Here is a 115,343-nt window from a genome sequence, read left to right on the forward strand (position 1 = left end):
TATAGTATTGGCTCAGCCCATAGTACTTCGTCTCCGGCTCACCTTCATAATATATGTAGGACTGGCGGATGAGCGTGTCCATATCCACATCTAAGCCCGACTTGTCCTGTGCCATGGTAAAGAGCAGGCCATAGCGCGCCCTGTCTGATTTTGACAACAAGTATCTGTCAACAGTTGACAGCAAAGCCAAGGATGAATCCGGAGATTGCTCGACAATCCTCTCGGCTTCATCCATGATTTTCGCATTCCTGCCGCATGAGCAAAGCATTGTCAGCAGCAATGCAATAAGTAACGTAAAACATTCTTTAGTCCTATTCATTGCCATTAAAGATGCGGTAGAGAAATCAATTATTAATTGCAGTTGTTTCCATAACTATAATGCATTAATTTTATTTATTCGGGGACAAAGTTACAATTTAAGTTTGAATCCACCAAGGTTTTTTGGGAAAAACTTGGCAATAATCTTATCGGCTTCATCCATGACTTTCGGCGGCTCAGAGTGCCATATTCCAGAAGCTCGGGAGCATAGCCGATGTTGGCGGTATGACCCGTGCCGAGCGCCTTCAATACGATGAGGCGCTGAAAAAGTTCCGCGACACCATCAGTGTATTATTCTCAAAAAACCATATCATCCATGGATAGCCCCTTTAAGCTTATCTCCTTGTTCTGGAAATTGTGGCGTTGCATATAGGCCACCTTCTCCGCTAATCGGGCAGGATTATATTTCTTGGCATTGCGCTTCACTTCGTATGCCTCCAATTCGCCATCAATCGTTTCTGTCACTATATCTATCTCGAAATCGTCCTGATTGCCTTTTATATTCTGACCACCCGATTTCCACCAACCACCAATCTGCTGGTAGCGGCATGACTTACTGTCTGACTGCCCTCCTTGGCACCTATCGGGCGTTTCTTGCGAATGATTCCATAGTTTTCCTCGAGCACCTTCATCTGTCCGCCAAGACTCTTCATGCCCGTGGCCGCCTCTATCTCACTCTGGGTCACATCGCCACGGGCTATTTGTCCCAAGATGCAGAAGTAGGTGCCATACTGACAATCAGCAAGGAAAGCTGTTGGGACAGTTGTTCCATAACTAGTATCACGACCGTCCCATAACTATGGAACACTCGTCACTATAGTCATGGAACGGACGTCCCAAAAGCTATGGAACAACCGTGATACAAGGCTGTGGTACAGTCGTACCAAAAGTTAGGGAGTTTTCAGTTCTTCCGCAATGCTTACCATGCGACTTCCGCCATCTTTCGTCATTGTAAGCGTCTCCACGATGACGTTTTGCGGAAAGGAATGGTGACAGACAAAATCGTCTGTCACCATTCTGTCACCATGCTAAACGTCTATGTACTAATTGGTTATATTAGAATAGTGACAGATGACAGATAAAATAAAAATTATCACGCGTATACTAGTAATAGCTGACATCACTTCATCTATTATTTACTTAAGAGTTTCGCATGTGCTCAACTCTAATTACATCTTCACTGTGAGAGCCTTGCCGTTGTACTGCACCAGTTTGCCTTGCGGATTGTCGAGGTTGAGTGGTGTGCCGTCAGTGACAAGAACGACATTGAAGCGGCGTGTCTTCAGCATGCCGTTGAACGAGCCGCGGCGGGCACCGATGGTGAGGGTCTTAGAGGCATCGTCCCACTGGAAGAGAATCTTCGACGACTTGCCTTTCTCATAGTTGTAGTTTACGCCTTCGTCTTCATAGAGTTCAAACTCGCCGTTGGATCCTGTATAGACGTAAAGGTTGATGAGTTCGGGCTTCTTCTCGTCGCTCCACTGAATCTCCGGGCCGAAAGGAACGATGGACCCCTCGCGCACAAAGACAGGCATCTTCTCGTATGGAGCTGATACGCAGACGGTCTTGCCGCCTTCATAGCGCTTGCCGGTATAGAGATCGTACCATGCCGACTGTTTTGGGAAGTAGACGTCGCGAGAACGAGCCTTGTAGGTGCCCACCGGACATGCCATAAAGGCTGGACCAAACATCCACTGGTCGCCGATGTTGAGCACCTTCTCGTCGGAGGCAAAGTCCATAACAAGGCCGCGCAACATTGTGTAGTCCTTATAGTTCACCCAGCCTGCCATAGAATAGAGATATGGCATCATGCGGTAGCGGAGCTTGTCATAATATACGATGGAGTTGTAGCATGGATGACCTTCGGGTGCGAGGTTCCATACCTCGCGGTATGGCCACTGGCCGTGAGCACGATAGAGAGGTATGAAGCACCCAAACTGGTTCCAGCGTGCGTTGAGCTCTCGCCACTCCTTGAGGTCTTCATTTTCATATCCGTTTTTCTCGAAAAGTTTCTGAGCGGCCACATAGCGGTTCTCTACGCAGAAGCCTCCCTGGTCCATTCCCCAGAATGGAACACCTGCCATTGAGAAGTTGAGTCCGGCTGTCATCTGTGCTCTCATGTCTTCCCATCGTGTACCGATGTCGCCGCTCCATGTGGCGGTAGAGAAGCGTTGTTCGCCTGCAAATCCGCTACGTGTGAGTAGCAGTACTCGCTTGTTGTTGTCAACAGAACGCTGACCATTGTAGATGGCGTCGGCGTTAACCACTGAATAGGCATTGAAATACTCGTCGCTGGTGCCCATGGCTGTAGGTCCGCAGAGCAACTTACGATACTCTATTGGAGTACAGTCGCGTACGTTTGGTTCTGAGGCGTCCATCCACCAGCAGTCTATGCCAATGGTGTAGAGGTTGTCGTGCATTTGCTGCCAGAATAGTTTTCTCGCACCTGCAGAGTATGCGTCGTAGAAAGAGCCGAGATAGCCGGGGCCAACCCAGTCGCGTATATTGTCCTTTATGGCCTGCTGATACATCCATCCGTTTTTGTCAAACTCTTTGTAGTTGTCGGTAGAGGAATAGTACTTTGGCCAGTGGGAGATAAGTATGCGGGCATTGTTGTCGTGGATATAGTCAATCATGCCTTTAGGATCGGGGAAGCGCTTCGGGTCGAACTTGAAGCTGCCCCACTTGTCTTCTTCCCAGTAGAGCCAGTCCTGTACCATCACGTCGACCGGTATCTGACGCTTACGGAACTCTCCGAGCACACCTTCCACCTCTGCCTGTGTATTGTATTTCTCACGGCTCTGCCAGAATCCGAGCGACCACTTTGGCATCACTTGTGCACGTCCAGTTAGGAAGCGGTAGCCTTTGATCACGTCGTCGTAGCTGTTGCCAGCAATGAAGTAGTAGTCCATTTCCTTGTCCATCTCAGCCCAGATAGACATGCGGTTCTGCTCGGCTTCAGACTGTGGTGTGGCTGCACGCAGTCCGCAGTATGCCACTCCACCATCGGGTTGCCATTCCACACGCAGCGGAGTACGTTCGCCTTTCTTCAGGTCGACTTCAAACTTATAGGCATTGGGGTTCCATGCCGTGCGCCATCGTTCTGGCACAACAAGGCGTCCGCCCATATATACCTTCACATATCCCGAGTAATAGAGTATGAAACGGTATTTTGCCGTGGTTGGAGCTTCTATTTCTCCCTGATATACGACGTTTGACTTTCCGAGGTTGATGTCCTGCGGCAGAAGTCCCACGACACCAGAGTGCTCATAGTAGAGAGAGTCTTCGCGACGCTCAATTATCTTGCCTGTCTCTTCAGTATAAGTACCAGTGAGCGAGCCTGGGTTACCGTTTTTGTCATACAGTCTGAAGGCGCGGTGTAGCTGCTGGTAGTTGTTGGGATTGCCCCATCGTCCGTAGGAGTAGGAGTCCCAGAGAATACCATAATTCTTATTGCTCACCACAAATGGTATCGACACTTTTGTGTTATACTGGAAGAGTTCTTCGTTGCGTCCTTTGTAGTTCATCTCTTCCGACTGATGCTGTCCGAGTCCGTAGAAAGCCTCGTCGGCTGGAGAGTCAAACACTACGTTCCATGAGTAGCCAGAACGGTCGTCCAATGATAGTTTGTTAAGGTCAGTTGTCTTTCCCCAGTTCACCTCGTCTGGCGATGTTGGTCGATAGTTTTCCGGCAGTTCTGTCTGGTTGGATATATATTTTGTGAATGTCTTGCTTCCGTTAGCTTCCTTCAGCAACACCTTTCCAGTGGTTTTGTCGAAGAAGGTGACGCGTCCGTTATTTTTGTCGACGGTGACTTTCAGTTTTGCTGTCTCGACGATAAGGTTCTGTGAGTCTTCCTTCACATCGGCTTTGTATTTTCCTTCACGGTTGACCACAACGAGGCTTTTACGCTTTGTAGGGATGGCATCGTCGGGAGTGGCCTCAACACGAATGATGTCGTCGCTTACGACAGTGAGTCGCATGGCTTTCACTTGGTTCTTACTTGTCTGAGGAATCTCAAGACTGATTTTTCTTCCGTCACGCACGTAGCCGGCAGCGTCGGCGCTTACGGCAGTGCCGATTGTTGCGGCAAACAAGGCCGTAGAAAAGATTATTCTAAATTTCTTTTTCATATTATAATTTTTTTAGTTATGTTACGTAAGTGTTCCACTTTTGGTGGTAAGGAGTTTTGGGTTGAATTGCGTTGCAAAGATAGCGATAATATTTGGAAAAATGTGATAAAAATGTTATTCTTTGATGTAGGTTTCGTTAATTATTAGCATTTAATACATAAAATATGACATAATAATATATATAATAAGGGCAGGTTGATATTTGTCAGCCTGCCCTAAATGTATTTATGTGATTAAATAATATACTTGTATCAGAGAGTTATAAGTCGTCTGCCTGCTCGTTAATAGCCCTTATTTTGTCTTTCACAAGTTCTATCTCGTCTTTGAGTTTCTGTACCTTTCGCTTCATCTCGTCGATGAGGCTGTTGCCTTTTTTGCTGCTTGCATTGAGGAAGCCAAGATTGTTTTCATATGTCTGTGCCTCGCTCTTTAGTTTTTCGTACTGGTTTATCAGACGCTGGCGTTCGTTACCAAGAGCGTTTCCGCCCTTCTCAGCCGCCACGTTCTTAATTTTCGCCTTGAAGTTGTTAAGACGCTTTCTAGAGGCTGAGATATTCAGTTTTTTATAGATTTCCCTAACCACTGTATGGTATTCGTCGTATACTTTGTCTTTCTCCTTGAAAGGCACGTGTCCGACAGCGTTATATTCCTCCACGAGTTCCTGCACTTTCTGCTGCGCTCCTTCTTCGGGGTTGTCTGCCAGTTCTTTGAGTTGTGCTATGATGTTACGTTTTTTCTCAAGGTTGGCATGTTCTTCGTTGCGTTGTCCAGCACCTTCTTTATTGCGTGCCTCGAAGAACTCGTTGCACAGTCCCAGGAACTCCTCCCAAAGCTGGTCGCCCTGCTTTTTGGGGACGACACCGATGGTTTTCCATTCTTTCTGTAGCTGTACGAACTTGTCTGAAGTTTTTCTCCACTCCTTACTGTCCTTCATTGCCCTTGCACGCTCGATAAGTTCGCGTTTCTTTTCTATGTTTGCCTTGTAGGTTTCCTTTAGAGTTTTGTAGTACTCTGTTTTCATGTTGAAGAACTTGTCGCATGAAGAGCGGAAGCGTTCGAAGATCTTCACGTTCATTTTCTGTGGTGCAAATCCGATGGTTTTCCATTCCTTTTGTATTTCCATCAGTTCTGCTGTATGTTTTTCCCAGTCGGCGAAATTATTATTCGGTTCTTCCACGAGAGCCTCAATTTTTTCACAGAGTGCAGTTTTCTTCACAAGATTATCTTCTTCCTTTGCCCTGAGGTCTTCAAAATACTGCTGGTGTCTTTTGTTTACGATGGTTGAAGCAGCCTTGAAGCGGTTCCATATTTCCTCTCTCTGTTCCTTAGCCACAGGTCCAGTCTCCCTGTATTCCTGATGGAGTTTCTGCAGTTGTCTTGAAGCACTGATGACATCCGGTTCGTCTGCAAGTTTTTCCGCCGCTTCGCAGAGAGCAGTTTTCTTTTCAAGGTTTTTCTTGAAGTCGTATTCCCTTGCCTCGATGTTGAGCTTAAGCATATCGTAGAACTGCTCGACATAGAGTTGGTAATTTCTCCAAATTTCGTTCACCATGGAAGCCGGAACATTTTTGATTTCCTTCCATTCCTGCTGTAGTGCCTTGAATTCGTTGTATGACTTATTGGCCTCATCAGGCGAAGTGACCATGGTTTTTATTTTTTCGATAATCTCAAGCTTTCGTTTGAGATTATTTTCTTTTTCTTCTTCCTGCTGTCGAAGAAGTTTAGCCCTTCTTTCCTTCACGATAATCATTTCGGCCTTGAATGCTTCCTCCTCGTCGTCGGGGAGTATTTGGAAAGACGCCTCGTCGCCACCATTATCGATGTGTGCCTTAAATGCAGCCTCACGCTCGGCGATGTGCATTTTGTAGAAAATCGTCTTCAGGAAGTCCACCTCGTCCTTGTCGGGTTCGTCTTCTCCTTGTGCGATTTCCCTTAATCGTTCGACTACCTCTTTTTTTGAGGAATAGACACGCCGTTCCTCTGCAGGAACATCGTTGCATACGGGTGTTTCTACTTCAGAAGTCTCCTGTGGCATCTGTGCCACTTCTGGGTTTTCTTCCTGATTTTTCACTTCTTCGGTGCTCACATTTTCTGTGTTCACTTCTTCAATTTTTCCTGTTGCCAGGTCTTTCTCTTGAGAGTCCATCATTTCACTTTTTATTAGTTAATGAATCGGTACGATACAAAATTTGGCACAAACTTACGCAAAATTTCTTTAACAGCCTAATTTTTGGACGTTTTTTTGCAAAAAAAACGACTAAATGAGGCGTTTATGGCGGAAAATCCACCAAAACAGGCCTGAAATGGCCACTGAAATGACAATTGCGATGACAAAACCATAGTGACTTTCTTCCATGCCGTTTACCAGATTCATACCAAAGAGACTGGCTATGAGCGTAGGAAACATCATGAGAATAGACACCGATGTAAGCGTTCGCATCACCGTGTTCATATTATTGTTGATAATGGACGAATATGTGTCCATGGTCGACTCGAGAATGTTGGAATAAATGTTTGTGGTCTCGCGGGCCTGTGTCATCTCAATATTCACATCTTCTATAAGGTCGGCATCGAGTTCGTCAATCTGGAGTTTGAACTTCAGTTTTGAGAGTAGCGTCTCATTTCCTCGTATAGATGTGATGAAATAGGTGAGCGAGTCCTGCAGTCTGCTCAGTCCTATGAGCGACTCGTTATTTACCTCCCTGTCGAGGTTTCGTTTTGCCTTTTCAATGAGGCTATTGATTTGTTTCAACCGTTTTAGATACCAAACGGCAGAGGAGAGGAACAGGCGGAATATCATGTCGACATAATCGGTGAATCCCTCACCTCTTTTCTGTTGATAGCTTACGAAGTCTATCATCATGTTTGTCTCGTAATAACAGACTGTGATGGTGACGTCGCGCTTATGGATGATGCCTAATGGCACTGTGGTGTAAGGAGTTCGAGAACGTATCTCTTTCACGTATGGTATACGAAGGATTATGAGCATCCAGCCGTCGTCGTACTCATAACGGGCACGCTCGTCGGTATCGCTAATGTCCGACATAAAATAGTCGGGTATATTGAATTGCTTTTCAAGCAGCAGTTGGTCTTCTTCTGTAGGACATGTTACTTGAATCCAGCAGTTTGGTTCCCATTCGTTAATGGCGGTGAGTCCGCCGTTTGTGTTCCAGTATGTACGCATTGTTCCAATCCAAAATAGTTATACAAAAACAGTTAAGACCCTTTGGTCTCACACAAATGTCGATATGGCAAGAGGATTGGCGTCTTGCCATCCTCACGCCTAAATACTGAAGTTTTCCGCGTGATAATCGTCCATAATTGTTGCAGTTTTATTTTTTTCGGTGCAAAGGTATAAAAAAAATGAAGAATGAAGAATGAAGAATGAAGAATTTTTCGTCCCGTAACGATTTTTTAACAAAAAAGGAGAGTTAAGGAGTTAAGGAGTTAAGACAAATGTCTAAGCCACCAAAAATCGTGAGTGACTCACTATTGTCTTAACTACTAAACTCCTTTATTCTTATAAATCGACACTTAAATTTCTTCCAGTGCCTGCTTCAAGAGATTCCAGAAGGGTTCTACTGTCGGGATGAGTGCACGCTCACCTGTGGTGTGTGGCGACTTCATCGTAGGCCCTAAGGAAACGACGTCGAGGTGTGGATACTTGCCGAGAATGATAGAGCACTCCAGTCCGGCATGGTCTATCTGTATGATTCCGTCCTTACCGTTCTGCTCTTTATAGATGCGGAGCAGATGGTGGAGTATCGGGCTTTCGGGATTCGGGTCCCAGCCGCCGTAGCTTCCGGCTGTCTCTACCTTCATGCCAGCCATATTAAGACAAGAAGCAATCATGTTGACTACATAGTCTTTCATGTCCTCGCGTGCTGAACGAGGCAGGAGCTTAATGAGTGCGTTGCCGCCTTCGATGTCGATGATAGCAAGGTTGCTTGATGTCTCCACTACATGAGGATATGCAGGTATCATGCGCACCACTCCATCGTGAACGGCATATATGGCATCCACAAGATTGTCTTGTATCTCTTCGGGGAGTTCGGTCTTTGGTGTCTCCACATCTTCCACGAAGAATTCTATTCCGCTTTCTATTCCCTTATACTCGTCTTCGAAGTCAGCTTTCCAGTCTGCCACGAGTTCCTTCAGTGCCTCAACGTTTTCTTTTGGTAACGTGAGCACCACCACGGCCTGGAATGGTATGGCGTTGCGCATGTTTCCGCCGTGCCATGTGGCAAGACGAGCCTCACAGTCGGCAATGGCTTCGCGCACGAAGCGAACCATGAGTTTATTGGCATTGGCGCGGCCTTCGTTTATTTCCAGTCCAGAGTGTCCTCCACGCAATCCCTTGAGTGTGACACGCACTGCAGCGTCGTCAGGGTCGGTGTCCACCTCCTTATATCCGAGGGTGGCTGTGACATTGATTCCGCCTGCGCTACCAATCACGAACTTGCCCCAGCACTCAGAGTCGAGGTTGAGAAGCACGTCGCCATGCAGTTCGTCGGCAGGCAGGGCATTGGCACCAAACATGCCAGTTTCCTCGTCGGCAGTAATGAGAGCCTCCACAGGTCCGTGTTTCAGTGTCTTGTCTTCCATTACGGCCATTATTGTGGCCACACCAATACCGTTGTCGGCACCAAGCGTTGTTCCTTTAGCCTTTACCCATTCTCCGTCGATATAAGTCTCGATGGGGTCAGTCTCGAAATTGTGTGTGCTTTCAGGCGACTTTTGCGGCACCATATCCATGTGAGCCTGAAGAATCACCCCCTTCTTTCCCTCCATACCTGGTGTTGCAGGCTTGCGCATTACAATATTGTCGGCAGGATCCTTAAAGGCCTCCACACCTACTCTTGCGGCGAAGTCAAGAAGAAATTGTTGAACTTTCTCCAGATGTCCTGACGGACGTGGCACTTGTGTCAGTGCGTCGAAGTTTTTCCAGATGCACTCTGGATTAAGGTTTTTAATTTCACTCATAGCATTTTTTGGTTTTTATAAAATTCAAAGCCACCCATGCCCATATACCGAGCACGATGACAAGCATTGTCTGGACTGTATGTACGATTAATACGAAGTATAATGCCTTCTCATCGGCCACTCCATATAATATCAGCATTGTTTTCACGGCAAAATGCCACGGTCCGGCACCATTGGGAGTTGGCACCAAAACGGCAATGCTACCCACCACAAAGGTGACCATGGCACAGCCTATTCCCAGATCTGACGTGAAGTCGAAGCAAAAGAAAGTGAGGTAATAATGAAGAAAATAGCTCACCCATATTCCAAGTGTAAAAAGCACGTAAAGCGGAATGTTGCGTACATCTTTCAGCGAAATTATACCTTGCCATATACCACCAAGTGTAGCTTTCACCTTATTATATATTGAAAGCTTCTTGAGAAGGAAATGGAGAAGCACGAGGCAGGCTATACCACATACTATTGTGACAAGATATCCGGCTGCCGTGAAACGGTGCAGCACCGAATCGACACTCGTGCCGGTACGGTCGAAAAAGACGTTGAAGACGCTCAATTGGGCGAGAAGAGTCACTCCAGTAACACCAGCCACTACCAGAGAGTCGATGGCTCTCTCGGTGACCACTGTACCTAACGCCTTGGTGAACGAAACCCCGTCGACTTTCTTCAACACACCGCAACGAGTGAACTCACCGATACGTGGCACCAGGAGGCTTGCAGCATATGAGAGGAAAACAGCGTTGACACTTGTTGAACGACGAGCATGTTCGCCTATCGGGTCGAGCATCTGTTTCCATCTCCATCCGCGGAAAGCCTGGGCTAGTATGCCGAACGGAAACGACAAAAGCATCCACGTCCAGTCCATCTCATGCAACAAGACATGGCTCATACTGTCGAAGTCAAATCCACGGTACATCCAGTAGAGTATGGCCCCACCCAACACTATCGGCAGAAGTATCTTAATTATGGCGTTAGATATTTTCATCAAATGTCACGACTCTTCATTCTTCATTCTTCACTCTTCATTCTTCACTCTTCATTCTTCACTCTTCACTCTTCATTCTTCATTTACTCAAAATAATAGAGAAACGTGGCCACACCTTCAAGAGCCTTCTTCTTCTGGTCCTTTATCTCGATGGCAAACTTTATCTCTGCCTTCACCGTGCCACGAAGATTGGCAATCGACAAAAGGTCGGCAACAAGACGGATAGACTCGCCAGACTTCACAGCCTGACCGAACTTCATCTTGTCCATACCATAATTCACCATCATTTTCAGGTTATTCACCTCAATAATCTGATTCCACAGATAAGGAAGCATAGAGAGAGTGAGATAGCCATGGGCAATAGTAGTTTTGAAAGGACTTTCCACGGCAGCTTTCTCTGGATTCACATGTATCCACTGATGGTCGAGAGTGGCATCGGCAAAGAGGTTGATACGTTCCTGTGTCAACTCTACATAGTCTGACACACCGATATTCTTGCCGAGCATTGCGGCAAACTCTTCATAATTGTTTATTACTACTTTACTCATTGTTGTTTTTTGTTTATTATACGTAGTTTATCCTAAAACGAGTGCAAAGATAGCGTTTTTTTTTAATTGTACAAAAGAAAAATTGTGAGTAATTCTTTTTTATACATAGTTTAACTGATTACAGATACAGCAAGCTAACGATAAACACGTTTGCGGCAAGTATGATGAAATTCATAGGCAAGCCAATTTTCACAAAGTCGACAAAACGGTAGCCGCCTGGTGAGTAGACAAGCATGTGGGTGGGAGAACCGATAGGAGTGGCGAAACTCGAAGCGGCAGCTATCATCAGGCCCATGCAGAAAGCCATCGGGTCGCAACCTAAGGTGATGGCAGCGTCGTAGGCTATTGGGAAGAACATGGCGGAGGTAGCCGTATTGCTAATAAACTCTGTGGCAAACGTAGTGACAAAACAGATGGCAGTCAGAACGACAATAGGATTAGAACCGCAAACATCGAGCAAGCCCTGGGCAAGAAGTTCCGACAAGCCAGTATGCTCTATAGCCTTTCCTAAGCAGACGCTTCCGGCGAACACCATCAGAGCCTTCCAGTTGATGTTGTCCTCAGCCTGTTTTATGCTGCAACACTTTGTAAGCAACATGGCGAAAGCCGCCAAGAAACAGGCGCGAAGCAACGGCATGACATTGAAGGCGGCAAGGAGAATCATAGAAAGCATGATAACTGTTGAGACAATGGTCTTGACGCTATAGTTGGCCACTGTCTCTGAATCGAAGAAACAGAGGTCGTGCTTCATGCCTTCCTTGTCTATGCCGCGACCCTCAAACATCAATGTGTCGCCTGCCCTGAGCACCACCTCGTGTGGACTTGTCTCAATGCGCTCGCCGCTACGTGCCACAGCCACGAGCACCATGTTGTGCGACTTCTCATAATCGGCTTCCACTATTGTCTTGCCTATCAGGGTGCTTGTGAAGGTAACGTATGCAGTGCTTATCTTCCTGCGGCGGTCTACGTCGTTGAGCCTGTATACATGTTCCGTAGCACTCACAAGCTCGTGGCTCTTCTTCAACTCCAGTATCGCGCTTACGTCGCCGCTGAATATCAGGCGGTCGCCGCCAAACACATAATCATTGTCATCCACGGGCGAAATGATTTCCTTGTCGAAACGCACTATCTCAACCAGACGTCCACCATTGATGTCGGCAAGTCCGCACTCCTTCACCGTGTCACCCACAATCTTAGACTCTGTAGGGACAAGAAGCTCAACAGTATAGTCGCTGATAGACTCAAACGACTCGTCGGGAGACTTGCGGTCGGGAAGCATACGACGCATGGCAATGACAGAGAGAATGAGTACACACACGCAGAACAAACCGGGAAGAAGAGGCTCAAAGAAAGATATCACATCACCGGTCTTTTCCTTGTAGAAACCAGCAATGACAAGGTTGGTAGGAGAACCGATGATGGTGCACACGCCACCCAAACCGGCTGCATAGCTCAACGGAATGAGCATCTTTGAAGGTGTGATGCTGAGTTTCTTCGACCAAATCTTCACCACATTGATAAACAGCATCACCACAGTGGTGTTGTTAAGCAACGAACTGAGAATAGCCACAGGCAACATCAGCTTGCTGACGGCACGTGCATACCCTTTCGGCTGTCCAAGCAGATTTTTCACCACCCACTGCAGCACACCTGTATGCACCAGTCCAGTGACCACGATAAACATTATTCCGACAACGACAACCGTCTCGGAACTAAATCCCGAGATAGCTTCTTTCACAGGCAGCGAACCGCTGATTATCAACGATCCAATTCCTCCGAGAAACACCATCTCCACAGGCAACTTGGTTTTTAACAGCAAACCAAACATCACCACTACGATTGCGATGGTGTACCATGCATGAATGTCTAATCCCAATAATTCCATTATTTTATTATTATAATTTATTTTCTACTTCTTATGAGTTCACTCCATTACTTACTAAAGTAGAGAATTTACTTACGATAACCGCTGCAAAGGTAACAAATATTCATTAAAAATATTATTTTTTTGAGCAATATTTTGTATTTTCCACATCTTTATTTATCTTTGCACCATCAAAATCAACACTTTTATCATTATGAAAACAATCATCTGCGCCATAATCATGGCATTCTCACTGGGACTGAGAGCCCAAGAAAGCAACAACTGCAAAGAAGTGTTGCTCGAGACAACAGCTGGCAACATCAAACTGAAACTCTACAACGAGACACCACTACACCGCGACAACTTCCTAAAGCTCGTCAACCTCCACGTCTATGACTCACTACTTTTCCACCGCGTCATTAAAGACTTCATGATACAGTGCGGCGACCCGAAGAGCAAAGAAGCCAAACCTGGAGATTTCCTCGGCGAGGGCGATCTTGACTGGACCGTGGAACAAGAACTGCGTCTGCCACAACTATATCACCGCCGCGGAGTGCTTGCCGCCGCACGTGAACCAGATAGCGACAACCCTTACCGCGAGTCAAGCGCATGCCACTTCTACTTGGCTTGGGGGAAGACTTTTACCGATGCTGAGCTCGACAAGATGCAGCAGCGCCTCGACACACTCTACGGATACCGAGTGAAAATTACTCCTGAGATGCGTGAGACATACAAGACCATTGGCGGCATTCCGCATCTCGACGGAGGATACACCGTATTTGGCGAGATAGCCGAAGGACTCGACGTGCTGGAAAAAATACAGCAGACGGCCACCGACGAGAATGACCGTCCGCTGGAAGACGTAAGAATCCTAAAAGCTACCGTAATAGAGAAGAAGCCTGCAACAGTAAAAAAGAAGCCTGTCGCAAGAAGACGTCCTGCTGCTAAAGCAGGAAGTCAGTCAGCTCAGCGCAAGCCTTCTGGCACTCGCGCTCGGTAGAAAGCACATTGTCGATTGCATCGTAATAGTACGACAAACCTACAAGATATTCTACAACAGATATCTCACCGGCTTTAAGGGCCTTGGCAAGCAGCTGGCTGTTGTCGGCTTCAGCCAAGGCCTTTTTCGATGTCTCTACAGCCTCAACGAGTCCCTTTGCGCGAAAGTATCGCTCTTGAAGTATGCCGTAAAGCTGTCCTTTTGCATCGTCGCGAACCGCATCGGCAGCCTCGCTCTCACGCTTGGCTTGTCTTATGCGGCGTCCGCTGCTCCACAACGGTACGCTCAGGCCAACTGTAAGACCCTGAAACTGCTCGCCCATGGTCTTCTCGCTCATGTAGCCAAGAGAGATGGAAGGAAGGGCAGACTGACGGACAGCAGATAGCTGACTGCGGGTCATAGCCGTCTGGCTCTCGGCATAACCAAATGTGGGATGTGAGGCCATCACCTGATTGTACCAAGAATCGAAGTCGGAAGGCAGGTCGGGCATGATGAAAACCGTGTCAGCCACCTTCACGGCCTGTCCTCCATTAAGTCGTGCAAGTTGTGTCATCACCGCCTGTTGCTCAGCCTCAGCCTTTTTCATCTCAGTAGTTATCTGCGACAAGCTCAGACTAACATTATTTAATTCGAGTTTGTTGCTAGCCCCAGTCTCAAGACTACGCTTCTGAGCCAGATAAATGGCATTGGCATGAGTCATTCTCCGCTCAAGCTCAGCTATATACCTATTATAATATATAGCGTCGATAAGAGCTTTCTTAGCTTCAAGCAGTATGACACAGCGTTCAGACTTATACTGCCAGTCTACCATGTCGTCTCGACGTTTTGCCACTTTTGTTTTTGCACCAGTTATAGTAGGGAAGTCAAATTCCTGACTTACGCTAATGTCGGTTCGGTTGCCTATCGACGAAGGGTTTCCCCATAGTCTGTTCACTCCCAATTCCGGGTCGGCAAGTGTATTGTCGGCATGATTAGCTTTTTTCTGTGCCTCCACAGATTTCTGCATTGCTTTCAACGTAGTGTTGTTGACCTCTATCTCCGCCAACGCTTTTTCTATGCCATTTTGTGCAAAGAGCGTTGAACCAGCCATCATGGCTAAAAATAATACTGTACCTCTGTTCATATCTTTAATATTTTTATATCCTCACTTTTCTCCCCTTGCACCTCTCTCCTCACTCAAAAGATACATTACCGGAATGATAAACCCGTTGAGTAATGTGGAAGTGAGAAGTCCGCCAAGAATAACCTTTGCCATCGGGCTCTGGATCTCGTTTCCAGGCAAGTCTCCGCCAAGCACCATAGGTATTAGGGCCAAGGCAGAAGTTAAGGCAGTCATGAATATTGGATTAAGACGGTCTGCCGACCCTTGAAGCACACACTGCTTCAACGGCATGCCATTTTCACGCAGGTCGTTGTATCGGGAAACGAGAAGCATTCCGTTACGTGTGGCAATTCCAAACAGCGAGATGAAACCAATGATAGAAGGAATGCTCACCACACCACTCGTCATCCATATCGCCACCACACCGCCTATCAATGCCAATGGCAGATTTATCATCACCACAGCCGATTGTCTCACGCTTCTGAACTGACTGAACAGCAACATGAAGATGACAAGCAGCGACAACAGCGAAGTGATGGTAAGAGTGCGGGAAGCCTGCTGCTGACTCTCAAACTGTCCGCCGTATTCCACATGATAACCCTCAGGCATATTTACGTTTTCGTCCACCTTGTGCTGTATGTCTCGCACCACTCCCAAGAGGTCCCTTCCAGCCACATTGCACGATACCACCACCTTGCGCTGTGCATTCTCACGGCTTATGGTGTTCGGGCCGGCAGTAGATGTTATCTCCGCTATGTTTTCTAGAGCCACCTTACGACCTCCGGCATCAACCATAAGATGTCTGATGCCCCAAATGCTTTGTCGGCTGGCATCATCCACTTTAAGTGTAAGTGCAAAGGTCTGGTTTCCCTCAAACACTTGCGACACCTCGCGACCTTCTAGCAGAACCTCAATCATGTCAACAAACTCAGGCATGGTCACGCCATATTTTGCAAGTATCGTACGTTTTGGCTTTATCGTGAGCTGCGGACGCTCCACCTGCTGCTCTACGTTAAGATCAGCCACTCCCTCTATATCCTTAATACTAGACTTTATCTCGTTGCCAATTTTAAAGATGTGGTTAAGGTCTGGACCAAACACCTTTATCGCAATGCTTGCCCTCGTTCCTGAGAGCATGGCGTCGATGCGATGGCTTATGGGCGAGCCCACTTCTATGTTCACTCCAGGAATCTCCGACAGCTTGTGGCGAATGTCGGCAAGAAGTTCGTCTTTCGAACGGTCCTTTAGTTCGTATGGAGCCTCTATCTCCGAAGTGTTCACACCAAGAGCATGCTCGTCGAGTTCGGCACGCCCTGTTTTCCTTCCCACCACCTTTATCTCGGGTACAGAAAGCAACAGTTCCTCCGCCCTTCGTCCAATCTTGTCAGACTCTTCAAGGGAAATGCCAGGCAAAGTGCTTACGTTTATGGTGAAAGAGCCTTCGTTGAATGGTGGCAGAAAGCTACTTCCAAGACTGGCAAATACAGCTATGGCTGCCACAAGAGCCACACATGTTGAAGCGACAACGGCAATCTTTTTATCTATGACCCTTTCCAAGGCCGTGGTATACCATGCCTTTAGCTTGCGTGCCACTATCGGTTCTTGTCCTTGCCCGTTAACCTTTCCCTTTCCCAGGAGATAGCTGCACATCACCGGTGTCATGGTAAGTGCCACAACGGTAGAGGAGCACAATGCCACGATGAATGCCACCCCAAGCGGCTGTAGCATTCTGCCTTCCATGCCCGAAAGAAAGAATATGGGCACAAAGCTTGCAATGATTATCAGAGTTGAGTTGAGAATGGGCAGACGCACTTCCTTCGACGCCTCGAATATCACCTCTATCACAGAACTTTGCTCTGCTTTGGGCAACATTCTGTTCAAACGCAGTCTACGGTAAACATTTTCCACGTCCACTATGGCATCGTCCACCAGTGATCCTATGGCAATACACATACCTCCAAGACTCATCGTATTGATAGTCAATCCCATAAAATGTAACGCCACGATGGCTGCAAGCAACGATAGTGGTATGGTAACAAGCGATATCAATGTTGTGCGCACGTTCATCAAGAAGAGGAACAACACTACCACTACAAGCACTCCACCTTCAATGAGAGCGTTTTTAACATTGTCAATACTGCTCTCGATAAAACGCGATTGTCGGTAAACATCCGTAGAGAGTTTCACATCAGCTGGCAGACTCTTCTTAAGCAAGACGATAGTGGAATCAAGAGCTTCTGTGAGTTCGAGAGTGGACACGGATGGTTGTTTCGTCACTGTCATTATCACGGCAGGCTTGCCATTATATGAAGCGGTACCCATGCGCGGCATACGGTTACCCACCATCACTTCAGCTATTGCGTCAAGACGAATGGGCATTCCCGACGGCGACTTTTTCACCACAGCCTTGCCTATCTCCACCGGATCGTTGGTGGTGAGCAATCCTCGTATGATGTATTCGTTGCCATACTCGTAAAGAGTGTTGCCCGCAACATTGCGGTTCATGTTGCCCACTGCGTTAATCACCTCGTTAAGACCAACATCGAAATGCTTCATACGCTCAGGGCTAAGCTGTATCTGGTATTCGCGAATGTCGCCACCAAGCACGGCCACCTGAGCCACACCACCCGAAGCCATAAGACGCGGACGAATGGTCCAGTCGGCAAGTGTGCGAAGCTGCTGAAGCGAGGTAGTGTCGGATGTGAGCGACACAAACATCAGTTCGCCGAGTATCGACGACTGTGGACCTAACGTAGGACTACCTATACCTTGCGGCAAGGCATCATTCACAGTAGAAAGCTTTTCGGTCACAATCTGTCGGGCACGATACACATCCGCCCCCCAGTTGAATTCTACCCAAACCACCGAGAAACCATTTGTTGATGACGACCTTACTCGTCGCACGTCGGTAGCACCATTCACGGCCGTTTCAATAGGAAATGTCACAAGTCGTTCCACTTCCTCGGCAGCCATGCCCTTCGCCTCCGTCATTACGACAACTGTGGGGGCGTTAAGGTCAGGAAAGACATCCACCTCCATGTTGTCGGCCGTATATAGGCCGCCTATGGTCAGCAACACTCCAAGTATGAGCACTACAAGGCGATTGTCGAGTGAAAATCTGATTATTTTGTTTAACATGGCCTGTGATGTTAATGGTTGTGATTATGTCCTTCAGGAATGACAGAAGACGAGGCAGCAAGCTTCACCTGATATGCTCCTTCAGTCACTATACACTCTCCGGCTTTCAGTCCTGACAATATCTCTGTGCGCACTCCGTCAGTTTGCCCTATCTTTACTTCACGTTTCTCAAAAATGCCTTCTTCACCTTTATGTTCATGGCCTTCATGAGCCTCGTGATCATGGTCTTCGTGTTCATGGTCTTCATGAGCCTCGTGATTATGGTTATGTTTCTTTACATACACATAGTAAAGTCCCTGTTCCTCGGTAAGGGATGTATTAGGCACAGTGATAACATTTTGTTTTTGCTTTAGCAACAAATAGACTTCGACAAACGAACCTGCAATGATATCGCCCACGTTGTCAAACTCAAAAGTGGCTGGCAAATAAGCAGAACCTTCGGGCAGTGTGCGGCTATAGGATATTAGTTTCCCGTTCAGTTCCGATAGTTTATAAACGTTGTCATTACCAGTGGCCTTGAAGTTTGCACTCCTGATATCGTTCATGTTACGATAAGCACATTCCGGTACATCCACCACCAGTTGCTGTCGTCTGTTTTGAGTCACAACGGCTATTGGATCACCAACGTTTACATAGTCACCCGACTTCACAATAAGCGACTTTATGAAGCCTCCCATTCCAGTAGTCACAACTGCGCTTCCACTTTTCGATGCTGCAATGCCTTCATAAGCCGCTTTTGCAGTCTGATAGTTTAGTCTTGCTTGTTCATACTCCCGTTGCGACACGATATTCTCGTCGGCCAGAGGTTTCACTCTTTCCATCTCGCTCTTTGCGGCTTCAAAGGTAGCCTTTGCCTTGGCAATAGGGTCGCCGTCTTGCAAGTGACGGGCGGTAATGTCGGCCAGTGGCTGTCCACTGCCAACTTGACTTCCTTCCGATAGCGAAGCATTTCTCCAATAAACGATCCCGCTTATTGTAGCAGATACAGTTTGTTCGTCGCCCTGTCTTCTTACTATCTGTCCGGCCGCCTTCATCACTGCGGTGAAATCTCCCGGTTCAACAGTCTCAATATCCACTCCGGCTTTTTCCATCTGTTCGTATGTCATGACTATTTCGCCGGAATGATCTTCTTTTTCTTCTCCCTCATGGTCGTGAGCGCCATGACGTTTTTCTCCCGGATGACAACTTGCCATAAGGCATGCTGCCATCAATATACTATAAATTCCAATGTGTTTCATATTAATTCTTGTTTTAGTTAACTAAATGTCTTAAGTTTCGCATGTGCTTAACTTCCCCTTAACTAAAACACGGCGGCGCCCTCAGGCCACTCACCCCTCCATAACCTTCCAGAACATTAATGGTTGAGCGGCAGAAATGATTTTTCAGTTCGGATATGTGAACATCCTTTATATGCCATTCATATCCGAACACAACAAACAGCGGCAAAAGGCAAAGATCGGCAACATTGCGGTTGTAGTTTGCCCTTACATCAAGCCACTGTGCATTTTTTATACACGACGAGCAATCATGGTCTTCTCCATGATGTCCGGTATGTGTGTCGTTTATACGATTGTCGATGCTACATCTTTCCATCACTACACATACTTCCTCACCATGATGATGATGAGGTATCATTGGTGCAATCAGCACAGCCAACGCTCCAAGAGTACATGCAATAAAAGAAAGAAAGTTTTTCATCTTCACCTTATTTATATATTATATAGTAGCCAACTCCGTTTCCACCATGTTTGTCAACTCAACAAATTCTTTTATTGTCAGCTGTTCGGGGCGTCGGGTCATAATATCATGAGAAAAGAAGCCTTCACTGACAGTGTGGTCTGCGAACAATGGCCGCATACTCACTCTCAACATTTTTCGACGTTGGTTGAACACTGTTTTCACAACTCTCTTAAACAGTTGTTCGTTGCATCCAAGACTGGTGGTCTCATTGCGGGTCATTCTTATCACCGCACTCTTAACCTTAGGCGGAGGGTTAAACACACCTTCATCCACAGTAAACAGATACTCCACATCGTACCATGCTTGTATCATCACGCTCAATATACCATAAGCCTTCGTGTTAGGCTGAGATGCCATACGTTGCGCCACCTCTCGTTGTATCATACCCGTACAGCAAGGTATGAGGTCTTTGTTGTCGAGCATTTTGAAGAATATCTGTGACGAGATGTCATACGGATAATTTCCGGTGAGCACAAATTGTCGTCCTTCAAAAATCTTCGATAAATCCATTCTCAGAAAGTCCTCTCCCAATATATTGTCGCGAAGTCGTGGGAAGCGTTCATAAAGATAAGCCACCGACTCTGTATCTATCTCCACCGCCTTCACTTCACGCGGTTTTTCCACAAGATACTGCGTAAGCACTCCCATGCCCGGTCCGACTTCCAAAATGGGAAGTTCCGGGCATGCGTCCACTGTGTCCGCTATGCGTTTTGCTATTGTGAGGTCTGTGAGAAAATGTTGACCGAGATTTTTCTTTGGGCGTACCTGTTTCATAAAATAACATTATTAATGGAGCTCACACTCCTTTTGGCATAAACAAAAGAGCGCAACCTCGAAAGATTGCGCTCTTCTTTGTTGGGATACCCGGACTCGAACCAGGAAAGGCAGGACCAGAATCTGCAGTGTTACCATTACACCATATCCCAATTTTGTATTGCAATCGTTTGTTCCCTGATTGCGACTGCAAAGGTACTGACTTTTTCTTAATCCTCCAAATCTTTTTGCTATTTTTTTTAATATCGTCCTTATTTTTTCTTGTTTTCTTACAAAAATCACCTCTTTTCCTTCAATTTTCCACCCTATTTCCTGTTTTTTTATATCTGCGGCATATCTATCATATTGTTGGCAATGGCGTATATGGTTAGACCTGCAAGAGAGTGTATCTGGAGTTTACGCACTATGTTGCGTCGATGAGTGATAACCGTATTTACGGATATAAACAGGCGGGAGGCTATCTCCTTGTTGCTCATGCCCTGCACCAAACACACTATTATCTCCCTCTCGCGCTCAGAAATTGACTCTGTGCTTTCAGGACACTTTATCATACTCGTGATACGGGCGGTGACATCGTCGGCCTTCACTTTCTGCTCAAGCAGACGGATGGCAGGCACAAACAACACTTCCTCCACATTGCTATGGTTGGTAAGCCATTCTTCGTTGTTGTAAATGTCGTAGAGAGTGCCCGTAAGTTGATGATTGGCAAGACTGTTGTGTGGCAGATATTTTATTATGATGTTTTTTAGCTCCTGAAACTTGCCTGTAGTGTCGCTGTGATGCTTTGAAAATATCTCCACATTATAATTAGGTATGCGCTCACCACGCAGCAAAGCTTCAACATAAGGGAAAAGGGTTTTCTCCTCATATTTCATGTGAAGATGGATGTCGTGGGCATACTCGTCGTAAAGACGCAGTATGAGTGGGGCAAGGCCGCTGCCATCCGCCAACGACTCCTCAAGCCTTCGTCTGATGGTTGGAAGCTGATAATCGAGGAAAAAGGTATGGGAGGCACGCAGATAGCCCAAGAGGGTCTTCACCGAGATTTTCTCGTCGGTTTCCTTCGGAGCATATCCATTTATTAGAAAATTCACCACTATAACAAAAGTGTAACAGTCAACTCCTTGTTCGTGACATACTTCTTCCACTGTCTTGTCGCCAAAACCAAGATGTATACCAAAGGCCCCCAGGCCTTGCAGCATACTGTAATTGTCGCTAATGAGGTCAATCATCTTGTCGTCGGCCTCGTAAAGTTTCATCCTCTTCATGTTATTTCGGTCGCTATTTTGGCTGCAAAGATAGTACTTTTTCATCATTCACACAATACTTATTTTTAGGTATTAGCATTCTTTTTTGCGAATTAACATCATTATTATTTATTACCCCAATAACATGTTATTATTAAACATAACGCCAATGCCGGAAACGAATACCACCTTTTGAGTATTTCACAACCCGATATATTGCCTTACCTTTGCACCCGAAAACAGAATAAAACAGGAAAAACAGAAATGAAAAAGAACTTTTTATCGATGGCCATAATGGTTACTATGGCGACGCTGACACACAAAGCAGAAGCAGCAAAACAATACATCATGGATAACAACGACAAAGAACTGTCTTACAAAGATAGTCACGACCACGACATACACCGTACCGTAAACCTCGACGACGTGGTTGTATCGGCCAACAAAAGCGCTATGAAAAGAAAGGATGCACCAGTAGTGGTGAACGTCATCAGCGCAAAACTACTTGAACAAGTAAACGCGCCCGACTTGGCAAAAACCCTTTCATACCAGTCGGGATTAAGAGTAGAAAACAACTGCCAGAACTGCGGATTCCCACAGGTGAGAATCAACGGACTGGAAGGGTCATACTCACAGATACTTATCAACAGCCGACCCGTAGTCAGTTCGCTTGCAGGTGTTTACGGATTGGAACAGATACCAGCAGCCATGGTCGACCGAATAGAGGTAGTAAGAGGCGGTGGCTCGGCTTTGTTTGGAGCAAATGCCGTAGGAGGAACGATAAACATCATAACCAAAGACCCGAAAAGCAACTCCTTCGAATTCAACAACACACTCTCGTCTATTGGAGGGAAAGCGTGGGAAGACAACATGGGGGCAAACGCCTCGATAGTGGCACACGACAACTCCTACGGACTCGCCCTTTATCAGACATACCGCAACAGACAACAGTACGACCACGACGGCGACGGTTTTTCGGAACTCGGAAAGCTCTCGGCCCACACCTTCGGCCTACACAGCTTTTACCGCCCGACACAGTTCACACGCATAGGTTTGGAATACCACACCACCAACGAATTCCGCCGCGGAGGCAACAAGTTTGACCTTGAGCCGCATCTTTCCGACATAACGGAACAAACACGCCATATAATAAACAGTGGAGGACTTACCTACGACATTGCATGGAAAGAATGGGCTCACAAGGTATCGCTCTTCTCTTCGTTGCAACACATAGACCGCAACAGCTACTACGGCGCCCAACAAGACCCCGACGCATACGGCAAGACCAAAGACCTCACCTATGTGGGAGGCGCAACTTACACAGGACGCTTCAGCCGTCTGCTTTTCGCTCCCGCCACATTAACCGGAGGTATAGAATACCAATACAACACCCTCCACGACATCATGACAGGCTACAACCGCGACCTCAAACAAGACGTGAAAATTGCCAGTGCCTACGGGCAGGGAGAATGGACAGTCAACCGCATCACACTGCTTGCCGGACTGCGCATCGACAGCCATAACCTCATAGACAATCCTATAATCAGTCCGCGACTGAACATGATGTGGAAAACATCTGATAATCTACAGGCACGCCTAACCTGGTCTACTGGATTCCGCGCACCACAAGCTTACGACGAAGACCTTCACGTAACGGCTGTTGGTGGCGAAGGAGTGCTGATAAAACTCGCCGACGGATTGAAACCGGAAAAGTCCAACAGCATTAGCGGATCTGTAGACTGGACATTCCGCCACGGCCATTTTCTCTTCAACATCTTGGGCGAGGCATTCTACACCTCACTGACCGACGTTTTTTACCTTCAGAACATTGGTGTTGATCCCGACGGAAACACTGTACAGGAACGATGCAACGGCAATGGTGCAAACGTCTATGGCGTAAACTTCGACGCAAGGGCAGCCCATGGCCAAAACTTTTCATTGCAGGCCGGACTCACACTCCAGCGCAGCCGCTACAAGGAGTTGACCACATGGAGCGAAAACCCAGAAGTGGCACCAGTGAAGAACATGCCACGCACTCCCGACATCTACGGTTATTTCACGATGAACCTGAAGCCAGCCAAGCGCCTTGACCTTTCCATGTCGGGCATCTATACAGGCCGCATGTACGTTCCTCACTTCGGCGAGACAGACGAAATGGTGCATACACCCGACTTCATAGAGCTTTCCGCCAAGGCTTCCTACACATTCTCGTTAGGCCATCATCTGAAACTCCAGCTCAACTGCGGCATCCAAAACCTCCTCAACGCGTTCCAAAAAGACCTCGACCGCGGCGAATTCCGCGACTCTGGTTATTTCTATGGTCCCACCCAGCCCCGCACGCTTTTTGTCGGAGTAAAGGTGTTTTAATGAAAATTCTTCATTCTTAATACTTAATTCTTCATTCTTCATTCTTCATTCTTCATTTTTTTTGTACCTTTGCACCCGTTTTTTAACACATAATAAATAAACAATGTACAACAACAATTCAAACAAGAAGCAGGGCACAGTGGTGTTCAAGCGTTTTGGACGCAAAGGATACTCACTGTTCTCGGTTCTTGGACGCGAGGTGCTCATCAGCGTTCTCAGCGTTGCCACACTTCAACATGCAAGCGCAGGAAGCGTGAGCATGAAACCTGTGTCGGCAGACACTATCGCAACCAAGACCGACCGCGAGATGACACTCAACGAAGTGAGCGTCACCGGCTCAAGGGCACCACTCACAAGAGCCCAAGCAGCGAGAATGGTAACTGTACTGGAACGCGCCGATATTCAAGCGGCTCCGGTACAAAGTGTTAACGATTTGCTGAAATACGCCGCAAGCGTAGATGTCAGACAGCGAGGGCCAATTGGCGCGCAAACCGACATTAGCATCCGAGGCGGTAACTACGAGCAAATCACCATCCTACTCAACGGCATCAACATTTGCGACCCGCAAACCGGACACAATGCCTTCGATTTCCCAGTCGACATTAGCGAAATCGAACGCATAGAAGTGCTGGAAGGGCCAGCCGGAAGAGTCTACGGAACCTCTTCCCTTCTCGGTGCCATCAACATCGTCACACGTCCACATTCTTCCACCAGCGCATCCGCACATATCGAAGGCGGAAGCTACGGCTATCTCTCTGCCGGGGCAAGGGCAAACGTGGCATGCGGCAAGTGGAACAACCAGCTCTCGGGAAGCTACACCCGCTCCGATGGCTACTCACGCAACAAAAACGGCGGGCTCAACGCCGACTACAGCGGCGGGAAGGCTTTTTACCAGGGGTCTTACGACGACACTGACATCTACGTCAACTGGCACGCGGGACTCTCGGCAAAGGGCTATGGCTCAAACACATTCTACGGAGCTAAATGGGACGACCAATATGAGCACACACTCAAAACCTACACAGCCCTTCAGGCAGAGACCAAGCGCGGACGATTCCATCTAAAGCCATCAATATACTGGAATCACTCGGAAGACCGCTTCGAACTCTTCCGCGACGCCCCAAACACCTATCCCTTCAATTATCACCGCACCGACATCTTCGGCGTCAACCTCAATGGTTATTTTGACTGGATTCTCGGACGAACAGCCGTTGGAGCCGAACTGCGCAACGAAGACCTCTTGAGCGGCAACCTCGGCGAGCCTCTCGACAATCCTCACCACATCAGCGGCACCGACCGCTACTACGACCACGGCATCAACCGCACCAACGTAAGCTTTGTGGTGGAACACAACATTTTGCTCCACCGCTTCACACTGTCGGCAGGATTGGTGGCTGTAAAAAATTCATGGAACGGAATGAACATGAAGGTCTATCCGGGTGTTGACGCGAGCTATCGCATAGGCAACGCATGGAAAATCTTCGCTTCCTACAACACCTCGCTCCGAATGCCCTCAGTCACAGAACTTTACTACTCTGTGGGAGGACACGTGGCAGACAAGAATCTCAAGCCCGAAGAAGTGAGTGCAATAGAAGGAGGATTGAAATACTCCATCAATGGTGTCACCGCCCAGGCCAGTGTCTACCATAACAATTGGAAAAACATGATAGACTGGATTCGCTATACTTCCGATGGGGCAGACGCTCCATGGCAGTCGGTAAACTTCACAGAGGTGAAGGCTACCGGATTCGGCGCCCAACTGAACCTCAACTTCCGGCAGTTGCTCCCCACACAATCGTTGCTAAAGTCATGGAACACGTCATACAACTATCTGTTCCAGGAGAAAGACATAGCCGCTGACGTTCAAAGCAAGTATTCATTGGAATATCTTCGCCACAAGCTCGTATCCAACCTGCAGCTCAACCTCTGGAGCCGTCTCGACCTTGGAGTTAACTTCCGTTGGCAAGACCGCCGCGGCACTTTCACCGATTTCGACGGCGAGGTGAAGTCCTTCACCCCCTACTCCATCGTCGATGCCCGTCTTTCATGGACAGCCCCGAAGTATAAACTCTATCTCGAGGCCAACAACATTTTCGACAAGACCTACGTGGACTACGGCTGCGTACCGCAGCCCGGAACATGGTTCATTGCCGGAATGACGGTAGAACTTTGATAAATGAAGAATGAGGAATGAAGAATGAAGAATCATTTTTCATTCTTCATTCTTCTTATACTGCGACGGTATCACCCCGTATTTATCCTTAAAGTACTTTGTGAAATAGCGGGGATTGTTGAATCCGACCTTATAGCTTATTTCGCTTATGGAGAGCTGACTCTTAAGAATGAGTTGCTCTGCATGACGAAGACGAATATCGCGAATAAACTCCGATGGAGTCTGACCAGTGATGGCAGTAAGACGTTTATATAAATGTACACGCGACATATTCAATGCCTCACTCATCGTCTCCACCGAGATGTCACTGTTCGACAGGTTTGACTCAACATATTCCGTGGCCGAATTCACCAGACGCTGGTCAAGACTCACTATCTGCATATCGGAGATAGTGGGTCTTATAAACCCTTGTTTCTCTTCAGCCGGCTGAGTATTTTTCTCGTTCACATCCGACATTAGCGACTCTACCATCGAGAAAACTTCTTGTTGCTGTTCATATCTCTCCTCATTATCCTCACTGCTCATTAAGGAGTCGAGCTTTGAGAAAATATCATCAAACGAGTGACGCAGATTGTCGCTCATGTTATCGTAAGCGCTTGCAGCCTCACGCCTCTTGCGCTTCTCCGTCTCCGCCACCATCTTTATTTTTTCAAGGCGCAGTTTCTTCACCTCGCGTCGATGCAACATCCATAGCAACACACCCGCCAATATAATATATATAAGGTATGCCCACCATGTTCTCCAGAACGGAGGGTTAATAACAATCTCCATGCAGCTTTCTTCAGCACCTATCTGGTTACAGTCGTCAAGCAGCTTCACAACCAGCTTGTATGTCCCGGGAGCCAATCCTGCAAAGGATATGTTCGGATTGCCTATTTCGGTCTTCATCCATTTGTCGCTAAATCCCTCTAACCGGTAAACATACTGCGAGCGGTTGTTGATAAGTCCCTGGTCGGAAGCCATCTGTATGGTAAACATGTTCTCTTTGTAGCTCAGTGTCATGTGGCGTATCTCGTTGAGCGCCTCTGGCAATATGACGCGACCGTTATATTTCTTGCCCACCTCAACCTGCTGGCCGTAAAGCATCAGTCCGCTAAACAACGGGCGGCCTACTACCTTTCGGCTACCCAATTGGTCAGGCTTTATGATATTAAGGCCATTGGTGACACCAACAAGTATCTTCCCGTCGTGTGTCAGGAACGACGATCGCTGGTTGTAAGGTCCAGGCAGCAGTCCGTCGCGGTTGTTGTAGTTTCGTATATCCATCTGCCACTGTCCGTCGTCGTATTTGAGCAATATCAGCGACACACCATATTCAGTAGCCACCCAAATATTTTTATTGTTGTCTTCTACCACTGAATACACCGCATTTCCAGCCAATCCGGTGGTTTGGTCCAACAGTGTCACTCTTCCAGTGGCATTGTCAAGTACGTGAACTCCAGCTGCCGAGCAATACCATATCAGTCCGCGGCTGTCTGAAAACACCTGGGTATTCGACGAAGTCACCACGGTCATTCTCGTTGAGTCCTGGTCAAGTTTCATGTTCACCACCTTCCTTGTCTTCGGGTCAATAAGCGAGTAGTTGTTCGATGTTCCCACAACGATCCATCCCTCCGACGTCATCTGCATCGACGACACATAATCGCTTGCAATTCTTGAATTTTTGCTGTTGTAAGTATCAACGGTTCCCGTTTCCGGGTTAATACACTGCACTCCCGCTCCCAGTGTGCCTATCCAGATATTTTTGTCGGGTGCTTCCACCACAGCCCACACGTTGTCGTCGCCAATGGTTCCTTTCCTCATTGCGGTAAATCGCCCGTTGGCATAGTGCAACAGGCCACCTCCGTAAGTTCCGAACCACAATGTTCCGTCGCTTGCGCAAAGACTTGCCACAAGAATGTTCGACGTAAGTCCGTCGGCAGCTGTGAAATGTCGGCTCTCACCCGTAATAGGATTATATCGGTATATGCCCGACTCGTTTGTTCCGAGCCAGTAGTTGCCTTCCTTGTCCTCAGTCACAGTGTTCACGCTTCCGGTCTTCAGTTTGCTCACGTAAGTATTGCCAAACACCACCTGGTTCACACCCCCCATGTATGTACCAATCCACATCTGTCCACTACGGTCAAGGTAAAGACAAACCACGTTTATGTCAGAAAAGCTTGTTTCGTTATTTATATCTTTCTCGTATTGGTATATTCTCTTTTTTGCAAAGTCCAGGACAAACAATCCTGAATGGTTGGTACCAAGAAACATGTGTCCGTTTCTGTCTTCCATAGCCGACGTCACCATCTCCACCTTAGGCACATCAGCAAACCCGAGCTTTCTGAGCAGATGGTTCACGCCATTATACCATTTTCTTGTTTTCTGCATATACACATAGCAGTCTCCATCCGTCATCACCCAGTAGTTTCTGTCATGGTCAATATATATACTGTTGTTCACGACATCAGCCGTCTGTCTTTGCTTTACGTAGTTGCTCACCCAGACCACTTTTCCCTTGTCGCCGTCTAGAGCGGCAATCACTCCGTTTTTCAGTATCATCACCGTGTGTTTCCCGTAAGAGTCAAACGACGACAATCCGGAATTGGGTCCATACTTTGCGTCGTCCACTACAAAGCTCGACTTGATATTCTTGCTTGGATTGTAGTAGTAAAGCTTTCCTCCCCAAACCTTTATCCAGTAGTTCTTTCTTTTGTCTATATATACCTTTTCCACGGCACCTTCCGCTCCAGCCTTTTTCAGCCATGGCGAGAGGTTCTGCTCAAACTGCTCGGTCTTTGGGTCATATACACAGTATTTCAGTTCCTGCTGTACCCAAATTCTTCCGTCTACATCCTCAAAAAGATTATCGACATAATCGCTGAGCAGCGCCGTACTGTCCTTTATGTTGGAATGGAACTCCCGGAAGCGGTATCCGTCATATCTGTTCAGTCCATACTGCGTACCAATCCACACAAAGCCTTTCGAGTCCTTAAGAATGCAGTTTACCTGTGAGTTTGACAGTCCGTTTCTGGTGTCAAGTCGTCTGAATTTCAGGTCAGGCTTATCCGCATTGGCATATATTGAAGCCATCATGAGCAGCAATGCCAATATCAGCCTGTATGAGTTATGTTTGCTGTAGTACATTTTAAGTTGAATGTTAGTTGTGTTATTATATAAATGTTCTATTGTCGCTTAGCCGAAGTCTCTCTGATAACGAGTTTCTGCGGTACTATCACCTTTCTCACCTTTGTGTCTCCGTCGATGGCCTTCAACAACAGTCGGCACGACTCTCGCCCCATGTCTCTCGACCTGTCGGCAATCACGCTCATTCTCGGTGTCACATATTCCGTGTGCACATCGTCAGAGAAGCCAATCAGCGCCACGTCGTCAGGTATTTTCAGTTTCAGCTGCCTAATGGCTGCGTAAGCCGCAAATGTGATTATGTCGTTGAAGGCAAGAATGGCATCGGGTCTGTCGTCGCGGCTCAAGAGCTTCAGGGTGTTTTCCAATGCCGTGTTGTAGTCTATCTTGTCACACACCACAACTTCCCTGTCTATTGGTATGCGGTGTTCCCTTAACGCCTCAAGATATCCATGCTTTCTGCGTTTCACCATGTCGATATGGTTTGGTCCGCCAATAAAAGCGATACGTCGGCTTCCGGTCTTTATCAGGTGGTCGGTGGCCCGTTGCGCCGCTTCGTCGCCGTTTGCGGTCACTGTCGAGAACTTGTCGGTCATGCAAGTACGTCCGAAAAACACGAGCGGAATGCCCATATCGGCAATTTCCTCAAAGTGAGAGTAGTCGGTGGTGTTTTGCGCAAGACAGGCAATGATGCCCTCCACATGCATGTCGATAAACGTGTCAACAGCCTTTGCCTCCAGGAGACAGTCTTCATGGCTGTTGGCACTGATGATGGAATATCCCGACTTTGACGCCTCCTCCTCTATGCCGTCAAGCACGGCAGAATAGAAGTGGGTCACCAGATTAGGCACCACCACGCCAATAATTCTCGGAGCCTCCCTTCTGAGGCTTCGGGCGAAAGGATTAGGCCTGTAGTTCAGCTCCTTGGCAAGTGCCTTCACCCTCTCCTGCATCTCCCGTCCTATCTCCGGGCTGTTGCGCAGGGCTCGGCTTACGGTTGCTATGCTCACACCAAGTCGTGCAGCCAAATCCTTCAACGATGTTCTATGTTTCGTGTTGTTCATTTCTCGTTAGGAGTCTTTTTTTTTAGGTTTTTGACCTTTTCGACTGCAAATATACGGCGATTTGTCGAAAAATGCAAACGTTTACGTTATTTTTTTCCAAAAAAGTAGTGGATTTTAATAAAAAAGGTGTAACTTTGCACCAAATTTTTGAAATTGAGTAATGAATAGTTGATAATAAGTTAGTTAGAAAACGTTACTGGTAAGGGCTGTCGTGAGACAGCCCTACTTTTTTAAAACAAGCAAGCAAATTATGAAATATGCAATAATTGGAACAGGGGCTATAGGAGGTTTCTATGGCGCCCGACTCGACAAGGCGGGATTCGAGGTCCACTTCCTGCTTCACACCGACTACCAATACGTAGTCGACCACGGGCTCACCATCGACTCGTGCGACGGAAACTTCACACTTCCCTCGCCTAAAGTGTATGACTCCACCTCAGAGATGCCACAATGCGACGTGGTCATCGTGGCCCTGAAGACCACCCAAAACCATCTTTTGCCCTCACTCCTTCCGCCGCTTCTCAAGCCCGACACCATCATCCTGCTCATACAAAACGGCATCGGTGTTGAAGCCGACGTCCAGCAGCTATTCCCCTCGCAGCCAATAGCAGCGGGCATGGCGTTCATCTGTTCCGCAAAAGCAGGACCTGGACATATCAACCACCAGTTCTACGGCAACATCAACATTGGCAACTACAGTTGCCACAACCCTCAACGCTACGGGCAGATGCTCGCCGACTTCCGTGCCGCAGGCATAGGAGCCGCCGACGTGGAGTATCTTGAGGCACGATGGAAGAAGGCCGTGTGGAACATGCCGTTCAACGGAATGACCGTGGCTCTCAACACCACCACCAACCGCCTGCTCTCCTGCGAGTCCACTCATCGCCTCATCTACGACCAGATGCTTGAGGTCATAGGAGCCGCACAGGCATTAGGCGTGAAAAACCTCGACACTCGATTTGCCGACAAGATGATAGCCAACACCATAAAGATGCCGCCCTACTCTCCAAGCATGAAGCTCGATTTCGATTTTCATCGGCCCATGGAGATAAACTATCTCTACACCCGACCTATAGCAGAAGCTCGCGCAGCAGGCTTCGCCATGCCCAAACTCGAAATGCTCGAAGCAGAGTTGAAATTCATCACTTTATCATCTTCAACGCCATCTTGATCACCTGCTCCACAGCAGCAGTGGGATTGTCCTTCAATATCTGCATCACCACCTTCTGCGACGGAGCAGGCGAGAAGCCAAGCATCGTAAGTGCGCTCACTGCCTCCTCCTTCACCTTGTTGTCCACTGGGTTTTCCATAGATCCTCCGGCAGGTATCTCCTCGGCAATACCCAACGACACAATCTTGTCGCGCAAGTCAACAATAATGCGCTGAGCCGTTTTCAGCCCGATACCTTTTATCGTCTTTATCATGCGTTCGTTGCCCGTGGAGATACTGTTACACAGCTCTGCGGGACTCATCGACGAGAGCACCATACGTGCAGTGTTTGGCCCCACCCCCGACACTGTGATTAGTAGCAGAAACATTTCACGCTCCTTCTTTGACGCAAAACCAAACAACACATGAGCGTCCTCCCTAATCGACTCATACACATAGAGTTTTACATCCTTTTTACCCTGAATGGCAGAATAGCAGTTGAGCGATATGTTCATCGCATAGCCTACTCCAGCAGCCTCCACCACCGCCATGGCCGGAGTAAGTTCAGACAGTTCACCTTTTATATAATCAATCATATTATTATATTTATTAGTTGACGAGTTGACTCGTCAACTAAGATTCTTCATATATAAAGACGTTTTTACTTACAGATTATTGTATTTTGGTTCAATAAAAATATCAATTCAACAAAACTCCAACATTTTATTATTTTTTTCTTCCAAAATGACACATATTTCACGGAAAAAGAGTAATTTTGCAACCGAATTAAAGCAATATAATCAAACAACGATAAAAGAAATGAAAAAAATCAGAGCAGCCGTAGTAGGATACGGCAACATCGGAAAATACACCGTACAGGCTCTCGAAGCAGCAGGCGACTTTGAAATCGCCGGCATCGTAAGACGTAATGGTGCCGAAAACAAACCCGCAGAACTGGCACAGTATGAAGTGGTGAAAAACATCCGCGAACTTAAGGATGTCGACGTGGCTATCTTGGCAGCGCCCACACGCTCATGCCCAGACTTTGCCAAAGACATTCTGCCACTGGGCATCAACACCGTCGACAGCTTCGACATCCACACAAGCATCCTCGACTACCGTCGCGAACTCATGCCTATAAACAAGGCTACTAACACCGTATCGGTCATTGCTGCCGGTTGGGACCCGGGATCCGACTCCATCGTGCGCACACTCATGCAGAGTCTTGCTCCTAAGGGACTGAGCTACACCAACTTCGGTCCGGGCATGTCGATGGGTCACTCCGTTTGCGTTCGCTCAAAGGAAGGTGTGAAAAACGCCCTCTCTATGACAATTCCTCTCGGCCAGGGAATCCATCGCCGCATGGTATACGTTGAGCTCGAAGAAGGCTACACTCTCGAAGAGGTAACAAAGGCCATAAAGGCAGACCCATACTTCGCCAACGACGAGACACACGTGTTCCAGGTAGCCTCGGTTGACGATGTCCGCGACATGGGCCATGGCGTAAACCTCGTGCGCAAGGGTGTCAGCGGCCAGACCCAGAACCAGCGTCTGGAGTTCAACATGAGCATCAACAATCCCGCCCTCACCGGTCAGGTGCTCGTCAACGTAGCCCGTGCCTCAATGCGCCAGCAACCCGGCTGCTACACCATGATCGAGATTCCTGTTGTAGACATGCTCGAAGGCGACCGCGAAGACCTCATATCACACCTTGTATAAAAGACACACCACACACAAAAACAATATCATAAAACCACGACAAAGGGGAGTTAAAAGGCACAATGCCGAATAACTTCCCCTTTTTTATGTTTGGCAGCGAAGAGGTTCTGCCAAAGTCGAGTCATTTAGAAGTACACATTGGCACCCATACAGCTCGTCACTCCGAGCGTGGTAGCTATTGCCGACAGTGCGGCCACAATCAGCTGAAGAATCAGCTTCCAAGTATTCGTTTTATTAGTTGTACTCATAATCGTAATTTTTAAAAGTTTACTTTATTTTACCAAAGAGTTTAAGAGTTTAAGAGTTTTTGTATAATGATAGAGGTTAAAACTCTTTCCCTCTTTATCTCTTTGGTTTAAATAATACCCTTCGTAGGGAATTACCACTTCTTTAAGGTTTACCTTTTAATCTTTAAGGTTTTACCTTTTAAAGTTTACTGTCCGAGGTCGTCGCCACCGCTGTCGCTTCCGCCGGCACCGGCATCCTCACCTCCACTCGGATTCTCAGGGTCCTCTATCACGCCAGAGTCACTGGAGTTCACACGCTTCACCACCTTTCCGTTGCGGTCGTAGCAGGTGATGCTCACTGCGGTGTTCATCAGTTCCTTCTTCACGTCGCTAGAAGGCACGAAGATGATCTTTCGGGTAGTGATGAGGCTCGACGCCACCATGTTCACGTCCTCCACGCTCTTTGCGTTCAGACCGAATCGCATTGTTCCCAGTCCCGGCACCGGCACCGAATGGCCCTCAGTAGCCCACGCCTTAATCACGTCTCCGCAAGCAGAGAACGCGGCTTGGAGAGCACCCTTTTGGATACCCGATCGAAGAGAAGCCTCCTCAATCATCTTGCTCTCAGAGAGAGATGAATACTTTTCTGCGGCCATCTGGTAGACGTACTTACCAGCCCTAGGGCCGACCATGAGCTTACGCTCTTGCGCTTTTACTTTAATTGTCATAACACTCTAATTTTTAAATTAAACAATAAATTTTTCTAACACGCTGCAAAGATACTACAAAATTTTTAATCATGCAATAAATTGCATGATTAATTTCCGTGCATTATGTTTATTTAACATACACTTTCCTTTACACAATTTTTTCTACTGACAATTTTTTGCGCGCCAATTATCGCGCAATTGCAAGCCAGTAGACATGAGGTGGAATACACATCTAGGGTATGAATGGAATATAAAACTGTGAATCTGTAAATCTGTGAATTATCACAATTAACAGATTCACAGTTTGATATTCTGGCATCCCTTTTTTGAAAAATATTTATTATATTATTATTATATATATATAATAATATAATAAGTAAAAATCGGAAAATATGACCCTTATAATATCAAACTGTGAATCTGTGTATTTGTGAATATACTGTCTTTTCCTATGTCTTTTCCTATATAAGGTTGACTCTCTCAGAGCTTGGTTTAACTTAAAATATGTTTACGTACTAAAATCGTTGACTATGACATCTAAAAAGATTGACTGTCTTTCCTGATTCGGTTGACTCTTTGCCTGAAAAAGTTGACCTCGTACGGAATCAGTTGACTTTTCATATTCTTTTGTTGACCTTGTACTGAATTCGTTGACTATGAAACAACCATGAAAACACTCGTGGAAGCCCTGCTCACGGGGCAGACAACCCCCTGTCCCTCAACCTGCGGAAGGCTCTTTATGTGATGTTATATATCGCTGACGATGCTATGCTATAGCAAGTACCTCCCCCTAAATCGTTAAGGATTAGGCGGTTATATCGTGTAATGTATATGATTGGCAATGCTGTCATACGTTGCGAATTGTATCTATGTTGGGTAGAAAAAAAACTATGCAGCGGGTTGATTAATACTCATTATGTCAAGGATGGAATACACTCTTGTCATGTGCTCAAAAGTGAAATATTGGTGGTCAAGAATCATCCACTCATTACGATGCTTCAGAGACATGTTCTTTATGTCGGGGAACATACTTACCGGTACGATAATCTGACGACCATCAGTGAGCATGACACTGAACTTGCCATGCATATTGAAATCAAGCCACTTGATTCCAACATTTACATTAGGAATCTTACACATAGTCTTGTTTTTATTTAATTCTTTTACTTTCTGTTTTAATACCTGAGAATGTCTTATCAATCTGTTCGTTGATAAAATCCCAGTTTTTATCTAACGCTTTCATTATGGCTTCATTCTCTTTTGCTGAGAGCTTGGAGTAGGCAATCTCAATGCATTTCTCGCCGTTAGTTTCAATCCAGAATTTTGCAGCACATTCCTGATCGCGTTTGCCTCTATAGAATACATGTACATGACGTCGATTGTCATTTATATCTATCGGGAAAACAACAAACATGAACACTGACATCCAAGCAATCTGCCCCACTACAATTCTGTTTTTATTGTTATTAAATATGCCATACTTATTGGCTTAACTTTCGTGCAGTATATAATATCTGCGCAGCAAAATTACACAAATTCTTTCATATAAGCATCAAAATGCTCGGGAAATTATTCATATTTATAATAGTTTAACGTTGAAATACGCGCTCTTCCGCTTTTTTGGATGCAAAATTAATAGAAATCAATGATACCTGCCAAATCTTGCCACTATACGACCAAATTCAACTCTGAACGACATAAGTTCCCCACAATCTTCTCTATTCATAGAACCTTAATCCTTTTCTTTCCTTACTCTCTTTACCATTAGGCTTTTCAGGATCCGCCTTTACCAACGTTGACGGTGCAGCTTACCTTATCAAAGTTACATCCAATCCTTCAGACCGCCCAATTTGGTTTGTAGTTGCCCCACTTTGATTTGTAGATGCCGCATTTTGTATCTCCAACACCCAACATCTGTTAAAAATCGCCTCCATTTCCACACTTTTTGCATAAAAATGGCTGCGGCTCGGCAAAAAAAAACAAGTAAACTTGCTTTTTTGCACTTACCTTGCACATTTTTTCCTCAAATTCCTTGCACAATCCAAATAAATGTTTTACCTTTGCAGCAACAGTTCCTGCCACGCCTCTTCCTTGAATGCGTACCACGGCAGGACTTCGTATTTTTAAGCAGGACAGGGGACAGGTCACTGTCCCGCGGGGATATTCAAAAATATAATCTCAAATGTTACAAAAAATGAGGAGGCAGGACACTGACCTGTCCCCTGTCCCTTGAGTAAATATGCTTGTTTCTCAGAACAATGTGGTCGTATGACACAAATAGGAGTGATATTTTTTTTGGGGAGTAGAGAAAGAAAAACAATAAAAACCTTGCGTTTCCCGATTTTTTTTCCTATTTTTGCACACACAAAATAGTGCAATTATGGCAAAACGTTATCTTGACCCAAAGGCAGACCTCACCTTCAAGAAGGTGTTCGGCGAGCATCCTGACCTCGTAATCAGCCTGCTCAATGCGCTTCTCCCATTAAAGAAAGGGGAGGAGATACAGAGTGTGGAGTATCTGACGCCCGAAATGGTGCCGGACAATCCTCTGCGCAAGTTCAGCATCGTGGATGTGAGGTGCAAGGACCAGCGTGGGAGGCAGTTCATCGTGGAGATGCAGATGGTGTGGTCGCCGGAGTTCATGCAGAGGGTGATGTTCAACTCTGCCAAGGCTTACGTGCGCCAGCTCGACAAGAAGGAGGACTACCGCCTTCTTGAGCCAGTGTATTCGCTGAATCTCGTCAACGATGTCTTTCTTAAGGACGTTCCCGAATACTATCACTACTACCGCATGGTGCACGAGAAGCATACCGAAAAGGTGATAGACGGTCTGCACCTTGTGTTCGTGGAGCTGCCCAAGTTCACTCCTCACACCATGAACGAGAAGAAGATGCAAGTCCTTTGGCTGCGCTATCTCACAGAGATTTATGGCTATATGGAGACCGTCCCGCAGGAGTTGCTTGACAATCCAGAGATAAACAAGGCGATGGAGGTAGTAGAGGAATCGGCATTTTCTCCCGAGCAGCTTCTCGGCTACGACAAGTTTTGGGACATCATCAGGACTGAGACCACGCTTTATAACAGTGGCGTAAGGCAAGGCCGTGAGGAAGGCGAGGCGATTGGATTAGAGAAAGGCCGTGAGGAAGGTCGCGCTGAAGGTCGTGAGGAAGGTCGTGAGGAAGGTCGTGCGGAAGGCAGAAAGGAAGGCCTAAGACAAACTGCCCATAACCTGAAATCCATGGGTCTGGGTATTGCCGACATACAGAAGGCTACGGGACTCAGCGAGGAGGAGATTCGTGATTTGTGATATGGCTTTTCTATGGTCCGAGCCAGGCTTTTACCAGCGGCTTTTAACTTCCTGAGCGACCAAAGGAAGCGATAACTCCTTTTAACTCCTAAAGTTGAGCAAATGCGAAACTTAAATAAACGATGGCCGACATAACAGGTTTAACAAACCAGGACAGGGGACAGGTCACTGTCCCGCAGGAATATTCAAAAATATAATCTCAAATGTTACAAAAAATGAGGAGGCAGGACACGGACCTGTCCCCTGTCCCTGAAAATCGACTCCTCAATCTCTCAATGCAACAAAATGATTTCACTCCTTCAGGAGCGCAAACAGATAATAATAAACGACGTAGTGACAGGTAAATTAAAGGTGTGCTAACGATATGGACAGTTTTGACTCATTCATAGAAAGATACGAAACGATGATTGGTGACCACATAGCATCAATCAAAGCCTTCTTGTCTGGCTCAAAGGCCATCGGATGGGAATACTCCAAAGTTAAGAAGTCTAAGTCTGGAAATCCGTTCAACGTGTTCACCATGACATCCGACCTCTACTATCGTGAGAATTTTCATAGCGATATCATCAGAGTGTTTTTGGATACTGCCGAGAACCATAATGAAGGAAACGCTTTCCTGTTCGCATTCATAGACTTCATAAACAAAAGTTTTGGTAACAAGGTCAGCATATCAAAACAGGATTACGAAACAGCGAAGGCTGAGCGAGAACCAGGAAGGATAGACATTCTCGTGAGCTCTGAGGCATCGAAGCACTGCATCATAATAGAAAACAAGATGAACAATGCCCCAGACACGCATAGGCAACTTCCAAAATATTACGACCGCATGACTGGCTTAGGCTACAAGGTGGACGCAATAGTATATCTGCCATTGAACGCAGATAAAATACCCGACCAGACAACATGGACAGACGAAGACCGGCAACACGTGCTTCCGTTGTTGTGCATCGTTCCAGCATATCGGCAGAAAGGCATGAACCTCGTTGAAGGATGGCTCGAGCCTTGCACTCTAAAGACAAAGAATATCGACTGCGTGTCAGTCATTAGACAATATAGCGAACTAATAAAAATACTAAGCAAAAATATTATGGACAATGTAATTCTTGAGAAATTTTATAATTCACTCTTAGTAGGTGAGAATCATAAAACAGCCATTTCTATCAAAAATATGCTTACCGACTTGCCGATATACATGAAGGACAGAATTGCTGATATATTGATGAGTAAAAACCATAATAATGTCTGGAAGTGGAAGCAAAATCCCAAGCATTGTGGTCTGATACATGACACACCTGATGGCCAATACAAAATAGATATATGGTCGCACGAATGTGGATATACTATAAAAGTGTTTGGTCAGAACATGTCGATTAAGGATGTTCCATGGAGCGATAATATTCTTGCAGGACTGAATCAATTGAACTTTGTCGTGAAAACAGACGGTTATGAAAGATATGAAAAGGAGTATTCGTTTACAGACGAGGCAAAGGTAATTGAGGAGGCTGAGATAATAGAGGATTTAATGTGTGACATGTTGAAGCAAAACAATGACAACAACAAAGACAAACGAGCAGGCATTTGAAAACAGGATATGGGACATCAGGCCAGGGGACAGGTCACAGTCCCGCAGGAATATTCAAAAATATAATCTCAAATGTTACAAAAAATGATGAGGCAGGACACGGACCTGTCCACAGTCCCCATTATCGTATGTAAAGACGTAGAGAAAGATGTAATCGTTTCTTTATTGTCACAAATAGGTTGGAGAAGTCATATTCAAAGTGTTGTTTCTGAGACCGATTTGGTGAATTGGTACGAAAAAGCTCTTAGAGGTCAATATTCTGAGTTATTAGCCGATAAACTGCTATATGTCTTGCTCAAGAAATTGCAGAAGAGTTCTCCTCCGTCGATAACACACCAGATATTATTAAAATGCGTCAATATGAAAATGTAAAATACCGAAAGTGGCAATAGGAAGATAATAATTTGAAATGCAAACACTAATTATTTTAGGCAATGGCTTTGATTTGGACTTAGGTTGGAAGACTTCTTATAAGGATTTCTTCCAAGCTAAGCAAGACTCCTTTTATCTATACAACAATCTCTCTTATATTAAGCGAATGATAGAGGGTGAGTGTTGGTATAACTTAGAGGGATATTTGAGAAAGTGTGTGTTGAGCGTGGAACAAGCAGATGCCAAACGGCTCAACGACTTTTGGCAAATATGCAGTAATTTTATGCTTGACTATTTCAATAAAAACATATCAAAATTTAAGACCAACTACAACAGTTGCGCCTATCGTCTTATGACAACACTAAGCAACTCTATTGTTTATACCTTTAACTATACTAATCCATTTGCAAAAGAAGGAATAACGGAGCCTGAGATTCATTTCATCCATGGCAAATTAAAAGATTCAATAAGCGGAACTCAGATGAAGTTGGGTGTGGATATGGGAGTGGTTCAGCAGAATGATTTATCAAAAGACTATTATTTGAAACCATTGCTAAAATCTGACGCAAATACAGAAAAAGATGAGCTTTTATGTCAACTAAAGAAATCTCAAAATATCATTATATATGGTCATTCTCTCTCAATAACTGATTCTGACTATTTCAAGCTGTTCTTTGAATATATTACGTCCAACCGTTTCATTTCCAAATCCCTCTACTTTGTTGTATATGATGCTAATGGACTGCAGATGATAAAGAACAATATGAAAGAGTATGGTATATCGTTTGATGAAATTCAATTCTCCCAAAATGAAATAAATATTGTATATACGTCAAAAGGGACAGAAGATAATGCTTTTAAGAATATGCTTGGAGTAGTATAAGCAAGTATTCTTTCTCCTTATTCTAAATCCTTGCCTCGGCAAATCTTCCACAATTCCCTCCAACTCCTTGTACACATTGGATAGTTCCTCTTTGGGCAGGACAGGGGACAGGTCACTGTCCCGCAGGAATATTCAAAAATATAATCTCAAATGTTACAAAAAATGAGGAGGCAGGACACGGACCTGGTCCGTGTCCCTTGTATTTCCTTTATCTTGGATTGTCACATACCTCATCCTCAAAAGGAATATCATCATAAAGAGAACCTCTTTCTGAACCAGCCAGAATCACAGTCGGTTCAATCTCATACACCTTCATCTCGGGTTTAATATATACTTTCTTCTTCATAGTCATTCATTATTTATTTGATATACTTCTTTCCATTCTTGATATACATTCCCTTGGTCGGCTCGCTGTTTATCTTGCGGCCTTGCAGGTCGTAGATGCCTGTGCTGCCTGATGCATCGGCACCCGACTCCGTATTGACGTGGATGTCCTCTATGCCTGTCGCCTCACCATCACCTATCACATTGATTGAGATGCTGCGCAACATTGTGGCAGGCTCAACTGGAGTGCTGGTGCGGTCGGTGGCAGAGAGATACCAGCGCTGAGGGAGAAGCACGGTACTCTCGGTGGTCTTGTATAACTTTCCGGCATCGAGTACAAAGTCCGTAGCTGCTGTCAGTCCTGTCTTGCCATTCAGTGTACCAAAGAACTGGTAATAGCGAGTGACACTTGAACAGTCGATGCTCTTGTCGGCAGCAGCTGAAAACTCTGCATTCTCGAAGGTCAATGTCTTTTCGACTTCTTTCTCGGGAGCTGTCTTCATGCGCATGAGACAAGGAGTGAGAGCTGGTATAGTGCTGCCTTTGGTCACTCGTTTCACTTCGAGCACTACATTGTACGTTCCGTTCTCTTGCTCGTATTCATGGAAATTGTTGATGGTAGCCATCTCATAATCAGACTCCAACTTGCTGCAGTCGATAGCGAACGGCACATACACCGCCATCCATTTGTCATCGTAGAACGTGCGTTTGTAAGCCAAGGAGGTGACAGTGAACTCTGCCTGGTTGTCGTATGCAGTGGCATCTGCCAACGTGAATGATTCTACCTTATAAATACCATCCTCCAACTTTGCCTCTATGCTTCCGTCGCTTGTGGCATAATATCCAATATGTCCGCAGCCATCTCTCTTGCATACCTTCTGATAGATATGCTTTGTTGTGTTGAGTGATACATCTCCTGGCATATCATGGTCTATCTTGACCTTAGTGGTATTCGCATAAGTATTTCCCGCATTCGATGTTCCACCGCAAAACAGAATGGCATAATATACGGTATTGTTTCCAGTATTATTACATATAGGCCAAGTATCACCCTCAGCCGCAAGATTCTGATACCATATCTGCGTGCCGTCAGTCTTGCCTTTATTGAGCAGATAGCACACCTCGCCACTCTTAAACTGTGCGGTGGTCTTGTATGTAGTGCCTTCAATGGCGGCGGTCTCGCTGTCGGCGAGGTAGTAGCAGTTGGTGATGGTTCCGGTGTTTGTCTGGCAGATGCCGCCGGCACCTTGAGAGCTTCCCGTGGTAGTTCCCATAAAGAAGCAGCTCTCTATCGTTCCGCTGTTTGTCTGGCAGAGACTTCCATTGGCACCTTCGTCTATTGTTGCCTCCGCTATGCCCAAGTTCTTTAACGTGCCGCTGTTCTGAGCGAATAGGGCTGAAGAGGCTGAGCTGAAGTTCAGTCCGCTGATGGTATGTCCGCATCCGTCGAAAGTGCCGCTGTAGCCGCTGCTGCCTATGGCCGGCAGATTGTATGCATCTGTCAGTGTGATGTTTGCCATCAGGCCTGCGCATATTGCGGTGTAGGGAGTGGCAGTCTCTCCTTCAGCTGGGGTATATGTGCCATTGACTTTATTGGCAAATGTCTTCAAGTCATCAACCGTGTTAATACCATAAGAGAAATAACCTGTGTGATAGTTGGCATAGTTTTTATTCCAATTACCCTCTATATAACTTGAAGCCCCCTTAAGTTTATCGCAATATCTGAACATATATGTATCAGATGTTACATTGTCTATAGTGAACTCGTCAGAGACATAGATAGTAGTAAGTGCATTGCAAGCATTAAACATATAATACATATCTGTCACCTGCGAAGTCTCGAAATCCGAAAGGTTGAGGGTGGTGATTTTTGTACAACTAAAGAACATTGAATTCATACTTTTCACCTCTGATGTATTGAGGTATTCCAAGCCCTCGATAGAGGCAAGGTTCGAACATTCATAAAACCAATGATAGCATGTGACAGGTCTGGCGGATGCGAATGACGGTTCAAACACTACTTTGTTTATAGATGTACGATAGTTATACCATCCTTGATCTTGATTATCCGATTTGATCGTACACAAGACCTCATTTTCTGCTAATTGAGAAATATTTGTATCATACTTGAATGTCAAGCTATTGTTGCTACTGTTGAATACAGCGTATGCCGAACAATCCCCGGAATTTTTAAAATATCCAGTTGTCGTATTAGCATACTCTGCATTCGTCTTGTCTGAGCTGTATGCAACTGCTCCTACAAGCGATGTGCAACCTGAAAACATATCAGATGATGATGTTCCGGCAGAGGTTGTGAAGTTGCTGGATGCATAAATGGTCGTGAGCTCAGAGCAACCAAAAAACATAGAGTTCATGTTATCGACATTCGCCGTATTAAAGCCACTCAAGTCAAGTGTGGTGAGGGATGAGCAGTTACGGAACATATTTTGCATATTCGTAACATCCACGGTGTTTAGGTTCTCAATGCCGTTGATGGTGGTAAGAGAGGTACAATTCTGAAACCAGCAGTAACACGTTGTGGGACGAATATCCTTAAACGACTCGTCGAACACTACCGTCGTGATATATGATGCTTGCGAATACCATTTTGGAGAGGTGGAAACATCAGGAATGTCATAAACCGTTATACCTTCTCCTCCCGTAGGTTTTTCACCATACTTGAATGTCAAGTTTTTGTCGGCATTTGTATATACGACGTATGCTCCCTTGGGGTTAGTTTCAGAACCCTTTATGGAGAAATATCCATCTGTAGTAGTAGCATAGTTTGCATCCGTCTTGCTCGAATTATATATTATGGCTCCTACAAGCAATGTGCAACCTGAAAACATATCATCAGATGATGTTACGGCAGTGGTTGTGAAGTTGCTGGATGCATATATGGTCTTGAGCTTAGAGCAACCATTAAACATATAACTCATGTCCTCGACTTCTTCTGTATTAAAGCCACTCAAGTCAAGGGTAGTGAGGGATGAGCAGTTATAGAACATATATTGCATATCCTCCACTTTCTCGGTTTTTAGGTTCTCAATGCCGTTGATGGTGGTCAGAGAGGTACAATTCTGAAACCAGCAGTAACACGTTGTGGGACGAATATCCTTAAACGACTCGTCGAACACTACCGTCGTGATAGATGATGCTTGCGAATTCCAGCCTGGAGAGGTGGAAACATCAGGAATGTCATAAACCGTTATACCTTCTCCTCCCGTAGGTTTTTCACCATACTTGAATGTCAAGTTTTTGTCGGCATCTGTATATACGACGTATGCTTCCTTGGGTTTAGTTTCAGAACCCTTTATGGAGAAATATCCATCTGTAGTATTAGCATAGCTTGCATCCGTCTTGCTCGGATCATATTCTATGGCTCCTACAAGCGATGTGCAATCTGAAAACATGTAACTAGATGATGTTCCAGCAGAGATTATGAAATTGCTGGATGCATATATGGTCGTGAGCTCAGAGCAATTACAAAACATCATATCCATGTACCCAACATTCGCCGTATTAAAGCCACTCAAGTCAAGGGTAGTGAGGGATTTGCAGTTATAGAACATCTTATCCATATCCGTAACACTCTCGGTGTTTAGGTTCTCAATGCCGTTGATGGTGGTCAGAGAGGTACAATCATTAAACCAGTTGAAACACCTAGTGGGACGAGCATCCTTAAACGACCCGTCGAACACTACCGTCTTGATAGACGACGATACTTGTGACTTCCATTCTGGAGAGGAGGAAACATCAGGAATGTCATACACCGTTATACCTTCTCCTCTCGTAGGTTTCACGCCATACTTGAATGTTAGAGTACTGGTGGATGAATCAAACACTGTGTACATCACCTGCGCCCATGCCATCTTTGGCATAGCCATTGCCGTTACGAGCAGAAGCATCGTGACGAGCCATCTGAATTGTGTTGATTCCTTTTTCATATTATACTTTATTTATTATTTTGTCATTGCAAAGTTAAGATGTTTTGAATGTCCCTAAATCATTATGAGTCAGGCGGTTGTATAGGGTAATGTATATGGTTGGCAATGCTGTCATACGTAGCTAATGTTAACTAATTTAATCATGCTTTTTCTTTGCAGAAGTGTATCATATACAACTTCTGCGTTGCAAAAGTACACATTTTATTTCATATAAGCATCAAAATCATCGGAAAATTATTCAATATTCTGACAATTTAACAATTATACACACCATTCCGCACTAAAATGTCTTATCTTTGCACCACAAGAACCCGCCAAGCCTCTCAACGATGCTCAAATGAGCGGGTCGTTTTATTTTATGAAATATAATAAGGAATACTCATCACCATCTGAACTTATATCCATAATTTATCGCTGAAGGCAGGAAGAAAAAATGAATCAAGGCACTTGCCATGTGATTCTTCTATCCGTTAATTTTTTGTAAGATTTTCACCCCTTTTATTGCAGTTTCAACAAAAAGGATTATCTTTGTGACCAAAAAGCGAGATATGGCAAAATACATTAATCCTTTCACCGATGTCGGTTTCAAGAGAATCTTCGGACAAGAGCTGTCGAAACCGCTGCTGCTCGACTTCCTCAATAGCCTTTTTGAGGGAGAGAAGCACATCGTCAACCTTACATTCCTCGACAAGGAGCAACCAGCACTGTTTGAGGAAGACAGGTCGCTGATTTACGACATATATTGCGAGACCGACGAGGGCGAGAAGATAATAGTAGAGATGCAAAACAAGTCGCAGCCATTCTTCAAGAACAGGAGCATATACTACGTGTCGGAGTCGATAGCCCGACAAGGTGAGCGCGGTTCGTCATGGAACTATGAGATAGACTCTGTTTATCTTGTGGCGTTCCTTAACTTCAGCCCCTTGGATTTCAAGAAGCAGTTCCGCACTGATGTCGTTCTTGCCGAGAAGGACACGAAGGAGCTATTCTCCGACAAGTTGCGTATGATATACCTCCAGCTCCCATTGTTCAAGAAGGATGCTGATGAATGTGAGAATCAAGTAGAGCGTTGGATTTATTTGTTAAAGAATATGGAAACACTAAACAGATTGCCCTGGGCTGCCCAGAGTGCCGTTTTCAAGAAACTCGAGAGCATAGCCGATGTTGGCGGTATGACCCGTGCCGAACGCCTGCAATACGACGAGGCACTGAAGAAATACCGCGACACCATCAGTGTGTTTCAGGGTGTGAGATTGGAAGGCATTATGGAAGGCCGAAAGGAAGGCATGGAATTGGGCGTTCTAAAAGGCCGAGAGGAAGGTCTAAAGGAAGGTATGATTGCAAATGCCCGGAAGATGAAGGCATATGGTTTGGCATTAGAAATGATAGCCGACATAACAGGTTTAACAATAGATGAAGTGAGGGACTTGTAGTTCCTCACTTTTTTTAGGGGCGAAGGAACATTAGTTTTGATGAGGACTCAGCGAAGCTGGTTATAGCCCATTATAGTGAAATGTAAATAAATGCCCAAATAGACATTTCTGGGGCTTTCCATGAAATCGGCTTCATGGGAAGCCCCAGAATCGTATTTGCCGATGACACGAGAACACAAACTACAATTTTCTCACTACTAAAACTTACTTATGAGGGACTCACTACGAGCCTCCTTACCAAACCTATATATTTATATTACTAACAAAAACAAGTATGGATTTTTTTGAAATCGAAAAGGAATTGGAGATGCGAAGCTGCATCTCCAAGGGCATCTACGACAGGATGCATGAGTTGCGTTACCACATTGAGATGGAACTGAAACATCTCGGAGAATATCTGAAAATGGAAAACATTCCGAAAGCGTCGGCATCGTGGCTTATTGTTTATGCGGCTGAAAACGTGAGGGAGATGGCTAACACTATGGCTGACGTGAAGAAAATGGCGGAGGAATGTGTGCTGATGCCGGTGGAGAAATTTTGGGACGACGACATCGACAGAATGCTGAAGGCTTTGGCGCAGTTGGTGGACGACATTGCGCAGAAGAGCGACAGAACTCAATACGACGTGTTCAGACATTCAGCATGCAGAGAGTTGGAGGTATATTACAAAATGGAGGAAAAGGTCTCGACAATAGCGGAAATTGTGGTCGGATGGATTGCAAAACTTAGAAAGGAAATGGAGGAAGCGATGAAGATTATGAATAATCCTACGGAGAAAGCACGACTGTTTGACAAGATGCTGGAGGCTTATACCGACGAGACAATGAATGACGAAGATCTGTGGATGGCTAACGACTGCCGAAAGGCTCTCGTGGATATGGCTTCGCTGAGTGACTATCTGAAAATGGCTTTGATTTTCGGCAATAATCATATTGCCCTGATTTCGAACCTGATGAAAAGCGGATGCACAGAGAGGCAGTTGATGACCGTGATGGAGTATGTGAAGTTGACAGAAAAAGTGAGGCAGAGAAACAAAGGCGCACAGGGTGATATAGGACTCGTGAAAGTGAACGGAACGGAACGAGACCGACGCTTCGCCTACGCCGTGAACAACGTGAAAAAGGAAGGGCTGATAAAATTCGGCTACGACTGGACTTGGATTGAGCTTTACTGCGAAGGTGAAATGACGGATGCCAACTTCTCTACTCCTGCCTCGTTTCTCGACTATCTTTCGGTGCTCGGCATCGACTCGTTGCCCGACAGGACAACATTGGCGAAGAAGGTTGATATGGTGAAAGGTAAATATCCGAACTGGACGTTCAGCGACTCTAAAAACGCATCGGAAACGATGAGAAGACAACGTGTTGTCGGGCGGTTTATTTTCCACTACAACAAATTTTTGAGACAATAATTTGGTGTTTTAACGGAAAAGTAGTATTTTTGCAATCGGGTTTTGAACGCACGGCAGGCGTGTCGGCGTGATGAGATACCTAATTCTTAAGATTGACATCATAAAGTGTTATCCCCTTTTTCGAAATGTGGCAATTTCAATGAAATGACAAGGATAATAACGGTTGATGTTCATGACTGGGATTATTGTACCCTTCGGCTTGAAGGGCATGATATATCTTCCAGGGCGTGAACTATCGTTGTTATTTGTCATAGGCGATGCCACTGCCTGAAAAGGATAATAACGATTAGTTTCACGCCTTTTTTGTGCTTTCAATCTATAATTCACTCAAAAATTCCCAATCATCCACAAAAGTTCCCAAAAAATTCACTCAAACGTTCACAAAAGTTCCCAAACGTTCCCAAAAGTTCCCAAACGTTCACTCTGACATGAATTCTCGACTATTTTTCGGTGCTCGAAATCGACTCTTTGACCTACAAAAAACATATAATTTAGCACGAAAACTGTCGTTTTTATGGTTTTAAGGCGATTCAACTGCCTTAGAAGGATAATAACGATTATTTTCATGCTTTTTTTGCGTTTTCAATAGAAAAATTCACTCAAACATTCACTCAAACATTCCCAAACGTTCCCAAACGTTCACGCTGACAATTTTCCTATTGCCAGCAATATTTTCTTGCCTTAACTTTGCATAAGGAAAGCGGCATCTCGGCATAATTGCTCAAGCGAGCTTGGCAAATTCTGCTCTCGATTTGCATTTCCTTTGCATCGAAAACAAGAAACAATAATTTTTTAAAGGTAAGAAAATATGAGAATCAATTTTTTGAAAATCGACGTTTGGGGCAGGGAACTGCTGAACGTGAAAATGGAGAAGCGTACTACTCACCAGTATTCGCTGCCCGACCATTGGGCTGACCTTACGGTGAAGTCGGTGTGGAATGAGGACAAGCAGGACGAACTGCTTTGTGCGGTGAGTCCTTGGTCGGCGAATGTGAACATCAAACTGAAACACCGGTCGATGATGGTGTTGTTTGAATTTGTGTTTGAACTGTGTCGTGGCGCAGCCGAAATCGGATTAAAGCTGAACGTGATGCAGGACAGTGACAAGGAACGACAACCATTGAACCCATAGTATTATTACGATGAAGATAATGATGTATATGGAGTACATCAAGAAGAATAAATGTTTAACAAATTAATTTACAATTATGCAAGTAATAGCAAAAATCGAGAAATGGGCCCAACAGCCCGACGTTCAGACTCAGAACGGAATGACAAGTAAGGCTCAGGTGGTGTTACGCTTCCCGGGCGGAAGAAACGCAGAAGGTTTCGTAGGCACTGTCTTTGGAGCGGTGGCAGGAAAGCCGTTGGCTGTAGGCACGATAGTTGTGGCCGACGTGCATTTTGCCACACACGAGTACGATGGCAAGGTGTATCAGGACGTGAATATCTTTGACCTGATGCCGCTGAAGTCACCACAGCAATAAAAGATTAAAAAATTAAAGAGGGTGGAAGGAGGAGGTGAAAAATAATTTATTAATTTAAGAAAAATGAAGACAATTAATGTTAGGGCAGACTTATTCTGCAAAGTGATTTTAGCCTCAATGGGCATCTCGAATGTTACTAATGAGAAGTTGGAAAAAGATGATGATGTCGTGGTATATACATGCGATGTGATTGAACAAAGCAACATGGTAATGGAATACGTGGCTTCCATCTTTTCAAATGCCAACATACACGGTAGTATGGGCAAGAATGGTTGGATGCGCGAACTTTGCATCACAATGAAATATGACCTTGAGGAAATTAACGGAGTGAAATATCTCGTGGTGGAAAAGCAGTTTTTCGAAAGTATTGTTGAAATGCTTGTGAAACGACTTTTCGGAATATGCAGCAACGCGGAACTGATAGTGGAAGCTGTGGAAAAAATCAACCATACATCTGTCTATGATGTTTTTGTGAATGTAGAATATGAATCCAAACCGATATTTGATTTAGACCATGAATCAATCAAATTTATCAACTTCATCGGTAGCGGAATTGAAATTGCAGTTGAGGATAAAGAACATCTGTATATAAACATTTATTAATAAGTATCTATTATGGCTAAGATTAATCTTAAAGGTGTGGGCACAGTCCACGAAGATAACAAATTTGAATTTAAGTCCAAGTGTAAAAAGGTCGTAAGCTGTAAGTCGTATAGACGAAGAGGCATTGGCATCATGACCGAGTCGGGCAACTTCGAGTTTACAACTCCTCCTCCCAAACAAAGAGGAAAAGGTATCTGTAAGAAAAAGACTGCCCATGGTGGTCTGTCGATAACACAGGATGGTGCATACTATTTCTATTGCAAGGTGTACAAGAACGAAGGTCTGGACTATGCGGAAGTGATGCGTAAAGAACTGGAGGAGGCTTTGTCATGAGTTGTTTCGAGGTATATTATGATGGTGGCGTGAAGAAAATGCGCCCCATCAACAGTTTCAAGGAGTACGCCGCCATTCGTAACTCGCAGAAAAACCGGCGAAACACTAAGGCAGCACGTGGTGGTGACAGCGAGGCGAAGAAACACATGGTGCAGTTTTGCTACTCGTGTCTGCCTAACGACGATGGTACGCTGAAGGGTACAAAACGTGTGTCGAACTCGGTGGGAATGGACATAGACTTCACTAAGGATATGCCGAAAAAGGAGTTTGAGACTGCATTCGAGATAATGAAGGACAACATTCTCGACAATGCTGAAAAACTCCACCTTCTGATGCTGGAACGCTCGGCTACGAAAGGACTTCACCTCGTGTTTGAACGTCATCCCGATCTCTCTCAGGAAAAGAACCTTGAGTGGGCTCAAAAACTACTTGGTGTTGAGTTCGACAAGGGTGCAAAGGACATCACGAGAGTGTTCTTCACGCCGACAGCCGACCCGAAAGACCTGTTCTTCTGCAAGGATGAACTGTTCGTTAATGAAGAAGGTGGAGGGAAGAAGGAAGAAGAATGTGGAGGGAAGAAGGTGGTAAGCCCGAATACAGCGCAACCTTCTGAATTGAAAGAGAGAGTGGGTGAGAGGCTTTATAATGGGTTGCCTTACTCTCATATTGTGAAGGAGTTTTTGAGGCAGTTTAATAACGGCGAAACTCCTGTGGAGGGGAACCGCAATGTGATGACGTTTGAGCTTGCTAAGGCTCTGAGAAGCATCTGCGACTACAACATCGACATAATGAAGCAGGTGATACCCCGATACGACAACTTCCCTGAAGAGGAATATACACGCACTTTGCAGAGTGCACTCGACGAACCTCGCCGTGGCGTTAGCTACAAGCTGCAGAAGGTGCTGGAGGCTCTTTACAAGAATGAGAAAAAAATGGAGGGGAATGTGGATTTCGAGGCAGAAAATGAACTACCGCCAGAGATGCCGAAAAAGCTGCCTTATCCGCTTGGACTGCTTTCGTCGAAAGTGCCTGAAATGTACAAGGCGGCCGTCTGCGAGGCTGTTTTTGCTCCACTCTCTACTTACGTACACGGAGTTAAATTCCGCTACTGGGATGGCGTGGAACATGAACCAACCTTCATGTCGGTTCTTACTGCCCCGATGTCTATTGGTAAGGGGTGCGTGAGAAAGCCTATCAGCATCATACTCGACGAACTGGTGAAACGTGACGAGTCGAACAGGGCACGTGAGGCTGAGTGGAAGCAGAAGAATCCAGCATCGAAGCAGAAACGAGACCCTCGTCCGTCAGACATCTGCATACAGGTGCTCATCGACAACCTTACAGACGCCGTGTTTAATCAGAGAGTTTACGATGCCGACAAAAACGGGCAGCGCTATCTCTATACGAGCGTTGACGAGATCGATACGCTTAAAAACATAACGTCACGTGGCTCGGCGAGCGAGGTAAGCGTGATAATCCGCAAGGCGTTTGACAACTCGAAGCACGGGCAAGAAAGAGTTGGTTCTGACTCAGTGACTGGTATTGCGCCTTTGCGTTTCAACTTCAATGCATCGACAACGAACCGCAACTTCCAGAAGTTCTTTGCACGTGAGATGACAACCGGAACCATCACTCGCCTTTCGATGTCGACCATCATAAAACCCAACGATGTAAAACGTCCTGTGTTTAAGGAGTATGACTCTGAGTATATAGATGAGGTAAGAAAGATAACACAGAAACTATCATCGCTGTCTGGAGAAATATCATGTCCGAATTGCAACAATTTTGCCGAACATCTCTGCAACGAAAACGAGAAACTTGCCTCTCTGTACGGATCAGACGCTTACCTTGTGCTAAGCTACCGAGCTACCGTGATTGCATGGCTTAAAGGCATGATGCTTTACATTATTAACGGCGAACAGTGGACTGAAGAGATACAAAACTACATGGAGTGGACTCTGAGGTATGATCTCTGGGTTAAGATGCACGTGATAGGTAAGATGCTTGAAGATGCCATCAACGAGGATTCAGAAATGACGTCGAAAAAAGGTCCGATGAATATGCTCGACCTTCTGAAAGACGAGTTCAAGATGGAAGATTTAATACTTGTTCGTAGGAAACTTGCGAAATCTGTAGATACTAAACTCGTTAAGCAGCAGCTTATTACATGGAGGCAGAGAAAACTTATAGAATATGACAGTTTCGACGGAATAATAAAGAAAATCAAGAAATGACAAACAGAAAACAGAAAACAGTTTGATTTTAAAGCCATACCATTATGAAACTATTATTAGTAAGAAAGAAATTCGCCAAAGATAGGACTCTTGGCGAGCTATACGTGGAAGGTATCGGTTGGTATTGCGACACGCTTGAACCTCATTGCATCGACTGGAGCAAGGAGAAGAAGGTGAAGGGTAAGACCGCCATACCTGAAGGCAAGTACAAGGTGAAAATCGCATGGTCGAATAAACATGGCCGCTTGGTGCCATGGCTTCAGGATGTGCCACACTTCGATGGCATACAGATACATACGGGCAATGTGCCGAAACATTCGGCTGGATGTATCTTGGTGGGCATTGAGTCTGCAAACTGCCTCATAGACTCTAACCTCGTGTTCCGAAAACTGATGGACCACATCAAGAAAGAAAAGGAGATAGAAATCGAGGTGACATCTGAAACTGAGGACACCAGTTCTGATGAATACTTCAACAATGTAATCTGACATGGGGTAGTTTCACGACGGACGATGAAATACCGTAAAACCTAAAAGTATCACAGGAACAGGTGCCGATGGTTCGTTAGTTTATAGCGGGTCATAAGAACCTGTCTCCCATGCCCAGAAATGGGTGTGGGAGTTTTTCACCCTTTTTTTGAATCCATGTTGTGTTAAAAATATGTTAAAATCAGATACACGTACATAAGTTTAGTATGAAAATTGCGTATATAAGATAAAAGTATGACACAGCAAGAGTTTGAAACAACAGCCAAGGAACTGCGTCCATTGATGTACGACGTGGGTTTGCGTTACTTCCATTCGCAAGACGATGCGGAGGATGTGGCACAGGAGTCATTACTTCTGCTGTGGAGAATCTGCGAAAAGATGGATGCGAGCAGAAACATCAAGGCATTAGCAATAAAGGTTGCCAAAAACTGTTGCGTAAGCATGAAACGTAAGAAAGCATTGAAGCTAACTGCCGGCAGTAATGAGAATGGTGCAGAATGTCACATTCCCTCATCTGATTTCGACAGGCTTGAGGCAGAAGAGTGCGATGCGTTATTGGAAGATATGATGCAAAGGAGGCTTACACCACGCGAACGGGAACTTTTTGAACTGCGCAGACTTGATGGCTTTTCGAATGAAGAGATAGAAGTCCGTACAGGTGTAAAGAGAACTACTGTGCAGAGTATGGTGTCCAAGGCACGAACGAAGCTGTATCTTGAACTAAAAAGACGAATGAATCTATGAATAATAATGAAATCCAAAGATTAATAGACCGCTACCTCAACGGTGTCACAACGCCTGAGGAAGAACAACAGCTTGCCAGGGCATTGCTCGGCGGTAACATTCCTGATGAATGGAAGGTGGTGCGCATTATGCTTGGAGAACTAGCTATGGGCGAAGCAGAATATGACGCTGACATGGCAAAGAAGGCATCTCGCAAGAAATCGTTTGTGTTGCCTGTCCCTGTTAGATGGCTCATAGCTGCCAGTGTCGCATTGCTCATTGGTTTCGTCTGCTTTAATTCTATTGAGAGCAATGAAGATAATGTTGTGGCTGAGATGAAGACAGATAAACCTCAGGAGCATAGAATGGTTAGCAACAATGCTGTTTCAAACGAATCCCCGACGAAGGAACAAACTGATGGAACAAACACCGGACTAACGATACATAATAGCAATGTAAATAATATCATTGCAAAAGTTACTGATGAGAACCTGCATTACGCATCAAATGTCATAAATGACACAGTGGACAACTATCAGTCACCAAGTCGTATGGAGGAGTTCATCGTTAAGATAGCAAATTATCATCACATCAAATGCGATTCGCTTTCATGTGCCATTGGCAAAGACGATTCTGACGTTGTAAGTACAGCATACGTCTTTCCTGATACTGAAGAGTTAGATCTCTTCCGCAGACTATTGCAAGCTGCTTGCTGGTATGACGATAAGATGCCAGGTTATCTGCTAAACTATTCGCACCAGCAGTTCTTCTTCTGTCTGAAAGATATGCGAAAGGGGTTAAAGTACCTGTGGATAGCAGAACGTGTGCGGAACAAGATACTGCTATACAGCACACATTCACCGCTCGACACAGAAGTGTCATCAGACGGTTTTAGAGAATATCGCGATAAACTTTCAAATACAAGCATCAATCAAAAATCAAAGAAAATATGAAAAAAGCATTAATCCTTAGCCTCGTGGCATTCGTATGTATTGCCTCCCAGGCACAGAAGAAAAAAGACATAACAGTAAGGGCAAATAGTCTCGTGCTCTATACTGGATTGCCAAATTCATCAACTGACGAGAAAACAGGTTTGAAAACTATAGAATGGCCAAGCACGGAGAATAACTCTTGGCACGAGAACATAGGTATCATTGACAAAGTGCCTGTGGTTGAAGATGTAGAGTCCATTTATGGTAAGGCAAATATGGCAATTCCTTACATGCCAATGAAATGGACATTGACAGACGAGGGCAAGAAAACCGTACTTCATTGTTATTTCATGATGAAGGCTGACGTTGTGACAAACCTGTGGCTTGGCAATGCCGAGACAACGATCCTTGACAAGGAAACCGGCATTATCTATCAGGCACAATCTACTATTCCTGAGCGTTGTTACAACAAGGTGTTCGCCGTGAAAGGAAAGGAAGGCACAGTCCTCGACCTTCAGATTGTATTCCCTCGACTTCCAGAAAATGCAAAGGATCTTGCCATATATGGTGTTCCAAACTGGTATATGCGCGGTACGGACGTACAGCAGCAAGCGTCAATGATAGCGGAAGAGAATTTGCCGGATTATGATTCCTCCCCAAACATACACCTTGCACATAAGGTTAAGGATGCAGAGAATTACAACAAAAACAAGCATGATTCATGGGCAGTGTATAATGATGCCCACACCATCAAGCCTGTCAAGGAGAAGACAATGGCACTTTGGCGCACGCCCGAGACTACCTTTCTCGCTATTGCCACTGAGCAGAACTGGCTTCGTGAGTATTACGGACGCGGTGGCAACACAGTGCTTTTGGACGAACGTGGACATCAGTATAAGTGCAAGGGTGTAATGGGGTATCCTAACAATGACTTGTTCTGGGTAGAAGGCTATTCCGGTGATTATTTCGCAATCGTATTAATGTTCGAACCTCTTCCACTCAATGTAAGGACATTAACCTATATCTCTCCCGAAGGAGAACCGTTTGAGATGTGGGGAGCAGACTGGGAAGGGGAAGTAATTCCAAACTTGGAGGTGAGCCAGCTCCGCAAGAATCAGAAACTGTTTGATTATCGTCCACGTGTGGTGGTGAAGTAAACTTGCAACAAGAATCCTCAGGACAGGGGACAGGTCACTGTCCCGCAGGAATATTCAAAAATATAATCTCAAATGTTACAAAAAATGAGGAGGCAGGACACGGACCTGTACCCTGTCCCTCAAACTAAAGAGCCTTCCGCCAGTGTTATAAAATGACACATGGCGGAGGGCTTTTATGGCAGTTCACAAGCTTTTTAGGCGAGTGGGTGAGACACTTACGACTATTGTTTTTTGCTGCCTTCACTTCTCATTTCACCCGGACTGATGCCGTATTCGTCCTTAACCCAAGTTTGACATTTGCTTATCCGTTTTCCCTGCTTTCCAGTACTTTGCGATTTTCATTTGCGTCGCTGTGTACTACAAACTTTTCTCGATTCTGATTTTTCTGAATGGCATCTTTTTGTACTTTAGTCGTTCATAAATATCATCTGCGGATTTGTTCGGCTCGCTGCAAAGCCTCATGTGGACCTTCTCCCCAAGTGCATTTGTGGCTTCCGTGGTGACCGCCTTCTGCGTGGATAGCCTCCGGACAATCTCCGTCCAAAAGCATGTCTCTCCAGTTTGCTTGAGTTTGTAGCGTATGGTGTTGACTATCCAGTATGAAAGCAGGCATACCCATTCGGCACCAATCTCACGGGCATCGGGAATGCTGGATGGTATTCATGTCAACGAGGCGTTCCGCCTTCTCGCGTGACTCTTCCATGGAGGCCTCCACTGCGTCTATGCTGCCGTTGTTGACCATCTCATGCCAGAACTCCCGTGTCTTTCGCTGCACGAACCCGTTGTAGCGTGACAGTGGATTGCCGAACAGTTCTTCCTGTCCCTGGTGTTCGTGCAGGTAGGTCAGACACTTGCCAATGTCGCGGATGTCCTCCGGGCGGTGCGGCTCATCGATGAAGCCTACGGTCAACATGACACGACTGCGCACGCGGCCTGTCAGGTCACGGAAAGACTCCTTGATGCGGTAGTACCAGTCATCGCGCTGCGTCCTCGGGTTGTATCTTGGCTGAGACATGAAGTGCATATCGGATGCAAAGGTACAACTTTTCTGCGAGACTTCTGTGTACTACAAATCGATTTTTCAGGATGCCATTGCTGAAAAACAGATAGTTAGCCCTATGAATACCACAAAAAATAGTTGAAAATAATTATAGGGTATCAAACTTGGGATAAAGAAATAATTTGGCGGAATAAGCAAGTGCTTACTCCACCAAATTGTAACATTATTGTTGCTCCAATTACTTACTTTACCATAACTTTTCGTGTATATGAACCTTTCTTTTGTATATAACAACCGGGGCGAAGAGTACGGGAAGAAAGACGGTTTCCGCCAAGGTCATACAATGCGGTTGTAACATTAGAAGCACTCTCAGCAGAAGAGATACCGGAGGAGTTTGTTTCTGTGATTGATATCGTCATATTGACTACATCCACTGTAACATCATAAGTTCCTGCCTTGGTAATATTCCACTTGTTGTCATCACCGCCAAACACCATCTTAGTTTCATCGGTAGTGTCACGAAGATAAAATGTCTGTCCGAAACCTGTTTGATTGTTCACCGCAATCTTCATCTCTCCCTCCGCAAGGTTAACAGTAGCCTTGAACACAGTTGGATTGTCAACCGTGGGAACAAGCATTGTGCCCTCACCGATACTCCATCCTCCAGGTGTGGCCGAACCTACCATCCACAGGGCAGTATGCTTCAGAAGATTTGTCTGATACTTAGCCTTTTTGACAACGATAGTCTTTGCTGTGAGGTCGCAAACGATGTCATAGTTGGCTGTTTCGCTCACCTTGAACTGCTTGTCGTTTGAGTTCTCTTCACTTGAAACAAGGTCAGAAGCAACATCTGCAGTGAGAGTTACATCATTGTCTCCTGCACGATATTCGAGGTTGCCCCAATCAGTGGTAGTAAGAAACTTGAAAGTTCCATTCGTGCTTAGATTGACAGTGGCCTTGAACACATCAGGATTCTCGGTGCTGTTAAACATCACAATACTGTTGTCGATAGACCAACCTCCCCATACAGCCTCACCGACGATTAGCAATCGTTCGGCGGCATTTGCGGTTAATACTGTGACTGCAAGAGCCAAACTGCAAAACATTTTTCTAATAAAATCTGTTTTCATAAGCTTTTAATTTATTGGTTTGATACTAATGGCATATCCACCACCGCGGGCGGCTTTGAGCTTGAGAATGCTCTTGTTTGTCACCTTACACTTGGAGATGGTGTATGCTTGTGGATTCTTTTGATAGTCGGCATCCTTAGCGTCGGCATATATGACAGCCTCATATTTGCGACCCTTGTCAAGGAAGTCGAGCTTAAGAGTGGACTGATGTCCGTTTTCACCTGCCGTGCAGCCCATAAACCAGTTATCTGTACCCTTTGCCTTGCGGGCAATGGTGATATACTGTCCTGGCTCTGCCTCGAGATAGCGACTCTCATCCCAGTCAATAGCCACATCCTTTATAAACTGGAAGGCATCTGAATATTTCTCATAGTTGTCGGGGATATCGGCCGCCATCTGCAGCGGACTGTACATTGTGACATACAGTGCCAACTGGCGGGCAAGGGTGGAATTGATATGATGATGCTTGCCTGGGTCAATCTTGTTCATGTCGCCCTCAAGGATTCCCGGGGTATAGTCCATAGGTCCTCCTTGCAGACGGGTGAACGGAAGGACTGTCGTATGGAAAGCCTTGTTTCCTGCAAACGACTCATATTCAGTGCCACGTGCCGACTCGTTGCCTATGAGATTGGGATAGGTGCGGCACAAGCCGGTAGGACGTACTGCCTCGTGGGCATTGACCATAATATGATGCTTGGCAGCCTCTGTGACACAATACAGATAGTGGTTGTTCATCCATTGTCCGTAATGATGCTCTCCACGAGGCAATATGTTGCCTACATATCCGCTCTTGACAGAGTTGTAGCCATACTTGTCCATAAGGTTGTATGCCGCTTCGAGATGACGCTCGTAGTTGCGAACCGAGCCAGATGTCTCATGGTGCATCATCAGTCTCACACCTTTTGAGTGAGCATAATCGTTTAGAGCCTTGATGTCGAAGTCGGGATATGGAGTCTGGAAATCAAACACATAGTCTTTCTCATGACCGAACCAGTCCTCCCAACCAATGTTCCAACCCTCGACAAGCACCTGCGAAAAGCCGTGCTTAGCCGCAAAGTCAATATATTTTCTCACATTAGCATTATTGGCGGGATGATTGCCGTGGGGTTTGCATTTTGAATAGTCGGTGGAGTCAAGATGTACAGACGGCAGGTCGTTAGTGTAAGACCATGCCTTGCCTCCGCCAATCATCTCCCACCATACGCCGATATACTTCACAGGTTTAATCCACGACGTGTCTTTATATTTGCAAGGCTCGTTGAGATTGAGAATAAGACGTGAAGCGAGAGCTTTCCTTGCATCGTCAACCACCATCACAGTGCGCCAGGGAGTACTGCAAGGTGTCTGACAATGTGCCATATTACCTTGTGCATCAGGGGTGAGCTGCGAACGGAATACAAAATTCTTGTCATCGAGGTCGAGGTGCATACATGAATAATCCACAAGTGCAGCCTCATGGATATTGACATATAATCCTTCAGCAGTCTTCATCTGCAATGATGTCTGCACACCAGTAGGAGAGAAGAATGTCTGCGAGGCATTGTCACACTTGGCAGCCTCCATCAATCCACGAATCTCGGATAGCTTCGACTCGGTATAGTCGTACTCTTGCGTGTCGTAGTCTCCCGGAATCCACCACGCCGTATGATCGCCAGCCATTGCAAACTCTGTATGTTCAGCCTTTACGGTGAAGTAAGGCAGAAACTGTTGCTGTGGGAACTCATAACGAAAACCTACACCATCGTCATAAACACGGAAACGGAAATTCATAAATCGTCCGTTAGACGGTTTCTCCAATTCCACGAACAACTCATTGTAATGGTTGCGGATATTACTCTCCTCACCCCACACAGGTTGCCATGTCTCGTCAAAGGATGATGTGGAGACTTTATTGATGCGGAATTTGTCCATCAACGAGTTTTCCTCATTAAGTTCCATGCCGAGGCGACTTGTCTTCACCACAGGAATGTCCTTGTAGTCAATCTTATATGTTGGCACGCCTTCATCAGTCAGCGAGAAACTCAGTTTAAGATTTCCGTCGGGCGAAGCCACGGAATGACTGGCAACCTGTGAGGTGGCACTGATGGCCACCATTACACAGATTGCGGAAACAAAGCACTTTTTAAATGTATGAATCATAACTAAGTAAAATTTTGAATATCTAATTATTTTGTCAGTTTCACCACCTTGCATCCATGCGCAGGTATGTTGGCAGTGACAGCAGAAGCCTTTCCCTCGTCGGCATGCTCCCACAAGTCGCGTACGTTCATTTCACCGCTTATGCCTATTTCAGAGAAGTTGACTGAAACGGTTGAAGTATTGTCACTGCGGTTGAAGAGGGCAAGGACATAGTCGCCATTTGACATCTGTCCATACCAAATCTCGTTTTTCTTGTCGCCGAGCTTGTCGCTGAGCGGTTTACCTACAAAGCCGTCACGATTCAGCGCAAGGAGTTCGTCGTTGGTGTAATACTTGGCATTATCGCCTATTGTACTATACTGGTCGGCAGCTGCAACTGGTCCACCTGCAATGAGCTGAAGGGATATTTCAGTCTGCTTTTCTGCCTCGGTGTCAAACTTGTTCAGACGGATGAAGTCACCATCGAGAATAACCTTGTTACGTCCGGCGATATGCGACCAGTAAGTAAAGCCGTCAAACTGATTGTTGCAGTTGGGCCAGTTGGCGTATGACTTACCCTTGTCCTGTGCCGAGCAGTGCCACCATCCACCGCCGCCGGTGTCGCATACGATGCGCACCATATTGCCATAGCGAGCCTCCAGTTCGGCATCATTATACATGTGTGGCATTACAAGAGAGGTGAAGATACCGTATTTCTTAGCCGACTCGGCGATATAAGCCAAGGCACGAGCATAACTCTCACGACCATATCCACGTCCTACGACACCTATGCCGCGGTCTTTGCCGTCCTCATACCACGAGAGGAAGTCCATGCGGATGAAATCCACCCCGAGGTTCTTATAATGCTTGAAGAAACCGTCGATATATTCCCTGCATCCGGGATTCTCAGCTACTGCCCAATGAAACCACTTGTCTTCCGAACCGGGATTCTGCACTGCAGTCTTACCATTATAATATAGGTCAGCGAAAGTATAGTCTGTACCCTCGATTTTTGTCTCTCTCGGTCCGTGTATCCACAACGGATTGTCATATACACCGAGTTTCAGTCCCTTTGCCTTGCACTTGGCAATAAGGTCTTTCAAAGAGATCGAGCCATACTGGGTCATATATCCCGAAGCATCGGTGGAAAGCATTGCGATAAAGCCGTCGGTGCATATCATGTCATATCCATGGGGCTTTAGCTCCGAAGCCACGAAGTCGATGATTTTGTCCCATTCGTCGGGAGTAATATCGATTGTGCTTTCGCCCTGACGCTCTTTTTCGTAGCAATACTCATAGACACTCCAGTAGAGCGGTGCCTTCACATTCTCGTGTATGCCCTCGACAACGGGCAAGTCGGGCAATTCATACTTTGGAGGATATTTCATCTCCACATCATCCTTGCATGAGGCAAACAATGATGCAGCCGCAAGGGCTATTGTCATTAATGTCATATTTTTCATTGTTGTTTATTATTCTATAGTTTCAGATACATTATTTTTTCTCTACGGCTATAGTATAGTCCTTGAGGTTGAAGGTGATGCGGTATGTACCAGCCTCGGTGACCTTCCATTTGTTGTCGGGATCGCCTGCATAGAACACGAAGTCGGGTGCAGCTACACCAGCCGATGAAATCTCGGTATTTGCCACCGACGGACGAAGGAACGGGCATGAATATGTGCCATCCTTGACAAGGCAAGCCTTCATCTCTCCCGGAACAAGTTCGCCCTCCCATGTGAAGACATACTTGTCGTTGGCATCACGGGTAAACGGCGAGGCAGAATCCATTCCCCAACCGCCTGGTGTCGCATCTCCTATCATAAAGAGTGTCTCGGTCTCTATGGGGTCTTGTTTCACCTCAATTTCACTTATGAACTCTGCTTTTACAGTCCAATGCTCAAGGTCGAGGATAAGGCGATATATGCCTGCCTCTTCCACCCTCCACTTGTTGTCGGGACCTGTGGTGAAGACAAAGTCGCCGCTCTCCACACCACTCTTGTTGATCTTGCAGTCGGCAGAGGCAGGACGAATGAACGGCACATCCCAACTGCCCTTCTCAATGCAAGCCTTCATCTCACCGGCCTTTAGTTCGCCTTCATACTCGAAGATGTACTTCGACTTCTTCACCAGTTCTGTCGGATTGTTGTTGTCCCAACCGTTAGGAGTGGCATCGCCGAGCATATATACTGCTTCTGCCTCAAGAGGCTCGATGACAGGAGCGTCATTCTCACCAAGGAACTCTGTTGACATCGTCCAGTTGCGCAAGTCGAAGGTGAGACGATACTTGCCAGCGTATGTCACTCGCCATTTGTTGTCGGGATCGCCGGCGTGCATGATGAACTTCTGTGCCGTTATGTTCGACTTGCTAATTTCCGCACCATTGTTCTCAGGACGGATAAAAGGAGCGTCCCAACTGCCAGTAGTCAGACAAAGTTTTATCTCACCGGCATAGAGCGAGCCTTCCCATGAGAAAACCAAAGCATCGTCGGCTGAGGCCTGCAGGGGTGTAGGATTGCCTATGTCCCATCCGTTGGGAGTGGCATCGCCCACCATAAAGAGGGAAGAAGTCTTGATAGGCAGATCTCCTTCAATGATTACAGGGTCTTTTTCTTCGTCGCAGCCGATAAGACATAAAGCCATGAGAGTTGCGGCAAGACCGGAAAATATTTTCTTCAATTTCATAATCGTTGTCATTAATAATGTTATACTTACTCCTTAGTCATTATATCCCGGATTCTGTTTCAAAGCCCTGTTGGCATTGAGGATAGGACGCATAATCGGGAATATTTCTGTATGAGAGTCGGCATCCGGTGTCTTGTCCCACCAAGAACTGGAGGTGAACTTTCCGAAACGGATAAGGTCGATGCGGCGGCGGCTTTCGGCAAAGAACTCACGTCCCCACTCGTCGAGCATCTCATCCATGTCGAGTTGGGCATTACCCTCAGGAGCATAGAGCACTTCCTGTAGATTCTCCTCGGGATAGTTGCGGCGGCGCACTGAATTGAGCAGTCGTGCTGCCTCGGCTTTCTTTCCCTGACGTAATTTGCATTCCGCAAGTGAATAGATTACTTCAGGCAGGCGTATCTCTGTGTAGTCGCTTTCCATTTGGTGAATGTCGTCATCGGTATAGAATGGATATTTGGCGAAATGCCATCCAGAGTTGTGGTCGCCATCGCGCAGCGTACTTGTAGTGGCGGCAAGCCATTTGTTTGGATCCAGTCCCTGGAACTTACCCACAGCGTCGCGGATATACAGCTCGTAGTCAACCTCGGGAGCCTTGACCCTCTTCGTGGCGCCATTCTCGTCCTTGTATTCGAGATAACCATAAAGGAACATTCCCTCGCGGCGGCTATCGCCAAGATTACGGTATAGTTTCAGACGCACGTCGCCTGGATACTTGCGGAACTTCTGCACTGTCATGCCCAACTGATAATCCAGCGGCTCGCCATTGGGAGCATAACTTGGCGAGGCGGCATACTTTGTGTTGTGGTCGCCTGCCTTGCTCTTGGAGTCGTTGAAATAATAGCGGGCACGAGCGGGAACAGTCCACCAATATGTGTCGCCCTGATACTGCCAATAGGTATAACCGGCATCAGCGGGAAAACCGAATATCACCTCATCGCAGTTGTCGTTGTCCCAGTCAAAGGCGGCATCCCAACGGTCAGCTACAGCATACTTGCCGTAATCGCCATCGACAATCTTCTGTGCTATTGCGGCACACTCGTCATATTTCTCCTCACCAATATACACCTTGGCATTTAGGTAGAGGCGCACGAGAAGGGCTGCGGCACTCGCCTTTGTCCATTGGCCTTGTATGGTAGAATTGGTTCCAAGGTTCGTTTTCTCGATGAGCATGGGTATTGTCTCCTGCAGTTCTGTCTCGATGAAATCGAATATTCTCTTAGGCTCCACCTGAGTCTCAGTATTCAGCGACACGTCATTGTAGCTAACAGCAAGTGGTACATTGCGGAAGGCATCAAGCAGTCGGATGTAAAACCATGCGCGCAGCACCCTGCACTGTGCCTTGAGATTGTCAAACTCAGCCTGCGAGAAGCCAAACTTATCCGGCGAGAGCGTATTAAGGTCTTCAATGACATAATTGGCCTGCATAATACCCTGGAAACATCCGTTCCATTCTGTCTGGGCATCGCCTCCATCCTCCACGTTCCACTCATGATAGTGCAAGCGGCGCCATTTGCCTCCGTCGTCCCACCATCCGTCACGGGTGGGAGTGATGAGCTGGTCGGCCGACAGTTCGTTGAGCACGTGCCGGCTCTGTATGCTCCAGAATGCATGTTCAAATGGGCGGAAGGTGGCACGCACGACATCCATCTTCGTATTATAGTAGTTTTGTGTGCCCACCTGGTCGTAAAGAGTCTCATCGAGGTCTGTACAACCCGAAAGTGTGGCTGCACATAGAGCCGCAGAAACTAAATATTTGAATATCTTCATATCTTTATCTGAATTAATCGTTGTTAGAAATCAATTTGCATGCCTACGATAAACTGGCGGGTTGAGGGGAAATAGGTTCGTGAGCCTTGTCCGCCCGGTGTGAGTCCGTTGACTTGGTATGTTGAGGGGTCAACACCGCTGAACTTTGTCAGTGTGAACACGTTCTTCACTGTGCCATAGAGCCTGATGCGGTCTATGAAACGGCAGTTTTCCGCCTTTAGCGTGTATCCCAACGTTATCATGTCGAGCTTAAGATAGTCGCCGCGCTCAAGGAAATAGTCGCACACCACAGGGTTGGCCGTCGATGAAACCACGAAATTCTTGGCGTATGCCTTCTTCAGACGGTTACCCGTAAAGTTTCGTGTGCCATAATAGAAATCATGGATATTAAAGATATCGAAACCAAATGCCCCACGGAAGAACAGCGAGAGGTCGAAATCCTTATAGCGGAAGTTATGTGACGTTGACATGGTGAATTTGGGCATACCATTGCCCACCACAGTACGGTCGGCATCGCTTGCCTGTGAAGCCCTGATGATGTCGCCGTCCTTGTCATATACCAGCCATTCGCCATCGGTTGTGTGGCCTGCATAACGCCACATGTAGAAATTACCAAGCGACTCGCCTTTCTGTATGCGCTGGAGATTATAGAAGGGATACGGGTCTTCTGTACCGCAAACGTCATAGTAGTCCTGGCCCACATACTGTGAATTGCTGAAATCGACAAACTTGTTGCTTTGGGTGGTTCCCACAAAGTTGATGTCGTATGTGAAGTCCTTGGTATTCACCGCACGGAAGTTCAGGTCAATCTCTATACCTGTGTTCTTCATCGTTCCTACATTGACAAATGTTTCGTCGAAGAGATATGGTGGCACCGACACCTTGTAGTTTCCGAGCAAGTCTTGCTGACGGCGGTTGAAGTAGTTGACCGAACCATACAGGCGATTGTCAAAGAGTGAGAAGTCGATACCCACGTTCCAGTTCTTGCCTTTCTCCCAGCGCAGGTCGGGATTGACGTTCTTCGACGGTCCCCATACCTGGAAGTACTTGCCGTTATAGAAGTAATATCCGAATCCTGTCATGGTGTTCAGAGAGAGATAGCTGCCGAAGTCCTGGTTGCCGGTAATACCGAAGTCTGCTCGCAACTTGAGGTCGTTCACCCATTTCACTCCCTTCATGAACTTCTCGTCGGATATGCGCCATCCGGCTGATACGGCAGGGAAATTACCCCATTTGTGGTTAGCTCCGAACTTCGACGAACCCTCATGGCGCAACGAGGCTGTAAACATATACTTGCCTGCGAAGTCGTAGCTGACGCGACCGAAGAAGGCAATCAGTTTAGAGTCGTTCTGATAGCTGCCCATACATATCTCTCCCTCTTCCTTGGCATATTCTCCCGAACCAAGATTGTCCGCACCAAGTCCGTCATTGGGGAAATCCTTGTTATAGGCATTAAAGCCCGAATAGCGCGAATACTGGTAGGAATAACCTGCCATAGCCTTAACGTTATGCTGACCGAAACTGCCGCTGTAGTTGGTGAGCCACTCCATAATCTGCTGGCGCTCCTTGCTATAGGAACGGCTTGCCTCGCCCTCTCGACCGTTATTGATGGCAATGGTGCTGGTTGACGGACGGAACCATGTGTTGTCGTTGCTATATTGATGGTCGGCAAACATCAGCTGGGTGGTAAGGCGATGGTTGCTCTTTCCTTCCTTGGCAAGCAATGGCAACAGATTAAGCTTGACTGTGGCATCCCAGTCGAGAAGTTTCGTGTCGGCATGATCTTGTTCGAGCTTCTGACGTTCCACAGGATTCGAGCCCACTACCTGTCCCATGAAGTTATAGTAGCGTGCGGGATTCTCCGGGTCCATCAAGGGAGTGGTGGGATTGGCCTCAATGGCATCCTTAAATACTCCCCAGTCGGCATTGTCACGATATATGATACGCGGAGCCACATTGGCGGTGAAGGTGAACAGTCCTCCCTTGCTTGTGTGCATCACCGATGCACGTGCACCATATTCCTCACGCTCCGAACGCAGGTCGATACCTTTTGCATCACGATAGTCGGCACTGATGCGATAGTTGTTCTTGTCGTTGCCGCCACTCATGGTGAGGGTGTGCTGCATTGTAACACCTGTGCGGCTCACCGCGTCAAGCCAATCGACATTGCCGCCAAGGTCAACACCTGTGTCGCCCCATCCGAGACGGACGTCACGATAATCCTGCGCGCTCATCATGTCGAGTTCTTTCTTGATAACATCAAACGACATCATACCTGAATATGACGTATGAACCGAACCGTCCTTGCTTCCCTTCTTCGTCGTCACCACGATTACACCATTCGAACCGCGTGTTCCGTATATAGCAGAGGCTGCACCGTCCTTGAGAATGTCAAACGAGGCAATGTCGTTGGGATTGATATTAGTAAGGTTGCCGCCAGGCACACCGTCGATGACAATCAACGGACCAAGACCGGCAGAACGCGAGGAGACACCACGTATCTGGATGCTTGCCTGATTGTTGGGGTCGCCCGCACCAGTGTTTGTGATTGACACACCAGGCACCTTGCCCTGAATCATCATAGAGGGGTCGAGCGAACTGACTGTGAGGAAGTCCTTCTCGCTCACATGTGAGATGGCTGAAGTAAGCTCTTTCTTGTCCATGGTGCCATAACCTATGACCACCACCTCATTAAGAATATCACTCTTCTCCTTCAGCGTCACGTCGATGACCTTGCGTCCGTTAATCTTCTCGCTTGCGGTCTCAAATCCCACATACGAAAAAATCAACGTGCCCGAAGAAGACACCTCGATGGAATAATTACCATCCACGTCTGTCACTACCCCCTGGCCGGTCTTGTCAACTCTCACACTGACACCAATCAGTGGTTCCCCGCCCGGGTCTCTCACCGTACCGGTTATCTTTGCCTTTTGGGCTGATGCTGTCATCGTGACACACACCATGAATAACATCATAAGAAACCGATACATCACATTCTTTGTCCTTAATTGTTTCATAATGTTTTTAAAATTTTAGTTATTTCGAATTTTTGTGCAAAGATATGGACTTTTTTATTCAATTGTTCCGACAAGTACCCATAAAGTACATTATATTTTTTTGCTTCTTCTATTACCATATTGATTATCAGCACAATATTAAACAAGTAAAAATACCGTAAAGTACATTCACCTATTAGTGTAAAAAATACAAGATACATGTATTATTAACATCTTTTATACACATTTCGTGGCTATTTTATTGCTATAATTGATAATTTTACGTACTTTTGCCGCAAATTAGAAACCCACAACTATATATGATGATATGCAACCTATAGATTTTAAAAAGACGGTATCAGTTGTTATTATGATATTCTCTTTTGCAATACTTTCCTCTGCCAATAACGCGGCATTGCTTCAAAAGCTCGACAGCGTGATTGAAGCAAGCGAAACCATAGTGGCTGAGAAGAACAAAAAAATTGCCACGCTTAAGCAAATGGCAGCAAAGGAAAACAACACCGCACTGCTCTTGGAAAGATACCGCGAACTCAGTGAAGAATACTATGTCTTCAAATTTGATTCAGCAAAAGTATATGTTGAAAAAGGTCTTGCATTAGCAAAAAAAGTACAGAACATTAGATATATTGTGACTAACACAATAATGAAGGCCAAACTGCTTTCCATCGGAGGACTATACAGCGAAGCTATAAACACACTGAATACGATAGAACAGGATAGTCTTGGAGAACAGAATATGACATTCGACTACAACATCGCCTATTCAACTATTTATTCCTACTGGGCTGACTATTGCAACGACGACACCTATTCACCGATATACAGGGAGAGATCGAATGCTTATCTCAAAACCGCCATAGCCAACATCGACAAAAACAACGCTGCCTACGACTATTATATGGGCGAATACCATGTTTATATTGACAAAGACGACGACAAGGCTCTCAAGCATTATTTCAGAACACTGGAAAAAAACGGCATGACATCAAGAGTATTTGCCATGGCATCATTTGCAATAGCCAATAACTACAGCGCACATGAAAATATGGAGAAGTACGAGGAATACCTGATAAAAGCCAGTATCTGCGACATTCTCTGCTGCACTAAGGAAAATCTCGCCATACAGGACCTTGCCATGCACCTCTTCAAGCAAGACAACGAGAATATCGAGAGGGCAAGGGTGTATATCAACACTGCTATGGACGACGCCAAATCATACAACAACAGACTTAGAATACTGGAGATTTCACAGAAACTGCCAATTATTGTGTCAACATACCACAAGAGGCTTACAACACAAAACTCAACACTAATGTATGCCGTTTGGGGTATATCACTGCTTGTAGTTACAATGCTTGTGCTATTGTATTTCTTCGTCAGACAAAACAAACTGCTGTCGAAAAGACGGCACGAGCTGCATGTCAGCAACAACATGCTTACGGAAACTAACGAGCGACTGAACCGTGCAAACGAACAACTGCTCGACACCAACCGCAAACGCGAGGGTCTCGCCAAACTATACATTGACCTATGCGCCAAATACATCGACAAGATGGCGAAGTTCCAAGTCATGGTGCAGAGGAAAATCAAGGCTAACCAAATCAACGAACTTATGAGTTATATGTCCTCGTCAAGACTCAACTATGAGGATGCCGACACCTTCATGAAGCGTTTCGACGAGGCTTTCCTTAATCTGTATCCATCGTTTGTCACTGAGTTTAACGCACTCCTGAAAGAGGATGAACAAGTCATAACCAAAAATCCGCACTCCCTCACCACCGAATTACGCATCTTCGCACTCATACGCCTCGGTGTCAAGGAGAGTTCGGAGATAGCCGCCCTACTCTACTACACCCCGCGCACCATATACAACTATCGCTCTGCTTTCAAGAACAAAGCCATAGACCGTGAGTCTTTTGAACAACGTGTTTGTACGCTATGCACCGTGATTAATTAGTGCGGTTACCACGTACTTCCCCCGGACTGATGCCGTATTCGTCCTTAAAGCACTTGGCGAAATAGGAGGGCGCACTGAAGCCTGTGTCGTAGGCTATTTCGGATACTGACTTGTCCGATGCTTCGAGCAGTTGCTTTCCGCGGGCAAGACGCGACTTGCGAAGTAGTTCTACGGGTGTCATGCCTGAGAGTTGTTTCACCTTGCGGTAGAGCTGCACTCGCGACATGCCCATCTCCTCGCCAATGCGCTCCACGTTGAAGTCGGCATCGTGAAGGTTTTGCTGGAGAATGGCACGGAAACGCTCAAGGAATGGACTTTCGGCCTGTGGTGTGTCTGCTGGTGCCACCACGTCTTTTGTCACTTCTTCGTTTACCATCAGTTTTTGCAGATAGAAACGATAGGCTATTGTGACAAGGGCGATGATGATGACAAGCACGACTATGAATGCCACTATAACCTTCTGCTGGAAGTTGACTTGTGAAAAATATTCGTCGAGCTTTCCCTTCACCACCTCAAGGTCGTCGCTTACTCTCTGTTGCTCAATGTTTTGAGAGAGAAGAATGTCGACGTTGTTGCGGTCTACAATGGTTGAAGTGAGAATGTTCTCCTTGTTGTATTTTTTCCCATCGAGAATGTTGGTGGCGAGCTTCATGAGTTGAAGGCCGCGGGTGGGATAGATGCAGGTGGCTTCCATAAGACCTTTTTGCACTAGTTCCATACCGCCACCTGGTGTAGGCAGTGCATCTATGCCGAAATATTTTATGCCTTTCTTTCCGTGAGCCTCCGCCACACTACGTGCTCCCATGGCAAGGCGGTCGTTGTGTCCATAAACGGCGGCTATCTCCACGTCGTACTTGCTGAGTATTTCGTTCATGGCTTTCTCGCCAGACTTTACTGTCCAGTCGGCACTGCCAGGCGATGTGATGACCTTTATTTCGGGATAGTCGTTCATGGCTTCGATAAAGCCACGATGGCGGTCAACTGAGGGTGACGATGATTTAAGTCCTTGTATTTCAACCACTACGCCTTTGCCCCCAATACTGCGTGCTATATAATGACCGAGCATATTGCCAAGCTGCGTGTTGTCGGTGCCCATAAATGCGGTGTATTTTTCCCCGCTTGTCTTTCTGTCGAAAAGCACTACCGGAATGCCTTTGTCGTAGGCCTTGCCGACTACATCGTTGAGACTGGCGGCAGAGTTTGGCGACACGATGAGCAAGTCTACCTTTTCGTCGATGAAATGGTTGATCTGCTTTATCTGTTGTTCGTCGCTGTCGTCGGCCGATGTTATTTCGAGCAGTATGCGTGTGTCGGCATACTGACTGAGGCGCAACTCGTTGTTCTGCTTGAAGCGCCAGGAGTCTTCGGAGCATTGAGATACTCCGATGCGATATTTCTTAGGCTTTTCGCCGCACGAAAAGCATGTGGTGGCTATTACTGCCAACAGGATAAGAAGGGGGTAGAAATGTTTCATTGCACCTTATTATTATACACGCGCGTGTGGTGATTCGGGAGTGTGTTGTCAGAAACTGTTGAGCCATGTACGCAATTCCTGCATCATCTCTACATGAAATGCGAAATTGGTGCGGATGCCCCAACCATGGCCGCCGGTGGGATATACGTGGAGTGATGCCGGAACGTCGTGGCGATAGCATTCGAAGTAATAGTTTACGCCATTTACCGGCAATACCGCATGGTCGTTATCGCTCAGTACAATGAATGCGCGTGGTGTGACCCTTGTCACCTGCAGGTCGTTGCTATATTCGCGTTCAAGTTTTTTCTTTGCGTCCTTTCCGAGCAGATTGTCGTGTGAGCCAAGATGGGTGAAGCTTGGGTCCATGGTTATGACGGGATAAAACAGGATCTGGAAGTTGGCTGCCGCGTCGCCCTTTGAACGGGTGGCCAATGTAGAGGCGAGATGACCGCCAGCCGATGAGCCCATGATGCCCACCTGATCGGGGTTGATGTTCCATTGCTTGGCATTACGTCTTACGAGTCGCATGGCCTCTTCAGCATCTTCCAGTGGCACTTGGCATACGCCATGGGGCATACGGTATTTAAGCACGACCGTAGCAATGCCCATATTATTGAAAAACGGGGCCCAGTCGTGTCCTTCGTGGTTCATGGCAAGATGGGAGTAACCTCCTCCGGGACATATGACTATACAACGTCCCGTGGCTCGCTTGGCATCGGGCAGGCTGACATACACTTTGGCAGTGTCGGTGTCTACACCATTGCTGGTGGGCGCACCGTTAGGCCATAGTACAATTTCTTGGTTTTTTTGGGCGTAGGTAGTAGCCGCAGCAAGAAAAACAACGGCTGAAATGATAGTTTTTAGTTTCTTCATTGCATTTTCTAATAAATTTCTTGCAAAGATAAATATTTTTTTGTAATATTGCACCAAAATTTAAAAAAAATGATATTATGAACAAACGATTTTTAATATTTGCCGCTGCGACAGCTTATTTTTGGGGTGTTGATGCAAAGGTAAAATTACCTAATTTAGTAAGCGATGGAATGGTTATTCAACATAGTAGCGACGTGAGGCTATGGGGTTGGGACAAACCAGGCAAGAAGGTTACTGTCACTACATCATGGTCGCAGGAAAAGGCTGTGGCAACTACCGGGAAAGACGGAAAATGGCTCGTCAGCGTAAAATCGCCCGAAGCCTCGTTCACTCCGCTGGAAATCACTTTCGACGACGGCGACAAGACTACCGTGAAGAATGTGTTGGCTGGAGAAGTGTGGGTGTGTGCAGGACAGAGCAACATGGAGATGCCGGTGAAAGGGTTCGGACAGTGTCCGGTAGTTGACTATAACAAGGAAGTGATCGGGGCTGTCGACGGTATCCGCTCTGCAAAGATACCAAGCCGCATGAGTACAAAGCCACTTGACGATGCCGAGACTTCATGGCGCATCAGTAGTCCTATGACCGTCAGCGAGTTTAGTGCCACGGGCTATTTCTTTGCAAAGACAGTGAGAAAGGCCCTGAACATTCCTGTAGGACTTATAGAAGCCAACAAGGGTGGCACGAGAGTGGAAAGCTGGCTGGACGAGGACAATCTGAAGAAGTATACTAAGGAAGACCTCGACTCCACCACGATGAAAGACCGTTTCGAGTGGGATTTCCACTATCCGCTGTTGTGGGGCAACGCCACTTTGCATCCTATTCTCAACTATACCGTAAAAGGTATCATCTACTATCAGGGCTGCTCTAATGTGGGCGATCCAGCAGGACAGTATACTGAGCGTCTGAAACTGCTTGTCGAGCAGTTGAGGCGTGACTTCAAGGAAGGAGATATACCTTTCTACTTCGTGGAGATTGCCCCATACGTCTATGGCGACGGCATTGACGGCACGTCAGGCGCAAAGTTGCGTGAGCAGCAGTTTAATGCCACCAAGGTGATACCCAACAGCGGCATGGTGAGCACCAACGACCTCGTGTTCCCTTACGAAAAGGGACAGATACATCCGGCACAGAAGCAGAAGGTGGGTGAGCGTCTGGCTTATCTCGCACTTAACAAGACCTATGGCTTTAAGACGGTCATCTGCGACGCCATGACTTACAAAGACATGATAATACAAGACGACAAGGCCTATCTCGCCTTCGACAACATGTCGGAGGGATACAACCGCTGGGAAGACATCGAGGGATTTGAGATAGCAGGTGAGGACAAGGTGTTTCACAAGGCCACTGCCGTGAAGTTCTGGGCTCCGGGCAACGACCCGCGAAACGAGCGCATTGCAGTAAGCTCTCCGGAGGTGAAAGCCCCGGTGGCCGTACGTTACTGTTTTAAGAACTTCCAGATAGGCAATTTCGGCAATCAGGGCGGACTGCCCCTTGTGCCTTTCCGTACAGATAATTGGGATTAAGAATCGTGTAAGTCTATGCATCCGTTAGAAAAATTTGAATATTGCCCAAGGTGTGGCAGTAAACACTTTGTTGTACACAACGAGAAAAGCAAACTGTGCGAGAACTGTGGATTTGTGTATTATGCAAATCCCTGTTCCGCCACAGCGGCATTTATCATCAACGAGAAAAATGAACTCCTTGTGGTAAAGCGTGCGAAAGAGCCGGCAAAAGGCACTCTCGACCTTCCAGGCGGGTTTTGTGACATGTACGAAACAGCCGAAGAAGGCATCAGGCGTGAGATAAAAGAAGAGACAGACATAGACGTAAAGGATATTGAATATCTCTTCAGCATTCCAAATATCTACCGCTATTCCGGCATAGATATCCACACGCTCGACATGTTCTATCTTTGCCGTATAAAAGGCGACGTGGAAATACATGCCGCCGACGACGCCTCGGAATGTTTCTGGTTGCCGATAAGCGAAATACATTCCGAACAGTTTGGACTACGTTCGATAAGACAAGCGATATATCAGGCTGATTTCTTAAAAAACTTAAAATAATCACATATAAATAAGGTGGAAGGAAACTTTTTTCTTACTTTTGCAAGCCAAAATTAAAGATAAGAATCAGATATGCAGAAAAATCTTGTAATTGTCGAGTCTCCCGCCAAAGCGAAGACCATTGAAAAATTCCTTGGAGACGACTTCAAGGTGATGTCAAGCTATGGACATATTCGCGACTTGAAGAAAAAAGAACTGAGCATCGACATTGACTCACTGAAACCCGACTACGAAATACCTGCTGAAAAGGAAAAGGTGGTAAGGGAACTCAAACAGAATGCAAAGAATGCTGAAAAGGTATGGCTCGCTTCCGATGAGGACCGCGAAGGGGAAGCCATCTCATGGCACCTTTGCGAAGTGCTCGGACTGGATGAACAGAAGACTAACAGAATAGTGTTCCACGAGATAACTAAACCTGCCATTCTCGAAGCCATAAAAAATCCAAGACATCTGGACATGAACTTGGTAAACGCCCAGCAGGCGCGAAGAGTGCTCGACCGTCTTGTGGGATTCAAACTCTCGCCAGTGTTGTGGAGAAAAGTTAAACCATCGCTCTCGGCAGGAAGAGTGCAGAGTGTGGCTGTAAGGCTTATCGTGGAGAGGGAAAAAGAGATAAGAAACTTCAAAAGCGAGGCATTCTACAGAATCTATGGCACGTTTGCCGTGACTAACAGCGACGGCTCGCAGAGCGAGGTTAAGGCTGAAGTGCCCACAAGATTCAAGACTCACGGCGAAGTGGTGGCTTTCCTGAAGAGATGCGAACAATCGGAATTCAGTATTGAGTCGATAAGCAAGAAACCGCTTAAACGCTCTCCGGCGCCTCCATTCACCACTTCCACACTGCAACAGGAAGCAGCCAGAAAACTCGGTTTCTCCGTCTCGCAGACCATGATGGTGGCTCAACACCTCTACGAGAGCGGACGCATCACTTATATGCGTACCGACTCTGTCAATCTCTCGGAACTGTGCCTGAAGGCAAGCAAGGAGGAAATCATGAAGACTTGGGGAGAGGAATACAGCAAGACAAGACAATACCACACCCAAGCGAAAGGCGCTCAGGAAGCTCACGAGGCCATACGCCCCACAGACATGGCGGTTACCACTATTGACGGAAACCAACAGGAAAAAAGGCTCTACGAGCTTATATGGAAAAGAACCGCAGCAAGCCAGATGGCTGACGCTGAGATAGAGAAGACCACGGTAAATATCAGTGTCAGCGAGTGTGACGAACAGTTTGTTGCCGTAGGTGAGGTAGTGAAGTTCGACGGATTTATGAAGGTATACCACGAGTCGACAGATGAAGACGAGACAAACGACTATGACAGCGTGAGATTATTGCCACCGGTCGCTGAAGGACAGACCTTGACAAGAAGGGAGATTACGGCAATACAGCGGTTCACGCAGTGTCCGATGAGATACAACGAGGCAAGCCTTGTGCATAAACTGGAAGAACTCGGAATCGGACGCCCGTCAACATACGCTCCTACCATCAGTACAATACAGCAGCGTGAATATGTACATAAAGGCGACAAGAAAGGAGAGGAACGCACTTATACCGTTGACACCTTGAAAGGAAAGCAAATACAGCAGACCACGCGTGTGGAGATGGCTGGCAATGACAAAGGTAAACTCCTGCCTACCGACATAGGCATTGTGGTCAACGAGTTCCTGATGCAATACTTCCCAGGCATTATGGACTATAACTTCACGGCAAAGGTGGAACAGAAGTTTGACGAGATAGCGGAAGGCACTGAGCGATGGACCGACATGATGATGGACTTCTACAAGGACTTCGAACCAGAAGTGGAGAAAACCATGAACAGCAGGGCTGAGCACAAGGCTGGGGAACGCGAACTGGGCAAAGACCCGAAATCGGGAAAGCCCGTGTTTGTAAAGATCGGACGCTTCGGACCTGTAGTGCAGATAGGCTCTGCCGACGATGCCGACAAACCACAGTTTGCCCAGTTGCCCTCTGACATGAGCATGGAGAGCATCTCCCTTGAAGAAGCTCTCGAACTGTTTAAGCTTCCACGCACCGTGGGCGAGTATGAGGGACAGACAGTGACCATAGGCGCAGGACGCTTCGGACCTTATGTGCTGCATAAAAAGAAGTATGTGTCGCTGCCAAAGGGAGTCGACCCGATGGCATTCACACTTGAGGAGTGCATCAGCCTTATAGAGGAAAAAAGACAAGAAGAGATACAGCGCCACTTGAAAAAATTCGAACAAGACCCGAAACTCGAAGTGCTCAACGGACGCTATGGGCCATACATCGCATACGACGGGAAAAACTATCGACTTCCCAAAAACCTTCACGAAAGGGCTGCGGAACTCTCATACGAGGAGTGTATGGACATCGTGAACAACACACCGGTGAAAAAGAAATAATAAACATCCAATACCCAAAACTTGAAAAGAATAATTCTTATTGGTTATATGGGGGCCGGAAAAACTACCGTGGGCAAACAGCTCGCAAAGGCCCTCAACCTACTGTTCTATGACCTCGATTGGTATATAGAGACAAGAATGCACAGAAAAGTGGCGCAGATCTTCGCCGAAAGCGGAGAGGAGGGATTTCGTGCCATAGAAAGAAACATGCTGCACGAAGTGGCGGAGTTTGAAAATGTTGTAATCAGTTGCGGAGGAGGAACACCTTGCTTCTTCGACAACATGGACTACATGAACCGGCAAGGAGACGTCATCTATCTCAAGGCCAAGCCGGAAGTGCTCTACAAGCATCTGATGATGGGAAAAACCGAGCGACCTCTGCTAAAAGGTAAAAGCCACGAACAACTATTGGACTTCATCAACCAGCAGCTTGAGAAACGGGAACCATTTTATACAAAGGCAAAATACACGCTCGACGTGAGCCTTATGGACAACTACGAGAAAATAAAAATATCAGTACAAAAAGCTAAAGAACTATTGGGAATAGAATGAAAAAATGGACTATTGAAGACTCAAAGGAGCTCTACAACATCTCTGGATGGGGCACTTCCTACTTTGGTATCAACGACAAGGGCGATGTCTATGTCACACCATGTAAGAACGACACGCAAATTGACTTGCGTGATGTGATGGACGAACTGGCGTTGAGAGATGTCACGCCACCGGTTCTGTTGAGGTTTCCTGACATTCTCGACAATCGTATCGAGAAAACCAGCAGCTGCTTCAAAAAGGCTGCACAGGAGTATAACTTCAAAGGAGAGAACTTCATAATCTATCCTATTAAAACAAATCAGATGCAACCTGTCGTAGAGGAAATTATCAGTCATGGACGAAAATTCAACCTCGGACTGGAAGCTGGGTCAAAGCCTGAACTGCACGCAGTGATCGCAGTACAGTGCCAAAGCGACTCTCTCATCATCTGCAACGGCTACAAAGACCAAAGCTATATCGAACTCGCACTGCTCGCACAGAAAATGGGTAAAAGGGTGTTTATCGTTGTAGAGAAACCTAACGAGCTCGAGCTTATTGCACGTGAGGCCAAGAAACTCAACGTAAAGCCTAATCTCGGAATCAGAATAAAACTCGCTTCTTCGGGTAGCGGCAAATGGGAAGAAAGCGGAGGAGACGCAAGCAAGTTCGGACTGACAAGCAGCGAACTGCTCGAAGCTCTCGAACTGCTCGACAAAAAAGGCATGAGGGACTGTCTAAGGCTCATCCACTTCCATATCGGTAGCCAGATAACAAAAATAAGACGAATACAGGCTGCACTTCGAGAGGCTTCAATGTTCTATATACAACTGCATAAAATGGGGTATAACGTCGATTTCGTGGACTGTGGTGGAGGACTCGGCGTTGACTACGACGGAACACGGTCGCCAAGCAGCGAAAGCTCGGTAAACTATTCCATACAGGAATATGTAAACGACTGTATATACACCTTTGTCGATGCAGCCGACAAAAACGGATTCCCGCATCCAAACATCATCACGGAAAGCGGACGCTCACTCACGGCACACCACTCAGTGCTCGTCATCGACGTGCTCGAAACAGCATCGCTGCCGGAAATGCCCGAGGAATACGAGCCTGACCCAAACAGCCATCAACTTGTCAAGGACCTCTACGACATTTGGGACAACCTTAACCCAAGGTCGATGCTCGAGGACTGGCACGACGCGGAACAGATACGCGAAGAGTGTCTCGACCTCTTTTCACACGGACTCGTAGACCTAAAGACAAGGGCTGAGATAGAAAGCATGTACTGGAGCGTGTGTCATGAGATAAATATATTGGCAAAGCATCTCAAGCATACGCCGGAAGAACTGGTGAACCTCGACAAGCTGCTGGCCGACAAGTATTTCTGCAACTTCTCGCTATTCCAGTCGCTGCCCGACTCATGGGCCATCGACCAACTCTTCCCCATAGTGCCCATACAGCGCCTTAACGAGCGACCCACAAGAAGTGCGACACTGCAGGACATCACTTGCGACAGCGACGGAAAAATAGCCAACTTCGTCACCAACCGCAACAACTCGCACATATTGCCGGTCCACACTATAAAGAAAAACGAGATGTATTATCTCGGAGTGTTCCTCGTCGGTGCATACCAGGAGATACTCGGCGACATGCACAATCTCTTTGGCGACACCACCGCTATTCATATCAGCGTAAAGGATGGGGCTTACCACATCGACCAGATCATCGACGGTGAAACAGTGGCGGAAGTGCTCGACTATGTACAGTACAACCCGCGCAAACTCGTGCGCCAGCTCGAAGTATGGGTGACAAAGAGCGTGAAAGAAGGAAAAATAACACTCGAAGAAGGAAAAGAATTCCTGTCAAACTACCGATCAGGACTTTATGGATATACTTATTTAGAGTAATATGGAAAAAATTAACGTCATAAAAGTCGGGGGAGCCGTTGTTGAAGACCAACAACAGCTCTCCTTGCTGCTTAAAGAGTTCTCTGCCATAGAAGGAAGAAAAGTTCTTGTGCATGGAGGAGGACGTCGCGCCACAAAGGTGGCATCACAACTCGGTATAGAAACACAGATGGTGGACGGACGACGCATCACCGACAAGGCTATGCTTGAGGTAGTCACAATGGTATACGGAGGTCTCGTAAACAAAAATGTTGTCGCTCAACTGCAGGCGGAAGGAATCAACGCTCTCGGACTCACAGGTGCCGACATCAATGTCATACGCTCACACAAACGGCCTCTGAAAAATGGTATCGACTATGGCTTTGTGGGCGACGTGGACCATGCCGACGGCAATATGCTCAAGACTCTCATCGAAGCTGGAATAGTGCCAGTCATGGCACCGCTTACACACGACGGAAAAGGCAATATGCTCAACACCAATGCCGACACCATTGCCTCTGAAACAGCAAAGGCGCTCGCACCATATTATGATGTGACACTCACATTCTGCTTTGAGAAAAAAGGTGTGCTTGCCAATCCCGACGACGAGGATTCCGTCATTCCCGTCATCACACCGCAACTGTTCCGGAAGTATGTCGCCGACGGCACTATCAGTGGCGGCATGATGCCCAAAATAGAAAACTCCCTTGCTGCCCTTAATGCTGGAGTGAAACAGGTGGTCATAACCAAAGCCGACACCTTGGGATCACAAACAGGAACAAAAATATTGGCGGAGTAAGGAAGAATCATTAATATTCTTTAACACAAATGCCTGTAACATTCCTCCTTTTCACTCGTCATTTCAACAAAGGGGTATGAAAAATATCAGTTTCCGAGACGATGTATTGCCGTTAAAGGACAAACTTTACCGGCTTGCCTTACGCATTACTCTCAATAACGCGGAGGCAGAAGATGTTGTGCAGGAAACATTGATAAAAGTCTGGAACCGACGCTCACAGTGGGAAGAAATAGAGTCGATAGAGGCTTTCGCACTTACCGTCTGTCGCAATCTGTCGCTCGACAAGATAAAAAGGATGGGGAACGACCACGACTCGCTCGACGACAGTACACACGACTCTCCAGACAGCTCATCCTCATCAAACCCTGAGGAGCAAACCATGGCTCGCGACCAGGTGGCACTGGTAAGACAACTTATCGACCGCCTTCCCGAAAAACAACGCTCTGTGATACAGCTGCGCGACATTGAAGGAAAAAGCTATCGCGAAATCGCAACAATCATGTGCATAAGCGAGGAGCAAGTGAAAGTAAACCTCTACAGGGCAAGACAAACAATAAAGAAAAAATTCTCAGAAACAGATAGTTATGGACTATAAATATATAGAACAGTTGCTTGAGCGCTATTGGCTTTGCGAAACTTCCCTCGAGGAAGAGCGCATACTTAGGGCATTCTTCTGTCAGGAGAACGTCCCGGATGGCCTACGCAAGTATAAAAGTCTGTTTGCTCTTGAGAAAGAGTCGATGCAACAGCACTCATTGGGTGACGACTTCGACAAGCGAATGCTTGAACTCGTGGGACATAGTGAGCCACAACGCGTAAAAGCCGTGCGCATCTCTTTGCAGCAGCGCATGATGCCGCTTTTCAAGGCTGCTGCTGTCGTGGCCATCATAGTGTCGCTCGGCGGTGCAGCACAATTCCAGTTCGGTAAGACCGATGGTGGCGACGATATCAACTATGCTGACTATAAGGATACATTCAGCGACCCGGCAGTGGCCTACGACCAGGTGGAGGGCGCTTTGGAAATGGTATCTGAAGGCTTCTGTCAGTCAGAATCGTCAGACTCGCTCGCCTCGATAGGCAGTGCCGTAAATGACAACACTAAAAGGACGGAATGAAAAAGACAATTCTCATAGTCTTGGCTATGGTGGCATCTTTGGCTGCCAATGCACAGCGAATAGCCGATTTCGCCTCAAAGTATATGGATGCCAACAAAGGCGACACCTTACTCAAATGTGTGACTGTAGGGCCGAGAATGATGGAACAACTCACTAAAATGCATGACACGCAAAGCAATGAGGCAATCACACAGGCCATTAAGAAACTGAAGACTGCACGCATCGTGACTGTCACAGAGTCAGTGGACTCGTATTATGAAAAGGCGGAAAAACTATTGAAACAGTTTCCTCTACGCTTCAGTCATGACAAAGACTTTCGCAACACCCACTCTTACGGCACTTTCTACACCCGACGACAGAAAGACGGGGCTGTGGTGGAACTGATAATGTTGCATGCCGACACACTGAAACCAGCTATGGTGATTGTAAACCTCACTGGAGACATCGACAACGACTTCATCGAATTATTGTCGAAAAATGTCGGCTCAAAAAAATAAGATATTTCTATGCTTTCTCTATAATAAAAATCATGTTTAGTAAAACCAGAAACTGTGAAGTTTCGATTCTCTCAAATTTTTCATAACATATTTTTTAAAACGGGGACATCATCCAATGTGGTGAGTTCCCGTTATTTTTTTATATACAAAAAAAAAGGACTTTTTGTTTGTGGCTTCAATTTTTTTCCTTACTTTTGCACCCATGGTTAGACAAACAGACATATTTCTCGTGGATTCCATGCGTCAGGATTCACAAAAAGCCTTCGATATTCTGTTCGAACGATACTCGAAGGAACTCTATGCTTACTCATTGCAGTTCACAAAGTCTGCTGAGGAAGCTGAGGAGATTGTCCACGACGTGTTTATTTGCCTATGGACAAACCGCCATAGGCTGAAACCAGTAGAATCCCTTCGCCCTCTGCTTTTCCAAATGTCAAAATACCGGCTCATTAATGCCTTCAGGGCTAGGGTGGCATCGCCAGTGTTCGAGGAATATGTAGAACTGAAAGACAAAAGGCTCTGCAATACACATTCCTCCTTGGAATATGAGGAAATGGTGAGACTTGTGAAATATAACCTCAACCTCTTGCCTATGCAACAAAAAATCATTGTCGGAATGGCAAAGTTTGATGAACTCACTCCTGCGGAAATTGCCGGGAAACTGGGCATTAGCGTACAAACGGTAAGAAACCAACTGTCTGCGGGAATGAAAAAGCTGCGTGAACTTCTTTCAGGCACAATAATGCTTCTATTGTTATTTTTTATTAAATAGAAAGAAACACATATTACATTAATGTTATATTTCTTGTATATATATTAGAAAAAACAATGTCTGACGATAAGTCAGAGTAATTAAAATATATCCAAACAATGAAATATCTTATAAAAAAATACCGAAACAACAATTTGTCGCCACAAGACTTGGTATCGTTGAGGCAACAGCTTGACACTACCGACGACGAACAGCTTGCCGTCTTGCTCGAAAACGACTGGCAGGATGCCGACACCAACCTCACGTTAGCCGATCAGGAGAGGTTGGATAACGTAAAACAACGGCTAAACAGCGAGATAGAAAAGCCGAAAAACAAAAGTGGCGTCTTTACCATTATTAAATATGCCGCAGTGCTACTCATTCCTCTTCTCATGGGCACAACCGTTTTCTTCTATATGAAAAGCCAGAAGTCGCTTAAAGAGCAGACGATTGTTACCACAGGCAAGGGAGAGAGTGCTACGGTAAGTTTGCCCGACGGCTCCCGTGTGACACTTTATTATGAGTCACGCATTGGTTATCAGTTGTCGTCGTTCAACAAGACTTGCCGTAAGGTGAGTTTTGATGGAGAGGCGCATTTCGACGTGAAAAGCGACAAAGAGCATCCGTTTGTCATTGCCAACAAGCATCTTGAAGTGACGGTTCTTGGTACTGTGTTCAACCTTTCTGCACGACAAACGGAAACAAACGCTGACTTATATCTTGAGGAAGGCAGTGTCTGTCTTAGCTCTACTTCTTCTGGACATTCAATTACGATGGAACCGCAAGACCGTGCAATAGTCGACTATGCCACGGGAGAGATAACCGTCGAGCGTCTGTTGTCGAGACCTCTTACTATGGCTCAAGGATATCTCACGTTCGACAGTACACCTCTTTCAAAAGTTGTCAAGACCATAGAGTCTAACTTCGGCTGTAATGTGAATGTGGCAGATAAGTCTCTTATGACCAAGACCTTCTCTGGTTCTTTGCCCGCAAAAAATATCAACGAAGCCCTCGAAGTTCTCTGCCTCTCGTTTGAGATCAATGTGAATAGGGTAGGGAATACGTATACTCTGCGGTGAGGAAAGTTTAAAAAAAATCCCTTTGGAATAGTATATAGTCCGGAATTTGTTGTATATAATGGTAAAGAGAATTATTGACACCATTTTTATTAACACAAAAAAACAACAAAGAATGGACAGAAACAAAAACAAGAAGCATCTCATCGTGCTACTGCTCATGGCAGTATTTTGTTGTGGTAATGTCTATGCCCAACACAAACAAACGGTGACTGTTCAAGTGGAAAACGCCAACTTGAAACAAGTCTTTGCAGCCATCGAGAGTCAGACAACTTATCACTTCTCCTATCGCGATGAAATAATCGACAAACGGCAGGACATCACGCTAAACATGACCAAGGCTCCTGTGGAAAGAGTGCTCAACAGGGCTTTGATGAAACGAAACCTTGCTTATCGTGTCGTATCAGAGAAATCTATCGTAATCTACGACAAAGACTCTGAGCCTGACGTAACAGGACAGAAACACGCATCTAAGCGAAAGATTACTGGACGAGTGATCGACAGTTCTGGAGAACCTATTATTGGTGCCAGCGTAATGGTGAAAGGAACAGGAAGCGGCTCGGTGACCGATGTCGACGGATGCTTCAACATCCTTACAAACAATAAGCGTGTCACCCTTTCCGTTTCGTATATCGGCTTCCAGCCGCAGGATGTAGTGTCGGAAGGAAACAAGGAGTTGAACATTATGCTCAGGCCAAACGAACAACTACTTGAGGAAGTAGTGGTCACAGGTTACGGAACTTATAAGAAGTCGGCATACGCAGGCTCGGCGTCAACAGTGAAGACAAGCCAGCTGAAAGACGTGCCGGCAGTGTCGTTCTCCGGTCTGCTGCAAGGTGCCGCACCTGGAATACAAATCAGTTCCTCTTCCGGTCAGCCAGGTGCCGCCACTTCAATCAACATACGCGGTATGGGCTCTTTCAACGCATCCAACTCACCTCTTTATGTCATCGACGGTGTGCCCACAATGTCGGGCAACGTGTCTACACTCGACACCGATGCCGGGCTTGACATCATGAGCACCATCAACACCTCCGACATTGAAAACATCACGGTCATTAAAGACGCTGCGGCTGCTTCTCTTTATGGTTCGCGTGCAGCTAATGGTGTGATACTCATCACCACAAAGAAAGGAAAGGTGGGAAAACCTTCTGTCGCGTTCAAGTCAGACTGGGGATTCTCCGACTTTGCCATGGACTACCGACCCATCATGAGCGGAGAGCAACGTCGTGAATATATCTACAACGGACTGAAGGCTGGACAGATAATCAACAACGACGCCACAGAGGAAGAGGCAACAAAATATGCCGACGAGAATATTGACCTGTATGCACCAGTGCCTTGGTGCGGATATGTAGATTGGGACGATATACTGTTCAAGAAGGGAAACCACCAAAACTACGAGGCGTCGGTGTCTGGAGGTACTGAAAGATTCAAGTATTACACTTCACTGGCTTACCTCAACCAGGAAGGTATCACCGCAAATTCCGGATTGGAACGCATCAGCGGAAGGGTGAATGCTGAATACAAGGCCACCAACCGCCTCACACTTGGAGCCAACATGCTCTTCTCAAAGGTTAATCAGGACGTATATAGTGAAGGAACTAGCTATACGTCTCCTTTCTATAGCTCAAGAAACTGTGTCGTGCCATCAGACCCCGTTTACAACGAAGACGGTACATGGAATCGCGAGTTCATACGAAACGACGACCGAAACCCATTGCTTTCGCAGACCTACGATTCACGTCGCGAATACATCACCCGCTACTTCAACACCATCTATGGCGAATACGAGTTCATACCCAACCTCAAGTTCAAGTCTACACTGAGTTACGACTACAACATCAACAAGGGTGAGAGCTGGAACGACCCACGCACATCAAATGGAGATGACGTGAACGGCGAGATGTACAAGAACATCTACGAGAGAAGCAAACTCGTATGGGCAAACCAATTGTCGTATGTTACAACCATTGCCGACGACCATCATCTCGACCTGCTTGCAGGATATGAGGTGGACGACCAGTATCGCGACTATGTAAGCGGCGACCGCATGAACTTCGCCACTTATAACAAGCCTTCGCTCAGCAACGGAGCCACACTCGGAGACGCCGGTGGTTCAAGCACACGCACACGCCTGCTCTCATATCTCACACGCGTAAACTACGACTACAAAAACCGCTACTATCTCGGAGGCAGCTTCCGAACCGACGGCAGTTCGCGACTCGCCTCAGGCAACCGCTGGGGCAAGTTCTGGTCGGTGTCGGCTGCATGGCGCATGATGGAAGAGAACTTCATGAAGCCGCTAAGCCATTGGCTTACAGACCTTAAGCTGCGTGCCTCTTATGGCGTGAATGGCACATTACCTTCCGACTATTATGGATATTATGGTCTTCTCAGTGTGTCAAGCAGCTATATCGGTGATCCGGCTTACACTCTCTCGCAAATAGCCAACGACAAACTGTCGTGGGAGACAAACCATAACCTGAACATTGGTGTGGACATAAGCCTTTGGAACAGGGTGAACGTGACCGTAGAATACTATACACGCCGCACAAAAAACCTGCTCATGGACTATCCCATATCCATGACAACAGGATTCGGCAGCTATCTGTTGAATATTGGAGAGGTGAAAAACCAAGGTGTAGAACTTGAGATAACGTCACGAAACATTGAGACAAAGGACTTTAGCTGGAACACCACTTTCAATCTCTCTCACAACAAAAACAAAATCGTAACACTCGACGGCACACAGACTGAAATCATCAGCGGTTCGCAGATCCATAAGGTCGGAAGCTCTTACCGTACCTTCTACCTCATAGAGTTTGCTGGTATCAATCCCGACAACGGACGCCCGCAGTTCTATACTAATACAAAGGACGCCAACGGCAATTATGTAAAAGAAGTGACCGAAAATGCAGATGAGGCAAACCGAATAGCAACAAAGCATGCCGAACCTAACTTCACTGGCGGTCTAGTCAATAGCCTGAGATACAAGTGGTTCGACCTCAACTTCACCTTCTCTTACCAGTTTGGCGGATACAACTACGACAACTGGGCACAGAAGACAGAACATGGCGGCAACGACCTTGAGGCCAACATCCCCGCCTATTACGCCAACTCATGGAAACAACCAGGCGACATCACCGACTATGAACTCTTCATCGAAGAGCCTGATTATCCAATGAGCAGCTATTCCACCACACGCCGTCTGCACAGCAGCGACTTCATCCGACTGAAAAACCTCACTTTTGGGTTCACACTTCCAAAGGAATGGACTTCCAGGATAGGACTCGACAACGTGCGACTCTATGCTTCCGGCAACAACCTCTGGACATGGGCGCGCTACGACCAGTACGACCCTGAGGCTGTAAGCGCTGGTTCGGCCATCTGGGGTACACCGCCACTGAAGACCATGACATTCGGTATAAACATCAATTTCTAAACCCTTCATAAACAGATAAAATGAAAATAATAGCATCATATATCATTTTCGGGACAATGGCACTTACTGTAGCGTCGTGTTCTGACGGATGGCTGGACGTAGAGCCTTCTACCGCTGTAGAGACAGACAAGTCCATCAATGAGCTATCCGATGTCAACATCATGCTCAACGGCATTTACACTACCATGCAAGATGCCTACGCCTATTCAGGACGACTCGTCTACTATGGCGACGCCTGTGGCGACGACATGATGGCATATAGTTCCACAAAACGCACTGGTAACTACTACACGTTCAACTTCACTAAAGATACAGCACCGTCCACCTTCTGGTCTTATCCATACAAGATGATAGGTCTCTGCAATATCATACTCGCAAAAATTGACAATCTGGAAACCAAGGAGACCGAATTGCGTGACTATTATAAGGGCCAGGCTCTCGCCTTGCGCGCCATGCTCCTATTCGACCTCACGAAATTCTATGGCTATCCATACAAGAAAGACAATGGAGCATCGCTCGCCGTGCCTATCGTGACAACAGTGCTCGACAAGGAGGCGAATCCAAAACGCAACACTGTGGCTGAGTGTTACTCACAGGTCATTGCCGACCTGAAGGCCGCTGTTGCTGCTATGGACAACGACGAGGGCAAGGCTTTCCACAAGGGACACATCAACCTCTATGGAGCTCAGACCCTGCTCAGCCGCGTTTATCTGTATCATGGAGACAATGCTGAGGCTCTTGCCATGGCTGCTCAAGCCATAAAGGGTGCTGAGGCTGAGGGATATAAGCTCTGGACAAATGCTGAATATGCTACCGCATGGGGCAACGATGCCAGCAACGGAACAAAGGGAGAAGTGCTGTTCGAAATAGTTAACACCACCGACGACAGTCCTGGAAAAGAGTCGCTCGGACGCCTACACTCGCCTAACGGATATAAGGATATCTGTCTCACCAGCAGTTTCTATGCTCTGCTCAACGAAGATCCTGACGACGTGCGACTGAAACTTCTCGTATACAGCAGCAAGCGCGCCTTCGTCAAAAAGTATCAGCCGCAGGATGGAGAAGACATCATGGACGCAAACATTCCTCTGCTACGTCTCTCCGAAGCTTATCTTAATGCCGCTGAGGCTGCCGTGAAGACCGGCGACAATGCTTCTGCTGTGAAATATCTTGACGCAATAGTCTCACGAGCCAATCCCGACAACTCCGTAGAAGGCACAACCATAAGCCTCGAACGCGTTATGACCGAACGACGCAAGGAACTCGTGGGAGAGGGACACCGCTTCTTCGATGCCCTACGTGACGGTGGATCTGTAGACCGACACGACGTGAAGGGACAGTCGAAAATCAGTTCCACCAAGCACTACATCACCAAGGCTGAGAAGATGAATTTCTCGTGGGACTACTACAAGTGTGTGCTCGCAATACCAAAGGCTGAGATCGACGCAAACCAAAACATGGAACAGAATCCTGTATACGATTCTGCCAGCGATGAGGAATAATCAATAACTCTTAAATAAATGATAAATAACATTTTATATCGTTCTCTTTTATTTTTAGCTTGCATGTCGGTATATTCCGGCATGCAGGCTTCTGACGACCATAAGCCACTTCTTACGGCCGACGGCCCATATATCATCCATAATGTCGATGGCAGCACTCGGGTGGTAAGCGTAAGCCTTGAAGGGCACGTCAGCGACACTACCTATACTTCACTTCCAGCCAACTTCAGTTTTGACGTGGTGTCTCACGACGCCCAGCATCGTTTCCCCGTTTCGCTACATCATGTGGAGCGTCCTCAGTGCTACTATCCCCAACCCGACAAACTCTTTGTCATGTCTGACCCGCATGGCGACCTCGACTGTGCAGTCAGCCTGCTAAAGGCAGGGGGAGTGATTGACAACAACTACCGATGGGCGTACGGAAGAAACAGCCTGATGGTCATAGGCGACGTGATGGACCGAGGCAACGACGCCACGCAGATTCTTTGGTTACTCTATAAACTGGAACAGGAGGCTGCCGAGGCTGGAGGCTCTGTCCACTTCCTCTTGGGCAATCATGAGCCAATGGTGCTTATGAACGACCTTCGCTATACAAAAGAGAAATACCTGCTTTTGGCTGAGCGAATGATGCTGGAATATCCTCAGCTATTGTCGCGAGGATCGGTGCTGGGCTATTGGCTTTCCACACGCAATACTATTGAAAAAATCGGACGAACGCTATTTGTACACGCAGGTATCAGTCGCGAATTTCTTGACCTTGGACTTTCGTTGCCCATGGTAAACGAGCATGTGAGCCACGGACTATGGATGAACAAGCAGCAACGCCGTGCCGATTCGCCTCTCACGTGGTTTCTCTTTGCTTCCAAAGGACCGTTGTGGTATCGGGGCATGGTTAGGCAGGAAGAGCGTTACAGCCCTATTGCCACCGATACACTGGACATGGTTCTCCGTCATTTCGACGTAGATCGTGTCGTTGTGGGCCATACGATATTCCCCGAGGTCACATCACTACATGGCGGCCGTGTGTTGGCAGTGAATGTGGACAATAAGAAAAACCGAAAACATCACCGCACCCGAGCCATTCTCATAGAAGGCACCGTCGTCAGCTTTGTAGATGACGATGGAAAAGGCTTCATTCCATGATTTTTTTACATTTTTGTTTGGTCATTAAGCAATATTTGTTTATCTTTGCAAAAGGAAAGACTAATGATTATAAACTTTTTTACATAACTATGAACAAAATGACTAAACAAATGGTACTGGCACTTATTGCGGCTACCATCGTGTCGCAACCATTGGCGGCACAGACAAAAACCGTGGCGGAAAGCTTCAGGGTAAGCGACGTGAGACTCGAGGCCAGTCCGTTCAAGCATGCTGAGGATATGGACATACGTTATCTGCTTGCACTCGATCCAGACCGCCTGCTCGCACCTTACCTCAAGGAGGCTGGACTCAAACCAAAGGCGGACAACTATACAAACTGGGAAAATACCGGACTCGACGGACATGTGGGCGGACACTATCTGTCAGCCCTTTCCTTTATGTGGGCTGCCACAGGCAACGAGGAAATCAGACAGAGGCTCGACTATATGCTCGCCGAACTGAAACGATGTCAGGATGCTGCCGGCGACGGTTATCTCGCCGGTGTGCCTGGAGGACGACAGATTTGGAAGGAAATTGCCGAAGGTAATATCCGTGCTTCGGCTTTCGGACTTAACGACCGATGGGTGCCGCTCTACAATATTCATAAAATATATGCTGGACTGCGCGACGCATACATACAGGCAGGACGACAGGAGGCTAAAACCATGCTCGTGAAACTCACCGACTGGATGGCTGACATCACCAAAAACCTATCAGACGAACAAATCCAGGACATGCTCAGAAGCGAGCATGGCGGACTGAACGAGACATTTGCCGACGTGGCTGCCATTACCGGCGAAAAGAAATACACTACATTGGCACACCGCTTCAGCCACAACTTCCTGCTACAGCCTCTATTGCGCCACGAAGACAAACTGACGGGAATACATGCCAACACTCAGATACCAAAAGTGATTGGCTTTAAGCGTATTGCCGACGTGGAAGGCAACAACGAATGGAGCGAGGCGGCTCGATGGTTCTGGCAGACTGTGGTGGAAAACCGTTCCATCACCATTGGAGGAAACAGCGTACGAGAACACTTCCATCCTGCCGACAATTTCGAGTCGATGCTCACCAGCGAACAAGGTCCTGAGACATGCAATACCTACAACATGCTCCGACTGACAAAGATGCTTTACGAGACATCGGCAGACTCCAGATACATGGATTATTACGAGCGTGCACTGTTCAACCATATACTCTCAACACAAGACCCTGTGCAAGGTGGATTCGTCTATTTCACACCAATGCGCCCAGGACACTATCGCGTCTACTCACAGCCACAAACCAGCTTCTGGTGCTGCGTGGGCTCGGGACTCGAAAACCATGCCCGATATGGCGAGATGATATACAGTCACTCTGGCGACAAGAAGCTCTTTGTCAATCTTTTCATTCCCTCAACACTTTCTTGGGGCGACGTGACTATTAGCCAGCAGACTGCCTTCCCCTATGAGGAGGGAACAACCATCTCCGTCTCTCCTGCCAAAGGAAAGAAAAAGTTTGCAATGATGGTCAGAATTCCTGAATGGACTGAGAAGGAAAACATCACATGTCTGGTTAACGGAAAGGAAACTAAGGCAAAACAGGAAAACGGATATATCATAGTGGAACGCACATGGGAAAAGGGCGACCGCCTGCATGTTACGCTTCCTATGCACCTCAGTGCCGTTGGCCTGCCCGACGGTTCCAACAACTTCTCATTCCTATATGGCCCGATAGTCCTGGCCTCACGCATGGGCACTCAGCGTCAGGACGGAATGTTTGCCGATGACAGCCGTGGCGGCCATATAGCCAATGGACCTCGACTGCCTCTTCAGGATATGCCGGTAATAATTGGTGACAAGGACGAACTCCTAAAACATCTGAAAAAAGATGACAAACAACTGACGTTCAAACTCACAGGCGTCACTCCAGCTCGCTATGAGGGCATGACGCTCGAACCCTTCTTCCGCATACATGAGTCAAGATATATGGTATACTGGCCAGTGATGACCGAGGCAGAGTGGAACATTGAGAGTGAGAAACGAGCCGAAAGGGAACGTGCAGTCCAGGCTCTTGACAATCGTACCGCCGACAAGGTGGTGTGTGGCGAGCAGCAGCCTGAAAGCGACCATTTCGTGGAAATGAGCAAGGCGAATGCAGGCGACGACGAGGGTACACACTGGAGAGAGACCCGCGACTGGTTCAGCTACCGCATGAAGACTGGTGGTCAGGCCACTGCCGTTCGCATAGTGTTCCGTCACGATGCCAACCGCGATGCCCGTGTGCTTGTAGATGGTGTAGAGGCTGGCTCGTTTGGTGCCGAAACCAATGGCATAGTCGAGATACCTATACCAGAGTCAAGCCGCAGTGCAGAGACCATCGTGGTAAAGGTTGCTACAGCCACCAAGCCGTTGACTCCACACGTATATGAAGTAAGAGTAGTGAAATCTCACTCCTCACTCCACTAATCTCAAAAAATATAAAAGTTTTGCCACTTTTGTTTTGTATTTCGGGTAATAATCACTATCTTTGCAAGCAAAATGTAAAACATAATAAAAAGATAACGTATGATTCTCTTTTTCAGAACCCCATCGAAGAGCGTGATAGCCACACAGGCTGACCACCAGCTCAACCAAAGTGAGATAGACGAACTCTCATGGCTTTACGGCGACGCAAAGCTTGAAGAGGGCGAGAGGCTCGACGGATACTTCGTCGGACCAAGACGTGAAATGATTACTCCATGGAGTACGAATGCCGTAGAGATTACACAAAACATGAATCTCCACGGCATTCTGCGTATCGAGGAATACTTCCCAGTGGCATCTAAGGATGCTGAACATGACCCGATGTTGCAACGTATGTACGACGGCATCGACCAGGACATCTTCACCGTGAAGCATGAGCCAGAGCCCATAAAGCATGTTGACAACCTCGAAGAGTATAACGAGCAGGAAGGACTTGCTCTCTCGCCAGAGGAGATTGAATATCTCCATAAGATAGAGGGACAGCTCGGACGGCCGCTCACAGACTCAGAGATATTCGGTTTCGCACAAATCAATTCTGAACACTGCCGCCACAAGATTTTCGGAGGTTCATTCATTATCGACGGAAAAGAGATGGAGTCTTCCCTGTTCCAGATGATAAAGAAAACAACACAGGAGAACCCTAACCTCATACTTTCTGCATACAAGGACAATGTGGCTTTCGCACAAGGACCTGTAGTGGAGCAGTTTGCACCTGCCGACCAGTCTACAAGCGACTTCTTCCGCACCAAGCCTATCGAGAGCGTCATCTCGCTAAAGGCTGAGACACATAACTTCCCAACCACTGTGGAGCCGTTCAACGGTGCCGCCACAGGTACGGGAGGCGAAATACGCGACCGTATGGGCGGTGGAGTTGGCTCATGGCCAATAGCTGGTACTGCCGTGTATATGACTTCTTATCCAAGACTTGACGGCGGACGCGACTGGGAAGACATACTGCCAGTGAGAAAATGGCTTTACCAGACTCCGGAACAGATTCTTATAAAGGCATCGAACGGTGCCAGTGACTTCGGTAACAAGTTCGGACAGCCGCTCATCTGCGGTTCGGTGCTCACTTTCGAACATCAGGAGAAGGGCGACACCCGATATGCCTACGACAAGGTGATAATGCTTGCCGGAGGCGTGGGCTACGGCACAAAACGTGACTGCCTGAAGAAAGAGCCTCAGAAGGGTAACAAGATTGTGGTGGTCGGTGGCGACAACTACCGCATCGGACTCGGTGGCGGTTCGGTTTCGTCGGTGGACACCGGAAGATATAGCAACGGCATCGAGCTCAACGCCGTGCAGAGAGCTAACCCCGAGATGCAGAAGAGAGCATACAACCTCATAAGGGCACTATGCGAGGAAGACAACAACCCAGTGGTAAGTATTCACGACCATGGTTCGGCTGGTCATGTAAACTGTCTTTCGGAACTCGTCGAAGAGTGTGGAGGAAAGATTGACATGTCGAAACTGCCTATTGGCGACAAGACTCTCTCGGCCAAGGAAATCATTGCCAACGAAAGCCAGGAGCGCATGGGACTGCTTATCGACGAACAGCATATCGAACACGTGAGACGCATTGCCGAGCGCGAGCGCGCACCGCTGTATGTGGTGGGAGAGACCACCGGCGACGCCCACTTCTCGTTCGAGCAGGCTGATGGAGTTCGCCCGTTCGACCTCGACGTGGCACAGATGTTCGGCCATTCGCCTAAGACGGTCATGGTGGACACCACCGTGGAGCGTCATTATAAAGATGTGGAATACGACAGCAGCAAGATAGACGAATATCTCAACCGTGTGCTACAGCTTGAGGCTGTGGCTTGCAAGGACTGGCTTACAAACAAGGTGGACCGCTCCGTGACCGGTAAGATAGCACGACAGCAGTGTCAGGGCCGCCTGCAGCTGCCTCTGAGCGACTGTGGTGTTGTCTCGCTCGACTACCGCGGAAAGCAAGGTATAGCCACTGCTCTCGGCCATGCCCCTCAGGCAGGACTCGCATCGCCTGAAGCCGGTTCGGTGCTCTCAGTGGCTGAGTCGCTCACCAACATCGTGTTTGCACCCATTGTAAACGGACTCAGCGGAGTAAGCCTCTCTGCCAACTGGATGTGGCCCTGCCGCTCTCAGGAAGGTGAGGACGCACGACTCTATAGTGCAGTGAAGGCTCTCAGCGACTTCTGCTGCGCCCTCAATATCAATGTGCCTACAGGAAAAGACTCGCTCTCGATGTCGCAGCAGTATCCTGACGGACAGAAGGTGATTGCGCCGGGAACAGTGATAGTAAGCAGTGGCGGACAGGTGACTGACGTACGAAAGGTCATCGGTCCGGTGATGGTAAACGACAAGAAGGCTTCGTTCTATTATATCGACTTCTCGTTCGACGAGCAGCGCCTTGGAGGTTCTGCCTTCGCACAGAGTCTTGGCAAGGTAGGCGACGACGTGCCGACAGTGAAGAACCCCGAATACTTCGCCGACGCGTTCAACGCTGTGCAGGAGATGATCAGCCGCAGATGGATATACTGTGGTCACGACATCAGCGCCGGAGGTCTTATCACCACACTTCTCGAAATGACGTTCGCAAATATAGAAGGTGGTATGCATATCGACCTCAGCGAGATATGCAAGGGCGATATCGTGAAGACCCTGTTTGCAGAGAACCCCGGTATCGTGGTGGAGGTTTCTGCCGAACACGACGAGGAGTTCCGCAATTACCTCGACGAGCAGGGTGTGGCATTCGCAAAGATAGGCTATCCTACTCCTCACAAGCGCACCGTTAAAGTGGTGGCTGGCGACTGGAGCCACGACTTCGACATAGAGGCACTGCGCGACACATGGTATTCTACTTCATACAAGCTCGACCAGCAGCAGAGCATGAACGGCATGGCAAAGAAACGCTTCACCAACTATAAGAAGCAGCCAGTGGAGATGATCATGCGCTCTGACTTCGACGGCTCGTTCGCACAGCTTGGCATCACGCCTAACCGTGAGGGTATGTCGGGAATACGTGCAGCCATCATACGTGAAAAGGGTACCAATGGCGACCGTGAGATGGCATACGCGCTATATCTCGCTGGGTTCGACGTGAAGGATGTGATGATGACCGACCTCATCAGCGGACGCGAGACTCTGGAGGACATCAACATGATAGTGTTCTGCGGAGGATTCTCCAACAGCGACGTGCTTGGCTCGGCAAAGGGATGGGCAGGCGCCTTCCTCTACAACCCGAAGGCTAAGGAGGCTCTCGACAAGTTCTATGCCCGCGAGGACACACTCTCGCTCGGTATATGCAACGGCTGCCAGCTTATGGCTGAGCTGAACCTCATTAATCCTGACCATAAGTATCAGACCCACCTCTGCCACAACAACTCAAAGAAGTTTGAGAGCCAGTTCCTTACGCTCACCATACCACGCAACAACAGCGTGATGCTCCGCTCGCTCAGCGGCTGCAAGCTCGGCGTATGGGTAGCCCACGGCGAAGGCCGCTTCTATCTGCCACAGCCAGAGGACAACTACAACGTGATAGCTAAATACAACTATGCGGAATATCCTGGCAACCCCAATGGCTCAGACTATAACGTGGCGGGCATTTGTAGCGACGACGGTCGTCACCTGGCTATGATGCCTCACCCCGAGCGTGCCATCTTCCCATGGCAGAGTGGCTGGTATCCGCGTTCACGTCGTCAGGATGACTGCACTCCATGGCTTGAGGCATTTGTCAATGCACGACAGTGGATTGAGGAGAAGATTGAAGGTTGAGAATTGAAAATTGAAAGTTGTTTTGGACAATTTTTATATAACGAGCTTTAAGACATTCTTTAAGATTGGCATATTCACCCTTGGCGGTGGATATGCCATGATTCCTATTATAGAATCGGAAGTGGTGGAGAAGAAACAATGGCTTACCAAGGAAGACTTTGTCGACACGGTGGCCATTGCACAGTCGTCACCGGGAGTCTTTGCCATCAACCTCAGCGTGTTCATCGGCTATAAGATGAAAAAGGTGAAGGGGGCCATAGTCACGGCACTCGGCACTGCCCTGCCTTCTTTTCTCATCATTCTTCTCATTGCCATGTTTTTCCGCCATGCCCAGGACAATAGGGTAGTGGAAGCGATGTTTCGCGGTATAAGGCCTGCCGTGGTGGCCCTTATTGCCGTGCCGACGTTCAACATGGCAAAAAGTGCAAGGATTGGGTGGAGCAACTGCTGGATACCGATAGCAAGTGCGTTCGCAATATGGGCTCTCGGCGTTTCACCTATTATAATAATAATATTAGCCGCTCTCGGTGGCTATCTTTATGGAAAAATAGATACCAATTGATATGATATTCCTGTTATTGTTTGTCACCTTTTTCCAAATAGGGCTGTTTGGCTTTGGCGGCGGCTATGGCATGCTGTCGCTCATACAGGGAGAGGTGGTTCATCACCATCACTGGATGACCACGGCACAGTTTACCGACATAGTGGCCATCAGCCAGATGACACCAGGGCCAATAGGCATCAACTCTGCCACTTATTGCGGATATACCGCTGTTCATAATGCGGGTTATGGCAACATGATGTCAATACTGGGCAGTGCCACAGCCACTTTTGCCCTCGTGCTGCCCTCCTTTATTATCATGATTCTCATCAGCCGCATGTTCTTTAAGTACATGAACACGCCTACTGTACAGAATGTGTTCAAAGGCTTGCGTCCGGCGGTTGTTGGCTTGCTCGGAGCTGCCACATTACTGCTGATGACTCCCGAAAACTTCAGTCTTCCAACTGTCAATCCCTGGCGCTTCTGGATAAGCTGTGGCCTGTTTGTTGCCACATTCGTCGGTACCTATTACATTAAGATTAATCCCATACGCATGATATGCTATTCAGCCATGGCAGGATTGGTGCTATTGTATTAAAATTATATAAAATTCGCAGAAAAAATAGACCTAAATCAAAAAATAAGGTTTTCAAACCAAAAACTAAAGTTATAAATCAATATATATTAATACTTTTGCACCAATTTCTTGAATCAACGCCGATAAAACGTGTAGTGCTAAGATAGAAAAAGAAAAAACCTATTAGAATATGATTAAACAAAACAAGTTTATTGTGAAGCCTGTTGTGCAGTTTGCAGTAGCATTTGCCGCAATGACTTTCTCTCCATTGGGTGGGGGTAATCTTAGGGCAGAAGTTCTAAACTTACAGCAGTCTACAGCTATCAAAGGATCCGTTGTAGATGAAAACAACGAACCCATTATTGGTGCTACCATTCTTGCATTGGGTGGTAAAAACACACAGGGAACAGTTACCGACTTCGACGGTAACTTCAGTATTAATGTCAAACCAGGCCAAAAGATTAAAATCACCTACATTGGCTACGACGAGGCCATCGTTGTGGCTAAGCAAGGTATGCGCGTACAGCTGAAGGTATCGGCAGGTGTCGAACTTCAGGGTGTGGAAGTCGTGGCTTATGGTGTGCAGAAGAAGGTGACCGTGACGGGTGCCATCTCCAGTGTGAAGAGCGAAGACCTGGTGCGCACATCTGTGGGTTCAGTCAACAACGTGCTTGGTGGTCAGCTCTCAGGTGTCACCACAGTGCAGTATTCAGGAGAGCCTGGTTCCGACGCCGCCGAGATTTTCGTGCGTGGTAAAGCCACATGGGGTGACTCAGCTCCTCTCATCCAGGTGGATGGTGTAGAGCGTACGATGGCGGATATCGACCCGAATGAAATCGAGAGTGTTACTGTTCTTAAGGACGCTTCCGCCACTGCCGTGTTCGGTGTGCGCGGTGCCAACGGTGTTGTGCTCATCACCACAAAGCGCGGTTCTGAGGGCAAGGCAAAGATTAGTGTTTCAACATCATGGACAGCACTTTCACCAACAAAGATGGTTGAGCAGGCAAGTTCTTACGAGTATGCCAACTTCTACAACCAGATGTCCTACAACGACTATCTGCAGCGAGCAAATGTGGCTGTAGCCAATGGCACTTTCGGCAGCGTTGACGCCTATATGGCTGAAAATGCTTTCGCCCCCAGCTTCTCAGATGCTATCATCCAGAAGTTCAAGGATGGTTCTGACCCAATTCGTTTCCCGAATACGAGATGGGCTGATTACATCATGAAGGATATTACACTCCAGCAGCAGCATAACCTCAATATTTCCGGTGGTACCGACCGTGTGAAATACTTTATTTCAGCTGGTTACTACTCTCAAGATGGTTTGTTCAAAGAGTTCGACCGCGGATATAACTATGGTTATCAGTATCAGCGTTTCAACTACCGTGGTAACCTCGACCTTAAGGCCACTAAGACCACCACACTTTCGTTCAACGTGGCAGGTAACGTTAACGATGCCGACAAACCATACACAGGCCAGGGTTCTGGCGGTATGATCAAGAACATCTATTATGCCACACCGTTCTCAAGCCCAGGTATCGTTGATGGCAAGATGGTATATTGTACCACCGATTATACCGACGGCCTTAACTTGCCTTTCCTTGGAGGCTCCGGTATGGCATACTATGGTAATGGTTTTATGCAGACCAACGTCAACAAGCTGCAGATGGACCTCGTTCTCGACCAGAAACTCGACTTCATCACCAAGGGACTCTCGGCAAAGATTAAGGGTTCTTACAACTCTGCCTTTACCGTAAACAAGCAGGGCAACTGCGGCGTTGCTACATACAACCCACTAGTGCAGTATGACGAGGCAGGCAAAGTAATCCTAAATCCCGACGGTACACCTTATATAATATATAGACAGAACGGAAACGACACCGACCCCTCTTACGGTTATTCGCAGGGTAAGGCACGCGACTGGTATCTTGAGGGAAGCGTTAACTATTCCCGCACATTCGGCAAGCACACCGTTAATGGACTCTTGCTCTACAACCAGTCAAAGCAGTACTATTACTCTGGTTCATCCTATCCTGATGTACCACGTTCTTACGTTGGACTCGTAGGCCGTGTGACATACGACTATGCCAACAAGTATCTTGCAGAGTTTAATATCGGATATAATGGTTCGGAGAACTTCGCCCCAGGTCGTCGCTTCGGTACCTTCCCCGCAGGTTCTATCGGATGGATTGCCAGTGAGGAGAAATTCTGGAAGCCAATCTCCAAGGTAGTCAGCTTCTTCAAGTTGCGTGCATCATGGGGTCTCGTAGGTAATGACAAAACCACTGATGCAATCCGATTCATGTATCTTGCCGACCCGTATATCACTGGTTCTTACGGACTTATCACCAACTGTCTGACATCGCCTTTCACCGACACTTATGGCTACCTTTTCGGTAATGGACAGCCGGGAGAAAAATCTGGAATTGATGGTATTGCAGGAGCTTATGAGTCTGCCAAGAACAACCCCGACATCAGTTGGGAGAAGGCCTTCAAGCAGGACTATGGATTCGACATCAACTTCTTCGATGACAAGATTAGGGCGACATTCGACTACTATCGTGAGCACCGTACAGACATTCTTGTACGCGATTACACTGTTCCTTCCACTATTGGTTTCACAATGCCTTACACCAATGCCGGTGAGACAAAGTCTTGGGGTTGGGAAGTTTCTCTCAGCTACAACGACAAGATAGGCAAGGATTTCCGTTTCTGGAGTAAGCTCAACCTGTCTTATAACCAGAACGAGATTATCGAGATGAAGGAGACTCCTCAGAAAAACGAGTACATGTATGCACGTGGTCATCGTATCGGTGCACGCTCAATGTATCAGTTCTGGAAGTACTATGAGGGTGAACAGACCAAGGCCGAATATGAGCAGACCTTCGGCAGCCCGTTCCCGACCCAGCTTGTTGCCAACCTGCAGCCTGGTGACTGCGTATATGTTGACCTCGACCAAGACGGAAAGATTGACCAGAACGACATGACCCGCGACAACGGATTTACCGATGATCCTGAATACATGGCAGGTCTTACCTTCGGATTCAACTGGAAGCGCCTTACCTTCAATGCACAGTTTACTGGTGCCTGGAACGTGTCACGTTATATCACCGACGTGTTCCGCCAGCCGTTCTTCTGTTCTTCCAATACCACACAGGGAGGTCTGCTTTCTTACCACGTGAACGACACATGGACACCTGAAATCAACGAAGATCCCAATGCGCTCTATCCACGTGCCACATGGAGCAACGCTGTGCAGAACTATGCCGGTTCAGACCTTTGGGAGAAGGATGCCAAGTATCTTCGTCTGAAGACCATCTCATTATCATACGATTTTATCAATCCAGCCTTTAAGAAGATTGGTATGACAAAGTGCGAGGTGACACTCTCAGGTTACAACCTCTTTACTCTCACTCCCTATGAGTGGGGTGATCCTGAGACAAGAGCATCCAATTCGCCTTCTTACCCGCTTCAGCGCACATATACAATCAGTCTGAACGTCGGCTTCTAATATAATAAGGTAACACATTTAAAAGCAAACAAAATGAAACACAATATATTATTACGTAGTGCAGTGGCAATGCTTGCGGCAAGTGCAACCTTCATGGCTTGTACCGACAATATCGCCGTGGGTAATGCAGCCCTCGACAAAGCCACCAGCTCCACTGCCACTATTGATACTGTATTCAACAATGCAGAATATACCCGACAGTTTCTTGTAGGTATATATTCCAAGCAGTACTACGGACTGCCATACGCCAATGGTGGTGCCAACATGCCCCACTCAGGTAATCCATACACTGGTAAGTTTGACGGTCTTACCGACTGCTGGCATCTGTTCTGGAACGGTGCTGCCGTTTACGGACAGTACTATACTGGTGCCATGACAGCCACCACCAACCGTTCCGACGGACTCGACGGTCCTCTCTACTCCTACGATAAGGAGTATCAGTGGTATATGATTCGTGCCTCTCACATCTTCCTTCAAAACGTTGACCGTGCTCCCGAGGCAGATATGACGCAGGAGGAGAAGAACCGCCTGAAGGCTGAGGCTCGTTGTCTGATGGTTGACGCGTTCTTCAACACTTTCCAGCATTATGGTGGTATTCCAATCATGGATCATGCATTGGAGACTGGTGAGGTAACAAATCAGTTCCCCCGCAATAGTGTAGAGGAATGTGTTGACTGGATGGAGTGTCAGCTCGACAGTGCCATCAACGAGAGTGCATTCCCATGGATAACTTCTAACCCTGCTACAATGAACGGTCGTTGGACAAAGGCAGGAGCTATGGCTCTGAAATGCAAGCTGTTGCAGTTTGCCGCTTCTCCATTGCTCAATCCTAAGGATGGCAAACCTTATTACTCTGGCGCATCAGAGGAGGTAAGACCTTACATTATGTACACCGATGCCTCCAAATATCAGGAGCGTTGGGACAAGTTTGCAAAGGCTTGCGATGATTTCTATAACGCACTTCAGAGCAATGGACAGTACAAGATTGTGGAGGCTGTCATTCCTTCGTCCGCAAATACAGCAGCTAAGAAGGTGCCTTATTATCGTCTAGCATATCGTAAGGGATATTTCCGGCACGAATCTACTGAGATTCTTCATTCAGTACGCGTGTATGGTAACGACCCAATGTCAACTGCACGTTACGGATGGCATGAATGGTATTCTAAGTCAGTTCCACGTAACTCTTACTGTCCTACTCACGAATATGTGGAGAAGTTCTCTTGGAATGACGGTGAACCGTTTAACTGGGAGAATGCTGCAAAGAAGACTTACAAGAATTCGGCAACAGAACCTGAAATTACTGAAGAGGCACAGACTGATGGTACTACAAAATATACAGTGAGCAACTTCACGACCAATAAGATTACAGGTGCCATCACACGTCAAGCAAAGTCTCTGCATACCATGTTTGTAAGTGGTGACGTTCCTGCAGATGGTCGTCAGATTAACACAACACTGACCCGTGACCCGCGCCTCTATGAGGAGTGTATTGTGAATGGTCAGAACATGAACCTCGACTGGACTGACGCTTCCATGAAAGGTTATCCTTGGGAGTTGTGGTATAATGGTAATGACGGAGGTACAGGTGTACTCACTCAGCAGAATACCATGTTTGGTTCGGGATATGGATTTAACAAGTACTATCTTGGTACTGGAGTATATACCAAAGACGAGAGTGCCGACTCTTATCGTTTCCCGACACAATGGGTGGCTCTCTCTTTGCCAGAGTTCTATCTCCAGTATGCCGAGGCTCTCGTGATGCGTTCTAATCCAGATGTTGCAAAGGCAGTGCAGATGGTTGACATCGTACGCTCACGCGTTGGTCTTCCAACAATGGCAAAGGTATGGACAAGTTCTTCATGGCGCAAGACCAAAGACTATACAGCTACTACAGCCGCTGCCGCCGCAACAGCAACAGTTACCCTTGGTAATGGCGAGACATCAACTGAATTCATGGAGGAACTGCTCGACGAGCGTGTTCGCGAACTTGGTCTTACCAACGCCCGCTGGTTTGATATGATTCGCCTGAAGCGCACCGACTGGATGACCAAGCAGCTTCACGGCATTATGCAGTACCGTATGATACAGAAGGGTACTGTCTTCGAGAGCCGCCACGTGGCATGGGTAGGTTCCGACCGCGATAACGATGCTTCATCCACACAGCCTCTTTTCTTCCTCAATTCTATCAAGCCAATTACAGGCAACAGCCGCTATCTTTGGAACAAGGACCCGAAGAGCGACGAGGTAAAGAAGTGGTTGCTCGCACCGCTGCCACAGGCAGAAATCAATAAGCAATATGGTCTTGTTCAAAACCCAGGTTGGGAATAATAACAATAAATGAACTCGAATATGAAAACAAAGAATATCATAATGCTGACATTGCTCGCAGGCTCATGCCTGCCGGCAATGGCACAGTCAGACATCATTGATTCCGTGGCTTACAAGGATCAGACCGTTGACATTGGTGCCAACCGCCTGTTCACTCGTGAGCAGTCAACAGCTGCCGTCAGTGTCATCTCTACAAAGGATGTCAACAAGCGTGGAGCACGCAATATCGGCAATAACATACTGGGACAAGGTAATGGACTCGTCAGCCTTGACGGTTCTGGTATTTATGCATCCCAGAATCCTACATTTTATCTCCGAGGCCTTCAGTCGCTTAACGGCAACACACCACTCATTCTTGTTGACGGTGTGGAGCGTGCCATTGAGAATGTGGTTGCAGAGGATGTGGAAAGCGTTCAGATTCTTAAGGATGCCGCTGCCACAGCACTTTATGGCTACAAGGGTGCCAACGGCGTAGTGCTCATCACCACCAAGCACGGACAGTATAACACCAAGTCGTTCACATTCACCTATGACCACGTGTTCTCATTCCTCACCAACAAACCCGAGATGGCTGACGCTGCAACATACGCATCGGCTGTCAATGAGGCTTACCGCAATCAGGGAAGTACAGGCAATGTGGCATATAGTGACGCTGTTATCAATGCCTATAAGAACGGCACCAACCCTCTTTACTATCCTAATGTGAACTGGGCTGACGAGACATTCCGCAATGTCTCCAATAACGACCGCTTTAACCTGGAGTTCAAGGGTGGTACGAAGAATTTCCGCTACTATACCAACGTACAGTTGCTTACCAACAAGGGATTCATCAAGAACTTCCAGAACGACGGTTATTCAACACAGGACAAATACACCCGTGGTACCCTCCGTTCGAACATGGATATCGACCTCAGTCCTAAGACCAAGTTGCACACCCATCTCTACGGTTTGCTCACCGAGCAGTCGCAGCCGGGTTCACAGGCCAACCTTTGGTCGATGATATATCAGGTGCCCGCAAATGCCTTCCCCGTGAAGGTAAACGATGCAGTATGGGGTGGTAACACTGTTTATACAACAAACAACCCCGTAGCACAGAGCCAGGCTGCCGCTTACTACAAGAATCACCAGCGCGCCCTCTATGCCGACGTACAACTTGTGCAGGATCTCTCGGCCATCACCGAAGGACTGAGTGCCCAGGGACAGATTGGTTATGACACATGGTCGAATGTATATGAGAATCACTCTAAGACCTATCGCTATAGCTACTATGAGGTGTCAAACGCTGGCGATGTGATATCCGACGGCAATGCTTCATTGTCTTCCGTTCAAGGTACTGACTCTAATATGGGTACTGCATCTGGCAACAACTCTTGGATTCGCCGTTGCATCTTCAATGGCTCCATTAATTATGACAGGACATTTGCCGAGAAGCATAATGTATATGGACAGTTGAAGTATGACTATGAGTATAACGACCAGACCGGTACAAACACCACCGTCTATCGTCATAACATATCTCTCTTCGCCCATTACGGTTTTGCCAACAAGTATCTTCTCGACGTTGCCCTCGTTGAGTCAGGTTCAAGCCGTTTGGCTCCTGGCAGCAAGTGGGCTTTCTCTCCCAATGTATCTGCCGCATGGAATATCTCCAACGAGTCGTTCATGAAGGATGTGAAATGGGTTGACTTCCTCAAGCTCCGCGCTTCATTTGGTAACCAGTCGCTCGATGTGCTTCCCGGAAGCAACGTGTGGACCTATTACGACCAGTTCTATCTGATGAACGGAACATCTTATCCGTTCGATGCCACATACACAGGAACACAGTGGGGCAACACCTATTTGTCAACAGCCCCCACTCAGTCGCTGGGTCATGAGCGTTCCACCAAGTTTAATGTCGGTATCGACGCAACCCTCTTCGGCAGTCTGAATGTATCTTTGGATTACTTCTATCAGCATCGCTACGACATCTGGTGCTCTACAGCCGGAAGCTACAACAGCGTGTTCGGTCTTGGTGCTCCATACGAGAATGTGGGTGTAGTCAACTCACAAGGTTTTGAAATCTCTGCCGACTACAGCAAGAAGATTAATTCTGACCTCACCATCAATGTCGGTGCATCGTTTACATTCAACAAGAACACCATTAAGGAGCAGGCAGAGGCTCCACAGCTCTACGCCAATACAGCATCCACCGGTCACTGCTACGGACAGGCCTTCGGCTATGTTGCCAATGGATTCTTCCAGAAGAGCGATGACATCAATGGCGACGGTATCATCTCAACGTCAGAAATGACGGAGAAGGGTTATCCCGTGCAGTCCTTCACAACGGTTTATCCCGGTGACGTGAAGTATGTTGACCTAACAGGCGAAAATATCATCGACGCCAATGACCGCAAGGCTATCGGCTACAGCACTACAGCTCCTGACATCTACTACAACTTCCATCTCGGAGCAGAATACAAGGGCATCGGTCTCGACGCAATGTTCCAGGGCGTGGGTCGTTGGACTGGATTCATGACAACCAACGGCCTCTACCGCTCAGCTGTTGCCACCAACACCCTCTCACAGTATCTCTATGAGAACTCCTGGTCGGCAGAGCGTGGCAATACAGAGAGTGCACTCTTCCCGCGTCTCTCTACGACAAGCAATGCCAACAACGACTTGAACAGCACATTGAACATGTTCGACCGCAGCTATATCAAGCTCCGCTACGTGGAACTCTATTACAATCTGCCGAAGTCGTTGCTCAACAAACTCAGCGTTATCAACAATGTCAAACTCTATGTTCGTGGCACAGACCTCTTTACAGCAGACCATCTCGACAAGGCTGACGCCGCCTCATATGGTGTGGCACAGCCTCTGACAAGAAGTGTTCAACTCGGTGCTGCCCTTACATTCTAAACTTAATAATGATTACGATTATGAAATTGAATAAGAATATATTAGGCTTTGCAATGGCTGCGATGGCATTGTCATCTTGCAATATGGACTACAATGAATACACAGCCTACGACAGGGAGTACATCGAGCGTTCCTTCGCCTACGTGGGAGGTTTGATGACTACAATCTATACAGATATCGACACCGACTGGGGTAATCTCTCGGGAGCTATGTTGTCATCGGCAACCGACGAGTCGGAGTATAGCCACGATGGCAATTCCATCGAGGATTTCTACAATGGCAACTGGAGTGCAGCCAATCCCCACCAGACTATCTGGTCATCGGCTTATGAGGGTATAACTTATTGTAATGAGATTATAGACAACTGGTCGAATCTCGACTTCGAGCAGTTTAAGCTCAACCTCGACTACGATAAGCAGATGTATCTCTACAAGAACTATGTGTATGAAGCTCGCTGGGCTCGCGCCTACTTCTACTTCACCTTGCTTCGCCAGTATGGCGGTGTGCCTTTTAAGGCTCACAACACCACAGGTACTGAGGAAACTGCAATGCCACGCACAAGTGCTGATGAGATCTTTGCCTTTATCGCCAATGAGTGCGACAGCATTAAGGACAAGATTATCGAGGACTACTCAGCCGACAAGGAGCACATCCTCGCAAAGGCAGAGAATGGTCGCGCCAACAAGTATGCAGTGCTTGCGCTGAAGGCTCAGGCCGCCCTCTATCATGCCTCACCTCTCTTCTCTCAGGGCAAGAGCGCCGACGAGAAGAAGGCTCTTTGGGCTGCTGCCGTGGCTGCCAATAAGGAACTTATAGACGCTGCCGAGGCAAAGGGGTTGGGACTTGCTTCAGATATTGCCTTGCTTTGGGGCACTGAGTATTACTCTAATGCCGAAAGCAGCAAGGAGATAATCTTCGCCCGTCGTACCGCATCTGCCAATACCTTCGAGACATATAACTTCCCCGTGGGTTATTCGTCAGCTCAGGGAGGCAACTGTCCTACACAGGACCTCGTGGATGCCTTTGAGTGCATAGATGGCAAGAGCATTGCCGAGAGCGACCTTTATGACGCTGCCAATCCATACGCCAAACGCGACGCACGTCTTGCAAAGACTGTTGTTGTCAATGGTGAGGCTTGGCCTAACGACCTTGCGGCTTATAATAGCGAACACCCTGTAATCGAGACTTATATCGGTGGTTATCACTCGCGCACCGGTAATGCAGCAGGTAAGTCATACGCAACAACCACGAGCTACTATCTGAAGAAGTTCTGCAATCCTAACCAGATTCTTCGTGCACGCTCTGGTGTTTCTGTCACAACTTCACCTCATGGATGGCTTACATTCCGCATGGGTGCCATGTACCTCAACTATGCTGAGGCTCTCTACCAGTATTTCAAGGCTTCTGGCAATGCCAATGCTGCCGATGCAAGCGGAAGCGTGACATATAAGGAGACCGACGGAACAGAGAAGACCATCTCTATCCCTGCTTCACAGACCGCAGCCAAGATGGCAAGCATGACCCGCACACGTTCCGGCATGCCTGAGTTTGCTATAGGTATGAGCAACGATGAGTTCTGGGCAAAGTACAAGAACGAGCGCAGAGTTGAGCTCGCCTTTGAGGGACATCGCTTCTATGACGTGCGCCGCTGGATGGAGGATGGTGACAAGTTTATGAACATCCACCGCATGGAGATTACCAAGAACGACGATGGCACATTCACTTATAATAAGGTGGCAGTGACACGTGGTAACGGACAGTGGCAGACGAAGTGGAATCTCTTCCCCTTCTCACAGACCGAGATCATGAAGTCGGGCAATGCCATTGTTCAGAACGAGGGATGGTAAGACATATTTAGATATTCTGAAAGTCAGTTGCAGACTTCCTCCGCAAGTGTTGTCTGCGACTGACAAACGAAATAATTTTATTATCTTAATTATTAATTAAAAATCAAACTAAAATGAAAAAGTTTACTTTAATTTCATTGCTTATGCTTATCTGTTGCACGATGGCAAAAGCAGAGTTGATGGACAAGTTCTTCTTCAAGATTCCGACCGACAAGGCTGACGGATGGACTCTTCAGGATGCAGGTCGTATGACTCTTACCCCAAGCAAGGATTACCTTGAGGTAAAACTCACCAACAATGGTGGACGTATGATAAACCGTTTCTGGAACGAGGATGCTTGGAAGAAGGTTGACGTGGCTTCCCTGCCTAACAACACTTACAAGTTCACTAAGGACATGAAGATGACTGTCAATGCAACACGTACCGACATGGAGTTTGTGCTTCTTCCTGTCAACGCTTGTTCAGCTACAGACTCTCGCGTCTCTTCACACAACTATCACTGGTTTAACAACGAGGGTGAAGACTATTTCTTCCGTTATCGTGTAACAGCTTCTACAGCTGAGTCTGTTGATATCGTAATCAACGAGAATCCTACTGCCCGTGGCGATTGGCCCGCACCTACAGAGGAGTCTGAGACTGCAACTCTTAACGTTGGCGTTAAGTATTCTTTCGCAGTAGAGATTAACGTTGCTGACAAGACAGCCACTTACACTATCTCTGACGAGGAGGGTAATGTAGTAAAAACAGGTGTTCACAACTATGTTTGCGAAGAGAACCGTGCTGGTATCTGGGTAATGTCACCCAACAGTGCCAACTCTGTAATTCAGCTCTCTAATATGGGTCTTTCTTACAAGGCTGAGGGTCCATTCGCTAACGAGCCTTCTGTAGATCTTCTCGCAGCTATTGGAGCACAGCGTGCATATTATGTAAACTTTGACGAGGGTCATACTCTTCACTGGATTCAGTTAGGTGATGCAGAGGATAATGTTGGAAACACATTTACTGATGGTGAGGAAAACACTGTTGAATATGGCGATGCAAATGATACTCGTGAATTTGAGCAGAATGCAGAGGAATATTTCGGTAAGAAGATTATCTATTGCACAAAGTCTGGTGAACTGAAAGTTTGGACTACTCTCTCTGACAATGAGGAGAATGCATCTGAAGAGATTATCAATGAAGTAGTATGTGAGGAGATTGCCATGCCTTCTCCTACAGCTATAATCACAAATGTAGAGGAAGGATTTGGCAAGGAGTACAAGATTTTAGCCGACAACTCTGAAACACTTCTTAAGCCTGTTGTTACAATCAAGGTTAAAGTTAAGAATGCGAGTGGTGCTGTAGTTGAGGAAAAAGACATTCTCTCTGGTGAACTAGTTAAGATTGCTGATGCAGGTTCAATCGAGCTTTATTCATTCGATGGCACTCACCCAGATAAGTGGTATTCTCCATCTGATGTTGTTACCATCGAAAACAACGCTGAATATACAACAGCTGTGGATAAGAGCTACATCATGACATACGACGAAATCAATGCCGGATTGGCTGGATGGGATATCGTTGAGCTTGTTGACGCTGCAGGTAAGTCACACTGGGATCGTATCATGTCATCTGAGAAGCGTGGCTACAAGGCTGACGGAACAAATGAGGTTTATGTTGAAGACAATGCTGCTTCTTACGTAAGCGTTAAGGAAGGTCACGGCCTCTTCGCCGACACTGACTGCGGTACTGATAATGCAAAGTGGAACGTGCTCTGTCCTAACGATGTTTACACTTGCGCCCTCCCACTTATCCCCTCTGAGGAAAACGCTGCTCTCTACAAGGTGTTCAACGATCACTATGCTTGGTGTATAATGCCATTCGAGGGATTGGTTTACTATGATGTAAGCACTAAGGTTGACGGCGACTGCGCTGTACGTTCTAACTACCTCAACATGCACCTTGATCCTAAGTACACAAGCGACGATGCAAGCAAGCCAAACTTCTTCATCGTTAACAAGACTGGTGGTTACAACCGTCCTGACAAGGGTGACTGCACCTCTTCAGAGGTTGTTGTTGCTGGCGAGACTTTCAAGCTCTATCGTTATGACACTGCTATCAGCAGCGTAAAGGTTATGACCTACAAGGGCTTCAACCCCAGCGCAGGCATCTCTTCTGTAAAGGACAACAATGAAGCTGCTTCTGCAGTTAAGAAGGTTGTTACCAAGAACGGTGTCCTCATCGTTAATGGTGACAAGGTATTCAGCGCCTCAGGTGCTCGTGTGAAGTAATTTCATACCATACCATTAGATACTATTTATTTCGACCGGGACTACGCTAACGCAGCGACAGTCTCGGTCGTTTTGTTTATAATATTGACGATACATCAATGATTGAATACCAAAATGACGTCGGACTTCTTGTATGCCAATATGCTGACGGAATACAGCTTCAGGTTTCCAGTCTAAATGCATCTCGCGGTTTCTAAGTGTTGTCGTTTCTCCAAGTAACATGTTGCGGAAGAAACGCTCCATGTCGTTATCCAAACTTCGGGATAGGCCACGTTCTTGTTCTTGTGGTTCTCCTTGACGAATATACTCATTGAGACCTTGTATATATTTTTTTGTCTTCTGCCATATCCTTATATATTTTTATTGTCAGAAAATATCTTTTCAAAGTACCTGTCCCTGTGATTCCATACTATTTTTCTATTAGTTTCTTCAGTATCGTCAAACCCTTTTCTGTGAGTTGATATTTTTGACCTCTGTGATTGGGCTTATCTGGATATAACATTTTGACATAGCCTTGATCAATCGCCGGTTTTAAAACAGATTTTGAAAATGCTTGACGACTTAGGGTTGCAAGATGGTTGCAAGATAAATATCGCAGAAGCAATTCCTTTACACCAAGCAAATACACATCCACACTGATTATCAGTGTTTTAAATCTATCATCTATATCTTGTAACTCATCTTGCAAGTTAGGTTGCAAGTTAGGTTGCAAGTTAGGTTGCAAGTTAGGTTGCAAGTTAGGTTGCAAGTTGTCGAATAACTGTTGTCGAATATTATTTGCTTCCAATGTTTCTGCATCTCTCACCTTTGCCAGAAAAACTGTTATGAGGTTGACATCAAACTCCGCCAGACTATTACCATTTGTCCCCAGCAACTTTTGTACATCGCGGATACCATGGTTGAACATGTTTACATAGTTGAAGGATTTCAGTATTCCCGCAAGACAATTATTGCGATAGTCATTGACATTGGGGAAGTTGTCAGGGCGAGCATTGCCGTACAAACCGCCGGGATTCATGATTTCGATACGGTCTTTATATTGATACAAACGTGTTGGAGTGGTGGATTGGTAGTCACGATGCATCACAGCATTCATCATCAACTCTCGCAGAGCTTTCTCTGGATAGTTATATATGTCTTTCTCTTGTAAAACACTGATAGATACAGGGCGCTTGGTTACAATGGCATCGCTGATAAAGGTGTCTAATCGAGGCAACATCTTATACAAGCATCCATCGAACTTACGTTCATTAACAATGGTGCTACCATTATCAAAGCCATCGAATTTTACGTATTGTATGTAAGCTCCAGGCATATAATACTGCGGATTCTTACCAAACATGATTAATGCGGCAAACGTAGGACAATCCCATTGCATATTATATAAGTGCAATGAGGCAAGTTGCTCCTTCAAAGGGCGTTTATCTTGGCTAAGGACATCAAGGTCAATGGCTCGAGGCATGTACTCTTTCACGATAATTTCTACATCCAGATCGTCCAATGTTGCTTCGCGACATGGACGTGTATCAAAGGTAGGTAGAGCAGCTGCACATCGTTCGCTTAGGATTCGTTCTTCCTGAGGCGAGGCTATATCCTTTCTTGGCCCTATACGTATGAAGGTTCTGCCTCGATAGCGTACAGGTGTATCAAACGATGGGGTCACTTCCACCACCAGCACATCACCTTCAGGTGTCTCCACCTTTTCGGTATTCATGACAGGTAAAGGTAGAATGTTGCCGTCTGAACGTATGCCACTTATCTTCTTCATAAGCGCATCATCTACTTTCAGACCACTTATCCTGCCGTCATCGTGCACTCCGATAAGAAGGTACCCCTTCTGACGCTTGCCAGGCATATCGTTGGCAAAGGCACAGATCGCCTCCTGAAACTTATCCATGTTGCTTGTTGAGATAGTGCGTTCTATACGGTAACTCTCATCTATGGATATGATATCATATAGTTCTCTTGTCGTCATAGTTTCTGATTCTTACTTGTTAAATATCTTTTCAAAATTGGCCCAGGCGCGGCGGTAGTCGGCTATGCGGTCGCAACGGGTGTAGGGAGCTACGAAGGTTTGCTGATGGCCACCATAGAGTTCGCTCTTGGCTGGGTCGATGGTGTGCACGTATGAGGCGGTGGAGCCTTTGTAAGAGGTTATTCTTATTATTTGATGGCAAAGTTAATAAACTTTTATGAGAATATGGTCAAAGAGAGAATATAGATATTTTTTTTAATAATATTTAAGTCTCACTGCCATCTTATAATAATTATTATAATGGCTTCACGAGATACACGGTGCCAATCTTGGTGCGTTTCCTCACTATCCCGTCGAGATTGGCGAGGAATTGACCGAATTTGCTGATGCCACTGACACCCAATGACGAACCAGCCATGCCCTTGATCTTGTTATATATCGCTGCCGTGGTCATGTATTGCCCCTCCGACTCGTCTTGAGTGATGGCAAAGCAAAGACGGAAATACTGCTCGGCAGGCGAGAGCAACTGATACTGGCGGTTGTGCTCGATAATCTCCTCGTTTTTTTCGTGGTCAAACCAAAAGCGCTCGCCGTTCATTATGGCATTCATCGCCTGGGCATAGAGTTGCTCGTAGTTGACGGGGTGATCGACGATGATTGGAGCGGAGAGTTCGATGCCGATGAAACGGCGGCAACCCGACGGGTCGGCGAGGATGTCGGTCAGATTGGTGGTGGCGATAAACGAGGCACGGCGTGGCATCTCGGCTATCGAGCGTGCATACGGCAGCTTCACTTTTAGTGTGGGCAACTGCATCACGTTCTTCAAGAATCCCTGTTGGATGCGAGGCGGTATGGCGTTAAACTCGTCGAGGTTGATGAGCAGCGACTGCGCCATTGCTATGAGTGTGGTCTTCTTCTCGGCAATGTCGAGATTGTCGATGAATGTCTGTTTGAACTGGGGTGGCAGAATCCGGCGGCAGAAGGTGGATTTGTTGTAGCCCTGTGGCGAGATGAGTAGCGGGGCCACACTGTTGCCGTATCTTCGGTCCTTTCCAATCCATTGCGCCACCATGCCCAGAAACCATTTCCTGAACCACGCCTTCCACTGCAGGCAATTAGTGGGCACACTCTCAGCAAGTCGGCCAATATGGTCGTTACCGTCCCATTTTTTCTCAAGACCATAAAGGTAATCTTGTATAGGGTCGTACAAGTTTACCTTTGTGGAATGAAGGTATCTGTTGAAGTCCTTGTCCCACACTTTCAGACCTTTACTCTGAATATCGAGCAAGATGGAGTTGAATCGCTTGTCGTCGAGCGGTAACCATCCATAGTTTGGTTTGTTGAGAATCTTCATTTCTGCAACATTCTCCATCCTGTTGAATCTGAATACATATTTTGACTTTAGATATTCTATCATCATGCGAATATCTGATGGGCCTTCGATGTCTGTTGGTTCCGTTTCTTTCAACTGACTGTAGTGGAGTGGGGGAACAAGGCGGCTCTCGTTGTCAAAAATAGTATTCTCCACTCTTATGGGAGCGGCATTCGGGTTGAAGTATGGCGCAGGGTCGAGCGTGAGTCGGAATCCGGCATAGAGGCAGTGCCCCGAAAGTGCGGTGGCAGCCATCTGCACGTTGTGATTGATGATACCTTCATACACCCTCACGGCGATGTTGTATGCCGAATTGCATAATTGCTCAGCCTCGTCGATGGTGGTGATGTCTTGTCCGTCCTTCGGTGCAACCCTCACCAGTATCTTCACACCGCTACCTGTGCTGCTGACAAAAGCGGCGAAAGTCATAGGCATCATCGAAGCCACTTGCTTCACCGTCTCCAGTTCCGCTGAGCCGGTGATATTGTCAACGCTAAGGGTAATGATGCCGTTAAAAGCCTTCATTATCTTGTTGCCGTCCTTGTCGATTTTCACCTCCACGGATGGCAGGAAGCTCGGCAGGTTGTGCAGATGGTCATATTTGGCTGGCCATCTCTCCCCTTGTCCGATTCTGTTCGTGGTATAAATGGCAAAACTTCTGAACTGTGTAACGTTCATTTTACTGTCATCGACAGTGATTTTTTCGAAAAACTTGGTCGCCGACCAGTTGGTTACTGCCATTTTTCCGTTAGAATTTGACTTAATTTGAGTGAATCTTACCATATATCTTAGATTTTTAGTATAAAAATGATGTTTTTTTCGCTACAAAGTTACTAATAAATCTCGAAATATGCAAATTTTTGGCTCAAAAACGCCTTTTGTTGCCACCATTGTCACCCTACTGCCACCCTTACTGCCACCATCTAATATAAATAAAATGAGAATGTTAACCCTAAAGGTGACAGTAGTGGCAGAAAAGTTATTCATTCTTTAGTAGTAAAGGGTTATTGAGTTATGGGGTTATTGGGTATTCAGTTGGCAAGTGGATGTGGTATTCAGTTGACAAGTGAATGGGGTATTCAGTTGGCAAGTGAATGGGGTATTCAGTTATCAAGTGAATGGGGTATTCAGTTATCAAGTGAATGGGGTATTCAGTTGGCAAGTGGATGATGATGTTAATTTAGCGCAATAGTAATAATAGTCGACATTTCCAAATGGTTTTTTTAATTATATGATAACAATATCATGCTTTTATCAAAAAGTAATGGTATCAAATCATTATTTTTGGTTTATTATTTGATTTTTATTCGTAACTTTGCACCGAATTATTGAATACCTAAATATTTACTGTATATGAACAAGAAACTTATTACACTTGTTATCGCTGCATTAACTTATTGTAACGTGGTAACGGCACAAAGATTCACAGATAGGCTTGACCGTGGTCTTGTTGCCGTGCAAACCACAAGCGGCGTGTATTGTTCGTGGCGTATTCAGGCCGACGAATACTACGACGTGAAGTATAACCTCTATCGCGACGGCACCAAGGTGAACGCCGAACCGCTTAACGTCTCTAACTTTACTGACGCATCCGGTTCGCAAGGCAGCACCTACACCGTCAAGGCTGTAGTAAACGGAGTGGAGCAGGTGGCCTCGAAGGCAGCATCTGTACTCGCCAACAACTACAAGTCAATAACCATCAAGCACGATGCTTCGCTAAAGTCTACTTATATCCCCAACGACGCATGCTGCGCCGATGTGGATGGCGACGGTGAGGTGGAGATACTCTTGAAGTTTGACAACAAGGAGGAAGGCGAACAACTTTATCCCAAGAACGGACCTACAATAAATGGTGTGGAGACAAAGGAATACTCCTTGCTCGCATGCCTCAAGCAGGACGGAACAATATTGTGGTGGGTGAACTGCGGTCCGAACATGGGTGACTTCCAGAACAACGAGCAGAACATCGTGGGATATGACTGGGACATGGACGGCAAGGCTGAGGTCGTGATGAGACTCGAAGAGGGCTCAACAGTACACATGGCCGACGGAACAACATACACCATCGGTGCTGACGGTAAGAACGGCACGTCGTGGACAAACTACCGCATACCCAAAGGCTCTGGCTCAGTGGAGTGGTTTACATACTACGGCAATGAATTCCTTTACTATTGCGAAGGAGCGACGGGCAAGCCATACCAGTGTATTGAGTATCCGCTGAAAAGATACGAGAGCGGCGAAACTGACCTTAAGGCTGCATGGGGCGACGGCTACGGCCACCGAAGCAGCAAGAACTTCTTCGGTGCGCCATATCTCGACGGCAAGCATCCGAGCATCTTCCTTGGTCGCGGTATTTATACAAGACATAAGTTTATTGCATACGACGTTGACCCGGCTACACATGCTCTCAATGTTAGATGGCAGTGGACCAACAACAAGCCTGGTTCACCTTGGTATGGACAGGGTTATCACAATTATTCTATAGCCGACGTGGATTGGGACGGCAAGGACGAGATAGTATGGGGTTCGATGGTGATTGACGACAATGGTCTGGGACTGTCAACCACAGGCCTTGGACATGGCGACGCCCAGCACGTGAGCGACCTAAATCCTTACATACACGGTCAGGAAATGTTTGCCTGCAACGAGGATAACCCCGCCAACAACTACCGTGACGCCACAACGAGCAAGATATACTATCGTATGACAGATACCAATGATGCCGGTCGTGCTCTTGCCGGAAATTTCTATAACACTATTCCCGGTTCTATAGGATACGGCGCACATGACACACCAATCTCTACAGTGGTGAATGACCATGTGACAGTAAGCACCAATGGCCTCGGCATGAACTTCCGTATCTATTGGGACGGTGACCTGCAGGAGGAGTGTTTCGACAATATCACAGTGTCAAAACCAGGTGTAGGCACTCTCGCGACATTCTCAGGATGTTATTCCAAC

General features: G+C 46.7%; 82 protein-coding genes, 1 tRNA gene and 2 pseudogenes (1 of these 85 running past the window's edge). 45 read left to right on the top strand and 40 right to left on the bottom strand.

What is annotated here, in order from left to right:
* The 11 genes and pseudogenes from CIK98_RS15325 to CIK98_RS15365 form a co-directional block, all read right to left on the bottom strand.
* A pseudogene (locus tag CIK98_RS15325) lies at nucleotides 1–319 on the bottom strand (hypothetical protein); the annotation flags it as partial.
* A 296-nt stretch (nucleotides 320–615) separates the two neighbouring features.
* Nucleotides 616–783 (bottom strand): hypothetical protein, encoded by a 168-nt coding sequence (locus tag CIK98_RS18375; protein WP_172409988.1) that lies wholly within the window; start codon nucleotides 781–783, stop codon nucleotides 616–618.
* A gap of 32 nt (nucleotides 784–815) precedes the next feature.
* Nucleotides 816–1,028: a hypothetical protein gene (locus tag CIK98_RS15330; RefSeq protein ID WP_094385775.1), complete on the bottom strand. Its 213-nt coding sequence runs from the start codon at nucleotides 1,026–1,028 to the stop codon at nucleotides 816–818.
* A 180-nt stretch (nucleotides 1,029–1,208) separates the two neighbouring features.
* Entirely contained in the window at nucleotides 1,209–1,334 is a 126-nt protein-coding gene (locus tag CIK98_RS18985) for a hypothetical protein (RefSeq protein WP_256387788.1), read from the bottom strand.
* A 153-nt stretch (nucleotides 1,335–1,487) separates the two neighbouring features.
* Nucleotides 1,488–4,451 (bottom strand): TIM-barrel domain-containing protein, encoded by a 2,964-nt coding sequence (locus tag CIK98_RS15335; protein WP_094385777.1) that lies wholly within the window; start codon nucleotides 4,449–4,451, stop codon nucleotides 1,488–1,490.
* A 259-nt stretch (nucleotides 4,452–4,710) separates the two neighbouring features.
* Nucleotides 4,711–6,600 carry a DUF349 domain-containing protein gene (locus CIK98_RS15340; protein ID WP_094385779.1) on the bottom strand — a complete coding sequence of 630 codons (1,890 nt, stop codon included), beginning with the start codon at nucleotides 6,598–6,600 and terminating at the stop codon, nucleotides 4,711–4,713.
* 108 nt (nucleotides 6,601–6,708) lie between these two features.
* The gene (locus CIK98_RS15345; RefSeq protein ID WP_094385781.1) at nucleotides 6,709–7,635 is read right to left on the bottom strand and encodes a magnesium transporter CorA family protein; all 927 of its coding nucleotides are present in this window, start codon (nucleotides 7,633–7,635) and stop codon (nucleotides 6,709–6,711) included.
* A 350-nt stretch (nucleotides 7,636–7,985) separates the two neighbouring features.
* Entirely contained in the window at nucleotides 7,986–9,434 is a 1,449-nt protein-coding gene (locus CIK98_RS15350) for an aminoacyl-histidine dipeptidase (protein WP_094385783.1), read from the bottom strand.
* Nucleotides 9,427–10,416, bottom strand: coding sequence for a lysylphosphatidylglycerol synthase transmembrane domain-containing protein (locus CIK98_RS15355; RefSeq protein WP_094385784.1), 990 nt, complete (start codon nucleotides 10,414–10,416; stop codon nucleotides 9,427–9,429). The genes CIK98_RS15350 and CIK98_RS15355 overlap by 8 nt, the downstream gene beginning before the upstream one ends.
* A gap of 83 nt (nucleotides 10,417–10,499) precedes the next feature.
* Nucleotides 10,500–10,964, bottom strand: a complete 465-nt coding sequence (locus tag CIK98_RS15360) for a MaoC family dehydratase (RefSeq protein WP_094385786.1) — start codon at nucleotides 10,962–10,964, stop codon at nucleotides 10,500–10,502.
* A 118-nt stretch (nucleotides 10,965–11,082) separates the two neighbouring features.
* Nucleotides 11,083–12,849: an SLC13 family permease gene (locus tag CIK98_RS15365; protein WP_094385788.1), complete on the bottom strand. Its 1,767-nt coding sequence runs from the start codon at nucleotides 12,847–12,849 to the stop codon at nucleotides 11,083–11,085.
* Nucleotides 12,850–13,042: 193 nt separating this feature from the next.
* On the opposite strand from CIK98_RS15365, the gene CIK98_RS15370 reads away from it, so the two are divergent.
* Entirely contained in the window at nucleotides 13,043–13,828 is a 786-nt protein-coding gene (locus CIK98_RS15370) for a peptidylprolyl isomerase (RefSeq protein WP_094385790.1), read from the top strand.
* Here CIK98_RS15370 and CIK98_RS15375 read toward each other — a convergent pair.
* The 7 genes from CIK98_RS15375 to CIK98_RS15405 all read right to left on the bottom strand — a co-directional run bounded on the left by CIK98_RS15375 (nucleotide 13,773) and on the right by CIK98_RS15405 (nucleotide 21,850).
* Nucleotides 13,773–14,951, bottom strand: a complete 1,179-nt coding sequence (locus CIK98_RS15375) for a TolC family protein (RefSeq protein WP_094385792.1) — start codon at nucleotides 14,949–14,951, stop codon at nucleotides 13,773–13,775. The genes CIK98_RS15370 and CIK98_RS15375 overlap by 56 nt on opposite strands.
* A gap of 21 nt (nucleotides 14,952–14,972) precedes the next feature.
* Complete coding sequence (locus tag CIK98_RS15380) at nucleotides 14,973–18,068, bottom strand: efflux RND transporter permease subunit (protein WP_094385794.1); 3,096 nt, start codon at nucleotides 18,066–18,068, stop codon at nucleotides 14,973–14,975.
* An 11-nt stretch (nucleotides 18,069–18,079) separates the two neighbouring features.
* The gene (locus tag CIK98_RS15385) at nucleotides 18,080–19,306 is read right to left on the bottom strand and encodes an efflux RND transporter periplasmic adaptor subunit (protein ID WP_094385796.1); all 1,227 of its coding nucleotides are present in this window, start codon (nucleotides 19,304–19,306) and stop codon (nucleotides 18,080–18,082) included.
* 58 nt (nucleotides 19,307–19,364) lie between these two features.
* A complete protein-coding gene (locus CIK98_RS15390; RefSeq protein ID WP_141210566.1) occupies nucleotides 19,365–19,766 on the bottom strand; it encodes a hypothetical protein in 402 nt (133 codons plus the stop codon).
* Between the two features lie 18 nt (nucleotides 19,767–19,784).
* On the bottom strand, nucleotides 19,785–20,582 hold the full coding sequence (gene rsmA, locus CIK98_RS15395; protein ID WP_094385800.1) for a 16S rRNA (adenine(1518)-N(6)/adenine(1519)-N(6))-dimethyltransferase RsmA: 798 nt from the start codon (nucleotides 20,580–20,582) through the stop codon (nucleotides 19,785–19,787).
* Between the two features lie 81 nt (nucleotides 20,583–20,663).
* Nucleotides 20,664–20,734, bottom strand: a tRNA-Gln gene (locus tag CIK98_RS15400).
* A 168-nt stretch (nucleotides 20,735–20,902) separates the two neighbouring features.
* Entirely contained in the window at nucleotides 20,903–21,850 is a 948-nt protein-coding gene (locus CIK98_RS15405) for a helix-turn-helix transcriptional regulator (protein WP_094385801.1), read from the bottom strand.
* A 399-nt stretch (nucleotides 21,851–22,249) separates the two neighbouring features.
* On the opposite strand from CIK98_RS15405, the pseudogene CIK98_RS15410 reads away from it, so the two are divergent.
* Nucleotides 22,250–24,196 (top strand): annotated as a pseudogene (locus tag CIK98_RS15410) (TonB-dependent receptor plug domain-containing protein); the annotation flags it as partial.
* 103 nt (nucleotides 24,197–24,299) lie between these two features.
* Entirely contained in the window at nucleotides 24,300–26,369 is a 2,070-nt protein-coding gene (locus CIK98_RS15415; protein WP_094385805.1) for a TonB-dependent siderophore receptor, read from the top strand.
* A gap of 39 nt (nucleotides 26,370–26,408) precedes the next feature.
* On the opposite strand, the gene CIK98_RS15420 is transcribed toward CIK98_RS15415, so the two are convergent.
* On the bottom strand, nucleotides 26,409–29,495 hold the full coding sequence (locus tag CIK98_RS15420; protein WP_094385807.1) for a two-component regulator propeller domain-containing protein: 3,087 nt from the start codon (nucleotides 29,493–29,495) through the stop codon (nucleotides 26,409–26,411).
* A gap of 38 nt (nucleotides 29,496–29,533) precedes the next feature.
* Nucleotides 29,534–30,556 carry a LacI family DNA-binding transcriptional regulator gene (locus CIK98_RS15425; protein WP_094385809.1) on the bottom strand — a complete coding sequence of 341 codons (1,023 nt, stop codon included), beginning with the start codon at nucleotides 30,554–30,556 and terminating at the stop codon, nucleotides 29,534–29,536.
* Nucleotides 30,557–30,806: 250 nt separating this feature from the next.
* On the opposite strand from CIK98_RS15425, the gene CIK98_RS15430 reads away from it, so the two are divergent.
* Nucleotides 30,807–31,727, top strand: a complete 921-nt coding sequence (locus tag CIK98_RS15430; protein ID WP_094385810.1) for a 2-dehydropantoate 2-reductase — start codon at nucleotides 30,807–30,809, stop codon at nucleotides 31,725–31,727.
* On the opposite strand, the gene ruvA is transcribed toward CIK98_RS15430, so the two are convergent.
* A complete protein-coding gene (gene ruvA, locus CIK98_RS15435; protein WP_094385812.1) occupies nucleotides 31,699–32,301 on the bottom strand; it encodes a Holliday junction branch migration protein RuvA in 603 nt (200 codons plus the stop codon). The genes CIK98_RS15430 and ruvA overlap by 29 nt on opposite strands.
* A 223-nt stretch (nucleotides 32,302–32,524) precedes the next feature.
* Here ruvA and CIK98_RS15440 point away from each other — a divergent pair, with 223 nt between their 5' ends.
* Complete coding sequence (locus CIK98_RS15440) at nucleotides 32,525–33,424, top strand: diaminopimelate dehydrogenase (RefSeq protein ID WP_094386213.1); 900 nt, start codon at nucleotides 32,525–32,527, stop codon at nucleotides 33,422–33,424.
* 125 nt (nucleotides 33,425–33,549) lie between these two features.
* On the opposite strand, the gene CIK98_RS18380 is transcribed toward CIK98_RS15440, so the two are convergent.
* From CIK98_RS18380 to CIK98_RS15455, 4 genes are all read right to left on the bottom strand, one after another.
* On the bottom strand, nucleotides 33,550–33,672 hold the full coding sequence (locus CIK98_RS18380; RefSeq protein ID WP_172409793.1) for a smalltalk protein: 123 nt from the start codon (nucleotides 33,670–33,672) through the stop codon (nucleotides 33,550–33,552).
* Nucleotides 33,673–33,857: 185 nt separating this feature from the next.
* A complete protein-coding gene (locus CIK98_RS15445) occupies nucleotides 33,858–34,379 on the bottom strand; it encodes a DNA-binding protein (RefSeq protein WP_094385814.1) in 522 nt (173 codons plus the stop codon).
* 870 nt (nucleotides 34,380–35,249) lie between these two features.
* Nucleotides 35,250–35,501: a hypothetical protein gene (locus CIK98_RS15450; protein WP_094385816.1), complete on the bottom strand. Its 252-nt coding sequence runs from the start codon at nucleotides 35,499–35,501 to the stop codon at nucleotides 35,250–35,252.
* A gap of 10 nt (nucleotides 35,502–35,511) precedes the next feature.
* On the bottom strand, nucleotides 35,512–35,805 hold the full coding sequence (locus tag CIK98_RS15455; protein ID WP_141210567.1) for a DUF4160 domain-containing protein: 294 nt from the start codon (nucleotides 35,803–35,805) through the stop codon (nucleotides 35,512–35,514).
* Between the two features lie 936 nt (nucleotides 35,806–36,741).
* On the opposite strand from CIK98_RS15455, the gene CIK98_RS15465 reads away from it, so the two are divergent.
* The 4 genes from CIK98_RS15465 (at nucleotide 36,742) to CIK98_RS15480 (ending at nucleotide 40,505) form a co-directional block, all read left to right on the top strand.
* A complete protein-coding gene (locus tag CIK98_RS15465) occupies nucleotides 36,742–37,668 on the top strand; it encodes an Rpn family recombination-promoting nuclease/putative transposase (RefSeq protein WP_094385821.1) in 927 nt (308 codons plus the stop codon).
* 364 nt (nucleotides 37,669–38,032) lie between these two features.
* A complete protein-coding gene (locus tag CIK98_RS15470; RefSeq protein WP_094385823.1) occupies nucleotides 38,033–39,250 on the top strand; it encodes a PD-(D/E)XK nuclease family protein in 1,218 nt (405 codons plus the stop codon).
* 87 nt (nucleotides 39,251–39,337) lie between these two features.
* Nucleotides 39,338–39,622 (top strand): HaeII family restriction endonuclease, encoded by a 285-nt coding sequence (locus CIK98_RS19090; protein ID WP_371683281.1) that lies wholly within the window; start codon nucleotides 39,338–39,340, stop codon nucleotides 39,620–39,622.
* Nucleotides 39,623–39,659: 37 nt separating this feature from the next.
* Complete coding sequence (locus tag CIK98_RS15480; RefSeq protein ID WP_094385826.1) at nucleotides 39,660–40,505, top strand: AbiH family protein; 846 nt, start codon at nucleotides 39,660–39,662, stop codon at nucleotides 40,503–40,505.
* Nucleotides 40,506–40,713: 208 nt separating this feature from the next.
* On the opposite strand, the gene CIK98_RS18385 is transcribed toward CIK98_RS15480, so the two are convergent.
* Nucleotides 40,714–40,851: a hypothetical protein gene (locus CIK98_RS18385; RefSeq protein WP_172409989.1), complete on the bottom strand. Its 138-nt coding sequence runs from the start codon at nucleotides 40,849–40,851 to the stop codon at nucleotides 40,714–40,716.
* 13 nt (nucleotides 40,852–40,864) lie between these two features.
* Nucleotides 40,865–44,776, bottom strand: coding sequence for a BspA family leucine-rich repeat surface protein (locus CIK98_RS15485; protein WP_094385828.1), 3,912 nt, complete (start codon nucleotides 44,774–44,776; stop codon nucleotides 40,865–40,867).
* A 548-nt stretch (nucleotides 44,777–45,324) separates the two neighbouring features.
* Between CIK98_RS15485 and CIK98_RS15490 the strand changes: the two genes are divergently transcribed.
* The 11 genes from CIK98_RS15490 to CIK98_RS15550 all read left to right on the top strand — a co-directional run bounded on the left by CIK98_RS15490 (nucleotide 45,325) and on the right by CIK98_RS15550 (nucleotide 55,577).
* Entirely contained in the window at nucleotides 45,325–46,209 is an 885-nt protein-coding gene (locus CIK98_RS15490; protein WP_094385830.1) for an Rpn family recombination-promoting nuclease/putative transposase, read from the top strand.
* A 274-nt stretch (nucleotides 46,210–46,483) separates the two neighbouring features.
* Nucleotides 46,484–47,620 (top strand): hypothetical protein, encoded by a 1,137-nt coding sequence (locus CIK98_RS15495; protein ID WP_094385832.1) that lies wholly within the window; start codon nucleotides 46,484–46,486, stop codon nucleotides 47,618–47,620.
* Nucleotides 47,621–48,428: 808 nt separating this feature from the next.
* Nucleotides 48,429–48,752, top strand: a complete 324-nt coding sequence (locus CIK98_RS15510; protein ID WP_094385837.1) for a hypothetical protein — start codon at nucleotides 48,429–48,431, stop codon at nucleotides 48,750–48,752.
* Nucleotides 48,753–48,828: 76 nt separating this feature from the next.
* Nucleotides 48,829–49,107: a hypothetical protein gene (locus CIK98_RS15515; RefSeq protein WP_094385839.1), complete on the top strand. Its 279-nt coding sequence runs from the start codon at nucleotides 48,829–48,831 to the stop codon at nucleotides 49,105–49,107.
* 63 nt (nucleotides 49,108–49,170) lie between these two features.
* Nucleotides 49,171–49,710: a hypothetical protein gene (locus CIK98_RS15520; protein WP_141210568.1), complete on the top strand. Its 540-nt coding sequence runs from the start codon at nucleotides 49,171–49,173 to the stop codon at nucleotides 49,708–49,710.
* A 12-nt stretch (nucleotides 49,711–49,722) separates the two neighbouring features.
* Nucleotides 49,723–50,043 carry a hypothetical protein gene (locus CIK98_RS15525; RefSeq protein ID WP_094385843.1) on the top strand — a complete coding sequence of 107 codons (321 nt, stop codon included), beginning with the start codon at nucleotides 49,723–49,725 and terminating at the stop codon, nucleotides 50,041–50,043.
* Nucleotides 50,040–52,277 carry a hypothetical protein gene (locus CIK98_RS15530; protein WP_094385845.1) on the top strand — a complete coding sequence of 746 codons (2,238 nt, stop codon included), beginning with the start codon at nucleotides 50,040–50,042 and terminating at the stop codon, nucleotides 52,275–52,277. The genes CIK98_RS15525 and CIK98_RS15530 overlap by 4 nt, the downstream gene beginning before the upstream one ends.
* A 44-nt stretch (nucleotides 52,278–52,321) precedes the next feature.
* Nucleotides 52,322–52,765 (top strand): DUF5675 family protein, encoded by a 444-nt coding sequence (locus CIK98_RS15535; protein ID WP_094385846.1) that lies wholly within the window; start codon nucleotides 52,322–52,324, stop codon nucleotides 52,763–52,765.
* Between the two features lie 234 nt (nucleotides 52,766–52,999).
* A complete protein-coding gene (locus CIK98_RS15540) occupies nucleotides 53,000–53,509 on the top strand; it encodes an RNA polymerase sigma factor (RefSeq protein ID WP_094385848.1) in 510 nt (169 codons plus the stop codon).
* A complete protein-coding gene (locus CIK98_RS15545) occupies nucleotides 53,506–54,441 on the top strand; it encodes a hypothetical protein (RefSeq protein ID WP_094385850.1) in 936 nt (311 codons plus the stop codon). The genes CIK98_RS15540 and CIK98_RS15545 overlap by 4 nt, the downstream gene beginning before the upstream one ends.
* Nucleotides 54,438–55,577: a hypothetical protein gene (locus CIK98_RS15550; RefSeq protein ID WP_094385852.1), complete on the top strand. Its 1,140-nt coding sequence runs from the start codon at nucleotides 54,438–54,440 to the stop codon at nucleotides 55,575–55,577. The genes CIK98_RS15545 and CIK98_RS15550 overlap by 4 nt, the downstream gene beginning before the upstream one ends.
* A 424-nt stretch (nucleotides 55,578–56,001) precedes the next feature.
* Here the strand turns inward: CIK98_RS15550 and CIK98_RS18390 are convergent, their stop codons facing one another.
* The 8 genes from CIK98_RS18390 to CIK98_RS15590 all read right to left on the bottom strand — a co-directional run bounded on the left by CIK98_RS18390 (nucleotide 56,002) and on the right by CIK98_RS15590 (nucleotide 67,294).
* Nucleotides 56,002–56,190 (bottom strand): hypothetical protein, encoded by a 189-nt coding sequence (locus tag CIK98_RS18390; protein WP_172409990.1) that lies wholly within the window; start codon nucleotides 56,188–56,190, stop codon nucleotides 56,002–56,004.
* Between the two features lie 18 nt (nucleotides 56,191–56,208).
* Nucleotides 56,209–56,352 carry a hypothetical protein gene (locus CIK98_RS18395; protein ID WP_172409991.1) on the bottom strand — a complete coding sequence of 48 codons (144 nt, stop codon included), beginning with the start codon at nucleotides 56,350–56,352 and terminating at the stop codon, nucleotides 56,209–56,211.
* A gap of 467 nt (nucleotides 56,353–56,819) precedes the next feature.
* The gene (locus tag CIK98_RS15565; RefSeq protein ID WP_094385858.1) at nucleotides 56,820–57,707 is read right to left on the bottom strand and encodes a SusF/SusE family outer membrane protein; all 888 of its coding nucleotides are present in this window, start codon (nucleotides 57,705–57,707) and stop codon (nucleotides 56,820–56,822) included.
* Between the two features lie 6 nt (nucleotides 57,708–57,713).
* Nucleotides 57,714–59,801, bottom strand: a complete 2,088-nt coding sequence (locus CIK98_RS15570; RefSeq protein ID WP_094385860.1) for a glycoside hydrolase family 97 protein — start codon at nucleotides 59,799–59,801, stop codon at nucleotides 57,714–57,716.
* 71 nt (nucleotides 59,802–59,872) lie between these two features.
* Nucleotides 59,873–61,288: a glucan 1,6-alpha-isomaltosidase gene (locus CIK98_RS15575; protein WP_172409992.1), complete on the bottom strand. Its 1,416-nt coding sequence runs from the start codon at nucleotides 61,286–61,288 to the stop codon at nucleotides 59,873–59,875.
* A gap of 31 nt (nucleotides 61,289–61,319) precedes the next feature.
* Nucleotides 61,320–62,507 carry a SusF/SusE family outer membrane protein gene (locus tag CIK98_RS15580; protein ID WP_172409993.1) on the bottom strand — a complete coding sequence of 396 codons (1,188 nt, stop codon included), beginning with the start codon at nucleotides 62,505–62,507 and terminating at the stop codon, nucleotides 61,320–61,322.
* Between the two features lie 33 nt (nucleotides 62,508–62,540).
* Nucleotides 62,541–64,277 (bottom strand): RagB/SusD family nutrient uptake outer membrane protein, encoded by a 1,737-nt coding sequence (locus CIK98_RS15585; protein WP_094385864.1) that lies wholly within the window; start codon nucleotides 64,275–64,277, stop codon nucleotides 62,541–62,543.
* A gap of 23 nt (nucleotides 64,278–64,300) precedes the next feature.
* On the bottom strand, nucleotides 64,301–67,294 hold the full coding sequence (locus CIK98_RS15590) for a SusC/RagA family TonB-linked outer membrane protein (RefSeq protein ID WP_094385866.1): 2,994 nt from the start codon (nucleotides 67,292–67,294) through the stop codon (nucleotides 64,301–64,303).
* A 349-nt stretch (nucleotides 67,295–67,643) separates the two neighbouring features.
* Between CIK98_RS15590 and CIK98_RS15595 the strand changes: the two genes are divergently transcribed.
* Nucleotides 67,644–69,251, top strand: coding sequence for a DUF6377 domain-containing protein (locus CIK98_RS15595; RefSeq protein ID WP_094386217.1), 1,608 nt, complete (start codon nucleotides 67,644–67,646; stop codon nucleotides 69,249–69,251).
* Here CIK98_RS15595 and CIK98_RS15600 read toward each other — a convergent pair.
* Together CIK98_RS15600 and CIK98_RS15605 are read right to left on the bottom strand one after the other, a co-directional pair.
* Nucleotides 69,244–70,725, bottom strand: coding sequence for a substrate-binding domain-containing protein (locus CIK98_RS15600; RefSeq protein WP_094385869.1), 1,482 nt, complete (start codon nucleotides 70,723–70,725; stop codon nucleotides 69,244–69,246). The two genes, CIK98_RS15595 and CIK98_RS15600, sit on opposite strands and share 8 nt — an antisense overlap.
* A gap of 48 nt (nucleotides 70,726–70,773) precedes the next feature.
* Complete coding sequence (locus CIK98_RS15605) at nucleotides 70,774–71,598, bottom strand: alpha/beta hydrolase (RefSeq protein WP_094385871.1); 825 nt, start codon at nucleotides 71,596–71,598, stop codon at nucleotides 70,774–70,776.
* A 77-nt stretch (nucleotides 71,599–71,675) separates the two neighbouring features.
* On the opposite strand from CIK98_RS15605, the gene CIK98_RS15610 reads away from it, so the two are divergent.
* From CIK98_RS15610 to CIK98_RS15720, 23 genes are all read left to right on the top strand, one after another.
* A complete protein-coding gene (locus CIK98_RS15610; protein ID WP_094385873.1) occupies nucleotides 71,676–73,124 on the top strand; it encodes a sialate O-acetylesterase in 1,449 nt (482 codons plus the stop codon).
* 15 nt (nucleotides 73,125–73,139) lie between these two features.
* A complete protein-coding gene (locus CIK98_RS15615) occupies nucleotides 73,140–73,667 on the top strand; it encodes an NUDIX domain-containing protein (RefSeq protein WP_094385875.1) in 528 nt (175 codons plus the stop codon).
* 72 nt (nucleotides 73,668–73,739) lie between these two features.
* Nucleotides 73,740–76,055 (top strand): type I DNA topoisomerase, encoded by a 2,316-nt coding sequence (gene topA, locus CIK98_RS15620; protein WP_094385877.1) that lies wholly within the window; start codon nucleotides 73,740–73,742, stop codon nucleotides 76,053–76,055.
* 21 nt (nucleotides 76,056–76,076) lie between these two features.
* Nucleotides 76,077–76,607, top strand: a complete 531-nt coding sequence (locus tag CIK98_RS15625) for a shikimate kinase (RefSeq protein WP_094385879.1) — start codon at nucleotides 76,077–76,079, stop codon at nucleotides 76,605–76,607.
* A complete protein-coding gene (gene speA / locus CIK98_RS15630) occupies nucleotides 76,604–78,496 on the top strand; it encodes a biosynthetic arginine decarboxylase (protein ID WP_094385881.1) in 1,893 nt (630 codons plus the stop codon). The genes CIK98_RS15625 and speA overlap by 4 nt, the downstream gene beginning before the upstream one ends.
* A 1-nt stretch (nucleotide 78,497) precedes the next feature.
* Nucleotides 78,498–79,274 (top strand): acetylglutamate kinase, encoded by a 777-nt coding sequence (argB, locus tag CIK98_RS15635; RefSeq protein ID WP_094385882.1) that lies wholly within the window; start codon nucleotides 78,498–78,500, stop codon nucleotides 79,272–79,274.
* A 76-nt stretch (nucleotides 79,275–79,350) separates the two neighbouring features.
* Nucleotides 79,351–79,869 carry an RNA polymerase sigma factor gene (locus CIK98_RS15640; protein WP_094385884.1) on the top strand — a complete coding sequence of 173 codons (519 nt, stop codon included), beginning with the start codon at nucleotides 79,351–79,353 and terminating at the stop codon, nucleotides 79,867–79,869.
* Complete coding sequence (locus CIK98_RS15645) at nucleotides 79,859–80,389, top strand: hypothetical protein (RefSeq protein ID WP_094385886.1); 531 nt, start codon at nucleotides 79,859–79,861, stop codon at nucleotides 80,387–80,389. The genes CIK98_RS15640 and CIK98_RS15645 overlap by 11 nt, the downstream gene beginning before the upstream one ends.
* Nucleotides 80,386–80,886, top strand: coding sequence for a DUF4252 domain-containing protein (locus tag CIK98_RS15650; RefSeq protein ID WP_094385888.1), 501 nt, complete (start codon nucleotides 80,386–80,388; stop codon nucleotides 80,884–80,886). Before CIK98_RS15645 ends, CIK98_RS15650 begins: the two co-directional genes overlap by 4 nt.
* 202 nt (nucleotides 80,887–81,088) lie before the next feature.
* Entirely contained in the window at nucleotides 81,089–81,658 is a 570-nt protein-coding gene (locus CIK98_RS15655; RefSeq protein ID WP_094385890.1) for an RNA polymerase sigma factor, read from the top strand.
* 98 nt (nucleotides 81,659–81,756) lie between these two features.
* Complete coding sequence (locus CIK98_RS15660; RefSeq protein WP_094385892.1) at nucleotides 81,757–82,716, top strand: FecR family protein; 960 nt, start codon at nucleotides 81,757–81,759, stop codon at nucleotides 82,714–82,716.
* A 112-nt stretch (nucleotides 82,717–82,828) separates the two neighbouring features.
* On the top strand, nucleotides 82,829–86,158 hold the full coding sequence (locus CIK98_RS15665; RefSeq protein ID WP_094386219.1) for a TonB-dependent receptor: 3,330 nt from the start codon (nucleotides 82,829–82,831) through the stop codon (nucleotides 86,156–86,158).
* A 20-nt stretch (nucleotides 86,159–86,178) separates the two neighbouring features.
* Nucleotides 86,179–87,660 (top strand): RagB/SusD family nutrient uptake outer membrane protein, encoded by a 1,482-nt coding sequence (locus CIK98_RS15670; RefSeq protein WP_094385893.1) that lies wholly within the window; start codon nucleotides 86,179–86,181, stop codon nucleotides 87,658–87,660.
* A gap of 18 nt (nucleotides 87,661–87,678) precedes the next feature.
* Nucleotides 87,679–88,803, top strand: a complete 1,125-nt coding sequence (locus CIK98_RS15675) for a metallophosphoesterase (RefSeq protein WP_094385895.1) — start codon at nucleotides 87,679–87,681, stop codon at nucleotides 88,801–88,803.
* A gap of 98 nt (nucleotides 88,804–88,901) precedes the next feature.
* Nucleotides 88,902–91,253 carry a beta-L-arabinofuranosidase domain-containing protein gene (locus tag CIK98_RS15680; protein WP_371683282.1) on the top strand — a complete coding sequence of 784 codons (2,352 nt, stop codon included), beginning with the start codon at nucleotides 88,902–88,904 and terminating at the stop codon, nucleotides 91,251–91,253.
* A 99-nt stretch (nucleotides 91,254–91,352) separates the two neighbouring features.
* Complete coding sequence (gene purL / locus CIK98_RS15685; protein WP_094385897.1) at nucleotides 91,353–95,063, top strand: phosphoribosylformylglycinamidine synthase; 3,711 nt, start codon at nucleotides 91,353–91,355, stop codon at nucleotides 95,061–95,063.
* Nucleotides 95,064–95,085: 22 nt separating this feature from the next.
* Nucleotides 95,086–95,625: a chromate transporter gene (locus tag CIK98_RS15690; RefSeq protein WP_094385899.1), complete on the top strand. Its 540-nt coding sequence runs from the start codon at nucleotides 95,086–95,088 to the stop codon at nucleotides 95,623–95,625.
* 1 nt (nucleotide 95,626) lies between these two features.
* Nucleotides 95,627–96,202, top strand: coding sequence for a chromate transporter (locus CIK98_RS15695; RefSeq protein ID WP_094385901.1), 576 nt, complete (start codon nucleotides 95,627–95,629; stop codon nucleotides 96,200–96,202).
* A gap of 172 nt (nucleotides 96,203–96,374) precedes the next feature.
* Entirely contained in the window at nucleotides 96,375–99,692 is a 3,318-nt protein-coding gene (locus CIK98_RS15700; RefSeq protein WP_371683283.1) for a SusC/RagA family TonB-linked outer membrane protein, read from the top strand.
* 33 nt (nucleotides 99,693–99,725) lie between these two features.
* A complete protein-coding gene (locus tag CIK98_RS15705) occupies nucleotides 99,726–102,020 on the top strand; it encodes a RagB/SusD family nutrient uptake outer membrane protein (RefSeq protein WP_094385905.1) in 2,295 nt (764 codons plus the stop codon).
* A 21-nt stretch (nucleotides 102,021–102,041) separates the two neighbouring features.
* Entirely contained in the window at nucleotides 102,042–104,918 is a 2,877-nt protein-coding gene (locus CIK98_RS15710) for a SusC/RagA family TonB-linked outer membrane protein (RefSeq protein WP_094386222.1), read from the top strand.
* 20 nt (nucleotides 104,919–104,938) lie between these two features.
* Entirely contained in the window at nucleotides 104,939–106,765 is a 1,827-nt protein-coding gene (locus CIK98_RS15715) for a RagB/SusD family nutrient uptake outer membrane protein (RefSeq protein WP_094385907.1), read from the top strand.
* A 113-nt stretch (nucleotides 106,766–106,878) separates the two neighbouring features.
* A complete protein-coding gene (locus CIK98_RS15720) occupies nucleotides 106,879–109,035 on the top strand; it encodes a hypothetical protein (RefSeq protein WP_141210569.1) in 2,157 nt (718 codons plus the stop codon).
* Nucleotides 109,036–109,444: 409 nt separating this feature from the next.
* Here CIK98_RS15720 and CIK98_RS15725 read toward each other — a convergent pair whose 3' ends face one another.
* The 3 genes from CIK98_RS15725 to CIK98_RS15730 all read right to left on the bottom strand — a co-directional run bounded on the left by CIK98_RS15725 (nucleotide 109,445) and on the right by CIK98_RS15730 (nucleotide 113,165).
* On the bottom strand, nucleotides 109,445–111,010 hold the full coding sequence (locus CIK98_RS15725; protein WP_094385911.1) for an RNA-binding domain-containing protein: 1,566 nt from the start codon (nucleotides 111,008–111,010) through the stop codon (nucleotides 109,445–109,447).
* 12 nt (nucleotides 111,011–111,022) lie between these two features.
* Entirely contained in the window at nucleotides 111,023–111,160 is a 138-nt protein-coding gene (locus CIK98_RS18400) for a hypothetical protein (protein WP_172409994.1), read from the bottom strand.
* A gap of 145 nt (nucleotides 111,161–111,305) precedes the next feature.
* A complete protein-coding gene (locus tag CIK98_RS15730) occupies nucleotides 111,306–113,165 on the bottom strand; it encodes a VapE domain-containing protein (RefSeq protein ID WP_094385913.1) in 1,860 nt (619 codons plus the stop codon).
* A 570-nt stretch (nucleotides 113,166–113,735) separates the two neighbouring features.
* Here CIK98_RS15730 and CIK98_RS15735 point away from each other — a divergent pair.
* Nucleotides 113,736–115,343 carry the 5' end (the start) of an autotransporter-associated beta strand repeat-containing protein gene (locus tag CIK98_RS15735; RefSeq protein WP_094385915.1) on the top strand. 2,991 nt of this gene lie beyond the right edge of the window, so only the first 1,608 of its 4,599 coding nucleotides appear in the window; it begins with the start codon at nucleotides 113,736–113,738; its stop codon lies beyond the right edge, outside the window.

The sequence above is a fragment of the Prevotella sp. P2-180 genome, from assembly GCF_002251435.1.
GTDB lineage: Bacteria > Bacteroidota > Bacteroidia > Bacteroidales > Bacteroidaceae > Prevotella.

What these genes read in the sequence shown, in the direction of transcription:
- CIK98_RS18985 (WP_256387788.1), bottom strand. Translation starts at nt 1,334, where the DNA reads ATGGTGACAGACGATTTTGTCTGTCACCATTCCTTTCCGCAAAACGTC.
- CIK98_RS15335 (WP_094385777.1), bottom strand. Translation starts at nt 4,451, where the DNA reads ATGAAAAAGAAATTTAGAATAATCTTTTCTACGGCCTTGTTTGCCGCA.
- CIK98_RS15340 (WP_094385779.1), bottom strand. Translation starts at nt 6,600, where the DNA reads ATGATGGACTCTCAAGAGAAAGACCTGGCAACAGGAAAAATTGAAGAA.
- CIK98_RS15345 (WP_094385781.1), bottom strand. Translation starts at nt 7,635, where the DNA reads ATGCGTACATACTGGAACACAAACGGCGGACTCACCGCCATTAACGAA.
- CIK98_RS15350 (WP_094385783.1), bottom strand. Translation starts at nt 9,434, where the DNA reads ATGAGTGAAATTAAAAACCTTAATCCAGAGTGCATCTGGAAAAACTTC.
- CIK98_RS15355 (WP_094385784.1), bottom strand. Translation starts at nt 10,416, where the DNA reads ATGAAAATATCTAACGCCATAATTAAGATACTTCTGCCGATAGTGTTG.
- CIK98_RS15360 (WP_094385786.1), bottom strand. Translation starts at nt 10,964, where the DNA reads ATGAGTAAAGTAGTAATAAACAATTATGAAGAGTTTGCCGCAATGCTC.
- CIK98_RS15365 (WP_094385788.1), bottom strand. Translation starts at nt 12,849, where the DNA reads ATGGAATTATTGGGATTAGACATTCATGCATGGTACACCATCGCAATC.
- CIK98_RS15370 (WP_094385790.1), top strand. Translation starts at nt 13,043, where the DNA reads ATGAAAACAATCATCTGCGCCATAATCATGGCATTCTCACTGGGACTG.
- CIK98_RS15375 (WP_094385792.1), bottom strand. Translation starts at nt 14,951, where the DNA reads ATGAACAGAGGTACAGTATTATTTTTAGCCATGATGGCTGGTTCAACG.
- CIK98_RS15380 (WP_094385794.1), bottom strand. Translation starts at nt 18,068, where the DNA reads ATGTTAAACAAAATAATCAGATTTTCACTCGACAATCGCCTTGTAGTG.
- CIK98_RS15385 (WP_094385796.1), bottom strand. Translation starts at nt 19,306, where the DNA reads ATGAAACACATTGGAATTTATAGTATATTGATGGCAGCATGCCTTATG.
- CIK98_RS15390 (WP_141210566.1), bottom strand. Translation starts at nt 19,766, where the DNA reads ATGAAAAACTTTCTTTCTTTTATTGCATGTACTCTTGGAGCGTTGGCT.
- rsmA (WP_094385800.1), bottom strand. Translation starts at nt 20,582, where the DNA reads ATGAAACAGGTACGCCCAAAGAAAAATCTCGGTCAACATTTTCTCACA.
- CIK98_RS15405 (WP_094385801.1), bottom strand. Translation starts at nt 21,850, where the DNA reads ATGAAGAGGATGAAACTTTACGAGGCCGACGACAAGATGATTGACCTC.
- CIK98_RS15415 (WP_094385805.1), top strand. Translation starts at nt 24,300, where the DNA reads ATGTACAACAACAATTCAAACAAGAAGCAGGGCACAGTGGTGTTCAAG.
- CIK98_RS15420 (WP_094385807.1), bottom strand. Translation starts at nt 29,495, where the DNA reads ATGTACTACAGCAAACATAACTCATACAGGCTGATATTGGCATTGCTG.
- CIK98_RS15425 (WP_094385809.1), bottom strand. Translation starts at nt 30,556, where the DNA reads ATGAACAACACGAAACATAGAACATCGTTGAAGGATTTGGCTGCACGA.
- CIK98_RS15430 (WP_094385810.1), top strand. Translation starts at nt 30,807, where the DNA reads ATGAAATATGCAATAATTGGAACAGGGGCTATAGGAGGTTTCTATGGC.
- ruvA (WP_094385812.1), bottom strand. Translation starts at nt 32,301, where the DNA reads ATGATTGATTATATAAAAGGTGAACTGTCTGAACTTACTCCGGCCATG.
- CIK98_RS15440 (WP_094386213.1), top strand. Translation starts at nt 32,525, where the DNA reads ATGAAAAAAATCAGAGCAGCCGTAGTAGGATACGGCAACATCGGAAAA.
- CIK98_RS18380 (WP_172409793.1), bottom strand. Translation starts at nt 33,672, where the DNA reads ATGAGTACAACTAATAAAACGAATACTTGGAAGCTGATTCTTCAGCTG.
- CIK98_RS15445 (WP_094385814.1), bottom strand. Translation starts at nt 34,379, where the DNA reads ATGACAATTAAAGTAAAAGCGCAAGAGCGTAAGCTCATGGTCGGCCCT.
- CIK98_RS15450 (WP_094385816.1), bottom strand. Translation starts at nt 35,501, where the DNA reads ATGTGTAAGATTCCTAATGTAAATGTTGGAATCAAGTGGCTTGATTTC.
- CIK98_RS15465 (WP_094385821.1), top strand. Translation starts at nt 36,742, where the DNA reads ATGGCAAAACGTTATCTTGACCCAAAGGCAGACCTCACCTTCAAGAAG.
- CIK98_RS15470 (WP_094385823.1), top strand. Translation starts at nt 38,033, where the DNA reads ATGGACAGTTTTGACTCATTCATAGAAAGATACGAAACGATGATTGGT.
- CIK98_RS19090 (WP_371683281.1), top strand. Translation starts at nt 39,338, where the DNA reads ATGAGGCAGGACACGGACCTGTCCACAGTCCCCATTATCGTATGTAAA.
- CIK98_RS15480 (WP_094385826.1), top strand. Translation starts at nt 39,660, where the DNA reads ATGCAAACACTAATTATTTTAGGCAATGGCTTTGATTTGGACTTAGGT.
- CIK98_RS18385 (WP_172409989.1), bottom strand. Translation starts at nt 40,851, where the DNA reads ATGAAGAAGAAAGTATATATTAAACCCGAGATGAAGGTGTATGAGATT.
- CIK98_RS15485 (WP_094385828.1), bottom strand. Translation starts at nt 44,776, where the DNA reads ATGAAAAAGGAATCAACACAATTCAGATGGCTCGTCACGATGCTTCTG.
- CIK98_RS15490 (WP_094385830.1), top strand. Translation starts at nt 45,325, where the DNA reads ATGGCAAAATACATTAATCCTTTCACCGATGTCGGTTTCAAGAGAATC.
- CIK98_RS15495 (WP_094385832.1), top strand. Translation starts at nt 46,484, where the DNA reads ATGGATTTTTTTGAAATCGAAAAGGAATTGGAGATGCGAAGCTGCATC.
- CIK98_RS15510 (WP_094385837.1), top strand. Translation starts at nt 48,429, where the DNA reads ATGAGAATCAATTTTTTGAAAATCGACGTTTGGGGCAGGGAACTGCTG.
- CIK98_RS15515 (WP_094385839.1), top strand. Translation starts at nt 48,829, where the DNA reads ATGCAAGTAATAGCAAAAATCGAGAAATGGGCCCAACAGCCCGACGTT.
- CIK98_RS15520 (WP_141210568.1), top strand. Translation starts at nt 49,171, where the DNA reads ATGAAGACAATTAATGTTAGGGCAGACTTATTCTGCAAAGTGATTTTA.
- CIK98_RS15525 (WP_094385843.1), top strand. Translation starts at nt 49,723, where the DNA reads ATGGCTAAGATTAATCTTAAAGGTGTGGGCACAGTCCACGAAGATAAC.
- CIK98_RS15530 (WP_094385845.1), top strand. Translation starts at nt 50,040, where the DNA reads ATGAGTTGTTTCGAGGTATATTATGATGGTGGCGTGAAGAAAATGCGC.
- CIK98_RS15535 (WP_094385846.1), top strand. Translation starts at nt 52,322, where the DNA reads ATGAAACTATTATTAGTAAGAAAGAAATTCGCCAAAGATAGGACTCTT.
- CIK98_RS15540 (WP_094385848.1), top strand. Translation starts at nt 53,000, where the DNA reads ATGACACAGCAAGAGTTTGAAACAACAGCCAAGGAACTGCGTCCATTG.
- CIK98_RS15545 (WP_094385850.1), top strand. Translation starts at nt 53,506, where the DNA reads ATGAATAATAATGAAATCCAAAGATTAATAGACCGCTACCTCAACGGT.
- CIK98_RS15550 (WP_094385852.1), top strand. Translation starts at nt 54,438, where the DNA reads ATGAAAAAAGCATTAATCCTTAGCCTCGTGGCATTCGTATGTATTGCC.
- CIK98_RS18390 (WP_172409990.1), bottom strand. Translation starts at nt 56,190, where the DNA reads ATGCCTGCTTTCATACTGGATAGTCAACACCATACGCTACAAACTCAA.
- CIK98_RS15565 (WP_094385858.1), bottom strand. Translation starts at nt 57,707, where the DNA reads ATGAAAACAGATTTTATTAGAAAAATGTTTTGCAGTTTGGCTCTTGCA.
- CIK98_RS15570 (WP_094385860.1), bottom strand. Translation starts at nt 59,801, where the DNA reads ATGGTGGCCATCAGTGCCACCTCACAGGTTGCCAGTCATTCCGTGGCT.
- CIK98_RS15575 (WP_172409992.1), bottom strand. Translation starts at nt 61,288, where the DNA reads ATGAAAAATATGACATTAATGACAATAGCCCTTGCGGCTGCATCATTG.
- CIK98_RS15580 (WP_172409993.1), bottom strand. Translation starts at nt 62,507, where the DNA reads ATGAAATTGAAGAAAATATTTTCCGGTCTTGCCGCAACTCTCATGGCT.
- CIK98_RS15585 (WP_094385864.1), bottom strand. Translation starts at nt 64,277, where the DNA reads ATGAAGATATTCAAATATTTAGTTTCTGCGGCTCTATGTGCAGCCACA.
- CIK98_RS15590 (WP_094385866.1), bottom strand. Translation starts at nt 67,294, where the DNA reads ATGAAACAATTAAGGACAAAGAATGTGATGTATCGGTTTCTTATGATG.
- CIK98_RS15595 (WP_094386217.1), top strand. Translation starts at nt 67,644, where the DNA reads ATGATATTCTCTTTTGCAATACTTTCCTCTGCCAATAACGCGGCATTG.
- CIK98_RS15600 (WP_094385869.1), bottom strand. Translation starts at nt 70,725, where the DNA reads ATGAAACATTTCTACCCCCTTCTTATCCTGTTGGCAGTAATAGCCACC.
- CIK98_RS15605 (WP_094385871.1), bottom strand. Translation starts at nt 71,598, where the DNA reads ATGAAGAAACTAAAAACTATCATTTCAGCCGTTGTTTTTCTTGCTGCG.
- CIK98_RS15610 (WP_094385873.1), top strand. Translation starts at nt 71,676, where the DNA reads ATGAACAAACGATTTTTAATATTTGCCGCTGCGACAGCTTATTTTTGG.
- CIK98_RS15615 (WP_094385875.1), top strand. Translation starts at nt 73,140, where the DNA reads ATGCATCCGTTAGAAAAATTTGAATATTGCCCAAGGTGTGGCAGTAAA.
- topA (WP_094385877.1), top strand. Translation starts at nt 73,740, where the DNA reads ATGCAGAAAAATCTTGTAATTGTCGAGTCTCCCGCCAAAGCGAAGACC.
- speA (WP_094385881.1), top strand. Translation starts at nt 76,604, where the DNA reads ATGAAAAAATGGACTATTGAAGACTCAAAGGAGCTCTACAACATCTCT.
- argB (WP_094385882.1), top strand. Translation starts at nt 78,498, where the DNA reads ATGGAAAAAATTAACGTCATAAAAGTCGGGGGAGCCGTTGTTGAAGAC.
- CIK98_RS15640 (WP_094385884.1), top strand. Translation starts at nt 79,351, where the DNA reads ATGAAAAATATCAGTTTCCGAGACGATGTATTGCCGTTAAAGGACAAA.
- CIK98_RS15645 (WP_094385886.1), top strand. Translation starts at nt 79,859, where the DNA reads ATGGACTATAAATATATAGAACAGTTGCTTGAGCGCTATTGGCTTTGC.
- CIK98_RS15650 (WP_094385888.1), top strand. Translation starts at nt 80,386, where the DNA reads ATGAAAAAGACAATTCTCATAGTCTTGGCTATGGTGGCATCTTTGGCT.
- CIK98_RS15655 (WP_094385890.1), top strand. Translation starts at nt 81,089, where the DNA reads ATGGTTAGACAAACAGACATATTTCTCGTGGATTCCATGCGTCAGGAT.
- CIK98_RS15660 (WP_094385892.1), top strand. Translation starts at nt 81,757, where the DNA reads ATGAAATATCTTATAAAAAAATACCGAAACAACAATTTGTCGCCACAA.
- CIK98_RS15665 (WP_094386219.1), top strand. Translation starts at nt 82,829, where the DNA reads ATGGACAGAAACAAAAACAAGAAGCATCTCATCGTGCTACTGCTCATG.
- CIK98_RS15670 (WP_094385893.1), top strand. Translation starts at nt 86,179, where the DNA reads ATGAAAATAATAGCATCATATATCATTTTCGGGACAATGGCACTTACT.
- CIK98_RS15675 (WP_094385895.1), top strand. Translation starts at nt 87,679, where the DNA reads ATGATAAATAACATTTTATATCGTTCTCTTTTATTTTTAGCTTGCATG.
- CIK98_RS15680 (WP_371683282.1), top strand. Translation starts at nt 88,902, where the DNA reads ATGACTAAACAAATGGTACTGGCACTTATTGCGGCTACCATCGTGTCG.
- purL (WP_094385897.1), top strand. Translation starts at nt 91,353, where the DNA reads ATGATTCTCTTTTTCAGAACCCCATCGAAGAGCGTGATAGCCACACAG.
- CIK98_RS15695 (WP_094385901.1), top strand. Translation starts at nt 95,627, where the DNA reads ATGATATTCCTGTTATTGTTTGTCACCTTTTTCCAAATAGGGCTGTTT.
- CIK98_RS15705 (WP_094385905.1), top strand. Translation starts at nt 99,726, where the DNA reads ATGAAACACAATATATTATTACGTAGTGCAGTGGCAATGCTTGCGGCA.
- CIK98_RS15710 (WP_094386222.1), top strand. Translation starts at nt 102,042, where the DNA reads ATGAAAACAAAGAATATCATAATGCTGACATTGCTCGCAGGCTCATGC.
- CIK98_RS15715 (WP_094385907.1), top strand. Translation starts at nt 104,939, where the DNA reads ATGAAATTGAATAAGAATATATTAGGCTTTGCAATGGCTGCGATGGCA.
- CIK98_RS15720 (WP_141210569.1), top strand. Translation starts at nt 106,879, where the DNA reads ATGAAAAAGTTTACTTTAATTTCATTGCTTATGCTTATCTGTTGCACG.
- CIK98_RS15725 (WP_094385911.1), bottom strand. Translation starts at nt 111,010, where the DNA reads ATGACGACAAGAGAACTATATGATATCATATCCATAGATGAGAGTTAC.
- CIK98_RS15730 (WP_094385913.1), bottom strand. Translation starts at nt 113,165, where the DNA reads ATGGTAAGATTCACTCAAATTAAGTCAAATTCTAACGGAAAAATGGCA.